Genomic DNA, 115,343 nt, shown 5'->3' on the forward strand with positions numbered 1-115,343 from the left:
GCCATAGGCTCGGAACCCGAGCCAAACCTAGCTGGCCCCTCGCCATAGGCTCGGAACCCGAACCAAACCTGGCCAGTCCCTCGCCATAGGCTCGGAACCCGAGCCAAACCTAGCTGGCCCCTCGCCATAGGCTCGGAACCCAAGCCAAACCTAGCCAGTCCCTCGCCATAGGCTCGGAACCCGAGCCAAACCTAGCCAGTCCCTCGCCATAGGCTCGGAACCCGAGCCAAACCTAGCCGGCCCCTCGCCATAGGCTCGGAACCCGAGCCAAACCTAGCCAGTCCCTCGCCATAGGCTCGGAACCCAAGCCTATCTCCCGCTCCCCGTCTTTAGGTACCTCCTCCCCGGCCCATCCACCCACTGTGCCTTTGTGAAGAAGCACAAAGACACACACAATTTCGTCATTAATCCCAAATTTTATCATCCTGAACCATAAATCTGGAAGAACGATTAACCGACGTCTGGGCTCCTGCATACGATACAGTACTATTTGAATCGGAGGGACGTCCTATGAACAATCGAAAAAGATGGGGGATCGCTGTATCCGCCATTCTGCTGCTCAGTCTTATGACTACAGCTTGCGGTACCAAGAAGGAAGAAACAACGAAAGTGCGCATTGGTGAGGTAACACGTTCCTTGTTCTATGCACCGCAATATGTGGCGTTATCGCAAGGTTTTTTCAAAGACGAAGGGCTCGACGTGGAACTGACGACGACACCAGGCGGCGACAAGACCATGACAGCGCTGCTGTCCAATGCGATTGATTTGGCGTTAGTTGGTTCAGAAACATCCATTTATGTGTCACAGCAAGGATCGGACGATCCGGTTATCAATTTTGATCAGCTTACCCAAACAGACGGCACGTTCTTAGTCGCTCGTAAAAAAGTAGATACGTTCGATTGGAATGCCTTGAAGGGCTCCATCTTCCTTGGACAACGCAAAGGCGGTATGCCGCAAATGGCCGGCGAGTTCACCTTGAAGAAGCACAACATTGATCCGCAGAAGGATTTGCAGTTGATTCAGAACATTGATTTTGCCAATATCGTGGCGGCTTATTCGTCAGGAACTGGCGAGTATGTACAGCTTTTTGAGCCACAAGCTTCCATCGTTGAGCAAGAGGGGAAAGGCTTCGTACTTGCATCATTTGGCGTGGAGAGCGGGCATTTGCCTTATACGGTATTTATGGCGAAGCAAAGCTTTATGAAATCGAATCCGAACACGATTCAGAAGTTTACGAACGCGATCCAACGTGCGCAGCTATGGGTAGCTTCCAAAAGCAAAGATGAAATTACGGACGCGGTACTGCCATATTTTAAAGACATCGATGTTGCGATTGTGAAAAATGTCGTGAAACGCTACAAAGATCAAGGCTCCTTTGCAACAGATGGCATTGTGGATGAAGCCGAGTGGAACAATTTGCTCGATGTCATGACATCTGCGGGTGAATTGAAAGAAAAGGTCGCATGGAGCAAGCTTGTTAACAATTCTTATGCGGAGAAAGCCAAATCCACAGTGAAACCATAAACCTACTTGGGATTTAAAGCCCCAAGAGGATGGGCTAAAGGAGGCTAGACGACATGGAAAAGGCTGTTCGGCTTGAGAATGTAACGCAGGTTTACGTAACAGAGGAGCGAGCAACCCTTGCTCTGCAGGGCATTACGTTTGACGTCCCAAAGGGCGAATTCGTCAGCCTAATCGGCCCTAGCGGTTGTGGCAAAACAACACTCCTGTCCATCATCGCGGGGCTCATTCCATCAACGTCTGGTCAAGTAACCGTGGCGGATCATCTCGTGCAAGGGCCCTCATCTAAGGTAGGATATATGTTGCAGCAAGATTATTTATTTCCGTGGCGCACGATTGCAGATAATGCCTGCATGGGATTGGAAATTGCTGGCGAGTTGACCGAAGAAAAGCGGCAAGGAGCACTTCATTTGCTCGAGGAAATGGGGCTGCTCGCCTTCCGAGATTATTATCCCGCTCAACTTTCAGGGGGAATGCGTCAGCGTGTTGCGCTCGTTCGTACGTTGGCCATGGAACCTGAACTGTTGCTATTAGATGAACCCTTTTCGGCACTCGACTACCAGACGAAGCTGCAATTAGAGGACTTAGTCGTGGAAACCTTACGTGCGAAAGGGAAAACAGCCATTCTCGTTACGCATGATATCTCAGAAGCGATTGCGATGAGTGATCGAATTCTTGTTTTGGCGCCGAATCCGGGCCGAATTCGTCAATCCTTTGAAATTCCTGAAGCAATCCGTGCAGCTGTTCCATTTGAAGCGAGAGAATTGCCTGAATTTCATCTCCTTTTTAGGCAAATATGGCAGGAGTTTGGAGGGACGCCGCATGAGTAACCACAGTAAGCACACGGATCACCCGCTCCTAATTGACCAGGCGAATGATCAGCTCAAGGCAGAGGTCCATCAACGCTACCTCCAAGCACTGAAGCGAGAAACCAAATGGGTACGATTGCTGCAGCTTGCTATCTTGCTCCTCTTTTTATCTTTATGGGAACTTGCGGCGAGGTTGAAATGGATTGATGTGCTGCTTTTTAGCTATCCCACCAAGGTATTTCATCTCCTATGGGTGAAGCTGCTCGACGGAACTCTTCTACCGCATGTGGCTGTTACGGTTGAAGAAACGATGATTGGCTTCCTCTTGGGCACATTGCTAGGAACCGCGTTGGCAGTCGTCATCTGGTGGTCACCTTTCCTCTCACGCGTGCTGGATCCCTATATTGTCGTTATCAACAGTATGCCGAAGGTCGCGCTCGGACCGCTATTTATCGTAGGGTTTGGGCCTGGTTTGTTGTCCATCATTGCCACGACGCTATCCATCACCGTCATTATTACGACCCTAGTCGTGTACGGTAGTTTTAAAGAAGTAGATCCCAACTATGTGAAGGTTGTAAAGCTATTCGGAGGCAATCAGCGAACCATATTTCTCAAAGCGATTCTGCCCGCTTCATTCCCAACCATCGTTTCTACACTAAAAGTAAATGTAGGGTTGGCCTGGATCGGCGTCATCGTTGGCGAATTTCTAGTATCCCAGAAGGGGCTGGGCTACTTAATCATATATGGCTTTCAAGTCTTTAATTTCACCTTGGTGATATCGACCCTGTTCGTCATTGCGCTTGTTGCGACCGTGATGTATCAGCTTGTAGCCAAGCTAGAGAAGAAACTAACGAAACATCGATGAAATGCATTAAAGCTTGCCACAGCTTTCTCAAAATGAAATAATGAGCCCATAGAAAAACCTGTTAGAGGTGGAATTGCTATGGGCTTTCGTGTGCTCAAAACGGCCGTTGCGGTCATAATTGCTATGTATCTTGCGTATATTTTAGGGGTGAAAACGCCAGCGGCTGCGGGTCTTCTTGCTATTCTAGGCATTGAAGTGACGAAGAGAAAAGGAATCGAAAGCTCTTTGCACCGTATCGCATCATCAATTCTTGCTTTGTTCATCGGTTCGGTCTTATTTAATGTATTAGGTTTTCATATTTGGGTCGTCAGTGCATTTATTTTGATCGTGTTTCCCGTATTGGTTCGATTGCGAATTACTGAAGGAGCCGTAACGGGTGCAGTTGTGATGCTGCATCTCTATGCCTATGAATCGGCGTCATGGGCCTCCGTGCTGAATGAATTGATTTTACTCCTGGTCGGATTAGGTTCCGCAACCGTAATCAACATTGCTTATATGCCGAAAGCAGATGCCTCGCTTACCCGGCATAAGCAAAGAATTGAAAGTTTATTCTCAGACATTTTCATCAACATAGCCAAGCATCTTCGCGATAATACCGTCATTTGGGATGGCAAAGAGCTGCTTGAAGTCAGTGAAGAGATTGAAAATGGAGCTAGATTAGCCAAGCGTTCTATGGAGAATACCTTACTTTTTAGGGGAGATCCATATTGGCGTGTCTATTTCTATATGAGGGGCGAGCAGCTTGAATCGATTCATCGGATGATTGATCTCGTCGCGCAAGTGTACCAGTCTTTACCCCAAGGGAAATGGGTCGCTGCGATCTTCGAAGATATTAGTCAAACTGTGAAGGAAGACTATTATACGGGTGATGCAGAGAAAGAGTTGCAAGAGCTGGATATCCGGTATAAGGGAATGGCATTACCTGCGACACGTGAAGAATTCGAAGTCAGATCAGCGATTTTACAGCTAAACAGAGAGTTAATGCAGTATTTGGCCATTGCTAAAAAGCAAAAAAAGCAACGTACTGAAGCGGGTTGACTCTGACAGATATAAGTATATTAATAAAATAAAAAAGTATAAAAATAATTGTCACTCTAGACTACTGTCCTGCATACACTTGTAATGAATGATTGTATGGAGGAGGTTGAAAGGATGTCATTAGATAAAGATTTGCAATGCAGAGAGATCATTACAAAAGCTGTCTGCGGTAAAGGTCGCAAATTTTCTCATGTAAGCCATACCGTGACTCCGCCTTATTCTCCAACCAGTATTTTGGGCGCTTGGATTATTAATAACCAATTCGAAGCTGTCCACTCTGGAGAGGGCGTAGAGGTTGTTGGTACGTACGATATCAACATCTGGTATTCTTACGATCGTAACACCAAAACAGACGTAGCAAAAGAAACTGTCTCTTATGTAGAAATCGTTGGACTAAGTTACTTAGACAAAAAACATAAGTCGACGACAGCAGAAGTATCCGCTGTCGCAACGCAAGAGCCAAATTGCGTGGAGGCTAGCATCTCATCAAGCGGCGACAGCGTCATTATTCGGGTAGAGCGCGAGTTTCAAGTCGAGCTCATCGCCGAAACGAAAGTCTGTGTAGTCGTTTGCTCCAACGGCTGCAATGACTTCGACGACAAGCACGTGGATTTCGATGACAGTGGCGAGGGCGATTTTGAGGATCTGGACGCCGAACTGCTCGAAGATGAATTAGATTAAGGAATCTTATACCCCCAGTGTATGCGGGCGAAAGAGGTTCGGCAGAGGGCATTTGCCCTCTTTTTTGTTGTATCCACATATTTGGGCATACGGGATAAGCATAACGATGGAATGCTTCACAGTGAGCGAGATGAGGGGGTGTTACAAATGGTAACCTTCTTCCTGCACGCAGGGGAAAAAGAAGCGATGGAATTGGCGGAACGAACTCATATCCCTCATGGAACCGAAGTTCCCGATACTTGGAGCGGGCAAGTCGTGATCCATTGGGGAGCTGCACATCAGGAATTACCGCAGTTTGCCGCTCTGCAGCCTGTTAAGGCGATCATAAGAGCTCAGCATCGTCGGAAACGAGAAGCGATACTTCAGCTTAGCGGAATAAAGACAATGACATCACAACTCTCTACAGCTAAGGGGAGTCAAGATCGTCCGATTTTTATGCAAAAATATAAAGTCGCTGTCTTTCATCTGCAAACCCTTCTTGTTTATGAGAAAAAGGAGACGGTCTTGCTTTCGGAGAAATCCTTACAGCATCAGAGGCAGTTCAATGTCAACGGTGCGTACATAGAAGTGCAGCCCTCGCAAATTAACTTCCATGTACGCAGGGCCAGCCGTGAATCGGTCAAAGCAATCTACGCACTGGGCTTAGATTATGGGCTTGTGACCATCGGGATTACCCCAAACGGGCAAACGCTCGTCTTGGATGTGGACCCGGTTCCTAAGCTCAACGCGCGACTGACACAGCTCTTTGCACAAGCGATGGATCTCTATGATCACTCGCTTGCCAAAGAGCTGGAACGTAAAGAGCGGGCGATGCTTGGCTGCGATCCCGAGTTCCTGCTGATGAACCCGCAGGGCAAGGTGGTCTTCGCCGATCGCTTCCTCATGCGGTCTGGCGCTGTTGGCTGCGATGCGATCGTGCTGAGCGGGCATCGCGTGATTCTACCGCTCGCTGAGCTGCGTCCGCAGCCGAGTGTGGAGCCCTTGCAGCTCGCCAAACATGTGCGAAGGACGATGGGGCTGGCTGCGCGGAAAATTCATGACGAGAGCCTTGCATGGCTATCCGGCGGCATGCCTGTCAAAGGCTATCCGCTGGGTGGTCATATCCATTTTAGCCGCTGCTGGATGAATAGCCATTTGCTGCGCGCGCTGGATGCTTATCTCGCGTTACCGCTCGTGATGATCGAGGATGAATCGACCCGCAGTCGCCGCCCGCGGTATGGCTTCTTAGGAGACTTCCGCAAGAAGTCGCATGGAGGGTTCGAATATCGCACACTGCCGAGTTGGTTAACTACGCCGGAAATTACGAAAGGCGTCTTTACTTTAGCTGCGCTCATCGTGAACAACTACTGGCAGTTACCGCGGCAGCCGCTGCAAGAACCAGATATTCAAGCAGCTTACTACCATGGAGATAAGTTTAGACTCCAGGAGGAAGTAGCGAAGCTTTGGAAGGATTTGGAGATGTTGAAAGGCTATGAAGTTCATAAGGCTGATCTGGAACGCTTGCGTTTGCGAATCGCGACTGGAGAACCTTGGAATGAGATGGCGGATATCCGAATCGCTTGGAAAATTGCACCCGCTGCACGTAAAGAAGCTTTTGACGAAGAAATCATGTTATAATAGATGATCAATAGACTTATCATTTTCAAAGGTTATCCTCATGAAATGCAACCAAAAAGTTACTTGACGCAAGCTCTATAAGCGTTCATTTTGCTTCCTGTTTGTGAAACTCCAAATTCACTTACAGGAAGCAAGATGTTTCTGTCTGGTTGCTCTTTCATGTTAGAAAGAATGGTAGATTCATAGACTTGGCAATTCATATATTTGGAATAGGTTGGAGGAACACAAGTTGGCTACATATACGCCGATGATTCAGCAGTACTTAGCCGTGAAGGCACAGGTACCCGATGCTTTTTTATTTTTTCGGCTAGGGGATTTTTATGAAATGTTCTTCGAGGATGCGATCAATGCATCACGTGAATTAGAAATTACATTGACAGGCCGTGAAGGCGGCGGTGAAGAGAAAATTCCAATGTGTGGTGTCCCGCATCATGCTGCTGACAACTATATGTCCCGTTTGATTGAAAAAGGGTACAAAGTCGCCATTTGTGAACAGGTAGAAGATCCAGCTGAGGCCAAAGGTGTTGTACGACGTGAAATCGTGCGGATCGTCACACCTGGGACCGTCATGGACAGCAAACTCCTTGGGGAATCGGTCAACAATTACATCGTCTCCTTGGTCGAACAAACCGACGGCTATGCGTTCACAGCTTGTGATATCTCAACCGGTGAGTTGTATACAACGCAATTACCGCATGCTTGGGAGCTTGTTGTTGATGAATTGAACGTCTATAATCCTTCAGAAATTGTTACCAATCCGGCCTTACTTACCACAATTCGTGAGTCAGGCGCTGCTTGGGGCCGCAATATGGTGCTGACGGAATGGACGCATGCGGATGAAAGGCTTCTAGATGAGCATTTTGCTGAAGACGCAGCCCTGCCGACATTGTCTAGCATTAGTCGACAAGGTGTAGCTTCTTTGCTTGCTTATTTGAAGGAAACACAAAAGAGAGCACTCACTCATGTCAAGCATATTCGTATCTATGAGCCTGATCAATTCATGACGATGGATCCTTTCACGCGCCGTAATCTAGAATTAGTTGAAACGGTTCGTGAACGGGCCAAGAAGGGTTCGCTTCTATGGCTTTTGGATAAAACAGTCACGGCCATGGGTGCACGGATGCTTCGCCGTTGGATTGAGAAGCCGCTGATGAATGTCACGCGGATTGAAGAACGTTTAGAGGCCGTCAACTTGCTCTATAATCAGCTGATTGTACGTGAAGATGTGAAGCAAGCATTGAAGGAAGTTTATGATCTGGAGCGTTTAGTTGCTCGTATTTCCTATGGCAATGCGAATGCCCGCGATATGATCGCACTCAAGCATTCCTTACAGCAAGTCCCGATGTTGCAACAGTTGTGTGCCGCCTCAGGTTCTGAAACCTTGCGTAAACTTGTTGAAAATATGGACGTCTGCGACGACGTGATGTCTTGGATCGCGAACGCGATTGAGGACGAGCCTCCTGTCTCGATTCGGGACGGCGGGATGATTCGTGAAGGCTATCAGCCTTATTTGGACCAACTTCGCGAAGCGAGCAAAAATGGCAAGCAGTGGATCGCTGAGCTCGAGCGTCAAGAGCGCGAGGCGACAGGGATTAAGTCGCTCAAAATCGGCTACAACAAAGTGTTCGGTTACTTTATTGAAGTGACGAAAGCGAACATGTCGGCGCTGCAAGAAGGTCGCTACGAGCGCAAGCAAACGCTCGCTAATGCAGAGCGCTATGTCACGCCGGAGCTCAAAGAGAAAGAAGCGCTCATTCTGGAAGCGCAGGATAAAATGGTTGATCTGGAGTATGAACTATTTACGGAGCTTCGCGACCGGATTTCCAAGCATATCTCCAGATTGCAAAAGCTGGCGGAGGTTATTGCCACCGCCGATGTGTACCAATCGCTGGCAGCCGTCAGTGCAGCGCAGCATTTCCGCAAGCCGGAGATCGGCGAGGGCTTCGATCTTGAGATCGTAGACGGCCGTCACCCGGTGGTAGAGGCCGTCATTCAAGACGGCTCGTTCATCGCGAACGCGACGAGCCTCTTGCAAGAGCAGGGCCGCATCTTGCTCATTACCGGGCCGAATATGGCCGGTAAGAGCACGTATATGCGGCAAGTTGCCGTGATCTGCCTGATGGCGCAGATCGGCTGCTTCGTCCCTGCCAGCTCCGCGCGCATCCCGGTCACCGACCGGATCTTCACGCGGATCGGGGCGGCCGATGACCTCATCGGCGGTCAGAGTACGTTCATGGTCGAGATGATGGACATCCAGGTCATGACGGAGAAGGCGACGAGTCGAAGCCTTGTCATCATTGATGAGCTGGGACGCGGCACCTCGACAGGTGAAGGGATGGCGATTGCGCAAGCCGTCATTGAGTTCCTGCACGACCAAATCGGCTGCAAGACGCTTGTCTCAACACATTTCCATGAGCTCGCGCATCTGGAAGAAAGCCTCGGCCATCTGCGCAATCACTGCATGGCCGTGAAAGAGAGCGGCAGGCAGGTAACCTTCCTGCGTAAGCTTATCCCTGGGGCAGCAAGCACCAGTTACGGCATCTATTGTGCCGAAATCGCCGGGCTGCCCGATACGATCATTCAGCGCTCGTATGCGCTGCTGAATGGGTTTGAAGAGCGGGCTGCGGCGGGTACACCGCATGCCGCTGTCGCTGCCGAAGCTCCGCTGGCCGTCGTCACCATCCCATCTGCCGCCGAGCCAGTAGCAGTACCGGTCCGCCAGTTGTCCCTCTTCGAAGAGGACAAGCCGGCCGAAGTCGTCGTCAAGAAGAAGCACGACGTCAAGTCGCAACTGGTCCTTGATCAGTTGAAGGGCATTGACTTAATTAATATGACGCCGCTACAGGCGCTTAACTTAGTCTATGAGTGGAAGCAAAAGCTTCAATAAGCGATGTGCACCACGGTTTTATTTTTTAAAACGCCAGTCATTGCTCGATCAATAGATCTTAATGGAATGGAGATACACCTATGAAAGTTAATCGTATGTCTACAAAGGCAATGAAAGCTACACTAGCTCTTGCAACTGCGCTAGTGGTTGCTATGCCAGTCAGTGCCATGGCACAAGAGGATTTGGCCACACAGCAAGTTCGTGAAATTATTGGCAAGCTCCATGTGAGCGGTGTTACTGAAGCCGCGCTGGCGAATCAAAGCATCCAACAGATGATCGCAGGTTTGAAGGATCCGTACACGGTCTTTTTTAGCCAAGAACAATATGGTCAGTTCTCCAGCTCGCTTGAGAATAACTACGTGGGCATGGGCGCTCGCATTGGGATCGATGATCAAGGGGTTTATTTGGGGGAGATTTTTGCAGGATCTCCAGCAGAAGCTGCTGGCCTGAAGCAAGATGATTATGTTCGCGCAATTGACGGCGTACCTGCTTCAAAGACGAATGTGGATGACGTGCGAAACAAGATTATTGGAGTAGCAGGTTCCAAAGTAAAGATTACAGTGCTCCGCGGAGATAAAGAGTTAACAGTTGAAGTGACGCGTGCTGGAGTCAATGTACCTGAAACTTATAGCCATTCGTTCGCAAATGGCGTGGGCTATATTCAAATTACGGAGTTTTCCAGCGATGCTGATGAGGATTTTGACACGCAGTTGAAGGCCCTTCAAGCCAAAGGCTTGAAATCTTTAATCCTTGATGTTCGAAACAATCCAGGCGGGCTAGTGGATACTGCGCAGAACATTGCCAAACATTTTGTTAAAGATGGCGTTCTGATTCATACGAGAGATCGGAATGGCGTGGATGAGCCTGTTATGATTTCAGGTGGAACGACACTGAACGTGCCCGTTTATATTTTAGCCAATGAAAATAGCGCTAGTGCTTCTGAAGTGCTCTCAGGCGCCTTGCAAGATTATCAAGTGGCGAAAGTGATTGGCATGCAAACATTTGGTAAAGGCAGCGTACAGCAATTATTTAATTTGGATAATAACAATGCGTTGAAAGTCACCATTCAAGAATATTTAACTCCGCTTAAACGCAAAGTGAATAAAGTCGGTATTACACCTGACATTAAAGTAGACGGAGCAGCAGCGCAATTGATTACCGCTTTACACGAGACGGGAATTGCCGATATCGATGTGGAAATCTCCAAACATGGCGCCACGTTCAACGGCGTTGATCTAGGCTATGGCTTCGGAAGCTTCCGTCAAGATGGCAAATGGTTTGCGTCCACACGTGGATTAGCGGCGTTAATCGGGGCAAATATTACTTGGAACGAGGCAAACCATACAGTTGATATCTCGGATGCCAAAGGAAATACACATGCTTTTCCAGTACAAGATGATCAGTTGATTCTTGAGGATGGCACAAGTTATGTGAATGTTGATCTTTTCGATAATTATTTCTCACAGCTGAAGGTGACTGATCACGGAGAGACGCTTTCAATCCAGGGTACAAAGGGGAACTAATCGATGGGTAAAATTCAGCTCTTAAGCGAGCATATTGCAAACCAAATTGCAGCAGGTGAAGTTGTTGAACGACCTTCATCGGTCGTGAAAGAGCTGGTAGAGAACTCAGTTGATGCAGGGAGCACACGCGTTGATGTGACGATTGAAGAAGGCGGTCTGACCCTGATTCGAGTTGCTGATAACGGCTCTGGGATGGCCCTGGAGGATTGTGAGTTAGCTTTCCAGCGTCATGCGACAAGTAAAATCGCAACCAGTAAAGATCTGTTTTCGATCCGAACGCTTGGTTTCCGGGGTGAGGCTTTGCCCAGTATTGCTTCTGTCTCCCGTTTGGAATGTGTTACAAGCGCGACGAGCGATGGTCTAGGGCGCAAAATCACCATCGAAGGCGGTACGATTCGCAACGTTGAAGAAACAGGGGCGTCGCGTGGCACGGAAGTTACCGTTCGAGATTTGTTTTATAATACACCTGCTCGATTAAAATATATGAAAACGATCCAGACAGAGCTTGGTCATATCTCTGACTACTTGTATCGGCTCGCGCTGGCACATCCAGGTATTGCCTTTACGTTAAAGCATAACGGAAATGTGCTGCTCCAAACGTTGGGGAATGGCGACCTCCTGCAGGTCATCGCTGGCATCTATGGCACAGCGATTGCCAAACAAATGCTTCCTCTCCAAGTGGAAAGCTTGGATTATACTATCTCGGGCTTCGTTGCCAAGCCCGAAATGACCCGCGCGAACCGCGGCGGCATCTCGACCATCGTGAATGGTCGGTATGTGCGTAACTTCGCGCTGAATCAAGCGCTGCTGCAGGGGTATCATACCCTGCTGCCAATCAACCGCTATCCCGTGGCTGCGCTGCACATCGGGATGGATCCGGCTTTGGTGGATGTGAACGTACATCCATCTAAGCTTGAAGTCCGCTTCAGCAAGGAAGCGGAGTTAACGGCATTGATCGAAGCCGAGGTGAAGCGGCTTTTTGGCAGACAGGTGCTGATCCCGCAGGGGATCAAACCGTCTGTGCCTAAGGGTGCTTTTGTGCAGGAGCAGCTTGAGCTGACACGTACAGTAGAGCCTGTAAGAGAGCCCCGTCGCTCGCCCGCCGGGGAGCTGGAAGAGGAGTTTTTCAAGGATCATAAGGAAGAAGTGACAGAATCGAAGGTAATTCCTACACCTGTTGATATTAACATTTCTGCTGACTTAAATTCGTTGAATAACTTTAAGGTGTCAAACGAGAGTGCACGTATAGATAAGGAAACGTCGTCTCGGATTCAAGAGGTTAGTCCGACTTATCGCCAATCAGCGTCATCCTCTTATGATTTTGACACACTTAGTAAACAACCAGCATCTGCAGCACCTTATACAAGTAATGTGCCATCAGGAACAGGTTATCCCGCACGCCAGTCAACATCAACCAATTCAAGCTACAGCTCTGCCAATAATGGGCCATATCGAACGACATCTATTCAACAACAGCGTCGAACCAACGAAGCATTTATGGATCTAATGCCATCAAGTGAGGAAAGTGATTCACCGAAGCTTCCTGTGTTCCCGAGATTGGATCCAATTGGACAAATGCATGGCACGTATTTGATCGCTCAGAATGAAACAGGCTTGTACCTCATTGATCAGCATGCCGCGCACGAACGCATTAATTATGAATATTATTATGAGCGTTTTGGCAATCCTGCTGAGGCGAGCCAAGAATTGCTCGTTCCGATCACGTTGGAATTTACCCCGTCTGAAGCCGGTGTAATTGCAGATAAGCTTGCGCTATTTGAACAAGCAGGCGTCTTTATGGAAGCTTTCGGTGGCAACACGTTCCTTGTCCGAGCGCACCCGCATTGGTTTCCGTCAGGTGAGGAAAAATCCATCGTAGAAGAAATGTGTGAACTTATTATTTCCGATCGTAAAGCGTTAGATATTGCGAAGCTGCGTGAGAAGGCCGCGATTATGTGCTCCTGTAAGGCATCCATCAAAGCGAATCAAAGCCTTGGTATGCTGGAGATGGAAACACTAATTGATCGGCTTGCCAGCTGCCGAAATCCGTATACATGCCCGCATGGAAGACCGATTGTCGTTAGCTTCACAACCTATGAGTTAGAAAAAATGTTTAAGCGAGTGATGTAACCCCGTGTTAGTGACAACTTCGTATAACCCCTCCAAGGAACTGGTGGAGGAGGCGGCACGACTATCGGTTCAATATGGCGGTAGAATCGTGCCGCGCAAGAAGTATTCTTTGGAACTTCTTAGGAGAAATTATAAGGATAATGCCATTCTGCTTGTGACGAGAGATGAGATCAGGTACTATGAAGAAGACCATCCTGCAACTTTTTTCCATCCAAGCATGTCGCTTGTCCGTGTTAAACGTATGCAGCGTGGAGAGTCTGATTTGCTCATTGAAGCCTCAGGGGCAGCTGAAGGTGACAGCATTGTCGATTGTACGGCAGGCCTTGCATCTGATGCGATTGTGTTTTCTTATGTCGTTGGCGCAAAAGGGCGTGTGACGGCACTGGAAAGTGAAGAGATTCCAGCGATGCTGATTCAAGAAGGCTTAGTGACGTACGAATCGGAGATTCCTGAGTTAAATGCCGCGATGCGGCGCATTGAGGTGCAGCGGACGCATCATCTCCCTTTTTTGCAGCAATTAGCTTCGCAAAGTGTGGATGTGGTGTATTTTGACCCGATGTTTCGGAGCCCAATCGAAGAGTCGCATGCGATTTCACCGCTTCGTCATCGGGCGAACGATGAGGCTGTAAGTCTGGCTTCGATCGCAGAAGCCAAACGCGTTGCACGCAAAAGTATTGTGCTCAAAGAGAACAGAGACAGTTCAGAGTTTGCCCGGCTCGGGTTCGAGCATGTTTTACGATCAACGACGAAAACAACGTATGGAGTGATTCGACTGTGTTAGCCCCATCAGCCAAGCCGAAATTACTCGTGCTACTTGGTCCTACCGCTGTTGGCAAAACCAAGCTAAGTTTGGAGATTGCCCAGCGCTACAATTGTGAAATTATTTCCGGTGACTCCATGCAAGTGTATCGGAGCATGGACATTGGAACCGCCAAAGCGAGCGAGGCGGAGCAACAACTCGTTCCGCATCATCTGATCGACATCCATGATCCATCGTATCCGTTTTCCGCAGCGGAGTTTCAAGAGCGTGTGAAAGGATTGATCCATGATATTCACGCGCGTGGGAAGCTGCCTTTTATCGTAGGCGGTACGGGGCTGTATATCGAATCGGTCTGTTATGATTATCAATTTACGGATGTTAGCATGGATGAAGCTTTCCGTCAGGCTCAAGAAGACTTCGCGAATACACATGGGGAAGAAGCCCTGCATAGCAAGCTTCGGGACATTGACCCAGAGAGCGCAGACCGGCTGCATGCGAACGATCGGCGTCGTGTGATACGAGCACTTGAAATTTATCATATGTCTGGCGAAACAATGACAGCTCATCTGGCCTCCCAGAAAAAAGAATCTCCCTACGAACTATGTATCATTGGACTCACGATGGATCGGGCGCTGCTGTATCAGCGCATTGAAGAGCGCATCGATGCCATGATCGGGGAGGGATTAGTTGAGGAAGTGCAGGGGTTGTTGGCAGCTGGCTGTCCCAAACAGGCGATTTCCATGCAAGCCTTGGGGTACAAAGAGATTGTCAGCTACTTGGAGAATGAGCTCAGCTTTGAGGATGCGGTCATTCTACTTAAGCGGGATACTCGTCGTTTTGCCAAGCGTCAATTGTCTTGGTTTCGGCATATGAAAGACATTGATTGGGTCGATGTTACAGATGCAGCAAATTTTTCTGCCCATTTCGAAATGATTAGTGATATACTAGCAGGAAAGTTTGTACATAAAATAGAATATAATTAACAAATATCACCATTAGAAAATAGCGCCAACTGGCGAAAGTTTCATTCCATTGAGGGGGACATACTGATGAACCGATCCATTAATATTCAGGACAATTTTCTAAACCAACTGCGTAAAGAAAGCATTCCCGTAACCGTATATTTGACTAATGGGTTTCAAATTAGAGGACTTATTCGTGCATTTGACAACTTCACCATCATCATTGACAGCGAAGGCCGTCAACAAATGGTGTACAAGCATGCGATTTCCACATTCACACCGCAACGTGCTGTTTCGTTAATGGCGGCTACGGAAGCAACGGAGTAAGCCAATCGTGTGTCGCATTGTTTTGCAACTTTTTAATGGACTGGAACGTCTAACCGAATAGAAACTATCGGGAGCAACCTTGCATAAAGGTTGTTCTTTTGTTGGTTTTGTTTGTTCCTGGTTCTACATAGAGATGAAACGTAAGGGAGTTGAGTGAATCTGGATAAACCTACTCGAAAGCAAACTGTACCGCCAACCAAGTCGAAAGACAGTAAATCGGGCAAAAGTAAGGGGCCCAAAAAGAAAGGCTTCAGCTGGCGCAAGCTGATCATGGGATCCATCATTGCTGCGATTATTGCCGTGATCTGTGCGATGGGGATATATATTATCGTCATCATGAGCGGCTTCAAAATTTTGGATGCAAATATTGATAAAATTGATGACACAACGGAGTCCACACTTATTTATGCGCAAGAAGAAGGCAAAGATAAGGATGGGAAAGATAAACCGGCTACGGAGATTTCGAAGATTTACAAAGGTGAAAATCGCGAAAGCGTGAATATCAAAGACGTTCCTGAGCGCTTGAAACAAGCGTTCATTGCAACGGAGGATCGTAGGTTCAATGAGCACTCTGGTGTTGATTTGAGAGCGATCGGACGGGCGCTTGTCACTGATATTGTGCATATGAGTGCGGTTGAAGGCGGAAGTACGATTACGCAGCAGCTTGCGAAGAACGTATTTTTAAGTTCTGAGAAAACAGCCTTCCGTAAAGGAACGGAAATGTCGATTGCCTTTGCCCTCGATGAGAGGTTTACAAAGGATGAAATAATGGAAAAATATTTAAATCGCATTTTCTTCGGCAGTAATGCATACGGCATTAAGGCAGCAGCGAAGATCTACTTTGGTAAATCCAATTTGAATGATCTGAAGGTCTGGGAGATTGCCACATTAGCGGCATTGCCGAAAGCACCTTCTCGATATTCACCTTTGGCACATCCTGACCTATCCAAAGAGCGTCGTGCTGTCGTGCTCAAGCTGATGGCTGACCAAGGGTATATTACGGAGGCTGAGCGTGCGGAAGCGGCTGCGGTCGATTACGTGCCACCTGCTTCTGCCAGCCAAACGACGAAGGACTATGCTTCGTTTGTGGATTATGTGGTTAATGAAGCGGAAGACATGTATGGAATTGAAGAAGATGAGTTATTGACCAAAGGATACCGAATCTACACAACGATGAACATCAAAGCTCAGAAAACGATGGAGCAAACGTATGCTAATCCGAGTTTTTTCCAGAAGGATGCAACAGATGGTCAGAAGATTCAGAGCTCCATGGTTATTATGGACAATAAGACGGGCGGTTTAATGGCTTTAATCGGCGGTCGGGATTATAAGACTAAAGGTTTTAGTCGCGTCTACTCACAAAGACAGCCAGGTTCATCTTTTAAACCTATAGCGGTCTATGGGCCAGCGCTTGATAGCGGGAAATATACGCCAACCTCGTTGTTGGATGATACGCAGACCTCTTTTGGAAACGGGACCTATACCCCGCAAAACTACGATCGTCAAACACACGGCCAAGTGTCGATGATTGAAGCAGTCAAACATTCGTATAACTTGGCGCCAGTCTGGTTGTTAAGTCAAATGGGTGTTCAGACGGGTCGTGAATTTGCAAGTAGATTAGGTATTACGTTAAATGCACAGAAGGATCAAAATTTAGCCATCGCACTTGGGGGATTAACGGATGGTGTTTCTCCATTACAAATGGCTAGAGCTTATACAGCTTTTGCGAATCAGGGAACACTCAATAAAGCCCATGCGATTCTTCGGATTACGGACGCGCACGATAAAGAAGTAGCGGTATACAAGCCTGAGAAGAAACAGGTTATGCAACCTCTCACGTCCTATTACATGACCCAATTGCTGCAGGGGGTTGTTGAGACGGGCGGTACAGGAACTAGAGCGAAATTCAATCGTCCTGTCGCTGGTAAGACGGGTTCCACGGGGTTAGATATTAAGGGTATCGAGCAGTATGATCGCGATGTATGGTTCGTTGGGTATACACCAGAATGGACAGCAGCGGTGTGGGAAGGCTTTGATAAAGTCGATTCAAAGCACTACGTGACGGTTGGAAGTGGTGGCACTGCGGCTATTTTCAAAGAGATTATGTCGAAGTCGCTAGATGGCAAGCCGATGACCAGCTTTGTGAAGCCAGCAAATGTACCGGAAGCGACGGAACCACCAAGCGGAGGGATTACGGATTTAATGGCGATATATGCACCAGAATCCAAATCGGTTAAAATTACTTGGAGCTCTTTAGGTGATAAAATGAGCTACCAATTATATCGCAAAGGTGCTACTGAAGCTGAAGCAAAATTAATTATTCTAACACCAAAAGTACAAGTGGATGATATTGGCATTAACAGCGGTGAAACGTATCAATATTATGTCGTTCCGGTCCAAACCGATACGAACGCCCCAGGTGTTCAATCGAATGTAGCAACTGTTATCGTGCCAAAAGATGAAACACTTCCGAATGGCGGCCTTCCTTCACCGTCACCTTCGGGTGCTCCATCACCATCTCCGGGAACGGGGACTAGTCCGCCGCCTTCGCCGACACCAAGCGGGAAACCAGGTTCATCACCTAGTCCTTCGACCAAACCGGGGAATGGCACGGAAACAGGGCCAAGCCCAAGTCCTAGTCCAGCAACGAGTCCTGTAACAAGTACGAAGCCAAGCCCTACGCCGTCGCCGAGCAACAAGCCGGATGAAGAGAAGACGAAGAACGGGGCTTAAGGGGAGGTGACGCTGTAAGGCCCTAAATGGGCCTTACAGCCATAGCTGCCCGGCGGTTTTTCGCCGCTGTAACGCCCCAAAAGGGCGTTACAGCGGCGAAAAACCGCCGCAACTGGGCTTCGCGAGATCTGTAGGGCCCAAAAAGGGCCTTACAGTCACATCTGCCTGGCGTGGACGAGCTGTAACGCCCCAAAAGGGCGTTACAAAGGTGAACCCCCGCCGCAGCTCTGCACTGCGAGATCTGTAAGGCCCCAAAAGGGCCTTACAGCCACATCTGCCTTGCGTGGACGAGCTGTATCGCCCCAAAAGGGCGTTACAAATATAATTCCCCGCCGAAAACCGGCTGATTTTCAAAAAAAATCAAATCAATCAATCTGGAGGCCGACTCATGAAACTGTTTACTTCGCAAATGAAACCAAAAATGCTTCTAACAGCAAGCTTACTTACTCTAACCCTGATCGCATCCGCGTGCGGGAACAAAGGAACGGAAACGAATGGCGGTACATCATCGCCAAGCACAAGCACGAAGGCACCAAGCGCTTCGCCAGTGACATCCCCTGCAGCGTCCACAGCAGCAGGCAAGCAGTGGAGCAAAGCGCCTGACATGACGATCGATACGAACAAAACGTATCAAGCAGAGGTTACAACGTCCAAAGGGACGTTCACGATTGATCTCTACGCTAAAGATGCGCCGAAGACTGTAAACAACTTTGTGTTTTTGTCCAAAGAGGGCTTTTACAACAATGTGACCTTCCACCGTATTATCAAAACGTTCATGATTCAAACAGGTGATCCACAAGGAACGGGTAGAGGCGGTCCTGGTTATAAGTTTGCAGATGAACTAAGCAAGGCGCATACGTATGAACCAGGTACAGTGGCGATGGCGAACGCGGGTCCAAATACGAACGGCAGTCAGTTCTTCATTTGCTCAGGAGCAGATTGTGCGAATTTGAATAAGACACCGAACTACACCATTTTCGGAAAAGTCACTGCAGACAGCATGGCTACGATTACGAAAATCGCCGAGACACCCGTGGAATTAGATCCAAATGGTGGGGATCCGTCCCCAAGTAAGCCGAAAGAAAAGGTAACGATTAACACCATTTCCATCAAAGAAAAATAAACTATAGTAATAAGCGCTTACAAGCTGGATAGGAGTGGATCTCATGAAACAACCATGCCTTTTGTTCCATGGATTTACAGGTGGACCTTATGAGGTTGAGCCGTTAGCTCGGCATTTACGAGAGCGTGGACAGCTGTGTGAGGTGCCTATACTCCCCTGGAATGGGGAGAACCATCATCAGCTTCACGCTTCGCGTTGGGAAGATTGGGTGCAGGCTGCAGAATCGCATGCGGAGCAAATGACAGCTGCTTATGGCTCGTTTGATATGGTCGGATTTTCAATGGGAGGCCTGCTGGCCGCCTATTTATCCGTCCGGTATCCGGTGAGGAAACTCATTTTGCTAAATACTGCGGTCATTTATGTGAGTCCTGGAAGGTTATTGAATGTTATCCGTGATGAATGGAAGTATGAACGTAAAATAAGTCTCGTAAAAGCTAAATCCACGCCGCTGCTTGCGACTTGGCAATTTACAAGGCTGGTTCGGCATTTGAAGCCGGAACTTAGCTTAGTCAATAAGCCAACGTTCGTTGCGCAATCGGAGCGAGATCAAGTGATTCATCCACAGAGTGCGCGGTACATCTACAGTAGACTGAGAGGGCAGCGAGAGCTGCATTGGCACGCCAAATCAGATCATTTGATTTGTTTAAGCGAGGATGCACCCGCATTGTTCCGGCAAGTCAGTGCATTTTTGGAGAAGGAGTAGGAAGGATGACGGTTAAGCCTAGCATGAACAAAAAACAAAGCACACCCGCATCCACACCTGCCAAGCGGAAGGCCAATTCGTCCAAAGCGAAATCGCCGTCTAAGGCTTATCGCACTTTTGTAAGGATTTTTCAAGTGATGCTAATCGGATTTGTATTGCTGTTGGCTTGGATTATCTTTATTCAATGGAAAGTACAGATCGGTCCTCACCAGACGTTGCCGAAACAAGTGGATGTTGGGATTGTACTAGGTGCTTCACTGCGCAAGGATTTACCTAGTCCGGGACTTCAAGAGAGACTGGATCTAGCCGTGGATTTGTACAAGCAAGGACGTTTTAAGCAGCTTATTGTTACAGGTGGTTTGGACCATAATGGTTCGCTTCTAACAGAAGCAGAAGGTATGAGAGATTATTTGGTGAAACAAGGGATTCCGCGGTCAAACATTTTGGTTGAGCCCAAAGCGACGAGCACGTACGAGAATTTACTTTTCAGCAAACAAATCATGGATGAGAAGGGGTTAGTGAGCTCCATTATTGTCACTCATCGATTCCATAGCTCACGTTCGCTTGATATTGCAGAAACAATCGGTCTGAGTCACCCTTTCGTCTCGTCAACCAAATCGGATGTGCTATTCATGCCTTATCACGATACAAGAGAAACGTTGGCTTATACGAAATGGTATGGAACCAAACTACTTTTAAAGTTGGGCCTAGAATAGATCAAAAAAAGCATGACAGGGCAGCGGTGATTTCCGCTCGCTTGTCATGCTTTTTCTATTATCCATTCACAATAGTGCCGCCATTGATGTGAAGGATTTGCCCAGCCATATAAGAAGAGTCCTCACTAGCCAAGAATACATAGCTAGGAGCCAGTTCACTCGGCTGTCCTGCTCGTTTCATAGGAGTAGTCGAACCGAACACTTCCACTTCTTGAGCGGTGAAGGTGGATGGTATGAGGGGTGTCCAGATGGGACCTGGCGCAACACCGTTTACGCGAATGCCTTTGGCATTAAGCTGCAATGAAAGCGAGCGTGTGAACGTAACGATAGCCCCTTTGGTCGCTGAATAATCAATCAATTGTTCATGTCCATGATAGGCCGTTATGGATGCTGTGTTGATGATAGCACTTCCTGGCTTCAAGTGAGGGAGCGCTGCTTGGGTCATATAGAAGAATGAGAAAATATTCGTTCGAAAAGTTCGCTCTAGCTGCGCTGAAGTAATGTCCGCGATACTTTTCTGTGGGTGCTGTTCGGCGGCATTGTTGACGAGGATGTCAAGCTTACCGAAAGTTTTGACCGCTTGCGCTACTACTTGTTTACAGAAGTTTTCATCACCTATGTCTCCAGCCACAGGCAGGCATTTGCGGCCTGCTTGCTCAACGTGGTGCTGCGTTTCTTTCGCGTCTCCTTGCTCATTCAGGTAAACGATGATGACATCCGCACCTTCTTTGGCATAAGCCACAGCGACGGCGCGGCCAATGCCGCTATCACCTCCGGTGATGATGGCGACTTTGTCTTTTAGCTTGGCAGCAGGCGTGTAGCTACCCTTCTCGAATTCCGGGAGTGGGTTCATTTCTGCCTCGATGCCAGGTTGATGATTCTGATGTTGCGCTGGGAAGACAGGTTTTTCCTTCGTTGTCGTCATTCGTGTGTCTCCTTTCATCCTAAGAAAATCTTTGTTAGGATGATACAAGCGCAGTTAAATCATACTTCACGCGGTAATGATAGCCATATTGCGTTTGATAACCAAGTTTCTCATATAGAGTCACTGCGGGAACGTTGGTTGCGATAACCTGTAAATATTGCTGAGTCGCTCCTTGCAGTATGCTCCAGGCGGTTAACGCATGAAGAATGGCATACCCTAAACCTTTGCCGCGGTGATCTTCATGAACGATGACATTGACAAAACCTGCCCATTCACCTTCGACAATGGCAGTTCCTAAGGCTACGATTTGACCTTGATCCTTCAAAAGGACGAACCCTTTCGAAGTGGGCATGCGCTCGCTTAAGTCCTGATAGAAGCTCCTGCGGGCTTCCGGATAGTTCTCAAGTAAAAGAAAAGCATCCAGCCACTCTTTCGTCACGGTAGGAGAAACCTCTACATCCAGTAAGAGCGATGAAGGGTATTGATTCGATAAGCGTTCAAGCGCAATTTGAGCTACAGACGAACAATCAGCCGTCATCATGAGGCAGGGAGTATCCATTTCGTATCCTTGCGCCATTAAATGATCATCCAGTTGTGCTGGTGAGGCATCACTTACATGAAAAATAGCAGGTAACCCCTGATTATGATAAAATTGTTCAACACGAGCAAGCCAGTCGGTCGCTTTCGGGTAGGAACCAATGGCAAGGACACTGTTCGCTCGTTTTGTAATGCCTTGTGAAGCGCGTAAGAGCCAGTGCTCAACAGCAGCACATTGTTCGGCTGGCCAGGTGTTGGCGGCGATTAGATCTAATTTTTCAAATGAATTAACGTTTGTTAGCATGAATTGTTCCCCCTACTTCGCGGTTATCGCATTACATAAATATACATTTATATGTATAAAAATTCAATATGTTTCATGTGAGGATATGCAGCGACTTTCCTTGTTGCTTATAAAAGCATTTCTTCAAATATCGGAGGTAGAACCGTTGGAACTACAATTACGAAGTGCAACGTGGGAAGATTACGACGCCGTGAATCGCATCATACGTGAGGGACAAGAGGAACATGCGGATGCACTGCCAGACCGATTTGCGCGTTTAGATCATGTTGTCGCCATGGGGTGGTATCGGAGCTTCTCTGACCAACCGCACAAAGAAATCATCGTAGCAGAGGTCGCTGGTGAGCTCGTAGGTGTTGCCATGCTTGAGATGAAAAAAAGTCCAACTTATGAAGCCTTAGTTCCACGCAGCTACGCATATTTGAATGAACTGGCGGTTTCGTCCAGCTACCAGCGACAAGGTATCGGCCGGAAGCTTTATGAGGCATCTGTCCTTTGGGCTAAAGAACGCGAAGCCGTTTCTTTAGAACTGAATGTCTGGGAATTTAATGAGAAAGCGTTACGGTTTTACGCATCCGTAGGGATGTCAACTTTAAATCGAACCTTAACGGTTAACTTAATTTAGTAGAACGAAGGAGAACTCCCATGCTATTTATCGATAATGAAGGTATTACCGATCCAAGAATCAATTTGGCCATTGAGGAATATGCCCTGCGTCATCTGCCTGCAGGCGAAAGTTATTTGCTTTTTTACATCAACGAACCCTCCATTATTATCGGTAAGAATCAAAACACTTTAGAAGAAATTAATCCTGAATATGTCAAAGCGAATAACCTGCACGTTGTCCGACGTTTATCTGGCGGTGGGGCTGTTTATCATGATTTGGGAAATCTTAATTTTAGTTTCATTACGCAAGATGACGGCAATTCCTTTCATAATTTTCAAAAGTTTACGGCCCCTGTTGTTGCAGCCTTGCATGAACTGGGGATCGCGGCTGAATTGACCGGTCGAAATGATATTCAAGTCGGTGAGCGTAAAATTTCAGGCAATGCCCAATTTGCGACGAAGGGTAGAATGTTTAGTCATGGCACGCTCCTGTTCGATTCGGAAATGGAGAATGTCGTCTCAGCGCTTCGAGTGGATCCCGACAAAATTCAATCGAAAGGCATTAAATCCATCCGCAGCCGAGTGGCCAATATTGTTGAGTTCCTGAAAGAGCCTTTAACGATGGAGCAATTCCGATTTAAACTGTTACAATCTATATTTGGCGTGGAAACGGAGCAAGTGCCGACTTATCAGCTCACTGAAGAAGATTGGTCGCGAATTCATCAGATTTCGGAAGAACGCTATCAGAATTGGGATTGGAATTATGGCAAATCCCCCAAAAGCACGGTCCAACAGGCAAAACGTATCGAAGGCGTTGGCCGGATTGATATCCGCTTATCCGTTGAAGAAGGTCATCTGCAGCTTGTCAAAATATACGGGGATTTCTTTGGTGCTCATGATGTAGCAGAACTGGAGGAGATCCTCCAAGGAACAAGGTATGAGGAATCAGCATTGCGTGAACGGCTGTCAGGTGTAGAATTGAAACGTTTCTTTGGTGCTTTGGATCATGAAACGTTCATCTCGTTACTGCTGTTAGCTTAAAAAAAGGAGGTGAAGACAATGATTCTTGAAGTAGCCATATTGCCTGTCATCGCAGGGAAAAACGACGAATTTGAAGCCGCGTTTCGTCAAGCATCAGCCATTATATCATCGATGAAAGGCTACATCTCCCATGAACTGCAGACCTGTTTGGAAGATTCGAACAAATATTTACTGCTCGTGAGATGGGAAACATTGGAGGATCACACCCAGGGTTTCCGAGGTTCGGCTGAATATCAGGAGTGGCGTCAATTGCTTCATCATTTCTATGATCCATTTCCTGTGGTCGAGCATTACACGCTTACTCAAACCTACAACTAAACGACATTCATCGGTCTAAAATGGGCCTCTCGCGCGTAGGATGGTGGATACGCACTAATAAACCATCATGTAAACGAGGTGATCCTCATGAGTGGTAGAAGCTTGCCATCCAGACAAATCAACATCGTTTTGCGGCAGCCAGAAGCAGGCAGTCAGCGGCGAACGGTTGAGGGTTCAGGCGGGCAGTCAGGCGCTTCACCCCTTGCCGACGCCGAGCCCCTGCACACTGGCAAAAGGACGCCTATGGAGGGTCCGCTATCGGATATTTTCAAAGAGCTGAATGGACTTGTTGGGTTAGATAATGTGAAGGAACTGGTGCATGAAATCTATGCCCTTCTCCAAATTTCTCATTTCCGTGCGGAAGCGGGTCTCATGAGTAATGCTCATGTGTACCATATGATCTTTAAAGGCAGTCCAGGAACAGGTAAAACGACTGTAGCTCGCCTGCTGGGCCGTATGTTTCATGCGATGGGTGTGCTAAGTAAAGGCCATTTTATAGAAGTGGAACGTGCAGACCTTGTTGGTGAATACATCGGGCATACCGCGTTAAAAACGCGTGAATTGATGAAAAAAGCGATGGGCGGCGTGCTCTTTATTGATGAAGCGTACAGCTTGGCGCGTGGCGGTGAGAAGGATTTTGGCAAGGAGTCGATCGATGCCTTAGTGAAAGGGATGGAAGATAAGAAGAATGAGTTCATTCTCATTCTGGCTGGCTATAGCGAGGAAATGGAGCAATTCCTTTCAACGAACCCAGGACTTCCTTCTCGTTTTCCGATTCAAATTGAGTTCGAGGATTATCCAATTGATCAGCTTATTCAAATTACAGAGTTGATGGCAAAGGATCGGGAGTACGTTCTCCTGCCGCAAACCCTCGCGAAGCTCAAGCAACACCTCACGGAGGAAAAAGCGATGACTTGGCGTGCATTTAGCAACGCGAGATATGTAAGAAATCTACTTGAGAAGGCCATGAGACATCAAGCCGTACGTCTATTGAGCCAATATGTGAACGCACCTTCCAAGATCGAATTAATGTCAATTCGTCCGGAAGATGTGAAATTTAAATGACAGCACAAAAAGCTAATTAACTGATCCCAGTTAATTGGCTTTTTTATTTCATAAAAACAATTGACAGATGTGTGGAACGGAGTAAAATAAACAGAGTGATTATTTTGGTGATAATGATTATCAATATTAATTCTAAATAAAACAGGTGGATTTTATGAGGGTAAAGGAGTTGTCAGTCATGCGGAAAGTCATACTTTCCAGTTTGGTTGCCTTATTATTGTTTCTTTCTGTTCCTTTAACGGTTGGAGCGAAAGCGCAGGATGATCTTGCGAAAGCAGATGAAGGTATAGTTCAAGCCATTCAAGCCGCGGATAGCGGGAATGTGGATCAGGCGACGAAATTGTTTGAAACTTTTCAAGTCAATTGGTTGTCCTATGAAGATGGTATTAAGGAGCAGTCATTAGCCGCCTATCAGAAAATTGAAGGTGCCATGGGGGAAGCGTCACTGCAAACGATGAAGCAGCCTGTGGATGCTCAGAAGCTTGCAGCGAAACTGAAAGATCTACATACGATGAACACGAATTTCATAGAAGGGAAACTCGATGCATTCGGATCTGCCGCGAAGAGTGATGGCGAAGTAACGGTTGCCACGCTTGTAACCTTATTGGAGAAAGCGTCGGATCAATTGAAACAGCAAGATATTGCTGGAGCTACAGATAGCATCGAAACCTTGCGTAACTCTTGGTTGATCATTGAGGGCATCGTTGTTGCGCAATCTTCGAAGGTGTATGCCTCGATGGAGAGGGATATGGTTACTGCCTACGGCCAGTTATCAGCTTCGCCTCCTCAAGTGCAGGATGCAGCGACTACGATAGAACGTATGCATACAGCTTTACAGCCTTTGGCTGCAAAAACGAGCTACTCCATGTTGGATGCCACGACAATTATTCTGCGTGAGGGCCTAGAAGCGTTATTAGTCATTATTGCGCTATTAGGATTCTTGAATAAGTCAGGTCATGGGGACAAGAAACGTTGGATTTGGTTCGGTGTTTATGGCGGGCTCGCTGTTAGTCTCGGACTTGGTATTGTCGTCCAACAGTTGTTCTCTGCCAGTGCATTTGGAAATAACAATTTCCTCATTGCAGGTTGTACGGGAGTTTTTGCTGCACTCATGCTTCTTTACATGAGCTATTGGTTGCACAGCAAATCAAGTGTTTCAAATTGGCAAAGTTATATTCGTAATCAAAGTGTAAAAGCTTTAGCAACAGGTAGTTTGGCATCACTAAGTGTACTTGCTTTTCTTGCTGTATTCCGTGAAGGGACTGAGACGGTGCTGTTTATGATCGGTATGGCATCTTCAATTTCAATAGGTTCCCTTCTAGGCGGCATTGGCATTGGAGTAGGCATTTTGCTAATCGTCGCATTCTTGATTCTCAAGATTGGACTTCGCATCCCGATGCGTCCGTTCTTCTTGGTGTCTAGCTTCTTTGTATTCTACCTTTGCTTCAAATTTGCTGGGATGGGTGTACATGGGCTTCAATTGGCCGGGTATTTACCAGCAACACCGGCAGATTGGGTACCAAGCTGGGACGCTATTGCTCTGTATCCAACGTTAGAGAGTGCAATCCCGCAATTTGTATTAGTGTTCCTGGCTCTTTTCGCGGTAATCAGGGATCGCCGCAAAACCATTGTGTTGAGAAATATGGCATTATCCAATAAATAATACATGAAAAAGTGGAGGGTCTTTCCTATGAAAAAAAATCAACAGCTTATTATTCTAGCTGCAGCAACAACTTTAGTACTTGCAGGTTGCGGTAAAACAGAAACAACAGAAGTGGCTAAGGTACCTTTCAAAGACGGATCAGCAACCTTAGTTTCCAGTATTGATACATTGAAAACACAATTAGATGCAGCTAAAGTTAAAGATTCTAAGAAACTTGCAGACAAGCTTCAAGATCAATGGGCTAGCTTTGAAGATGAAGTGAAACCTAAATTCCCAGAGTTATATTTTAAAGTTGAGAAATTTTTAACTCCGCTAGAAGCTGCTTTGAAAGAAGATAAGTTGGACTACCCGACATTGACGGCTTTGAACACGAATTTGAAAGCGACTTTGACGGAGCTTACGATTTCATTTGCTGATAACAAAGGCGCGGTAAATAAAGAGACGATCGAAGCTTCTGCTCCACTTAAGGAAGCAGCTAAAGCGTATAACAAATATGTACAGGACCAAGGAAATCAATTGGTTACCTTATTGGATCAACTGAACACAGCTGTTAAGAGTGGAGATATCAAAAAAGCAAAAGAAGCGTATGGTCTTGCTCGCATGCCATATGAAAGAATTGAGCCGATCATTGAGACATTCAGTGAGCTTGATGGCGTAATGGATGCCCGCGTTGATGATTTTAAAAATGAAAAAGATCCTAACTTTACTGGATTCCACCGCATTGAGTACTTATTATTTGTTAAGAAAAATGTCAAAGATGCTGAACCATTTGCAGCTCGTTTGCTTGAAGATGGCAAGAAAATGCAACAAGCGATTGCAGCTACGACGATTGCACCTACTGATTTCATCGCAGGCGTTGGTGAGTTGATGGAAGAAGCGCAATCCAGCAAAATTACAGGTGAAGAAGAGCGTTGGAGTGGAGCAACGGTGCCTGTTATCCGTGCAAACGTAGAAGGTGCACAAGCGATCTACGATCTAGTTAAGGTTGAGCTGAAGAAAAAAGACGCGGCTTTGGATGAGAAGATTAGCAAAAGCTTAGCGACGGTTATTGAAACAATGAACTCACTTTCACCTGTTGGTCCTACTTGGAATGATTTCGGTAAACTCGATCAAGCGAAACAAGTTGATTTGAAAAATAAATTAGAAGCACTAGCGGAACCGCTTGTGAAAATGCCAGGAACATTAAGTAAATAAGAGGAAGAGGTTGAGCGGGATGTCGGATAAAATGAATCGACGAGCTTTCTTAGGGATGACCGCTGCAGGTGCTGCGGGCGTTGTGTTGGGAGAATTGATGGGGAAAGCTAATAACTTTCTACCAACGGAAAAAGCGTCTGCTAGTACCCTAAATGAAACCTTAGATTTCTATGGCGCTCATCAAACGGGTGTTGTTACACCAGCGCAGAATAGTGCTAATGTAGCTGCCTTTGATGTAACGACAAACGATGTGAAAGAACTGCGCGAGTTGATGAAAAAATGGACGGAGATGGCAGCGACGCTGATGGCTGGCAAACCACTTGCGGTAGAGCCGCAAGATGGCGCATTTCCACCCACAGATACAGGCGAACAAATCGGTCTGGATACGGGCAAATTGACGATCACATTTGCGATTGGGGCATCCCTTTTTGAGAAAGATGGCGTTGACCGTTTCGGTCTTCGTTCGCGCAAACCGGCAGGTTTGACGGAAATGCCAATTTTCCATAAAGATTCATTGGAAGATCAGCTGACACACGGTGATATCGTCGTGCAAGCTTGTTCCGATGATCCCCTAGTCTGTTTCCATGCGATTCGGAACTTGTCCAAAGCTGCGCGTGGTGTTGCTCATCTGCGTTGGCAGCAAACCGGACAGTTAGGTGTGAAAGCAGAAGGAACTAAGCGAAATTTGTTTGGTTTTAAAGATGGAACGGCAAATCCGGCTCTGCAAGATGAAACATTTATGAAAAATAATGTTTGGATTGATGCTGGTGATGGTGCTTCTTGGCTTGCTGGCGGTACGTATATGGTTGTTCGTCGCATTCATATGCGAATCGAAACATGGGATCAACAATCATATTCTTCACAAGAAAATATTATTGGTCGTCAGAAAGTATCTGGGGCGCCAATGGATGGCAAGGCTGAATTTGATACACCTCAGTTTGCTGCAGATGCTGCAGGTAAGGTGACCCCTCTTGATTCCCATATTCGGTTATCTAACCCGCGCACTGGCGAGAACTCAGAGCGTGAGCGTATCTTGCGTCGTGGCTACAACTTTATGGAAAACCTCGATAGTGTTGGCCGCATTAATGCGGGGCTATTGTTTGTTTGCTTTAACCGGAACATTCAAACCCAGTTTGAGTCCATTCAGAAGCGTTTAACCAACCCGAACTTACCCGATAAGATGCTATCTTATACGGATACAACGGGTGGTGGCTATTTTGCTGTGCTGCCTGGTGTAACGTCTAAAGGATCCTATCTAGGACAGGCATTATTTGAGTAAACGTTATAGCATGAGGTTTGTCTTCCAAGTCGGCTAAAGACTTGGCGGGCAAGCCTTTTTTGTTGGTGAGTCCGTTATAATTGAATTTTCCTCTCCATCAAATTGACTTTCCCTTTCATTTCCTACACAATGATGAAGGAATAGGCCTTATTGGCCTTATTTCGCTCATTTCAGCCTAGCGGGGAACTAAAGGAGACGTCTATGAAAACAACTTCACATATGGTAGAAAAAGAAATCGATGACAGAGCGGTGCTTGTCAGTCTGATCACACAAAAGCAGAAGAAAAATGAGCTTCTGGCTGAATATTCGTTGCAAGAGCTGGTGAAGCTGGCGGAGACCGCTGGCGTTCAAGTATTGGAAACGATGACACAGAACAAAGAAGTCAAGGATACCAAATGGTTCATTGGTAAAGGGAAAGTCGAAGAGTTAAAGCTGTTATTAGAGGAACTTGGCGGGAATACAGCGATCTTCGATCAAGAGTTGTCGGGTGCACAGGTTCGTAATTTGGAAGCCGCGTTAGATGTGAAAATTATTGATAGAACGCAGCTGATCTTGGATATTTTCGCGCAGCGTGCCAAGACACGCGAGGGGATTATTCAAGTTGAATTAGCACAATTGAGTTATCTATTGCCAAGATTGTCGGGACAAGGTAAAAACCTGTCGCGTCTAGGTGGTGGTATCGGGACGAGAGGTCCAGGGGAATCGAAGCTGGAAACCGACCGCAGGCACATTCGCGGACGCATCGATGAACTGAAAGCGCAATTGGAGGAAGTTGTTCGTCACCGTACGTTGCATAGAGAACGTCGTAAGAAAAGTGGTGTTTTCCAAGTTGCTTTAGTTGGGTATACCAATGCTGGGAAGTCAACACTTTTGAAGCAGCTCACGCAAGCAGATGTGTATATCGAGGATCAATTGTTCGCAACCTTAGATCCAACTTCGCGAACCATGGTACTGCCAAGCGGCAAAGAAATAGTGATCACAGATACCGTTGGATTTATTCAAAATCTACCGCATGATCTTGTCGCTTCGTTCCGTGCAACGCTGGAGGAGGCCAATGAGGCTGATTTGATCCTACATGTTGTAGATAGCTCCACAGAGATGCGAAACGAGCAAATGCGCGTTGTAGGAGAGGTATTAGAGCAATTAGGTGCCCATCAGAAGGAACAGATCACCGTTTTCAATAAAATTGATCTGATTTCGCGAGAAGACCGGGACTTGCTTTCTGCTGAAGGTGAGTTCATGAAAGTTAGCGCCTATGCACCTGAGGATCTTGATCGATTACGTGTTACGATTGAAGATAAACTAATGGGTGACAGTAAGGAGTTCCGCATTCCTGCTGATAAAGGTGATGTCATCGCGCTCATGTATCGAATTGGTGAAGTGCTTGAAACGGACGTGGATGGGGAAGATATGGTGTTTAAGGTCCGTGTGAACACTGAGGATTATGTAAAGCTGGCCTATTTACTCGTTGATTACGATCAATCAACAGGGAAGGCAGAGTTTGAAGAGAACGAGGGAGAGAGCAACTAAGATGCATTTCGGGGAAAACGTCATGGCAAGAATGGAAAAAGCAGAGCAGCGTGTTGAGAGCGCTTTTCGACACATCGAGAAAACCATTGATCTCAATCAATGGAAGGTGATTCGCGCCTTTCAAACACATAAAGTGAGTGACTATCATTTTACCTCCTCAACGGGGTATGGCTATAATGATCGGGGCAGGGAAGTGCTAGACCTTGTGTATGCGGATGCTATGGGGGCAGAAGCAGCCCTTGTTCGCCCGCATTTTGTTTCGGGTACACATACGATTGGGACTGCCTTGTTCGGTGTGTTGCGCCCCGGGGACCACTTACTTTACATCACGGGTAAGCCCTATGATACGTTGCATAAGGTTATTGGTAAACCCGGTGATGGGACAGGCTCTTTACAAGACTTTGGGATCCCTTACAGCGAAGTAGCGCTTCTAGAGGATGGTTCGCCGGACTGGCCGGCGATCCAGGCAGCGATTCAACCGAATACGAAGGTAATCGGTATCCAACGGTCACGCGGCTATTCGTGGCGGCCGTCGTTTACGGTAGACCAAATCGGCGAAATGGTCCGATTCGTCAAAGAGATCAACCCCGAGCTCATTGTTTTCGTCGACAATTGCTATGGGGAATTCACCGAGGAGCGGGAGCCGACGCAAGTTGGCGTCGATCTCATGGCCGGCTCGCTGATCAAAAACCCCGGCGGCGGCATCGCCCCTTCGGGCGGCTATATCGCCGGGCGACGCGACCTCGTAGAGCTCGCCGCGTATCGACTGACCGCCCCCGGTATCGGGGGCGAGGTCGGGGCTATGCTCGGCGCGACGCGAGCCATGTTTCAAGGGCTATTCCTTGCCCCGCATTTGGTGGGGCAAGCGGTCAAGGGCTCGGTCTTCGCCGCAGCGATGTTCGAAGACCTCGGCTTTGTAAGCCATCCGCGCTGGGATGCGCAGCGGACGGATTTGATCCAAGCGATCCGCTTCACGTCCGCGGAGCATTTGATCACCTTCGTGCAGGGCATCCAGAAGGCCGCTGCCGTTGATTCGCATGTCACACCTGAGCCTTGGGACATGCCTGGCTATGAGCATCCCGTCATTATGGCGGCGGGAACGTTCATTCAAGGAGGCAGTTTGGAGCTGTCAGCTGATGCACCAATTCGCGAGCCTTACATCGCGTACATGCAGGGAGGCTTGACCTACTCACACTGCAAGTTAGGTGTACTAACGGCAATCCAACATATGGAAGACAAGGGACTCTTGTGAAAATTTAAACTGTGAACAAACCTAACACTCCTTGACACGTTTTTGTTAGGGCGGTACAATAAGATTGAGGTACTTACTGACCAGGAGTGATTAGCATGAGTGATGAGATACGTAGGAATATGGCGTTATTCCCCATTGGGATCGTCATGAAGCTGACTGATTTAACAGCAAGACAAATTCGGTATTATGAGCAGCATGAACTGATCATCCCGGCAAGAACAGCTGGTAATCAACGACTCTATTCGTTTAATGATGTGGAACGTCTTCTAGAAATTAAAGATTTGATTGAAAAAGGCGTTAATATCGCGGGCATTAAGCAAGTTCTCATCCCTGTGGATAAGGATTCTGAAGATGCAACGATTCTTAACGAGCATACAGAAGTGAAACGCAAGGAATTAACTGATTCCCAATTGCACAAAATGCTTAAGCAACAATTGATTGGCGGCGGTAAACGTCCTGATCAGGTTTCACTGATTCAAGGACAACTATCTAGATTTTACAAATAGCCTGTCACATCGCTTACATTTGAGAGGAGAATGCACGCGTGAGCTACAACAACAACTACACTAAAGATGATATTCTTCGTATCGCGAAAGCAGAAAACGTTCGATTCATCCGTTTGCAATTCACAGACTTGATGGGAAGCATCAAAAACGTAGAAATTCCTTTAAGCCAACTTGAGAAAGCGCTTGATAATAAAATGATGTTCGATGGTTCTTCCATCGAGGGCTATGTGCGTATCGAAGAATCGGATATGTATTTATATCCGGATCTAGATACATGGGTTATTTTCCCATGGGTAACAGAAAGCAAAGTAGCGCGTTTAATTTGCGACATTTACATGCCAGACGGTACGCCATTTGCTGGCGATCCGCGCGCTATTCTGAAAAATGCGTTAAAGCAAGCGGAAGAAATGGGATACACGGCTATGAACGTAGGTCCAGAACCGGAATTCTTCTTGTTCAAAACCGACGATAAAGGCAATCCAACGACTGAATTGAATGACCAAGGTGGTTACTTCGATTTGGCACCGATGGATCTTGGCGAGAACTGCCGTCGTGATATCGTGTTAACTTTGGAAGAGATGGGCTTTGAAATCGAAGCTTCTCACCACGAAGTAGCACCTGGTCAGCACGAAATCGATTTTAAATACGCAGATGCCATTAAAGCAGCTGATCAAATTCAAACGTTTAAACTGGTTGTTAAAACTGTAGCAAGACAGCATGGTTTACACGCAACGTTTATGCCGAAGCCTTTGTTCGGAATGAACGGATCCGGTATGCACTGTCACCAATCCTTGTTCAAGGGTGAGACGAACGCATTCTACGATGAGAGCGATAAATTAGGCTTGAGCACAGTAGCAAGACAATATATGGCTGGTGTGCTTCGTCATGCGCGTTCTTTTGCAGCGATCACGAACCCAACCGTAAACTCATACAAACGTCTAGTGCCTGGTTATGAAGCGCCTTGCTATGTAGCTTGGTCTGCAAGCAACCGCAGCCCGATGATCCGAATTCCAGCTTCCCGCGGTCTAAGCACACGTGTAGAAGTTCGTAATCCGGATCCAGCGGCGAATCCTTACCTAGCATTAGCTGTTATGCTTGCTGCAGGCTTGGATGGCATTAAGAACAAAATGCAATTGCCTCCGCCAACAGATCGCAACATCTATGTGATGAGCGAAGAAGAGCGTGAGAGCGAAGGTATTCCTAGCTTGCCGTTGAACTTGAAACAAGCATTAGACGAGCTGCTTCGTGATGATGTGGTTTGCGATACGCTTGGCGAGCATGCCCTTGCTCATTTCTATGAATTGAAAGAAATTGAGTGGGATATGTACCGTACACAAGTTCACCAATGGGAAAGAGATCAATATCTGTCCCTGTACTAGAATTGAGTAATAACCTTGATAGCTAATGACAACTAGATAAGAAAAGCCCGTCAGTCCCGATATGGAGAACTGATGGGCTTTTTCATGCGAAGGAGACGAGTAACATGGAACATTTTAATCGTAATTTGGAAAAGTACGCAGAGCTAGTGATTCGGATTGGCGTTAACTTGAATAAAGGGCAAGATCTATTGGTCGAAGCTCCTATAGAAACATTGGATCTGACAAGACTGATCGTACAGAAAGCTTATGAAGCTGGCGCGAATTATGTCCATGTGCATTGGCAGGATGATGTTGTCACACGCAGTAAGTTTGATTATGCCTCAGATGAGACAATGGACTACTATCCGGAATGGTATACAACGATGTTGGAACGTTTCGTCGAAAACGGCGGAGCCTTGTTGAACATTAAGGTGCCGAACCCAAATCTCTATGATGGCATTGATGCTGCTTTGATTTCTAGAGCTTCCAAAGCAGCCTCAACTGCGAGAGCTAAGTATCAGCACTATGTGCGTACAGGCGAGTTTAGCTGGTGTTTAATTAAAGCGCCAACTGAAGCATGGGCATCTATTGTGTTTGCAGATCTGCCAGAAGAGCAGCGTGTTCCTGCGATGTGGGATGCTGTTTTTAAGATCAATCGCGTCTACGAAGAGGATCCGATTGCAGCTTGGCGGACACATCTGGACACGCTGAAAGCCACTCGTAAGGTGCTTAATGCTCGCAACTATAAAGCACTTCGTTATCGGGCAGTAGGCACGGATCTGCGTGTTGAGCTGCCTGAAGGACATATTTGGCTAGGCGGAGACAAAGGGAACGCTAGAGGCATCCGTTATGTGGCCAACATGCCAACGGAGGAAGTATTCACATTGCCTAATCGAACAGGTGTAGATGGGACGGTTGCGAGTACGAAGCCACTGAATGTAAATGGGGCTTTGGTAGATCGTTTTTCATTTAGATTCGAAGCGGGTAAGGTCGTGGATTTCCAAGCAGAGGTTGGCTATGAGCATTTGGCACGTTTGCTGGATATGGATGAAGGTGCTCGATATTTAGGCGAAGTAGCCCTTGTACCATTCGATTCCCCAATTTCGAACCTGAATCGCATCTTTTATAATACGGGCATCGATGAGAATGCCTCCTGTCACTTGGCTTTGGGAAGCTGTTACCCAATCAATTTGCAGGGCGGGACAACGATGACAAATGAAGAATTAAAAGAGCATGGCGGGAACAGTTCTTTGATTCATGTGGATTTCATGATTGGTTCCGCGGAGATGGAGATCGATGGTGAGTTTGCTGACGGATCCATTGAACCAATTTTCCGTGCGGGGAACTGGGTTTTGACGTTCTAATTTTAATAATGGTAGGAAAAGATAATGAAAAAGCAAGGCCCTCAAGAGGTTGATCTCTTGAGGGCTTTGCTTTTTGCGTGTTGTGATCTACATATCACGGAACAATCCAATAACACGACCAAGAATGGTGACATTCTTCAATAGAATTGGTTGTAGAGCGGAATTCTCGGGTTGAAGGCGGATATGATCCTTCTCTTTGTAGAATCGTTTGACGGTAGCTTCATCGTCTTCTGTCATCGCGACAACGATATCGCCGTTATTCGCTGTTTGTTGTTGCTTAACGATGACATAGTCACCATTGTGGATACCGGCTTCAATCATACTGTCACCCATGATGCTAAGCATGAACACATTGTTGTCACCGACCATGCTAACAGGGAGAGGGAAGTAATCTTCGATATTCTCAGTGGCTGTGATTGGAACACCAGCCGTTACTTTACCAACGAGGGGAACACGGGCGACGGAAACTGCGAATTGGGATTCGGCGCCATCAAGCCCTAGGATTTCGATCGCACGTGGTTTGGTGGGGTCTCGACGAATCATACCCTTTTTCTCAAGACGTTCCAAATGACCATGTACGGTAGAACTGGATGCTAGTCCAACCGCTTCGCCGATTTCACGAACGGATGGCGGATAGCCCTTATCTTTCACTTCATTCTTAATGAATTCCATTATTGCTTGTTGACGCTGGGAAATTTTACTCATAAGATATCACTCCAATACTGGGAATCATTACCCAAAGTATAACATAGAACTCGAGTTCGTACAAACATAAGTTCGAACAATCCCTTGACTCAAACATGTGTTCGTGTTATTCTAATACCAGAACAAACGTTTGGGAGATGATTAATATGTATATGGCTTATTCACAATCGAACACAACAACAACACTTCAAGGTTCTGCTCATTCATCCAAAGGGATGACAATTAAACGAGGTTATACGAAACTACTACTTCGTTTCATACTGATAGCAGCTATTCTTGGTACCGTGTTTTCGTTTGGTGCGATCGTACAAGCCTATGCAGGTGAAGGCGCATCGACTGCGTCTACGACTCCTTCCGTACAACCGATTGCTAAATCTACACCACAAGTGAAGGTTGTTGTTCAAAGTGGTGATACCCTTTGGGATATTGCTAGCTCTCATTTGAAGAAAGGTGAGAACACACGTTCTTACACGGAGAAAATCAAATCTTTCAACCATCTGACAAGCAGTTCGTTGAAAGAAGGTCAAGTTCTTCTGCTACCATAATGTTCACATTCAAAGTGGCTATATAGATGTATGAGAGAGGCACAGGCACCAGTTCCTGTGTCTCTTTGCTTTGTATCCTTGACAATCCTAATAAGGGATGGCAAAGTAGTACTCATATTGAAATTTTGACTGGGAGGATTACAATGAGTGACAGCATGGATAAGACGATTGAACGTATCAATGAATTAGCTCGGAAGGCGAAGACCGTTGGTCTCACGGATGCCGAGATTGATGAGCGTAATGAACTTAGGAAGAAGTATATTGAAGCATTCAGAGGTAACCTGAAGGTACAACTCGATTCCATTAAGTTTACTGACGAAGAGAACTAAACCTACACATAGATACTACATTCAAAAGGGGAAATGAATGATGTCGTTGAAAGCTGTGTTATTTGATTTGGATGATACGTTATTATGGGATGATCGCAGTGTGGAGGAGGCTTTTGCGGCGACGTGTGCAGAAGCGGCTAAGCATGTGGACGTGAACCCTGAGGAACTAGAAGCGTCTGTTCGTAAAGAGGCGAGAAGTTTATATGAATCTTTCGAAACGTTCCCATTTACTAAAATGATCGGAATCAACCCATTTGAGGGTCTTTGGGCTAATTTCACTGAAGGGGAAGATGAGAACTTTAGGAAATTACAGAAACTTGCACCTGGCTACCGAACAGAGTCTTGGACAAGAGGGCTTGCTGCTCTAGGTGTCGAGGATCGTGAACTAGGTCATAAACTGGGCGAGTTCTTCGCTGCTGATCGCCGCACGCGTCCTTACGTATATGAAGAAACGTTCCGCGTATTAGATGCTTTGAAAGGTAACTATAAGTTACTTCTTTTAACAAACGGATCGCCTGATTTGCAAAAGGAAAAGTTAGCAGGTGTTCCAGAAATTGCTTCATACTTTGACCATATTGTCATATCTGGTGACTTTGGACAGGGGAAACCGGCTGTGTCTATTTTCAAATATGCCATGGGCCTTCTTGATATCGAAGCAGAGGAAGGCATCATGATCGGGGACAAGCTGACAACGGATATTCTAGGATCTAATAGCGTAGGCATGCGGAACATTTGGATTAATCATCACGGGCTTCAAGCGGGTGATGAGATCGTTCCAGCGAATGAAGTCAAGCGTCTGCAAGAGATTTTACCGATTATTACGAACGGTTAATTCAAACCAAAAAGCCCAACAGCTCTGCAAGACTTCACGGTCTTCAGTGCTGTTGGGCTTTTTTTAAAAAAAATATGAGAAATTAAGCTTTGATAAAGTCTGGATCATCAATGTTGTAAGCAATCCAGCCATCTTTTTCGATGAAAAGACGAACGGCAACGATTTGACGGTTATCCATCAAAGTGAAGAAATGATTCGTGTTCTCTGGAACGGAAATTACATCACCTGGCTCTAATTCAACATCGTAATAGCCGAGTTCTTCGGATTTAATGATGAAAATGCCTTTGCCAGAAACAATTGCGCGAATTTCATCTTCGGTATGCGTGTGTACTTGCTCGAACTTTTTAAGAAGTTCTTCAATATTGGGTGTTACATCGGATAGGGAGATGACATCCCAGATTTCATAACCTCGTCTAGCAGCCAAATCTTTGATTTCAGCTTCATAAGTAGCAATAATTTCTGCTTTGTTCTCATCCGTAAGTGTGAAATTCTCGCGAAGTGCTTCAGGAAGCTTGTTCGCATCCCAGTGTTCGTAGACAACTTCTTGGCTATCTAAGAAGGCTTTAACTTCAGCTTCGCCCTCAATGCGTTCATTCGTATTTCGAATTCTAATTTGTGCCACTTTACATCCCTCTTTCATAAATAAATATATACATATTATAGAGGATAACAAGCTCACTGTCGATGGAAGGATATAAGTTTTTCCGATAAAACCTATAGGAATTATTCGTAAGTCAAAATCTTTTCATAGACGCCTTATTCTGTTACACTAAATCTTAACATAATTTGTCGATTTTTTTCTCATTTCGTGTTTGGATAAGTTGAAAGGGAGTCTTGCCATGAAGAAACCACCGATTCAAGAACAGCTTAAGAAAAAAATTATGATCCTAGATGGTGCCATGGGCACCATGATTCAGCAAGAAAATTTGACTGCTGAAGATTTCGGAAGCGATGATCTGGATGGATGTAATGAAATCCTATGTGTTACGCGACCAGACGTTATTCAGAAAATTCATGAAGCTTATTTCGCCGCTGGCGCTGATATGATAGAAACGAATACGTTCGGAACGACAAGTGTTGTTCTAGCGGAGTACGACTTACAGGATCGTCATCGGGAGCTAAATTTAGCTGCGGCTAAACTCGCAATTGATGCGGCTAATAAATATTCTACACCAGAATGGCCGCGCTATGTTGTAGGTGCAATGGGACCAACAACCAAAACCTTGTCTGTGACAGGTGGCGTAACCTTCGAACAACTAGAAGAAAGTTATTATCAACAGGCGCTAGCACTTATTGAAGCGGGCGTTGATGCGATGCTGCTGGAGACTTCCCAAGATACGCTGAATGTTAAAGCGGGCTCTATCGGTATTCGCAGAGCTTTTCAGACATTGAATGTTGAGCTTCCGATCATGATCTCAGGTACAATTGAGCCGATGGGAACAACACTTGCCGGTCAAAATATTGAATCCTTTTACATCTCGCTTGAGCATTTGAAGCCGATTTCGATGGGCTTGAACTGTGCGACGGGGCCTGAATTTATGCGGGATCACATCCGTACGCTATCTGGCATTGCGGAAACTGCGATTAGCTGCTATCCGAATGCAGGTCTGCCGGATGAGAATGGACATTATCATGAATCACCTGAATCTTTGGCCAAAAAAATGGCAGGATTTGCTGAGCAGGGCTGGCTGAATATTGCTGGTGGCTGTTGCGGAACGACGCCAGACCACATTCGTGCCATGGCCGAGACACTTGCGAACTATAAGCCTAGAACAGATTACGGTTCCCATCCACCAGCGATTTCAGGAATCGAAACGGTCTATATTGAGCCAGAGAACCGCCCGATCATGGTGGGAGAACGGACGAACATTTCCGGATCTAGAAAGTTTAAACGTTTGATCAAAGAAGGTAAATTTGAAGAAGGTTCAGAAATCGCCCGTAATCAAGTAAAGAACGGCGCTCATGTCATCGACATTAATTTACAGGACACGGACATTGATGAAGCTTACGCGGTAGAAGAATTCATGCAAGAAGTCGTGAAAAAGGTTAAAGTTCCTTTGATGATTGACTCGACCTATGATCATATCATTGAGCTTGGTCTTAAATACTCGCAAGGTAAGGCCATCATCAACTCGATTAACTTGGAGGATGGGGAGACGAAATTCGCAGGGATTTTGCCTTTAATCCATCGTTACGGGGCATCCGTCGTATGTATTCTGATTGATGAACGTGGTCAGGCCGTCTCACGCGAAGCGAAAATCGAAGTGGCAACACGCTCGTATGAGCTTCTAACTGAGAAATATGGGATGAATCCAGAGGATATCATTTTTGATCCGAATATGTTCCCTGTTGGCTCAGGTGATCCCCAGTACATTGGTTCCGCGGTCGAAACGATCGAAGGCATCAAGCTTATAAAAGAGAAATATCCGAAAGCCAAAACGATTCTTGGATTAAGTAATATTTCCTTCGGGTTGCCGGATGCAGGCCGTGAGGTTCTGAACTCTGTGTATTTGTACCACTGTACGAAGGCTGGTCTTGACTATGCGATTGTAAATACGGAGAAATTAGAGCGTTACGCTTCGATTCCGGAAACAGAGCGTCAGCTAGCGGAGGAACTCATCTACAATACGAATGATGAGACACTGGCTAAATTCGTAGCCCATTTCCGTGAGAAAAAAGTCGAAAAGAAAGAGAAAATTTCGAACCTTTCTTTGGAAGAGAGACTTGGTTCTTATGTGGTTGAAGGAACGAAGGAAGGCTTGATTCCTGATTTGGAGACAGCACTTCAAACCTATTCCCCGTTGGAGGTCATTAATGGGCCGCTGATGAAAGGGATGGAGGAAGTTGGCCGTTTGTTCAATAACAACGAGTTGATTGTTGCGGAGGTACTGCAAAGTGCTGAGGTAATGAAAGCTTCCGTTAATTACTTAGAGCCGTTCATGGAGAAATCAGAATCAGCCGTGAAGGGTAAAATTATTTTGGCAACTGTTAAAGGTGACGTACACGATATTGGTAAAAATCTCGTCGAAATCATCCTTTCCAATAACGGATACAAGATTGTCAATTTAGGGATTAAGGTACCGCCTGAGCAAATTATTGAGGCGTATCGCCGCGAGAAAGCGGATGCCATCGGATTATCTGGTCTCCTTGTGAAATCGGCTCAACAGATGGTTATCACAGCTCAGGATTTACGCACAGCGGGGGTAGATGTGCCAATCCTCGTGGGTGGAGCTGCGCTTACCCGTAAATTCACCAAAACTCGGATCCAACCAGAGTATGAAGGCGTTGTTCTTTATGCGAAGGATGCGATGGATGGACTTGATATTGCGAACAAACTGAGTGACCCCGAACAGCGTAAACGATTGATTCAGGAACTTAGAGACAGCTTAGAATCCGACGTGATGGATACAGGCCGCAAAGAAGAAAAGCTGCCGCAGCTTACGCGTGTGAGTTCATCGGCCGTGTCTAAGGATCTACCCGTTCAAGTACCGCAAGATACAGAGCGTCACATCATGCGTGATTATCCGATCAGCCATCTGATGCCATATGTGAATATGCAGATGCTGCTTGGTCATCACCTTGGTTTGAAGGGGAAAGTGGAGCAGTTGCTGAGTGATAAAGATACGAAAGCGATGCAGTTGAAGGATACCGTCGATTCCATTCTTTATGCAGCGCAGCACAATGGCATTATAAAAGCACATGGCATGTACCGTTTCTTCCCAGCACAATCTAACGGCAACGATATTATCGTCTATGATCCGCAAGATACCAGCAAGGTGCTTGAAACGTTCACATTCCCGCGTCAAGATAAAGAGCCGTACTTATGTTTAGCGGATTATCTCAAATCGGTTGAAAGCGGCGAAATGGATTATGTAGGTTTCCTTCTCGTAACGGCTGGACATGATATTAATGATTTGGCGAAAGAATGGCGTGACAAAGGCGATTATTTGAAATCCCATGCCTTGCAAGCGACAGCTTTGGAAGTAGCGGAAGGATTTGCTGAACGCGTTCACCATATCATGCGTGATGTCGTTGGAATTCCGGATCGTGTCGATATGACCATGCAGGAACGTTTTGGTGCCAAATATGTGGGCCAACGGTTCTCCTTTGGCTATCCGGCTTGCCCAAATCTAGAGGATCAAGCGAAGCTGTTTAACTTGCTCAAGCCAGAAGATATCGGCGTAGAGCTGACGGAGTCCTTTATGATGGAGCCGGAAGCATCCGTGTCGGCGATCGTCTTTGCACATAAAGAAGCGCGTTATTTTAACGTAGGTTAAGTAGATGAAGGCGAGGCAGCTAGCGTGAACCATGGGTTCCGCGGCAACCTCGCTTTCCATTTTGCCAGGTGATTTCGAACATAGAATGGGGTTTGGTTTGTGGACTTGTATTTTTTGGGAACGGGGGCTGGGATGCCCTCCAAACAACGAAATGTCACCTCGATCGCTTTGAATTTATTAGATGAGCGTGGGACTTATTGGCTTGTGGACTGTGGAGAAGGTACACAGCAGCAAATCTTGAATTCGCCAGTTAAGCTTGGACGAACCGAGAAACTTTTTATTACACATCTGCATGGCGACCATCTATATGGGTTACCAGGTTTGTTAACGAGCCGTTCTTACTTGGGAGGAGATACGCCACTGACGTTATATGGCCCTCGCGGACTCAAGCAATTCGTTGAGACGGCGTTAGAGGTCAGTGGGGCTCATTTGAGCTATACCCTTCACCTTGTTGAACTTGACGAGGAGGGCATCATTTTCGAAGATGAGACCTTTCTTGTGGAAACAGCTCGATTAGAGCATCGAATTGAATGCTTCGGTTTTCGAATCGTAGAGAAGGACCAACCAGGTAAGCTCCTGCATGAAAAGCTCAAAGAACTTGGTATTCCAGCTGGACCTATCTATGGTCAATTAAAGCAAGGACATTCCATACAGCTGGAGGATGGACGTACCGTTCATGGCAAGGATTACTTGGGCGAACCTGTTCCAGGTCGTGTAGTGGTCATTCTAGGGGATACTCGCTATTGTGAGGGGGCCAAACGTTTGGCGCGCGGTGCGGATGTACTCGTGCATGAAGCGACGTTTGCCATGGATAAACAGGAGCTTGCTTATGCATTCGATCATGCGACATCTAGTGATGCGGCTAGGACCGCTCAAGAAGCGGGTGCGCATGCGCTAATCATGACGCATCTAAGTTCACGTTATCAAGGGGATAGCGTGACTGAATTGCTGTACGAAGCACAACGGATCCATGCGAACAGCTACTTGGCGAAGGACTTCTGGAGTTTTGAAGTGCCGCGTAAAGTGTAAAATACGAATAAGCTTCTTCCGTTTGAAATTAAGCGGTGGAAGCTTATTTTTTATTGTCCGCGTCAATTTCTTCGCTTTTGCCTCATACACTAATCAAAACAATGAAACCGAGGTGAAGGTATGGGAATATCACTTGCCGAAGTGCTCCTTTCTATCTTTATCTCCTCGATCTTTTTCATTATGATTAGGGAAATCAGCAAATCATACAAAGACTCGGAATAAGGGAAGTCGGCGCGGACCGACTGGACGTCCATTGAAAGAGCGCATCGCCTAAGGCGAATGCGTTCTTTTTTGCATAAACATAGATAAGGTTCAATTCTTACAAATTCTTCACAACGCGCAAATCAAGCGGAAATAAAGCTCTGTTAATCTGGAGTTGTTAAACTCTAGTTGAGGGGCGTGAGGAAAAATGAGTGGAGTACCTCTACAAACGGCGCCACATCCTACGAAGCTGATGGTGAAGCTTGCAACCACTGCACAAGAAATTGAGCAAGCGCTGCGACTGCGGTATCAGATTTTCGTGGAGGAAGAGAAAAATTTGCGTTTACGGAATGAAGAGAAGCTTGAGCAAGATGTCTATGATGCTTATTGTGATCACTTGATCGTCAAGGATCTCGAAACCGACGAGGTTATCGGAACGTATCGCCTTCTTCCGGGGGATCGAGCTTTGAGCGGGATCGGATTTTATTCGGAAACAGAGTTTGATTTAAGTGCTTATACCGATTTGAAAAGGCAGTCCCTAGAGCTTGGCAGAAGCTGTGTTGCACCGGAATACCGCGGCGGCAGAGCGATCCAATTGCTGTGGGAGGGCATTGCCGGTTATTTGAGCGAACGCCAGTTTACGCATTTAATAGGATGTGCGAGTGTTCACATCCCACATATAGATGAATTGAATGAGATTTATTCCATGTTGCGTCTGAAACAGGTGTTGACAGATCGTTATGGCATTAAGCCGCTGGAGACACATCGGATTGCTGGTCTTACTTGTCTTGCGTTGGATAGTAGCGCAGAGAAAGAGATGTTCCGTAAATTACCTCCATTGATGAAAGGCTATCAGTGGCTGGGGGCCGAAATTGGTGGAGACCCAGCGTATGATGCATTGTTTGGGACGGTGGATTTCTTCATCGTTTTGCAAAAGGATAAAGTAGCACGTCGCTATAAACGACATTTCTTACAAGAAGATTGAGCTGAGGTGGACACTCGTTGTATGAATGGATTGCAAAACTAACCTCAAGTGAAGGTGAACAGAGCCGATTGGCGCGCATACTGCCTATTTTCCCGTTGTGGCTGTTGTCACTCTTATGTTCAGTTATTGCATATATAGGTTATTTAGTTGCTCGTAATGGCTTTATAAAGTGCGTGGAAACTAATCTGGCAGATGTCTTAGGATCAAGCTCAAAACGTAAAGTAAAAGCATTGACGAGGCAATATGTGCGTAATGTTGTCTTTACGTTGTACGAGATTGTCTTCCAATCCAGTCGGTTGAATGAACAAGATTTTGAACTGCAGGGAGAGGAACATTTGCAGGCCGCCCAAGAGCTGGCGAAGGGCAAAGGGTTCATTATTTACACACCGCACGTAGGGAATTTTTTTGGTTATTATTGGTATTTCACAAAAAGATTCGATTGTCTCACTGTTGCATCCGCAGGTAGCCCTGAACTCAAGCCTCTGTATCTAAAATTTGCGGCTTTGGGGTGTAAAGGACTGGATTACGACAATGTTCCCTCCATGGAATTATACAGAGCTTTGAAAAAACACATTCAAGCTGGAGGCGTCATCTTCCTATTGGGAGATTTCTGGCGGCCCTCATTTCCGCTATCCCAATTTTTTGGCAGATCGACACGAACACCCGAAGGTGCCGCGATGCTTGCTTATGAGCAACAAGTGCCGATTGTCCCCTTCTATGGGTATCGTGCGCGTGGATTCAAGCACCGTCTTGTGGCTGGGGAACCCATCGTACTAAATGCAGTAGAAGGGCGCGCTACTAGAGCAGCTAGAGCGGCTACAAATCTGCAGTTGAATGCTTTCATGGAACAGGTTATTCGGGAACAACCGGCCTCTTGGTTCTACTGGTTTAACGTACATGAGCGGTGGGAGCCAGATCGGCAGCAAATTCAAGCATAAGGAAGGATGATGGGCAGATGGATTCAGGAAGTCATCTCTTAGTTGGTGTTAGTCTTGCAGGACTTGCTTGTTTGGAAGGGGCAGTCACGCAACAACCCTCGCTGGCTCACGCTATTCTTATCGGGACGTTGGCTGGTTCTTATGCCCCTGATTTAGATACAGTAGCGCGATTGCGTGGATATGCGAATTATGTTCGCACACATCGTGGGCTGACGCACTCGTTGCCTGCCTTATTTATTTGGCCATTAATCATCAGTTTGCCGCTCGCTGCAGGGTTTGGGTTATGGGATCATATTTTGAGCCTGTATTTTTGGACGTTTCTAGCTGTGGTATGTCATGTAGGGCTAGATCTTTTCAATGTGTACGGGGTACAATGTCTGCGACCTTTCACTAAAAAATGGTTGCATCTCGACACCCTTTGTCTCTATGATCCGTTCCTATTTGTGCTGCATGCAGGCGGCGCTCTCCTATGGTTTGTTATTTGGGGCGGCGAAAACGCAGCATATATTGGAGAAATGTATGCCGTCATTTTTGCGATAAGTTTATTTTATATTGCCATTCAATCCTCACAACGGAATAAGATCATGAAACTGGTGAGAAATGAGTTGAATCTCTCATCCGGTGTCTGTCATCTTGTTCCAACATTAAGCTGGTTCTATTGGCAGTTTGTTTGCGAAAGTGAAACGAGTTTCTTTTTGGGTGAAATTCGCAATGGGCAAGTGCACGTCCTAGAGCAGTATAGTCGGAAGGATTACAACAGTCAGGGCTCACATCCGATTGTAAAAGCCTCCATGGGAACAGATGGCGTGCGTGCCTTTTTACACTTTGCCCAACACATTTATGTATCTTGGAAAGAGAAGAATGGCGGCTATGAGGTACAATGGCGGGATATGCGCTTCTGGCACAAACGCAAGATGTCCTTTGGCGTCGATGTTCAGCTTGATCGAGAGATGAATGTCGTGAATGATCGAATTGGTCTGGATAAAAAAGCATGGGAACCGCCATTTGTATAAAATGACTGATTAAGTAGCCTCATTCCTTACGGGAGTGGGGCTTTTTACTTGTGGCTGCAAATATGAAATGTGCCCATTTTGTCATTTTAAAAAGAGGGGAATGCCCTAATTATGTTGAAAATATGGTACAATAGTCCTAGGTATTTAGGCGTACGTGAATGAATTTAGTAGAAATAGGAGCGGTGTAGGATGAAAAAGAAAGAACCGCGCGATGAAGGATTTACGCTGATTGAAGTTTTGGCCGCGACTGTCATCTTGTCTGTGGTTTCTTTGGCTATGATGGCTTTTTTCATACAAGCAATGTCCTATAACAAAGGGAATCAGAACAAGACGGTCATGGTGAATCTGGCGAGGAATGCGTTGTTTTATATGGAGAAGCAGCCGTTTACGGAGATGAATGACTATTTGAAGGCTAATGGTGGAATTGATTTGGAGAAAGGGAATTGCAGTATGAATGCAGGGGCTCTGATTTGTAGTCCGACTGACATGACTATAAGCAGCATGACAGGGCTTTGGGATGTATTTAATCCAGAAGTCAATGGGAAACAGTATGAGGTGACGGTGAAGTATCAGAGCGATTTGATTCATGAAGAGTTAGAGATGAACCCTACTAGCACGAAATTTCAATACTTAATTCCAATTTCAGTTCAAGTTGTGGATAAAAATGCGCCAAACCCTAGCTCACGATATCAAGCCGATGTGGAGGGGTATATTCTTGATGAATCGATTCGTTAGAAGCTTAAAGAACGAAGAGGGACTTTCGCTGGTTGAATTAATTGCCGCATTAACGATCCTCTCCTTAGTGATGGGGACGATCTATGGCGTTATTACTTTCGGTTTTACCTCTTACAATAAAGTGAACGTTGAAAATGCTTTGCGGGATGAAGCGGACATCGTAATGTCCTCGATCATGACTGAATTATATACGGTTGGTCCTACGACGATTGAAACCTTGTCGAGCGGAAATGGAATTATACTGACGAGGAAGGATCTTTTCGATGAGGAGCCATCGACTAGCCAAATATTTGTTGATCTCGAGACGCCAGATGTGAAAAGTCAAATTCGGCTAGGTGATCCAACGTTAAATCCACCTTCGGTTAAGCCAATCAAGATCGTCGCTGATCTCAAAGGTTCTACCATTCAGCTCGAATGCGGTTCGATCAAAGAATGCCACAGCGGCCTTATTATCGTGGACTTGCATCTGCAGCAGAACGACGCGAAAGGGATTCCGCACACGTTGAATTTAAAGAGCAGGTTTGGCTTCTAAAGGAGGAGTAGCGTCATGTTAAACAGACTTAAAGAGGAGCGAGGTGCAGCATTGCTGCTCGTCCTCTTTATCATCATCGTGTTTACGATGATCGGTATGGCAGTCATGAGTGCGAGCATTGGCGGCGCCGTTAGAAGCCAAACGAAGCAAAAGGATGTGCAGAGCGTTCATTTGGCAGAGAAGGCTCTAAATGAGGCTGTGGCGATGATACAAGGGAAGTTAACGGGGCAACATGCGATTAATTTGGATTTACTAGCGGATCAATTGAAAATAGAAATAGCTAAGATAAATGATAAAAGTAAAAATGAAACGCGTACGGAATATGCGAAGTCAGATGTCATCACTAATGCCGAACTAAAGCAAGAAGAGTATCCGCAGAAGATTACAATCAGTGTGACAGCAACAATCGATGGGGTTACACGCAGTTTGGAGCAGAATCTCATTATTAATTCCTATCCAGATGCATTGAAATATGCAGGGGGCTCGCAAGATGGCAATTTTATCATAAATGGTTCACCTTATTTTCTTGGTGGAGATGCGAATGCCGGTGGGATCTATGCGGGGAGACAGTTATTAATTAAGAACGAAGCGGAGTATTATTACGAAAGTGACGATAAAAAAATGGGGAGTACTACCTTTCCTTCACTTGAAGGAACGGCCTATGTGCAATCTTTATCGAGTATTAGGTACTGTGATACCCCCAATTGTACAGATTATAAACCGATACAAGAAGCAACTGGGAACGGGGAAGCTAAAAAAGCAGAGAACATACTGGGTAGAACAAGTGAGACACAAATTAAAAGCAATAAAGATTTTATAGGAATTAATATGAATGAATCTTTTGAGGATAAGCTGACGGAAGCAATAGGTGGGGATGCTCGGGATTGGACATATATCGATGAGCATTTCAATGATATGAGCGCTGTTATGAATTATATCTCTGGAAAACTACAGCTGATAAATGGAGATGAATCACACATTAGTCCTATAAAGCCATCGGGAACGGACTCTACGGATACAGTAACAGAGTATGACCGACGATTAGCTAAGTATAAGCTGTTGGTTAATTCAGAAATCGGAAATGAAACATTCTTACATCGAGGAAACTTCAATCTAAATAATTTGGATTATTCCCAATTGCTTTACGCTACGGGAGTCGATTCATTAGGGGAGAAATTCGGAAAAACATTTAGAAAAGATGCCAATGACGATGGGTATTATCGAAGTAACTGGTTCATCATCGATGGTGATTTGAATATTACGAACACTACGTCTACAGCTATTCAAGTACGAGCTAATATCCTCGTTACGGGGAATGTCAACATTGTTGGTCAAGTCGATATGGATTCTACGATTTTTGCATTAGGTAACACGGTTATTGAGGATGCTTCCATTAAGGGGCTGGACAATAAAGAACTTGTACTCATGAGTAAAGGGAGTATCCTCATCACGAGGGTGAATACGAATGGAGATGGATTATTCAAAGATATTCCTGATAATCAGTATGAGCTTGCATTTGGTAAAGATTCAAAAAATAACGGCGATATCAAGCGATTGGATGCTTTCTTTTATACGGATTCTACGGCAGAATTGTATGGTGTGGGGTCAATTTTTTGGATTCGAGGCGGATTCTTCGCCAAGGGAGATTTAACGATTAATGCCGTTAGAGGTAGAGCGGAAGTTGTTGGGACGTCAATTCAACCAGAGGAACCCCAATCGAACATTCTAGGAGAACGTGCTCGATTTATCATTTCTTATAATAAAGATATTTTTATTGATCAATCGGCTGCGTTGCCTCGTGTGAAGTCAGTTCAACTGCTGCGTGGGAAGAAGATTATGAAAGTAATAGAACCAACTGAATAGAGAAAAGAGAAAAAGGCTGCCAGCATGTGGTCATACCCCTGTCAAGTAGACAGATGAAAAAAGCTATGCTGCCAACGCGCACCGATACTCAATCGGTGCGCGTTTTTTAAGTTTTTTTTGAAACCGCTGATAATTATAAAAGTAAATATAATCTTCCACCGCTTGATGAATTTCACTTCCTGATTTACACTGTTGGAGATACAACTTCTCTGACTTGAGATGCGAAAAAAAGGATTCGATGCATGCGTTATCTAGGCAAGTAGCTTTGCGAGAGTGGCTGCCTTTAACGCCGAATGCTTCTAATCGCGTGTTGTACGCCGGAGACGTATACTGGAAGCCTTGATCCGAATGGAGCACGGCTTCCGCTACGTCTCTTTTTCTTGTCCACTGTTCGACTGTGTCTAGCACAAGTTTCACATCGTTGCGTTCAGACAATTGCCAAGCAACAATTTCATTACTAAATAAATCTTGAATAACGGATAAATAATGAAAATTCTCACCATCCGAAATAAACGTAATATCCGTAACCATTTTTTGCTGTGGTGCTGTTGCATGAAATTTACGTTTCAAGCGGTTCCGGGTACACAATGGAAGGCGTATAATTAGATGTTTTTCGCTTCCTTCGAATGACCGATTGGATATTTAAAACCTTCATGAGGCGCCATGCTTTCTTGTGATTTACGAGATAACCAACCTCTGCTAAGGCATCAACCATACGTGGATATCCGAAGTAGGGATGTGCGAAATGTATGGCCATCATGTGTTCCTTAAGTTCATGATCGAGGTCATTTCTAGCCTTACGCTGAGGCTGTGTGGCTCTCCATTTGTAATAACTGGCTCTAGCAATACCTGCAATGGCAAGCAAGCTTGTAATGCCGTGTATTTGGCGTAAACCTTCCACTATTTCATAGTTATCTCGCTGGCTTGGTGCTTCTCCTTTACTAGATTTGGATACCGCTTTTTTAAATAATCTACCTGTGCTTTTAGATAATCCCGTTCTTCTCTACAGTGCGAAAGATCGTGCGTGGACGTCCTGCACCAGGTGAGGGTTTCTTCTCTAAACGTACGTCAAATACCTCACCAGCTAGCCATTTCTTCACCCATACCTTTAATTGTGTACAGCTCCTGATATCTAGCTTTTCAGCTACAGTTTTATAACTCGATGTTCCCTGCGTGTATTCATGAACGGCAGCTAACTTAAACTCTTCCGTATACTGATTAAATGTTTGCCCCTTTTTAGCCAAAGAAAAATCCCCTCCAAGTTTGTACTCAAGCCCTAATGGTACCATAAGGGCTTTTTTGAGTGTCTTCTTAAAGGGGATACTACCAATGATGAACAGCCTTTTTCTCAAGCTAACTTGATGAACATAGGGAGAGTAATAATATGCAAGAAAATAAATCTGGATATGTCTTTAACTACTGTAATACAACCTTTTCTAACAAAATGCATCATACCGGATGTTCATTTCTAAACCGGCTTAAAGATGAAGGAGCAAGAAAAATATTAGATAATTTGTTCTGAGAATTACACAGAGCTGATTTAAAGATTGTTTTATAAGATCACTTCGATATTTTCGTTGAAATAAAAAAGACTCAAGTAATAAATAAATGTGCGTATTCTCGTTTAAAAGAAGAATGTATTTTTGATAATATCTAACTTATCAAAAATAATGATCGAACTTTTTACATGCCAAAAGGGAGTAGCACAATTAATTTATAATTCCACAGTTCCAGAACAAGGTCCATTTGCAATGATGTGAAGAAAAAACAAATTTTTATTGTAAAAAAATCTGTTACTTGTAGTTTTCCAGATTTTTGCTTTTAATTTTCTGATGCTGCTGTCATTTTTCTAGTTCGTATTTCTTGGGACAATCCACCGATAATACTTATAAACTCTCTAAAAGAATTTAAATGTGTAGTTGAGTCAATTCTTTGCAACATTTGGGAAAGATATCCAGGGTCTTGAACTGCTTTTGAACGCTTTCCTTTGGAGTAAGAAGTGTTTCTTTCAAGAAGCATTTTGCTTAAATAATATTCATGGTAAGTAGCGGTGGTGGAGATTTGAGTGACATTTCCGTCAAGTCCCATAAATTCCGGATCATTTTCTCTTACACAATAAAAATCAGCACAATTAATGAATTCAATTGTTGTTGGATTTCTTGAATAGACCCTTTGATTACCTAAGCACCATGTTTCTATACAATGATTTTGAACTACAACTAAAATCTTGGATAGGTCAAAATTATGTTTCTTCACTTCATTTAGTACTTCAGCACGTCTGTCATCTACTGCAACATCATCAGCATCCAAAATTACCATAAGGTAATCATATTTATTTGATAATTTAATATCATCTATTGCATTTCCAATGTCATCTAAAATACTGGGGTAACCCTGACAACTAAATAGATAATAGTTCTGATTCTCTACTTCATTATGGTTATTGACTTGGATTAGATCCGGTAATAATTGCTTTAACCAAGCGGGATAAATATATTTCTCGGATTTTCCTTCAACTAAAATATATAAGTTCATGCTTCTTCTCGCCCTTCAGTGTAAGCAGTAAGATTTATTAGTTGTTTAAAGGCCTCATGTTTAGAGTGACCTATCTTATAATCTGAAGCATTTTTTACAACAATTTGATCTGAGTGTCGACTCACTATCTTCCATTGATTCATAGATATTTTATTAATGATATAAGGATGGTGACTTGTTAGTAAATATTGAGCATCTGGATTCAAATTTGTAGGTAGCAAATCAATACAATTAATGCCTAGACTGTTTTCAAATTCATCGATAAGGATAACGCTATTTTTTGGAATTAAATAGTTCATTCCAACAAACGTTAAAGATTTAAACATACCAGACGATATTTCACTCGAGGGAATCCAATCACTATTTTCTTCTTTAATTTGCAGTATCCACGGTTCACTGTTATCTTTATTATCGCGATCTTTATGAAATCTTAAATCTATTATGTATTCAAAAATATCAATAAAATCTTCTTTAATTTTGTTGAAAATTTCTTCGAAATATCTATAGGCAAAATACATTTTCCCTAGAATGGGCATATTAGACTCACGTAATGCTGCTAGAGCTATTGCACTTTTTTCCTCATCTAAACCGGATAATGCCTCTGATTCTCTCTTTATGTTTGAAGGTAAAACTACTCTTCTTTCATTCTCAAAGTGAAATGAATATATTGAATTGAAACCTTTAATTATTGGCGCGATATGTTCCTCTTCTGAAAAAATATTAATATAACTTTTACTAGTTGTAACTTTTGGAACAATTTTGTCTCTAAGAAAATTAATATCTGATATGCTTCTTTCAAATATTGTTAAAGTATCGGGATGATTAACTTTAACAAGTTTCTCGTAAGTAAACTCAATGCTGCTTGTATTACTTTTTTCCTCATCATTTCCATAAAGAATTTCCAATTCTTTTTTTATATTTGTTTCGCCACTCCAAATGTAGGTGCTTTCATTTTCAATAAACTTAATACTCCAATTTATTGCGGGAATTCGACGATTTGATTCTTTTCCAAGAGCTAAATTTTTTAAGTTTTCGATAGCATTTAATATTTTTGTTTTCCCAACACCAGAGGCTCCAACCAATAAAGTCAACATCTCTAAATTTATTTCAGGTAAGTTCCAGTTAGATCCTATTTCACAATACCTAAAGGATAAAATCTTCATTTTCTCACTACCTTAATTTTAATTTGATCTAATAGTAACAGACTCGTGAATGGAAATCCAATATTTGCTACTTATAATGCTATATTAAGGAGAAAATTAATGAAAACGCAATGTGTGTTTTTAAGTAAGTCGGTTAATTATTCCTTTCTTTAAAATGTCTTTAGCTTCAGCAGAAAGAAGTGTGCTGTTATACAATTTCACAATGGTTTTTGCCATATCAATTTCACTAAAAGCAGGGGCATTATTAACCGTTCTTCCATTTTTGGTGTATCTCATTAAGATTTCTTCTTCGTTTTGTGTAACACCATTAATGATTGGCGTGCATCTATCAAACACAATGTCATACTCACTGTTAACATTATGAGAGATGCGATCGTGCAGTTTATACTTCATTTTAGAACTGCTCAATGTTTGCCCTCCTTAGGATTCCTGATGGATTGTTAATTATAATTTCAACATGAATCCCGCATTAACCTGCACTTGCCAGTATTTTAAATTTATTAAGCCGTTGTATTAAAATAATTAGAGGGTGTCCCTTGCCATGTTCATGGCTTTTGGGACACCCTCTTCTTTGTTAATATTTGTTTTGATATTTTTTCTTTTCAACAACAATGATTTGAACGGAATCGTTGAGCGTAGAGCCATCTGCATTGGTGATTGTGACTGTGACTATGCTAGTTCCAACTCTAACTGCCGTCACCAACCCATCTGAAACGGTTATAGACGGATCTGATGCTGACCACTGAAGTTGATTTCGTATCTCATCTTTGAGGGATGATGGAACGATCGTCATAGGTGTCCAGAGATTTACTGAATTCTCGCTTGGGTTGGTGGAATCTACAATGAGTGTAATTGGGCCATCGGGTAGGGACACATGTGTAATTATTTGATTGACGGTGATCGTTTTCGAAGCCGATTTCCCGCCAACAACCACTGTGACGATCACTTTCCCTTGATTCTGACCAGTTAACGTAACCTGACTTGTTGTTTTTTGATTCAACTGAGCTACGTCCGTTTCGTTGCCATCCTCGGATAGAATTGTCCATTTAAAGCCGTCATGTGCCGCATCTTGACGCGAAATCACGGCAGTTAAATCTAAAGGATCTCCTACATTAATGGTGTCTGATTTTCCGTCGATCGCGACACTACGAACGGGATTTGTAACGTTAATTGTAAAGGTGGATGTGTAAGATTTATCTTTGTTTGTTAGAACAGTAAGCTTACCGGTCACAACTCCGACCCGTTTGCCTTCGAAAACACGTGCGTAGTCATCGGTTGAATAAGATACCGCGTTGCTTGGATCAGTGATCGACCAGGTTATGGACTTCACAGTTTGATTCGTAGATACAAAGGCAGCTTTTATTTCTAACGTATCACCAACTAACAGAGAGGAAGACCCCGAAACCCCAAGATTGCCATCAAGCGTGGTTAGCTGCACGCCTGGTTGTATGACCGTGATCACACCAGTTGCCGATACAGCTGGATACGTTTTTGAAACAATCGTGATTGTAGATGTACCTATTTTTTTCGCTTCAATCTGCCCGTTTTGATCAACCGTTACAATTGAAGTGTCACTGGATGACCAGTTAAAACCACCTAGATCTAAATTGGAAGGATTGATAATCGGTTGTAAATCTGCTGATTCATTAATATCTAATTCACTGTTCGGTAAGCTCAATGTGTACACGGTGAATGAAGTTGACGCGGTGTAGATATTGTTTTTATCTGTCTTGAGTGTAATCGTGGCGGTTACGATGCCTGGAGAACTGCCTGTAATAATTCCACGATAGGAATCTCCTTCAACTATATTAGTAAGTGTTACTTTATCGTTTTCACCCGTACTCCACTTAATACTTTCTGAAAGTATTGTTTCATTCACCGTATCTAACTTCCCTATCAATGTCATTTCGCTGCCAACTCTTAGAAGGTTGGAATGGTTGTCAATTGTCACTACAGGTTGCATAACTTTAATTGATGTTGTTGCCGTAATGTCCGTAGTATCCATGGATTTTGCTGTGATGGTTACTTCTCCAGCCGCCACGCCATAGACATTGCCCCTCTGATCAACTGTTGCAATAGCAGGGTTGGAAGAACTCCAGTTTAATTGCTGATTCGTTGCATGTAGAGGTGAAATAGATGGAACTATTGTGTAAGTTTCTTTAACGCGAATTGTAGTTCCGGACAATGAAATCGATTTGATAAGTATGGGCTTCACTGTAACAGAGAAGGTCCCTGTATACGTATTACCTTTATCAGTCGTAATCATTACAGTACCGATCACGTTGCCAGGTGTTACCCCAGTGAGAACCCGTTTGTCTTCACCATTATAAGCGAAGCTTGCCTTATCCTGCGCATCAGGACGCCAAGTGATAGATGAAATCTGCTCGTTCACCGTATTGAGTGAAACAGCCAAAGTGATTTGATCTTCCACGATTACACTCGTTGGTCCGCTTACTGTGATCGTTGGCTGCATGACTGTAATTTTGACGGAACCCGTGCGGTTTGATCCGTCCGTAGAGGTTGCCGTGATTGTAACTTCACCAACGGCCACCCCATGGACATTGCCGTTCTGATCAACCGTCGCGATAGCAGGGTTGGAGGAACTCCAACTTAAGTTCTGGTAAGTAGCGTTTAAAGGCATTATATTGGTCGCAACCGCTGAAGTTTCACCAAGACGAATCGTAGAGGAGCCAGTCAAAGTGATCGATTGAATGAGAATAGGTTTTACTAAGACTGAGAAATTTCCCGTATACGTATTCCCTTTATCAGTGACAATCGTTACTGTACCTATTACAGTGCCAGGTTTGACTCCTGTGAGAATGCGTTTGTCATCGCCATTTGTAACGAAACTCGCTTTATCTTGCGCATCAGGACGCCATGTAATCGATGAAATCTGCTCGTTCACCGTATTGAGTGAAACAGCTAATGTAATTTGATCTTCTACGATTACACTCGTTGGTCCGCTTACGGTAATCGTTGGCTGCATGACCGTGAATTTTGCACTGCTTTTGCTGTTAGTACCATCCGTGGCCGTTGCAGTGATCGTAGCATCACCGGTGGCGACACCGCGTACATTCCCGCTCTGATCAACAGTTGCGATAGCTGTGTTGGATGAAGTCCAATTCAAAATTTTATTGCTAGCGTTAGCAGGTAAAATTGAAGAATTAGAAGCATACGTTTCTCCAATTCGAATTGTGGCAGGGGAAAGCGTAACTGATGTAATGAGAACTGGCTTAACGGCAACGGTGAAATTCCCCGTATATACATTCCCTTTATTCGTTGTTATCGTCACAATACCCGTGACAGTTCCAGTCTGAACACCTGTTAGCACTCGTTTATTATCACCATCTGTGGCAAAACTAGCTTTATCCTGTGCGTCTGGTCGCCAAGTGATGGTAGAAATGTCTTCATTAACCGTGGTCAGCGAAGCTTCCAAAGTGATCTTGTCACCAATGAATACGCTGTTTGGGCCACTGACCGTCATGCTTGGCTGCATGACCGTAATCGTTGCACTTCCTACTCGATTAGATCCATCCGTTGATCTCACAGTTACTTGAGTTGTTCCAACAGCTTTCCCTGTGATCGTTCCATTCGCATCAACGGATACAAGGTCTGTTCGGTCTGAACTCCAAGCAAAACTCGGATAATCGGCATTGAGTGGTAAATAGCTTGGTGTTAATGGTGTCGTTTCGCCAACGCGAATGGTTTTATTTCCGATAGCTACAGAAGTGACTGGGATGAAGACGGAAACCGTATAATCCTTGGTATAGGTTCTGCCTTTATCGGTTACCACGGTTGCAGTTATCGTGACTGAGCCTTTGTGATGACCGTCTAAAACACCAATGAACGCATTGTTACTGCTAGATGCAATACTTGCTGTACTGGCGTCAGAAGAGCTCCATCGGACAGATGTCACGTTCTCATTGACGGTTACGAGGGCTGCCGTTAAATTGATCGAAGCATCCACGGCGACCTGAGTAGGTCCTGTAATATTTAAGCCTGGCTGAATGACTGAGACAACAGATGTGGCTACAAGTCCGCTGCCATCCTTCGCGGTGGCTGTGATCTTGGCTGTTCCTGCCGCGAGTCCATTAATTTCGCCGCTGGCATTAACCGAAACGATGGAAGATGCGTCTGAAGACCATGTAAAATCTTCATTTTTTTTGTAAGTGGCAGTTATCGGTAAAATTTTAGGGATCAACTTCGTCGTGTCCCCTCTAGCGATCGTAAGATCATCTAACGATAAGCTAGTTATCTTAATAAAGGCTGTAAATACTTTGTTGGAGAACAGAACATTTTGACTGTTGGAAGATGCAAAATCATTATAAGTTAGGTTCGCATTGGATAAAGAGAAGTCCCCGCTGCTTTTCGGTTTAACAACAATTGTAAACGTAGTGGGATCTCCTACAAATTGGTTGCCTTCCTTCCGGTAAGGGATACTCGTGATATCACCCTCTAATGTAAAACCTGTTGCAAGCGTACCTGAAGGCTTTAAATTAGTTGGATAGGAGACTAGCTCTAGATTAGCTGGAAAGACTTCCTTGAAATGAATACCGCTAATCGTCAAATCACTTATATTCGTCGCTGCACTGTACGTTTTGGCAGTTGGCTTGATTGCATAGTTGACGGTAACCGGATCGTTGACTTCAATTTTATCCGTTGAGATTGTGCGGTCTGGCGTCAGGCTGGTAGATGTAATAACTTTTACTATAACTTCTTTGGTTTCAAGAGCACCAGCAGCATCTCGCGTGGAAACAGAAATCGTTAGATCTCCACCGCTTGCGGAAAGCGGATTAGTAAAGGATTTATTAATCGTTTCGCCTTTATTGGATTCAAAATTACTAAGTACTGTTACGGCTTGATTGGTTCCTTGGCTGTCTTTGTATTTGAAAATAATGGATGAAGTTACTTTCTTATCATTTAAATCCAAGTCGTTAGGTTTGAAGCTGACCGATATATCACTGTTTGCAGAAATATAGTTTTTGGACGTCGTATCAAAAGCAACAGGGGAAAGGATATCTACCGTTGGCTTATGATTAGATCCAATAAATGCGCGATACATGGTGTTAACAAATAGCTTTTGTTCCCAATCCGGGAAAGTACTGTTCACTGAGGTGTTCACGAAATTATGTCCAGTACCTGAGTAGGTTACGTTTCCTTTGGAATATGTGTAGTAATGGTTCCAGCTATCTTCGATATCACGTGGACTTCCATTAATATTGTACCAAGGAATGACATCTGCATCATTCAGGTTAAGTCTGAAATACTGATCATGCGTTGTTGCAACTTGCGGTGTCATTTCACTAATGAAGAAGGGGAATTCAGTGAGAAGCCCTTCGTTTACTTTGACCGTCGATGTTGAAGTGTTGGGAGCGTTAAGACCCATATTCGTCATCGGTCCAATTTGACCAGTGGCTGCTTGGAAATTAGTAATCCAGGTCTGATTCCCTTGGTAAACGGTATCATGCGTGAACATGACGCCTTGACCAGTTGCGATAAAGGATTTAACTGCAGCTGCTGCGGTTGCCGAGATATCGCCAGTTTGGTTGTATGAATCATTAAAACCAAAAATGACCATGTCGTATTTACCATTAAGCGTACTGTAATCCGTTGAGTTGAATTTATTAAAATCAGTCACGGTAATATTAATTTGATAATCGTCGGAGTGTAAATAATTTTGCTTAAGATTAGATTCCAATTTCAAACTACTTGTTAGATTAGATGATTGTGAGTTGGGCAAAACCTGCAAGACATTTATCTGTGGTGCTTGATCTTGGTAATGGAACACACCAAAGGTAGCATCCTTCAATTTGCCGGTGCTGGTTTGATCAACGAGTTCGAGGCGCCAGTAGTACAAACCAGAGTAGCCTTTCGGTAGGACAAAACTGATCGTATTGTTCGTCAGACTAGTCACTGCAACAGATTGTACCAATTTCGTGGCGTCAAATTTCAAAACACTGTCAGTCCCCAGGTAGAGATTTGCAACAAGATTACGTTGAGCTAGATTACGTATATTCGAGACATTAAACGTGTAAGACAGCGTATCGCCAGCTTTATAACTAGCGCTTCGGTTCGCACTTAAGGTGTAATCCAAAGGTTTGTTCGTCACATTTAACTGCGGTCTAACATTGGCGCTCGTGAGCAGATTTGTTTTGGTTAGAAAGGCGCTTAGAGAGCCAATGTCAGTATTGTTTACGAAAATAACATTGCTTTGAGGAGTAGTCGTATTATAAGGGTTAAATAACGCGAACAGATTACCGGATTTACGTGTCCATGTACCATTATTTAAATAACCCTGATAAAGCGCTCCGCGATTCGTAGAAGAATCACTATATACAATTACGGGTAGACCTTTTGTAATATATTTGTCTGTAAGTTCAGTTGCTTTGAGAGGTGTTATATCGTTCTCTTCATATCTTGTGTTGTGATTGTTCCCTGTCTCAGAGGTCGGATTGAATAAGCTTTTACCAAAATAAATGGCATCATATTTCCCATCCAGCTCGTCGCGAAGTGCGACAAACTTTTTGATACTCATCGTTTCGATTTGCAAATTGGTGTTCGATCCTAATGTAGTTGCAAGATCGGAAACGATGGAGGTTGCACTGCCGTTTGCTTCTAGATCCTTGATTTCCAGAATCTTGATCGGCTTTGTTAGATCAAAGTAGGTAAGCTTAAACTGAGATGCGTTAGATGATGTAACATTTGGAGTAATTCCATCGCTGCTGCTGCTCGGCACAGAAAGATAATTGAAGGATACAGATTTCAGTGAAATCGTGCCATTCGTGTTCACAATCTGTGTGAATTTCTCCGTATTCCCTACTGTCGAGGAATCGGCTTTTAAAGAAGAGTTCGCACTAGAGCCTACGCTAACGTATTTACCATTGGATCGAGATTTCAAAGCTACATTCCCATCACCCTGATCAATCAAATCGAATAACTCGCTGAACCAAGGGCTAGTTGTACTTGCCTTCACTTTCGAGCTGTCACTCGAATCTGGAGACAAGTATTTGTTATTCGATGCTTGTAAAGCAACGGTGACCGAATCGCCTGTAGCAGCGTGAGCGGTGTGAGACATTGGACCTGCAATAAGGCTTAAAATGGAAGCGAGTAATGTAAAGAATAGAATGAGACTTATTTTTTTATGTATAGTCGGCAACATCGGTTCCCCTCCTTCTAAATGGTGTGAAGTAGTTCTATATGAGACTATTTTACTACTTTTACAATCAAAAAATATACACTTTGTGTACATAATTATGAAAAATATTATGAAAAACAATATAAAATAATCGTAAATACCTATTTACTTGTCATTTTTCGGGAAGGAATTCACAGAAATTACGAGAACATATATACAAGAACGTATCCTAATGTTGTATAATGGGATTTATTATCGCATTTTTAGGTATATAGTCCTATATAGTTTTAGGATTGAAAGATCAAATACCTCGTCAAACAGGGATGGAGTGGAATAGGCATGGCGCTGATTAAGAAGAGATTAGGAGACTTGTTAGTCGAGAGCGGAATTATTGCGGAGGCTCAACTCCAAGAGGCGCTTCAAGAGCAGCGGAAAACGAAACAAAAGCTTGGCGATTTACTAATCACACAAGGCTACATTACAGAGCAGCAGTTGATTGAGGTCCTCGAATTCCAACTGGGAATCCCGCATGTGAGTTTGTTCAAATACCAGATTGATCCTGAAATCACGAAGATCATTCCAGAGAGCATGGCTAGACGCTACCAAGCGATCCCCCTTCATAAAGAAGGCGGTAAGCTGATGGTTGCGATGGCTGACCCACTTGATTATTTTGCTATCGAAGAAATGCGTATGAGTACGGGTTACCGAATTGAACCAGCGATTACGAGCAGGGATGAGTTACAGCGTGCTATAGCGCGTCATTATGGGCTTCAGGATTCGATGAGCCAAATGATGACAGACATGCCTACCACTGAGGATATTAAAGAAACGGAAATTACGGATGAAGATTCGCCGATCGTGCGACTCGTGAATCAGATGATTCAGCAGGCCGTCCAATTGAAGGTTTCTGATATTCATGTGGATCCAGGTGAAACCAATCTGGTCATTCGGTACCGAATTGATGGACATCTAAGAACGGAAAGGCTTATTCCGAAGCAAATGCAAGGCTTTATCACAGCAAGGCTGAAAATTATGGCCAAGCTGAACATTGCTGAACGAAGGTTACCGCAGGATGGTCGTATCAAAATGCAGGTGGACTTTAAACATATTGATATTCGGGTTTCATCCTTACCAACCATCCACGGAGAGAAAATTGTACTTCGATTGCTTGATCTGTCAACAGGTGTTAAGCCAATTGATCAATTAGGCTTCGGTGAACATAACATGGGTATTTTCCGTGAAATGATTGAACAACCTTATGGCATTTTGCTAATCACTGGACCGACAGGTAGTGGTAAAACAACCACGCTTTATTCTGCACTCAGCCACTTGAATCGTGAAAATGCCAATATCATTACCGTTGAAGACCCTGTGGAGTATCAATTGCCGGGGATCAATCAAGTGCATGTTAACCCAACGATTGGACTTAGCTTCGCAGCTGGGCTACGCTCCATCCTCCGTCAAGATCCGAATATCGTCATGGTTGGAGAGATTCGAGATGCGGAAACAGCGGAAATTGCGATTCGTGCCTCGTTAACGGGACATTTGGTTCTTTCAACCCTACATACGAATGACTCCGTTAGTACGATTACGCGGTTCCGAGACATGGGTATTGAGCCTTATCTGATTGCTTCCTCACTGATCGGCGTCGTTGCGCAGCGGCTTGTTCGCAGGATTTGTCCAGAGTGCAAAGTAGCGTATACACCATCAGATCAAGAAGTTATTTTTATGAAAAATAAAGGGATCCATGCAGAAAAACTGCACAAGGGTGCAGGCTGCGGGAACTGTAATCGTACCGGGTATCGAGGACGTTTTGCTATCCATGAAATCCTGGGAATCAACGAGGGTCTCCGTCAATTGATAAGCGATAAAGCGACTGTCCAGGAGATGAGAGCAGTAGCATTAGAACATGGATTGATCCAATTAATGGATGATGGCATTGACAAGGTCAAACAAGGCTTTACGACGTTGCAAGAAGTGATTCGTGAAACCGTCGCTTACTAATGAGAAGGGAGGTGGCAAACATGTCGCAATCGTTAGATCGCATTGTAGACCTATTGAGGCAAGCACATGAGTCGAAGGCATCAGATTTACATCTGTCTGTGGGTTCCCCGCCTGTTTTACGAGTACATGGGACTTTACAACTGGTTGGTGATGAGGCTTTAACTACAGAGGATACACGTGGTATGGCGGAAGCTTTACTAAGCTCAGCGCAAGTTGAACGATTTCAAGAAGCGGGTGAGATAGACTTTTCCTATGAATTGGAAGGTTGCTCGAGGTATCGGATTAATGCCTATCGACAAAGAGGGCGTGTGAGTGTTGCGATTCGTACGATTCCTACAGCGATTCCATCTCTAGAACAATTACAACTGCCGCCGATCATTTCTACCTTAGCATTGAAGCCGCAAGGTTTAGTCTTAGTGACAGGACCGACAGGAAGTGGTAAATCGTCCACGTTAGCAGCCATGATTAATTACATTAATCGCAAAGAAAAGAAACATATTGTCACACTAGAAGATCCCATTGAGTTTCTACATACGCATGCCTCTTCCATCATTGATCAAAGGGAAGTGGGTAGTGACACGAAGTCGTTCTCGAATGGTTTGCGCGCAGCACTTCGTCAAGATCCAGATGTCATTCTGGTAGGTGAAATGCGGGATCTCGAAACGATTTCAGCCGCAGTGACGGCCGCAGAAACTGGCCATTTAGTATTTGCGACGCTACATACGACAGATGCTCCACAGACGATTGATCGGATTATTGACGCGTTTCCAGCACATCAGCAAGGTCAAATTCGGGTGCAATTAGCGGCAGTTCTTGTTGCAGTTATTTCCCAACGATTATTTCCTAAGCCAGATGGGCAAGGCCGCTCATGTGCAACGGAAATTATGATTAATACGCCAGCGGTTGGCAACTTGATCCGATCGGAGAAAATCCATCAAATCAAGAGCGTCATGCAAACAGGCCGGAGTCAGGGCATGCACACATTGGACATGTCCATCAAAGAGCAGATGCAGCAGGGGCTTATAGATCCGATCGCAGCGAGAGCTTATCTTGCTGAAGGTGGTGTCTTGTAATGTCTGAATTTATGTATGAGGTCAGGGGCAGTAGTGGTAAGCAGTTGAAGGGTAAAATATCCGCTTCAGATAAGCCGACTGCCGTTGATGAGCTTCGCAAAAAAGGGTATATCGTCCTTTCTGTGAAGGAAGAGCAATTCAAGGCGTTAAAAACGGAGATTTACATCGGGAATCCAGTCAAAACGATTCATTTTATCGTCTATTGCCGCCAATTTGCTACGTTGATCAGAGCGGGTGTGAACATTGTAGAGGCAACTAGTATCTTGGCGGCTCAAACGGAAAGTAAAGCATTGAAAAAATCTTTGACAGAAGTTGCGTCAAGTATTTCGAAGGGGATTTCATTCTCACAGTCGATCTCGGAGCATAAACGGATCTTCCCTCCGATGTTTATTAACATGGTGCGAGCGGGGGAAGAGACAGGGGACTTGGAAGGGACGCTGGATCGCTTAGCGCGTTTTTTCGAAAAAGAGCATGTGACACGCGAGAAGATCAAGTCGGCCATGACCTATCCGGCGACTGTTGGGGGACTTTCGATTGTAGCCGTTATTTATCTCTTAAAGTCGGTTGTACCGCAGTTCGTGAGTACATTCGAATCCTTGCATGCGGAGCTACCTTTGATCACGCGGATTGTCTTAGGGCTAAGTAATAGTATTCAGCATCAATGGGTCTCGTGGTTACTTGCGATCGCAGCAATTGTTGTCGTGTATCAGGTTGCAAAGCGAAATGAAAAAGGCGCATATGCGCTAGATTATCTAAAGCTGAAAATACCGGTTTTCGGTAAGCTGAAGCAAAAAGGGTCCGTAGCCCTGATGACGCGAACACTTTCATCGCTTTACGCGAGTGCTGTGCCTGTTCTACAGTCACTGGCCATCGTGGAAGAAGTGGTCGGGAATAAGGTGATTGGTGGATTTATTCGAAAATCGGCTGAATCTCTTCGGCAAGGCAATCCGTTGTCCGAGCCATTAAAGCAAGCTTGGGTGTTTCCACCGTTGGTTACACAGATGATTGCGATTGGCGAAGAAACAGGCTCCTTGGATCAAATGCTAGAGAAAATCGCCGATTTCTACGAAATGGACGTCGAGAACACGGTGGATCGCTTGAAATCGCTGCTGGAGCCGTTACTGCTCGTTGTTTTATCAGGAGTAGTTGGTGGGATTGTTGCGGCGATTATGCTGCCGATGTTCAGTATGTATTCCAATTTGAGTTAAATAAACTACATGGAGGTAGAACGTATGTTAATTAAAATGATGAACCGTTTGAAGAAGGAAGAGAAAGGTTTTACATTGATTGAGTTATTGGCGGTTATTGTTATTTTGGCGGTAATTGCGGCGATTGCGGTTCCTTATATTTTGGGGGTAATTGATAAGTCGAAAAAAGATGCTGATGTGGCACTTTTCCATCAAGTGTATGAAGCCTCAAGATTATACATAACTTCAGAAGTGGAAGGCTCAGTTCCGCTTAAAGTAAATATTAAATCGAAATTAGTTGCGAGTCATTATTTGGATTCAAATATTGTTTTGCCAAGTACTAAAGATGTGATAACCGCAGGGAAATTAGATTATGACACTGATGGTCAATTAGTTGACGTTGTCATTTCAACTTCAACTAAATCATTTAAAATGGATGCTGCAGGTGTAATTGCATCTAAAGGTACAATTGTTGATGTTACTGGAACTGCAGCGGCGTATCCAACAGAAAACTAACATTTTCTTAAAAAAGGAATCGGTTCATTCCGATTCCTTTTTTAAAATCAAACGAAAGCGACCCCACCACATGACGATTCTAATCTCATTATATATCTTCATCCTTGGTCTTGTTCTAGGTTCGTTCTTCAACGTAGTTGCACTGCGAGTGCCTGCGAAGCAGTCCATCGTTCGCCCGCCTTCGGCATGCCCGTCATGCCAGACTCAGTTGAAAATAAGGGATCTGATCCCTGTGTTCAGCTATCTTTTAAGCAGAGGATCTTGCCGTTATTGCAAGTCAAAGGTTTCCATTTTATATCCAATTGGAGAACTGGTAACGGGGTTGTTATTTCTCTGGGTGTATGTGCACGAGGGGATCACAGGAGAGGCACTTGTGGGACTCGTCTTGGTTAGTTTATTAGTTATTATTACGATTTCGGATTTGACGGTGATGCGTATTCCGAATCAAGTTTTGATGTTTTTCTTTCCCGTTTTTGTCGTATTACGGCTCGTGTTTCCCGGTGGTCAGGCCTGGTGGAGTTATGTGCTTGGCGCTGTGATTGGATGCGGGATTGTCGTGATGATTTCATTACTAACGCGCGGTGGTATGGGAATGGGAGATGCCAAGCTCCTGTTAGTTTGCGGCTTTGTCGTAGGCCTGACACCTATCCTTGTGGCTTTCGTTTTAGCATGTCTGATCGGTAGTCTGGTTGGTGGACTGCTGCTGCTGTTAAACATCATTAAGAGAAAACAGCCGGTTCCATTCGGCCCCTATTTGGCTGTGGGCATCCTTATTTCTTATGGATATGGATCGGATCTTATAGAGGCTTACCTCAAATTAATCGGATAGCAGGATGTGATGGGAATGTTCGGTCTAGGTAGCAAAAGAATCGGGATAACGATCGATCAAACGGGTATCCGATATGTAACTGTGAAGAAGAAAAAGACATGGGAGATCGGTTCAAACGGTTTTTTGCCCATCCCGCCAAGAATAATTATTGAAGATCAAATCATGAACGCGGAGTCATTAAGTCTGCAGGTTAAGCAATGGGTCAAAACTGAGAAGCTTCGAGGTGCAACGGCAACAATCGCGATCCCGACTTCTCAAATTATTATCCGCAAAATGCGTATCCCCAGCATTAAGGCTTCCGAGCTTGCGCAGCTTGTGGAGTTGGAAGTAGAGACCGCGCTGCGTTTGCCTTTCGAGGATCCAGTTTATGATTTTATCAAAGTTGGACATGACGACGAGAGTACGCAGGTGTTGGTTTTCGCGGCGCCTAAGAAGTTGATTCAAAGTTATGTGAGCATTTTTGAAGATGCGGGAATCCATGTGAAGGCTGCTGAAATTTCAGCAACGGCCCTTGCGAGAGCAATAGCTGCGCAGCAGGAAGAGTTTTTTCAAGAATCGATGTTAATTTCTTTAGATAAAAATTCACTTGAAGTGTATATGTTGCAAAATGGGAATCCCATCTTCATGCGAACGATAACGCTTGTTGAACATGATGTAAGTGTGAATGAGGGACTGACTTCTGATCAGATTGGTGAAATCATCGCTGAAATCTCAAGAATGTTGAGTTTCTATCAATATAGTATTCAAGAAGGTGCAAGTCGCATATCCCACATTATTGTAACGGGAGTGGATGAGGCACGCTTTCAGCTACATAGCGAATTGCAGCAAGGGCTAACTGAATTGCATGTGGAGATGGTGGATTTCGATGTGTTCACCAAAGGACGTTCGCAGGATTTTAATGCCAATGCCTTCCGTGTTGCTGTTGGTGTTGCCATGTTTACGAATCGAAATGCACAGATCAATTTGCAGCCGCATCGGAAAACAGAAACCAAAATTAAACTGTTTGTTCTTTTGATTTTTGTTGTCGCCTGGGTTGCTTGTATGGGTATTAGTGGAAAGACATATTTGGATAACCGGAATGAAATCGCGCAAAACACAGCGAAACTCACTCAGTACCAAACGGAGAAAAACGTACTTGAAGCTAAATTGACCGTGAAACCTGAGACGTCCACGGATCCTGCTAATTTCATTGCTGTCACGAAAGCCGCACGTAAGGACGTCGTTGCGCTTGTGAATGAGATGATGAAGCCATTGCCTGTGGATGCGCATATCACAACGATGGCTTATGCAGCTGATGCTCAGATATCAATGACGGTTCTATTCGCCAACATGGAGGATTCTGCGCGTTATTTGTTTGATTTAAGGAAGCTTTCATTCGGAGCCAATACCTTACTACAGTCCATAACAGAGTCGACAAACGGAGGAACAGCGAGTAAAGGTACCCCGGTTAGTAACAACTCAAACGTTCTACCAGATGAAGGGAATACAAATGTATCAGGTACGAAGCAATACACCGTGAATTATACAATTTCGTTGAAAAAGGATGCTCCCAAAGATGCAACGGCTAAATCAGCATCAGGAGATGTGAAAGGAGCTGCAACGTCAGATGTCCAACAAAAATAATCAGCAAACATGGTTGTTATTTGGCGCAGCACTTCTTTTTTTAGGTCTTTTTGCCTTCTATTATTGGGTGCAAATTCCTTCCTCAACAAAGGTGAAAGCGCAAGAGAGTGAACTAAGTTTACTAGGTAAACAAAATCAGCTGCTATCTCAAAAAGTGAGTGAAAAACAGAAAACTAATGCGGGTCCTTCGTTGAAAGAAGTGCAAGCTGCACTTCCATTGTGGGATAATACGGAGCAATTAACACTAGATTTAAACAAGATTAGAAAAGATCAGAACGTATCCTTTAGCTCGATTGCCTACTCCGTTAGTGATAAATCTACACAGTCTGCTGATACAACGAAAAAAAGCACATTTCCAAATGTTCGTGAAGTGAAGGTAACAACCACACTTAGCGGCACGTTCAAAGAAGTGACGGCTGCGATTACACAATTGCAGGATTTACCTAGGCTGATCAATGTGGATGCGGTCAATTATGGGAATCTACCGAAAGAAACGACTCGGAAAATAACCGTGAATTTGACGTTTACTGCTTATTTTGACCCCTCGTATAAAGCCAAAGTTGATAAAGTGGAGACTCCTTATTAAAAGGAGAAAAAGAGAAAGAACACCTCAAAACACTTGATTTCAAGTGCTGACGTGTTCTTTTTTGCCTAGAAAAGTGATCTTTATTCGAATTGACCAGCGTAAATAAACTCGTTAACTTCGCGTCTGCCTGATGGAACTTCGCGTTCTTGCAAGGCTTCTGGAAGTGCCTCAGCAGGTCCACGGTAACCAATCGCAATAACTGCATGAAGTTCATAATCAGCAGGGATGTTAAGCGCTTCACGTGCTTGATCACGTTCAAATCCACCCATTGCGTGTGTAATAAGCCCTTGATTGTTGGCTTCTAGAGCTAAGTAACCCCAAGCTGCTCCAGTGTCAAAAGCGTGGCTAGGATTATTTGTCCCTTTAGGTGTTTTGGTGTTGGAGATGACAAGTGTAAGAACGGGCGCTTTCTCGCACCATATTCGATTAAGCGGCATGATGAACGAATGAAATTTAGCCAATTGCTCAGGGGTGCGAGCGACAATGAAACGCCAAGGTTGATTATTGCTGCCGGATGGTGCCCATCTAGCTGCTTCAAATAAGCTCAGAAGAACGTCTTCAGCGACTTCCTGATCGGAAAAGGAACGAGGGGACCAACGCTCTAGGAACTGTGGGTTAATTTCGTGCTCGGGTTGGCGGTGCGTTTCAATTTCAGCTGGTAAGGATGTTGTCATAAGTAATTCCTCCTTTAATGTATTCACATCCTAATTTTACCTGATTACGAGACAGTTTACGAATTTATCAATCTTGAGTTTGACTTGTATGGGTTTACCGCAATATGGCAAAGCTAGAAGTTATGAAATGATAGACCAAGAAGAGGTGCGAGAAGCCGTGAATTTCACTAGTCATGATGTCATTATCATCGAAAGAGCTTTAAGAACCGCCATGAAGGTTGACAGAGAAGAGCATCGTACAAGGGATTATCAAGAAGTTCTGTTTAAAATGCAAGAAAGTGCCAACCAAGCTTTATCGGTAACGGCGCTCATTGCAAGCGAAGGTCATGATGGCATTCGTTACGATTATGATGATTCTGCCGATTTAATGTAGACACACGAACGTATATTCGTTAAAATGAAAGAAACATAATGGGTAAGGAGATTCAGTTTATGAATCCTTTCACAGGCAAGGTTTCTTCCATGATAGAGATGATTGATGGGCTGCGGCAAACGCCAGAAATTATGGCGCAAGTAACCTATTGGCACACGATACCCCCACGTGATCCGAAGCTGGCAGTTTTTCCAGACGGACTACATGAGGGTATTCGTGCTGCACTTGAACATAAACATATCGGACAATTATATACGCACCAAGCAGAATCTTTTCGTCAAGTAACGGCAGGACATCATGTGGTTACAGTAACGCCTACGGCTTCTGGTAAGACGTTATGCTATAACCTTCCTGTGTTGCAAAAGATTTTGGAGAACGATGCTTCGCGGGCACTGTATTTGTTTCCTACGAAAGCCTTGGCTCAGGATCAAGTCGCCGAACTGCAGGAAATGGTTGAATTCATGGATGTGGACATTAAGACACATACCTATGACGGAGATACGCCGCCTACCGTTCGCCAGGCGATTCGAAATGCAGGGCATATCGTGGTTACAAATCCGGATATGCTTCATTCCGCGATTCTGCCTCATCACACCAAATGGGTGAAGTTGTTTGAGAATTTGAACTACATTGTCATAGATGAAGTGCATTCCTATCGCGGCGTTTTTGGCAGTCATGTGGCGAATGTGATTCGGAGATTAAAGCGCATTTGTCGCTTCTACGGTTCGAATCCACAGTTTATTTGTGCATCGGCGACGATTGATAATCCGAAAGAGCATGCGGAACGCTTGATTGGTGAAACCGTAAAGCTGATTGATAATAATGGTGCGCCTGCGGGTGAGAAGCACTTCGTGTTCTATAACCCACCTGTGGTTAATCAACAACTGGGGATTCGTAAAAGCTCCGTCTTGGAGACGCGTAAGCTAGCAGGAACGCTGCTGCGGAGCGGGATCCAGACGATTGTATTTGCACGGAGCCGCGTGCGTGTGGAGATCTTGCTGACCTACCTGCAGGAGCTCGTGAGCCACGAGCTGGGCAGCAAGTCGATCCGCGGCTATCGCGGCGGGTATCTCCCGAAGCTGCGCAGGGAGATCGAGAGAGGCTTACGCAGCGGGGAAATCCGCGGCGTAGTGAGCACGAACGCGCTAGAGCTGGGCATCGACATCGGCCAGCTGCAAGCGTGCGTGCTTAATGGCTATCCGGGCACGATAGCCAGCACTTGGCAGCAGTCCGGACGTGCCGGACGGCGGCAGGAGACATCGCTGACGATTCTCGTCGCGAGCAGCAATCCACTGGATCAATATTTGATCCAGAATCCGCGGTATTTCTTCGAGCGTCCGCCAGAGCAGGCTCGGATTCACCCTGACAACCTGATTATTCTCGTTGATCATGTGAAGTGCGCGGCGTATGAGCTTCCCTTCGAAGCGAATGAGAAGTTCGGTGAGGAATCGCTCACCGATGTTCTGGAGTATTTAACAGAGGAGCAAGTGCTGCACCAAGTCAATGATCGTTGGTATTGGATGGAGCAATCCTTTCCAGCTCATAATATCTCGTTACGATCTGCGGCTCAGGAGAATTTTGTCATTATCGATATGACCAATGGGCATCGAGTGATCGGGGAGTGCGATCGTTTTAGTGCTCCGACATTGATACACGAAGAAGCTATTTATATACATGAAGGTATTCAATTCCAAGTGGAAAAGTTGGATTACGAAGAGAAGAAAGCGTTCGTGCGACAAGTAAATGTGGATTACTTTACGGATGCAAGTATGGCTGTACAGCTGAAGGTCCTGTATGTGAATCGAGAAGGGCGCGTTGGCGGTTTGTTACGTCAACTAGGAGAGGTCACGGTGAATGCGCAGCCGACGATATTTAAGAAAATTCGTTTGCGTACGCATGAGAATATCGGTTCAGGGCCGATTCGTTTGCCTGAGGAAGAGCTGCACACGAGCTCTTATTGGTTTACGTTCGACGAGGCGATGTCGGCAGGGCGTTCAGCGAATGACATGCAGCATGCGCTGCTTGGCATTGCGAACGTGCTGGCGCATTTGGCGCCGCTGTATTTGATGTGCGACCCGATGGATATTCGGGTCGTGCCGCAGGTGAAGGCAGTGCATAGCAAGCTGCCGACGGTGTTTTTCTACGACCGCTATCCTGGCGGCGTAGGTCTTAGTGATCGGCTGTACGAGGTTCACGGACAGCTGATGGATCAGGCGCGCAGCCTGATTAAGAGCTGCGGCTGCATCAGCGGCTGCCCGGCCTGTGTGGGGCCGATCGAAGAGGTCGGCCTGCTGGGCAAGAAGCTCGCGCTAGAGCTGCTCGCAGAGCTGGAAGGCGGTGCCCGATGAGCGGGCTCCGTGAAAGGCTCGGCCGCCTGCGGGGACCTGCGGCGGCTGGGGGTACACCGCCGCCCCCGCCGGAGGCAGGGGGCGAGTGGGCGCAGCTCGGCGCCCATATTACGACGAGCCCGGCGGGCTCGTTCGTTATGCGGCGCCGTGTGTACGGCGCGGACAGCGCGCACGGCAAGTATCGGCTGCGTGAGCTAGCCGATGTTGCGCCGCAGCTGTCCAGCTTTCACGAGCAGGACGCCGTCGTCCGGCACGAAGAGCTGCTCTTCTTCGATACCGAGACAACCGGACTCGGCGTCGGCGCAGGCAATGTTCCGTTCATGGTCGGCATCGGCTATTACACCGGCGAGCTGTTCACCGTTGAACAGCTCATGATTCGCAACCCAGCAGAGGAGCATGCGATGCTGGTGTACCTGCAAGAGCTACTTGGACGATATACACATATCGTCTCGTATAATGGCCGAACGTTCGACTGGCCGATTTTGAAGAATCGTTTCGTCCTGAATCGGCTTAAGCTAGATGACTCCGAATTGCTTCAACTTGATCTACTATATCCGTCTAGGAGTCTGTGGCGAAATACACTGCCTTCTTGCCGATTGAGCAAGGTAGAAGAGAGCCGACTGGGCTTTGAGCGCGTAGACGATGTACCAGGGTCTATGGCGCCCGCCTTATACTTTCAATATTTAGCGGAGAAAGATCCTGCGGTTCTTGCAGGTGTATTTATTCATAATGAGCACGATATCGTAACGTTGGCGGCGTTAACGATACACTTTGGTAAGTTATTGCAGCCAGAGATGGAAACGTTTCTAGAGCGAGAACTTGAACCTGATCTAGAGACTAGCCTTGATTGTGGCCATGTATGTGATATTGATTCTGATATTGATTCTGAGTTTGATTCTGATTTTTGTCATGTATCATATCTTGATTCAGATTTTGACCATGATTCTGTTCATGACCTCAATCCCTATCACATCTCTAATTTCAAGTCTGACAGCGATGTCATCACGCCAGACCTCAACCTCGACCCGGAAGAACTCTTCCGCACGGGTCTTTGGCTCGAGAAAATGGCACGTGCAGCTAAGGCGGAGCGTTATTTCAATGTTTTATATGGAAAATTAATGTCAAAAGTAGTGACCTTGCTGCCAGCTCAGCGAGAAACTGCCTTACTTCAATTAGCTGGCTATTACAAGAAATATAATCGTTACGATCGTGCTACGCTGCTCTGGAAACAAGCGATTTTACTTAAACCTTCAAGTATTTCCCTTCAACTGGAACCGTATTTGGAACTTGCGATGTACTACGAGCACAAGGAGAAGGATTTAGATCAGGCTGTATTTTACGCGGAAGAAGCGTGGGCTAGGCTATGGCGACGACGTGCACTGCATCGGGGTGACCGGAAAATTAATGAGTTGGAGGAAGCTTGGGAGAAGCGGATGGCTCGGTTGAAAGAGAAAATACGGAAGCAAAAGTTAAGTGGGAGTGAATCACATGCTAAGAGACCCGCATCTCGCTCATTATCTCACGCTAGGTCATCTTACGAAGCTCATCCAACTTCTCAAGCTTCTTCTAGCACTTCTCAATCTATACCTTCGTCTACTTCTGATGCCATCTCTTTCTCTGGTTCTTCTACAGCAGCTCGATCCAAACGTAACAAAAAAACAGTCAAGCCCGTTTACGTCAGTGAAGGCTTAATTTAATCGTTCATTTTTTCGCATATCACTTATTTCGTAGGGGCATTGTGTTTACACGAACCGCCATTTGGTTATACAAGGTAAAAAAATGGCAAGGAGCGGTTGATGTGCCTGAGCTTCCCGAAATGGAAACCTATCGTCAGCAGTTGTCGAGATTGATACAAGGCGTACCGATTACGGGAACAGACGTTACACGTCCGAAATCATTGAATATTGCGCCAGATGCTTTCGCAAACAAGCTTACAGGTAATCGGTTTGTGCGGTTGGAGCGAAGAGCGAAACATTTACTTTTCCATTTGGCTACAGGTGAAGTACTCGTCCTTCACCTGATGCTTGGTGGTTGGATGTTTTATGGAACAGAAGAAGAGAGACCGGATCGAACGGTCCAATTTGAAATTCATTTTGGCGATAAGAAGCTATATTTCATTGGATTACGTTTAGGATATTTACACATACATTCGCTACACGAGGTTGATCTTCTTCTCCGTAAGCTGGGCCCAGAGCCACTTGGATTGAACCTGCTCCAGTTTCAAAATGTGCTCCGCAAGAAAAAGAGGAATCTCAAAGTCTCCCTTGTTGATCAAAGTTTTCTTTCTGGTATAGGGAATTGTTACTCCGACGAAATCTGTTTTGAAGCCGGTATCCTTCCTATGAGGTCGATGACTTCACTTTCCGAAACAGAGAAAATCCAGCTCTTTCAGTCAATGCAGGCACTGCTCCGTGAGGCGATCCAAGTAGGAGGCTACATGGAGGAACCTATATTCACAGGAGATCAGTTAACTGGGCAATATAATCCGAGATGCCGCGTTTATGATCGCAAAGATGAGCCTTGTTTGCGTTGTGGACTTCCTATTATTCAAATTGAGATATCAAGTCGTAAGTGCTTTTATTGTGCCCATTGTCAAAAGTGAAAGGTCGGATGGAACATGTTTATCGGTGCCCATGTAAGTACAAGAGGGGGCTATGTCAACGCAGCCAAAACGGCCCTGTCAATGGGAGCGAACGCCTTTCAATATTTTCCGATGAATCCTCGAAGCCTCGCGACGAAAGTGGTCAACCCAAAAGATACAAGCGCTTGCGCACAATTATGTAAGGAGAATGGCATTCTTTCCATTGGACATGCCCCTTATGCGTTGAATCCTGCCGTGGATGAAACGGAACGTGAGTTGATGGTGAACCTGCTGAAAAATGGCTTGGACATTACAAATGCCTGCGGTTCGATTGGACTTGTGGTGCATTTTGGCAAATATACAGGAATAGAACCATTACAAGGTTACAAAAATATAATACAATGTTTGAATAGCGCTACGGCGAGTTATACGGGAGCTTCTTTGATTTTGCTCGAAAATCAAGCTGGAGAAGGATCTCAACTAGGACTAACGATGGAAGAAATGGTACAGGTTCGTAAATTATGCGAAAGGCCGGATAAGATCGGCTTTTGTTTGGATACCTGTCACGCATTTGCAAGTCGTCTGTGGCAAGGGTCAGACTGGTTTGAATTAGAGACCAGGGGGGCGCAACTAGACTATTTGCCCCATTTGAAGGCCGTGCATCTGAATGATTCCGTGCATCCTTTGGGATCACGCCGCGATCGGCATGCTAATATAGGTGCTGGCCATATCACCTTAGCCCAATTTCAAGAACTGCTGGCTTCCCCCTTTTTGCAGGACATTCCGATCGTTCTTGAGACGGGAACGGGGACGGATGGCACACATCGGGAAGAGATTAGACTCGTCAATTCGCTGCTGGAAAGGAAATGTGAGGATGATTCATGTATACTTAGATGATTCGCGTCCTTGTCCACAAGGATTCGTCTTAGCCAAAGATGCCAAAGAATGCATCACGTTACTCGAAGAATGTGAGGTTGACATTTTATCTCTAGATCATGATTTGGGCTGGATGTCGAAGCAGACGGGGATGGATGTTGTCATTTGGTTGATTCAGCATCGCAAATTTCCTAGAACAATTTATATTCATACTTCAAGCCCTTCTGCTTGCACGCAGATGTATCAAATGCTTGGTACCGTTAAGCCTGATCGTATGGGGCTATTTGCACATCGGATGCCAGAGGAAGTATTATTAGGCGTCGCACAAGGAACATATCCAAGTAAACCGTAATGTGAAAGGAAATGAACTTATGATCCATTTATCTGGTATACATTTTATACGTGGGGAACGCCATATTTTAAAAGATGTGAATGTACATATCGAATCCGGTGAACACTGGGTATTGCTGGGACGTAATGGCTCAGGTAAAACAACACTGCTAGAGCTGATGAATGCCTATGAATTTCCAAGCCGAGGGACAGTTGATGTCCTAGGTAATCGCTATGGCCAGTGTGATGTTCGTGAAGTTCGCAAGCAAATCGGCTACATTTCACAATCGCTTTTTGAAAAATTGAGCTTAATTGACCCAGTTCTCGAGGTAGTAGCTACGGGTGAATATGCCTATCTCCGCTTTTATCAAGAGATCCCGCAGGAAGTGAAGGATCGGGCACTCGAGATGCTGAAGCGTGTTCGCATTCCACATCTTGCTGATCAGCCATTAGGCAGTCTTTCCCAAGGAGAACGCAAAAAAGTCATGCTTGCCAGGTCATTAATGAGTAATCCATCGATTCTAATTATGGACGAGCCTGCAGCAGGACTTGATTTATATGAGCGCGAGCGGTTTTTAGCGGATGTTAACGACCTAAGTAAACAAGATGTAACGGTTGTATATGTCACACATCACATTGAAGAAATTATTCCTCTATTTACGCATGTTGCGATTATCGAGCAAGGTGAGTTAATTGCTGCTGGACGCAAGGAAGATGTGTTAACACCAGCCAATATTCGTCAAGCTTTCGGAATTGATATTACCTTAGAATGGTTCCAAGATCGTCCGTGGATCAAAGTTATTGAGGATAAATAGATCAAATGCAGTAAGTGTATAAGAATGTAAATGACCTAAAGGATGCGGCTATGACACAATTAACGACCTATATTGGGACCTCAAATCATGGGTTCGCGCAATATGCGCAAGATGAACTGCGCAAGTTATTTCCACAAACCAAATTCACGTTACTGGTGCCAACAGAAGTTTTTTATTTCCAAGTTCCAAATGAAGGTACTGAAGTGATATCGACGATTCAAGAAAATGAGCCCATCTTCTTGCGACATGTTCAGCCTGTCCATCAAGAATGGGATCTTAGCCGCACGGATGCAGACATTGCGCACTTAGCGTCGTGGCTGCGTGAAGCCTATGCTTCTGGTTTATTTAATTACGGAGAGAAAATTGCAACACAAATTCGCAAAGAAGAGCGGGCCGATGTGCCTTATGCGCCATTTTCGATTAAAGCTGCGCTGGATGAAATTCTCGTGGCGGAATGTGGTGCAGAACCGGTCGTTAGATACGCGGATCATATCATTTCGGTGTATATCAGTGCGAAAAAGCTGTACATCGGTATATCGAAACCACAGGACAACTTGTCAGATTGGTCTGGCGGCGCCATTCGTTTCATGAAAGAAGAGGACCAAATCTCACGAGCGAAATTTAAGCTTTTGGAAGCAGAGCAGCGTTTCGGAATCGATTTTAGTATTGCTCGCAAAGCAATTGATATTGGAGCTGCGCCTGGCGGATGGACGTCTTTGCTCTTGGAGCGAGGTTTGAAAGTAACGGCGATTGATCCCGCTGCGATGAATCCTCGACTACTCGGTAATCCGCTGCTTACATTCCTGAAGAAAAATGCCAGTGATGTGAAGCTTCGTGAAAATGAATTCGATTTACTCGTCTGTGATATGAGCTGGGATCCACGCCAGATGGGGCGGCTTGTCGCTGATCAGCTGTTCGCCTTACAAAGTGGAGGGACTGCGATCATCACGGTGAAACTTATGCATAAGAAACCGTTCCAAACTGTACGCGATATTTTGCGCATATTTGAAGATTCATTGCACCTCTTGAAAGCGAAGCAGTTGTTTCACAATCGAGAAGAACTAACATTGTATCTACAGAAGATATAATTACTGGAAAAATAACTAGATTTTCCAATCTCCCTCCCTTATAATCAAGAGCATTATGGCTTGTGATAAGAGGGGGTTTTTGGATTATTGTGAATCAAACAGTCAAGTGGCAAGATGTAATTGTAGGCGATAGATATCAACTTAAGTCCTTGCTTGGGCAAGGTGGCATGAGTCAGGTTTATCTTGCGGAGGATCAGAAGCTGAAAGGCAAACGTTGGGCAGTGAAAGCCTGCACATGCACGGATTCTGATAAGGCTTCGTTCATGGAGGAAGCTGAAATGCTGGCCAAACTTGGGCATGCGCAACTGCCGCAGTTGGTGGATTATTTTATAAATAATGATGGCATTGGTTATCTAGTTATGGATTATATTGAAGGGCCAACCCTTCAGGATATGTTCGACAAGCAACATTGCGAAATACCGATTGGACAAATTGTACAAATCGCTTTTCAATTACTTGATATTTTCCATTATCTCCATACGTTTCGGCCCCGACCCATTATTTACCGCGATCTCAAACCTTCAAATGTCATGCTCAATGAACACCATCAAGTTCGCTTAATCGATTTCGGCGTCGCAAGACAGTTCAAACAAGGTCAAGCCTCGGATACGATGCAAATGGGGACTATCGGATTTGCTGCACCTGAACAGTATTTGGGACAACAAACAGATGCGCGAACCGATCTATATACACTTGGATCCATGTTGTATTATTTATTGTCCGGCGGTCACTATGCCTATATCTCACAAAAGCCATTAGAGCTTATCAATGAGAAACTCTCAAAACCATTAACGGCCATTATTCATGTATTGCTTCAAGAAGACCCGCAGAACCGTTTTCAATCCGCATTAGAAGTAAAGCTGAGACTACGTTCTTTGTACCCCGAAACATGGACTTCTAAGGGGGAATCGCAGCCTTTGTCATTGACATCCCCCGCCATATCTGACCAATTGATCGTGATTGGTGGATTATTCGCAGGTGTTGGGGCAACTTTTACAGGCATATCCTTAGCACGCATTCTCCATGCCCTCCATATCCCACATGCTTACGTTGAGCAACCGACCATAGAGCCTGATCTATATATGCGGCTATACGGTGAGCGACATGCCCCGAACTCGTACGTGTTTCCATCGGCGCTCGTTCATGACGCCTCCACATCTTCTCCAACTCCATGGAACAACGGTTTCACGACTTGGGTACCGATTCATCCTGATGGATTTCAAGGCACATGGCACGCTTCAGATTCGTTCAAATTGCTGCACATGATCAAAAAGCCGATCGTCCTGTGGGACGTATCGACTCAGTGGGAGCACCCTGCTGTGCAGGAGCTTTGTCATAGCGCAGACGCGATTATCGTGGTGATCGATAGCTTGCCTGGGAAATGTGACCGACCTAGCTCGCGCAGACATTTGCAGTTATTTGAAACGCACCAGCTGCGGGGCAAGAAAGTGCATTATATCGCGAATGGACCAACGCCGACACAGTTTCGAAGAGAATGGCAAGAATCCCTTCCTTCCATGCCTACCTGTACAATGCCTGAAATTCCTAGAGCCAATGTGAAGCAAGCCATAATTAAAGGCGAATGTATCCAGGATCAGCCCTTGATCTTGAAAGCTTTATTTGAGGCTGCTCAACCCATCCTACGTGAAATCCTCCCTGAGATGACCGATAACCCACTTCATCAACATACAAAGAAAACATGGTTTTCTCGGTTTAATAAGCGTGCTTAGCCGTTTTATTTAATTGATAAATGGTCCATGCTAATAAGGTTGCGAAACATGACCACAATAAATAGGGAATTAATAACCATGCTGCTAATTTTGAATAAGGAATTGTCGCATAAATTAACAGGAATGTCGTGAGTGCCACGATGGCAGTGTCAAGGAAAGCTAATTGTAAATTTTTCAACTTGAATTCGAAAAAAGTAAAGGCTTGATTGGCTAAATAGTTGATTAATAAAATCAAGACATAGCTGTTAGTCATCTCTTGGAATCCATCCGTTTTCGTGTAAACGATGGCGACCGACGCAGAAATAAGCGCATATAGGATGGCCCAAGCGATTCCGAACAATTTGGCGGGGGGATTCCAACTTGGTTTTTTCAGAGTGGCGTAATAAGGAAGGTCCGTTGGGAATAGCACGCCGGAGATTGAGAAGAGTGCGTATGTAATCAGGAACACGATGATAAACGTAAACACATGCAAACACCTCCAAATGGTTTGTTAAGCTTGTATTACTATATTACACACGTGGTAGAAGTTATAACCAAATACAGTCAAAAGTGTGGTATGATGAGTCATATTTTGTAAGAGATAAGAGGGGGAAACAGGCATGGAGCCGCGCTATTCTAGAGAATCCAGATGTTTCAAAACATCGCGTATTTTTCCAACAGACGTAAACAATCATAATACACTGTTTGGCGGGAAGCTGATGTCCTATATTGACGACATTGCTTCTATTGCTGCCCATAAACATTGTCGGAGATCGGTTGTGACCGCTTCAACGGATTCTGTTGACTTTTTGTATCCTATTCATACGTCCGATTCTGTTTGTTTAGAGTCTTTCGTTACGTGGACAGGCAAAAGCTCGATGGAAGTTTTCGTCAAGGTCGTTACGGAGGATCTGAAAACAGGCGTTAGAAAAATCGCCGCGACTTCTTTCTTAACATTTGTTGCTCTAGACGAAAATAAGGTGCCTGTGGAAGTACCGGATGTGATCCCGGAGACAGAAGAGGAGAAGAAACTGCATGAATCCGCGCCACAGCGCGCAGAGATGAGGCGTATTCGCCGAGTGGAAAGTAAAAAGCTTGCTAGTTTCTTCACGATGAAATATCCGTGGGAATGAGAAAAATGCAAAAAGGATTGATTTATCAGACAAATGTGGTACAATTTGGTTAATAGTTCAATCAGACAAGCGGAAGCACCGCTGAGGGTAGAGAGCATATCTCTATCGTCGGCGAGTGCTTTTTTGTTGTTTCGAAAGGGGGTTAGCTAGGAAAATGAAGGTCGAAAGGACCACGCGTATTGCCATTATACTTGCGGTTATGGGTTGTGTACTTATCGGCAGCGGCGTGTATGCAAAGTTATCGGGTTGATTTTTAGCAGGAGAGGAGTTAGGCAGGAATGAGTAAACTTCAGCTGTTTATCTTAGATGACGACATGGCTTATGCGGAAAGATTAGCAGCATTTATTCGATCGACAGCATTCGTGGAGCGAATACAAGTTAAGTTATACTCCCAATCGGATCGACTACTTGAGGTGTTGGAGGACTCTCAAATTGAAGGCGTGTTACTGATATCTGAGGCCTATTATCCACTTTTAGAGCAGATTCGTACGCAGTTATTTCCTATCTGTTTGAGCGAAAACATAACGAATTCCAATGATTCAGAGATCGCAATCCCTTTCTTATTTCGTTTTCAACCGCTGCAATCACTGCTTTCACGTATTCTTGCGTTGTATGCGGAGGGACTTCAGAGGGATCGTAAACAGCTTTCAGGTGCGCGAAGGACACGTGTCTTAACTGTGTATAGCTCTAGTGGTAACAGCGGCAAATCCATAACTGCCGTTCATCTGGCAAAGCAACTGGCTTTTCGAGGAGAACGCGTAATGTATGTAAGTCTCGAGAGCATAAGTGCTGCATCGCAATGGTTTCAAGGAGAAACCGGAAGACTGTCACAGCTCCTGTACTTCTTGAAAAGTTCACCAGAGATGTTAGGAGCTAAGCTGGAATTGCTTAAATCGCATGATACTAATCTTCGAATCGATTATTTAACACCACATGATCAAATGAGAGAAATGCAGGAAATGATCGGCGAGCACGTCCGCCAATTAATTGAATCTATTCTTCAATTGTCGGTGTACGACACCCTAATCCTTGATTTAGAATCGTCGGTTCATCCAAGAATCGTAAAGTCACTCGAAATGAGCGATGAGATCATTTGGTTAATTAGAGATGATTGGAATGATGCATTCAAAACAAAATCCCTCTACAAGCAGATGAATGCTTATCAGCCAATCCATTTTGTGATGACGAGCTATCGCGGGACTCAAACGAACTCGTATGATTTTATAGATCGCCCTATCTCGTACAGACTGCCCTATATTCCTGAGTGGAAAGTCTTGCGTGCGCCTGAGCAAATTTGGCAATCAGAAATCTTTGCTGAGCAAGTATACGGCATGTTGACATCCATTCTCAAGGACAAGAGGAATAGCACTTCGCATATGGAAGGAGATGCTTCTTTATTTGAATCAAGAGCTGTTTAACGAGTTAAAGAAAGAAATCAAAGAGAACCTAGATCTCTCGCATGAGGTCAATGATGCTCAGCTGCGTATGCACATTGAGGAGGTGATTTTCCGTGTTGCACCAGCGAAGGGCTGGACTTCATCAGACATGCATACTGGCGTCAAACGAATTTTCGACAGCTTTCGCGGGCTCGATATTCTCCAACCGCTGATTGATGATCCTACAGTGACGGAGATCATGGTGAATGGCCACACATGCATCTTTTACGAACGCCAAGGCGCCGTTGAACGATATCCTTTCGAGCTGGAAAGCGCAGAGAAACTTGAGGATTTGATCCAAATGATTGTTTCTAAAGTAAATCGAATTGTGAATCAAGCCACTCCTATTGTAGATGCACGTTTGAAAGATGGCTCCCGCGTGAATATTGTACTTCCCCCGGCTTCGCTTAGTGGTCCCACCTTGACGATTCGAAAATTTCCTGCGAAACCACTTGGCATGATGAATTTAATTGAAATGGGGAGTCTGTCTAAGGAAGCTGCTGAAATACTGAGACTAATGGTTGAGTCTGGTTTCAATCTGTTTGTTGGTGGTGGTACAGGGTCAGGGAAGACAACATTTCTTAATTCGTTGAGTGCTTGGATTCCTGCGCATGAACGTGTGATTACGATCGAGGATTCAGCAGAGCTTCAGATCCAATCTGTACCCAACCTTGTCAGAATGGAAACGAGGAATGCGAATACAGAAGGCAAAGGGGCGATTTCGATGCGGGAACTGATCCGCTCTTCACTGCGAATGCGTCCTAATCGCATTATTGTCGGTGAGGTAAGGGGAGCTGAAGCTTTGGATATGTTGGCTGCAATGAATACGGGACATGACGGTTCGCTAAGTACAGGCCATGCTAACACTTCGTTGGATATGCTGAGCAGGCTAGAAACCATGGTGCTCAGTGCTGCTCCACTGCCCATTGAAGTAATTCGCAAACAAATCGCGTCAGCTCTGGATGTGATCGTGCATATTTCAAGAATGAGGGATCGCACACGAAAAGTAACAGAGATTCATCAAGTCATTGGTGTGAAGGATGGAGAAGTCCAACTGCAACCTCTATTCTTATTCGAAGAAAAGGGAGAGTCACCCGATGGCAACATCATTGGCGAGCTTCGATATACCGGGCAAGCGCTTTTCAATCAACATAAGATGAACATGGCGGGTAAGCAGCTTCCTAGTTGGTTTACACAGTACAACGAAAAGTGTGAGGCCGAAGCCGTATGAATATCGTGGTGTTACTTCTATTATTTGGCGGTGGAAGTTGGCTACTCATGCTTTTATTGGAACGGCGTACTTCCTCAACAAAGCGTATTGATAAAGAAAACATCACAATCAACAAACGGGTAAATACCCAATCATTCCTCGACTACAACCACTATTCATTATCTTCCAAAGAAAAAGTCATCGCTATTCTTATGCTTGCTATACCAGCGTTCCTAATTGGATACATTTTCTACCAAAATGTCGTACTTGCGCTCGCTCTAGCGTCATCAGGGCTCTTCTATCCTCGAATCCGTCAGAAACAGCTCATCCTTAAACGGAAAAATATGCTGTATGTGCAGTTTAAACAAGCACTCAGTTGTCTTTCGTCTTCCATGACGGTTGGGAAATCCATTGAATCTGCTTTCCGTGAGGCTTGGGAGGATTTGAAACTACTGTATCCGGACCCTGCCTGCCTTATCGTCGTTGAGTTCGGAATGATTTGCCGAAAAGTGGATAATGGCGAGCCAATAGAGACAGCACTTAAGCATTTTGCTGATCGAAGTCATTTAGAAGATATTCAGAGCTTTACGGATGTTTTTCTAACCTGCAAACGAACGGGAGGGAATCTTGTCGAAGTTATGAAACGAACGGCAACGGTTATTGCTGAGAAACTGGAAATAACCCAAGAAATAACCATTATGATTGCTCAAAAGCGCTTTGAATCTCGTGTGCTTGTCGTAGCTCCTGTTGTTATTGTTGCAGTGTTGGCTTTCAGCTCACCGGACTATATGGTTCCCCTGTATTCGGGGAGTGGCGTTCTCATTATGACCATCTGCTTACTAATGTTAGGTGCCTGCTATGTTCTTACTCAAAAAATAATGAATATCAAGGTGTAAGATGTGGATGTGGACGATAGGTTTGTCACTAATTATTATAGTTGTCGCGCTTCAGTTGCATGGACGGAGGAAATATGGGGAGCTATTGGAATCACAAGCTTATCCATTTCGTTTGAAGTATTTACTGCCTTATAGCTACTATGTGATCGACAAGCTCCAATTGTTAGAGCGATTCCCTGATTTTACATCCAAAATCCATCACAAGTGCATGACCTTGTACGGGAGAAGCCTATCCTCGCAAGGAAGCAAATGGTTCATGGCCGAGCTGATTTCAGCTAGTACATTATGTGCACTCATTGGAACGATCCTTGCTATATTAGCTGGAAATGACAGTTCAATCTTCGGATTTGGGATTGTTGCTACACTAGTAACTCCAATGTTGATGGTTCGTGATTTAGATACTCAAATACGGAAGAAACAACAGCGGATGATCTTAGAGCTACCTGAGTTCCTAAGCACGATCGTACTGCTAGTTAATGCAGGGGAAACCGTCAATCGAGCATGGATACGCTGTGTACAAGCGAAGCCGCATACGACAGACTCCCCCCTTTTCAAAGAATTGTTAATTGCCGTACACGAGCTGGAAATGAATATTTCCTTTACGAAAGTGCTGGAAGATTTCAGTAAACGATGTGCCTTACATGAAGTGTCACTTTTCACTTCAACACTTGGGCTGAACTATAAAAGGGGAGGTCATGACTTTGTCGTTGCGCTGCATTCGTTATCCCTAGAGCTTTGGCAGCGGAGAAAGAGTATTTCACGAACGCTCGGAGAAGAAGCATCCTCTAAACTGGTTTTTCCGATGGTGTTAATTTTTGTTGTGGTGATGGTGATTGTTGCCGCACCGGCACTGCTTATGATGAAACAATAGGAGAGGAAGATGGAGTTGAACAAGTTAAAGATTTGCTTGAAAAGTGTGTGGGAAGAGGAAGATGGGCTAGGAACGTTAGAGATTTTGTTGATTGTTGCGGTTTTGGTTGCGATAGCCATTATATTCCGTAAGTGGATCGTCTCTTGGTTTCAAAAACTGATCGGAGATGCAAATTCGGATCTGAAGGATAATAGCGCGGTTGCACCTTGTGCGCCAAGCCCAACTACGAGCTGTGCACCATAGTCGGTTTGATCGCTTTACGAGAAACGAGCAGGGGAGTTTTACCCTTGAGGCATCGATGGTATTTCCGACAATTTTGATATGCACAGTGTTACTTCTGTTTATTGGCATGTATGCCTATCAAAATGTGTACATGCAGCAATTAGCGCGTTCCACGGCAGAAAAGCTGGCTTTCACATGGGATAATAGCAATAAGGATGTAAATACAGGAAGCTTCAATCCGCAAGAACACGATGGTTTATATTGGCGTTTAACGCAGGATCATATGAGCGATTTATTCGGGCTGCTTCAGGGGAGTGGGGGTGCGAGCATCTCGCTTCCTGCTTCACAAACGAATGGGCTTATCGAGAAAAAATTGGCCAAAGCAACAAGTTTGCTACCTACAGGAGTAACAGGTAAAGCGACTTATCGAAATTATCTGCTTGATCATCAAGTGGAAGTCAGTATCGACAAATCATTTCTAATGCCGCCTATTTTACGAAAATGGTTACACACTTCGGTGACGAGAGGAAAGGCAATTGCGCATGTCGTTGACGCGGTTGAGTTAATTCGAACAACGGATCTGACTCGTACATATCTCCCAACATTAGTTGGACGTATTTCACCTGAGAAGGCGAAAGCAGCCCTAGTGGATCCTATGAAAAGTGATTTATCTGGTCCGGTGATTACGATCCAATCGGAACGTCAAGCGGCTGCTTATTTAAGATCGTTGGTCGGAGGTAAAGAAGTTAATCGGATTACGGCTTCTGGTAAAAGTAGAAAAATCGATGCGTTAGATGCACGAGGTATTGCTCATCAAGCGTTCTATAGTCTGACGGAAGCGCAGCTGCGGGCGGAACAATTGCCCAAGGATATTGAACTGCTTCAACAAGATCCAACCGTGAAGGGCGTTGTTTGGCACTTTTTTAAGAAAGATGCTAATGGGAAGGGCATGCCATCAGAAGCTTTTCGCAAAGAGCTCGAACGTAAAGGGATCGTTGTTGTTATTCACAATTAGAAAGAGGGGAGCTTTTGAGGAGATTTCTACGGGCAGAAAACGGAGCGGTATCCGTCTATTTGATACTCATTATAGTACCGATTTTTTTGTTTCAAGCTGTACTCATTGACTTCGCTCGTATTAAAGTAGCGGAGAAAGAGACGGAGTCTGCTGTTCAAGCAGCTGCAAGATCTGTCATGTCTTCGTTTGATACGGACCTACAAAAAAGAGGGTTGTATGGAATGGGCCTCTCGCAAGAGGCATCAGAGCAATTATTTGGCGATGTTTTTATCCGAAATTTATCGAGTAGTGTTTCTGCTAAAGGATTTCACTTTATAGATACCCACTCTCTAGAAGATTCCACGCGGGTTACCCCCGTTTACTCCCTTGCCAACCATGTGATTTTTGAGAGACAACTTACGCAGGATATGAAGATTAAAGCCCCGATCGAGTACACGCTTGAAATCGTTGATAAGTTTCAAAAAAGCGGAGTCAAGGAGCCCTTCCAGCTGGGTTCACAATTTGCAAAAGAAGCGGCGGAAGTGGAAAAGCTCATCAAGCAGCGAGAGGACGCGCTGGATGAAGCCTGGCATAGTACGGAAGCTATGAACGCCAAATTGACATCGTATCATACCTATTATCGAACACGAATTGCTGCTTTAAATGAACTGGCTGATCGAATCGGCATCCATACCGTAGATGGTATTCGTGATGACATGACAGCAACAAATGAGCATCTTCAATCGCTTGCAAGCTCAATAAGTGATATGGAACTTTCAATAGCATCACTGAGCAAGGCTGGTGCAGAAAGTGTAGAAAGTATAAAGTCGTTAGTTGCGGCTAAAAGCTCCCTCGAACAGCAGGCTAGTACGTTGACGCACAAACTTAGTGAACTTCAAGCTTTGCTCCAAAATGTACTGGACTATACAGCACTAACAGTCCGCACAAAACTCGAACTTGCAGCGAATGCAAGTGAGATTGCTCGCTTACAACAAATCATTGAACCTGCCATTCGGTTAGCAAAACAGAAAAATGACGATATCCGAACTAAGCTATTGGGCATTTCGGATTCTTCATCCACTGGGAGCCTAGGTGGGGCAAAGGATGTCTTCCAACATGTTTCTCTCATCAGAGATGATTACTTTTATCAATATCAGACATCTATTGCGAGTATAACTGCGTTATTTTCGGCATTTCAAGCTTCCGTCGAAAGCGTCAATCTATATACGACTGAGCATACAGCACAGATCAATCAAAGGAATGAAGCATATTGGAATGAGATGAACTCCTTTTATGCGAAACAAAGTTCTCTAGAGAAAGTTAGAATGAATGCTAATTCAGCGACTGAAGCGAATAAGCAAGCACAGACCAATACAATTCAGGCTATTTTAGAGAAAGCGAAACAAGCCATTGGCGGGTGTGATATCTCAGCTTCACCGTCTGGGGATGAGGCACTGTACAGTAAACTGCAGGGGGATTCAGACCAAACAGCGGCAATCAAGGAACAGGGCTATTATCAGAAATATCGACAAGCCAATGCTCAAGACGCAACAATCGGGAATGATGTCGCCTATGAGCTGGATAAGGCTGAATCCACTAGCCTTCGGGCCATGGACATATTAGGATCGATTTCTCATATGGCAGAAATGTTGCGAACTGAGCTCTATGTGAATGAATATGCCTTCACTAAGTTTAATTATCGAACATATGGACTTGAGAAAACGCCAACTGGAGAGCCCAAATTATCCAATGAGCTGATTGATCCGGGCACACATGTCTTGGCTAACCAAGAAGTCGAATATCTGTTGTATGGCTTCTCATCATGTGCCGCGAACATTACTTCAGCGTATGCTGAAATGTTCTCATTACGTTTAGCGATCCGAACGCTTGAAGCATTATTAGATCCCGAGAAAGAATTACTTAACGTAGGTTCACCTCTGCTCGTTCTCTTAGTTGCAGCGGCACAAGGTGCTGCCAAAGCATTCGGTGACATGAACGCATTAGTAAAAGGGGAAGCTGTTGAATTATCGTCAAAACTGTCCGTGACAGCATTCAAATTAACGTATAAAGACTATTTACGCTTATTCCTAATGCTGCACAGCAATAATACGAAGCTGATGGCAAGAATGCAAGGTCTGATTGAGTTGGAAACAGGTAAGGATCTTTTACAAGAAACAACTTATATGCAAGCGAACGCAGCGAGTGAAATTCGACTGTGGTTTATACCGAAGATGATAAGACTTTTAGAGGGTTCTGGACTGTTGGGTTGTAAGGTCGTCGGGACACAATGTCAGTTTAATAGATCGGCTGTTGTTTCATACTAAAAGGGGGAGGATACATGTTTCGGAAGTTACACCAATGTCAAGAAGGTGGCATCGTACTAGAGGCATCATTAATATTGCCGTTATTTTTGGCTTTTGTGGTTGGACTTGTCCTATGTATTCAAATTGCCATAGTCGAAATGGCCATGCAGGCAGGTGTTACTGAAGCGACGAAGTCCATCGCTGGCCAGCTGTACCCAGTTCAACTGATTGTTCAGGAAGCGAAGTCCAAATACGATCAAAGCCGCGCAGCGGAAATATTTAATGGCGTGATCGATAAGGTTCAAACGGCAAAAAGCCATGTCACAGGTGCTGAAGAGTTTGCGGATGCGTACGAGGCTTACATCCCCGATTCACTGGTGGAGCTTATTCGATGGGAGAAAGAGAAACGGGAGCTCGGCGAAGGGTTGGCACAAGAGGAGTTAAATGACTTATACGAATCGCAAGTAAAACCTCGCCTTCTTGCTGCATTTACACCTGTCGTTTTCGCATTTTGTGATGCGTCCATCATTGGGAAAAATAATTTCAAAGTCAGTTCTGTTACCCTTCCAAGTATGGAACAAGGCGGGCAAGCTTTTTTTGGCGTCGAAGCGCAGTTGACGTACAAACTTCCCATTCCTTTTATGAGTCAGACAATCATAGTGAAGAAACGTGCTTATGAGCGCGCTTGGGTTGGTGCTTAGGGGCTTCTTATTTTGATTAGAGATGAGGTGAGAGTAAGATTCTGTTTATTCAGTTCATTTTCATTTGTTTTATTGGGTTAGCGTTTGTCTATGATATGCGATTCGCGAGATTACCCAACAAGCTCACAATGTTCGGAGTATTGGCAGGACTTCTTTTCCATGCGGTAAACGAAGGCTGGAGTGGCCTAGTTGTTGCAATCATCGGTGCATTAACGGGCTTCCTTGTCGTCCTCATCCTATATCTCCTAGGTGGACTAGGAGCGGGTGACGTTAAACTCTTTGCTGCCATAGGCGCAATGATGGGAGTACTGTTTGTCTTGCAAACACTTATGTACGCGATTCTTTGTGCGGGATTCATCGGTCTCATCATTTTATTATGGAAAAGCCAAATGAAAGTAACAAGCCATAAGTTAGTTAGGTGGCTCTTCACGATCGTTGTTCAACATAACTTGGAAACACTTGTAGAAATCAAGGATCAAAAAAACATCAAATTCCCGTTTATGTATGCCGTTGTACCCGGTGTGGCTATAACATGGTACTATTCTTTGCTATGAAATGAGGTGGTTGTGTGACACAAGAAATTTTTGGACTTCATTACGAATTTATGTACCGACATGGACATTATATGGATCTATACAAAGATCCGGGATTGGATTCAAATGCGTTATGCTCTTTACAACTACGGATGCTTGAAGCTAATCAAATTCCGCGCTTACTCCCGCTTGATATTCATGAAGTGGATTCTCAAATCCGGCTGCAGTATCAATTGTCCTCTAAGCGTATGCTTTCGCATGTGTTAAAAGTGGAGTCTTTCACTTTACAGCAGTTCGCTAAGCTCATGTTTGCTATTATTAGTACGTTGGAAGATAGCAAAAACTACATGTTAGTTGAGGCGAATCATATTTTAAAAGATAATTTTATTTTTGTTGGCGCAGATTTGTCGGATATTTATTTGACTTATGTACCACTTCAATTGCAACACGAGGTCACTGATGTCTATCCGTTATTGGATCAACTTATAAGTAAGCTGGCAGCACACATTGTGGAAAGTGAACAAGAGCGTATTCCAACTTGGATTGTATCCACGCCAAAATCGAGTATGAAGAGCTTGCAGGCGTATAAGGAAGTTTTGTTAGGGCTTATGGATGGACCTGCTTTGGAAAAAAACCATTCTATTGGAGCCGCGGCTTCTATACTGCCATTAGAACAACAGGTTATCAATCCCCTAAAGCCAATTTCAATTATGGATCATGCAAATGAAATAGTTGAACCAGCCCCACCAGAATCAGGTTTGCCGAGGCCACATTGGAAGTGTGAAACGAATAAACCAGCTCCATCGATAAGGCTTGCCGAGGCTAAGCCGGAGGCACAATCAATGCTTAATCAGCATGCAAGTCAAAGAGAAGCTAAAACAACCACGGTTAACAAAACCCTGATCACGTTCATTCCCCTTCATCAGCGAGAAAAATGGATCGTAATAGCGGTGTTATTGATCGTGTCGGCTTTTCTCTGGCAGCAATATTTTATTTATCTTTCTTCAAGTCTGTTTCAAATTACTGCAGGAGTTACACTTCTCCTAGGCGATATAGGGTTTGTTCTTTTGAAATGGGGGCGTCCTAGGTTTCTCGATAAAGTTGACGCTAAATTACAAGCTGCCGCAGAGTTCTCCACGACATATCCGGATCCTTTTGCTCTGAATACCACGTATTCAACCGCAGAGGTAACCTCAAATATCGAACAGTATTATCAAGATCTCCCCATGCATACCACCTTGTTAAGCCCAGCGAATCCAAATGCCACTGTATTCCTCGGAAATTCGAAGACTCAACCAACAGGGCCTCGTCTGGAAGTGAAGGAGGAAGGAGCCGACAAGTCTATTCCCATCACTAACGACCCTTTTATTATAGGCAGAGGAGATACGAATCTAAAGGTTGACTATGTCATTGATATCGCGGGTGTATCGAGAGTCCATGCGGAAATTGTTAGAACAAGTCAAGGCTATCAACTTCGAGATGCTGGCTCTACGAATGGGACGTTTTTGAATGAGGGAGCGATGGTCACTTATCAAGCTTATCCTTTAAAAGACGGCGATGTGGTGCGAATTATTCGTCAAGAAATGACTTTTCGCGTGTAATACAAATAGTTCTACTTCCTGTCTGGCTTGAGCAGTGGTATAATAAGAAGTCGTGAGTAAATGCGCGTATCTTAGAACTAGACAGGGGTTTGGTTTTACAAAATGAGTCTGTTAACCATTGAAGATTTAAGCCACAGCTTTGGAGACCGTACATTGTTTAAAAATGTATCGTTCCGATTGCTCGCTGGTGAGCGTGTAGGTATCGTAGGAGCAAATGGCGTGGGGAAGTCCACGTTGATGAATATATTAACGGGTAAGCTTTTAAAAGATACAGGTAAAGTAGAATGGACACCAAGAGTCCATTATGGTTATTTGGACCAGCATTCCGTGCTGGCAGCAGGTAAATCGATCCGCGATATTTTGCGTGATGCCTTCCTCCCTCTTTATGAAGAGGAGAAACGGATGATGGCGATTACCGACAAAATGGCTGATGCAACGCCGGAAGAGCTTGACCTATTGCTAGAAGAAATGGGCGAAATTCAAGAACGTTTGGAAATCGGCGATTTCTATCTGCTTGATGTTAAGATCGAGGAGATGGGTAACGGTCTCGGTTTGAATGCGATCGGTTTAGATCGGGATGTAACTTCTCTTAGTGGTGGGCAACGGACGAAGGTTCTTCTTGCAAAGCTTTTATTAGAGAAGCCAACAGTACTTCTACTCGATGAGCCTACCAACTACTTGGATGTTGAACATATTGAATGGTTGAAAATGTACCTGAAGGATTATCCCTATGCTTTCATGCTCATTTCACATGATACGGAATTCATGAACGAAGTTGTTAACGTTGTCTATCACTTGGAATTCTCCAAATTGACTCGTTACACTGCGAACTATGAGAAATTCCTTGATATGGCTGAAATGAACAAAGCGCAGCATATTGACGCTTACGAAAAGCAGCAAGATTATATCAAGAAACAGGAAGATTTCATCGCTCGTAATAAAGCACGGGCATCAACTTCAACTCGAGCGAAGAGCCGAGAGAAGCAGTTGGATAGAATCGACCGAATTGAACGACCGGAGACCGCGATGAAGCCGAGTTTTGTATTCAAGGAATCTCGTTCAAGCTCTAGAATTGTATTTGAAGCTGAGAATTTGGAAATCGGCTACGATCGTCCTCTTTTACCGAAGATGAACGTAACGATTGAACGCGGCGAAAAGATTGCGATTGTCGGATGTAACGGTGTAGGGAAATCGACGCTGCTTAAATCCATTTTGGGCAAAATTGAGCCATTCAGCGGCAAAACGTACCGTGGCGATTATTTAAGTCCTGCGTACTTCGAGCAAGAGGTTAAAGCGCCGAATATGACTCCGATCGATGATGTGTGGAATGAGTTCTCATCCATGACTCAGAATGAAGTTCGAGGAGCACTTGCTCGTTGTGGGCTTAAGAATGAGCACATCACAAGAGCGATGGGTAATCTAAGCGGTGGCGAGCAAGCCAAAGTTCGACTTTGCAAATTGTTGATGCGTGAAAGCAATTGGCTGCTATTCGATGAGCCGACGAACCATTTGGACGTCGTTGCCAAAGAAGAGCTCCAACGCGCTTTGAAAGAATACAAAGGAACAGTGCTGCTGGTCTGCCATGAGCCTGAATTTTATGAAGGCTGGGTAACACGTGTGTGGGACGTTGAAGCATGGTCCGCCAAAGTAACGAATTAACCTAGTAAACAAATTGGAGGAGATATTGATGTTAACGCATGTTGTGTTTTTTAAGCTTAAAGATCGCAGTCCTGAAGCCATTGAAGTAACCAAAGCTGTTCTTACGAACATGGAAGGTAAAATTCCAGTATTACGCCACATTGAGGTTGGAACTGATATTCTACATTCAGAGCGTTCGTATGATATTGCACTCATTACAAAGTTTGATTCATTTGACGATTTGAAGGTTTATGATACACATCCTGTGCACGAAGGCGTCAAAGCTCATATGAAGACAGTACTTGATGGAACGTCCATCTGTGTTGATTTTGTAAGCTAATCCAGTTTGAAAAACATAGGAGAACAGTGTAGTATCCTTAGAAGAGGCTCGTTTTTGACTTCGTCAGGCGGCCCTCACAATTTCTTAGGCTACACTGTTTTTTGTGTGTTTAATGCAAAACTAACTTACATAGACATGGGAGAGGAATCCAAGTGAAGTCCCAATTAAATAAAAATTATATGACGGAAGTTCTCGAGATGCTGTTGCGGACGCCTAGCCCGACAGGGTACACGCATCACATTATGCAAAAAGTAGAGCTGGAAGTGAGTAAGCTTGGCCTCGAGCTTTCCTATACGAACAAAGGTTGTGGAATCGTAACAGTTCCAGGCACGCGTGCAGATCGTGTCATTGGTATCTCAGCTCATGTAGATACGTTGGGGGCTATGGTACGCTCGATAAAAGACAATGGTACGTTGAAAATCACGTCACTTGGCGGTTTTATGATGGGTGCTATTGAAAATGAATACGTACAAATTCATACGCGTGATGAGCGCGTTTATGATGGGACGATTCTTACATCGCGTCCTTCTGTGCATGTGTATGAAGATGCGAGAGAGTACAAGCGTGATGAAGCTAATATGGAAGTGCGTATCGATGAGCTAGTGTCCTCCAAGAAAGATGTGCAAGCACTTGGCATTCGCGTAGGGGATTTCATTTCATTCGATCCACGTGTTCAGGTGAAAGAAAATGGGTATGTGAAATCACGCCATTTGGATGATAAAGCGAGTGTAGCAGCCATTTTTGGACTTCTTAAATGGATTAAAGAGCAAGGTCTGCAGCCACTCTATACGATCAAACTGTTCTTCTCCAATTATGAAGAGGTTGGCCATGGCTCAGCTTTTATTCCAGAAGATATTACGGATTTCATCGCGGTAGACATGGGTGCGCTTGGTGATGATTTGAGTGGCAGCGAGCGAGATGTTTCGATATGTGCCAAAGATTCATCAGGTCCTTACGACTATGCGATGACTTCGAAAATGATTGAGCATGCCGAGAAGCTGGAAATCGGCTATGCGGTGGATATTTATCCGCGCTATGGCTCGGATGCATCAGCGGCGCTCAGAGGCGGCCGCGACATTCGCGCAGCGCTAATAGGGCCTGGTGTTCATGCGTCACACAGCATGGAACGCACGCATATGGATGCTGTAGTGAACACAGCAGCCCTTCTTGCCGCGTACATCATGGAACCGGTGCAAGGATGAATATTCTAAGCGCGGTCGATATTACCAAAACCTATGGCGACAAGGTGCTCTTCGATGATATCTCGTTCACGCTGAACGAGAAACAACGCATTGGCCTCATCGGCGTGAACGGCACTGGCAAGTCCACGCTGCTGAAGATGCTAGCGGGTCTGGAAACCCCGGATCGCGGCAAACTCGTGCACGCGAACCATTTCCGCGTGGAATACTTGCCGCAGAACCCGGAGTTTGATCCGAACTCCACGGTGCTTGAGCAAGTATTCCACGGCGATTCGCCGCTCATGAAGACGCTTCGCGACTATGAGCTGGCCCTTGCGGAGCTGGAGCTAGACACCTCCAACGAGAAAAAACAATCGCGCCTGTTCGCAACCCAGGCGCGTATGGATGAACAAGGTGCCTGGGAAGCCAGCACCTTGGCCAAAACCGTGCTGATGAAGCTCGGCATCAGCGAGTTCGACAAGCCCGTCGGCCAGCTGTCCGGCGGTCAGCGCAAACGCGTCGCTATGGCGCGCGTGCTCATCCAACCCGCCGATCTGCTCATCCTCGATGAGCCGACGAACCATATTGATAACGAGACGGCCATCTGGCTCGAGGAGTTCCTCAGCAAATGGCGCGGCGCCTTGCTACTCGTTACCCATGACCGGTACTTCCTAGAGCGGGTCACCACCCGTATTCTGGAATTGGACCGGGGGAAGATCTACAGCTATGAGGGGAACTACGAGTGGTTCCTCGAGAAGAAAGCGGAGCGGATGGATTCCGAAGCCGCTAGTGAAGATAAGCGGCAGAATCTCCTCCGCCGCGAGCTGGCCTGGCTCCGTCGCGGCGCGAAGGCGCGCACGACCAAACAGAAGGCGCGGATCGACCGCACCGTGGAATTAAGGGACCGCAAAGTGGACGGTCCCGCTGACAAGCTCGACATGGCGCTGGCGGGCAGCCGCCTTGGCAAGAAGGTGATGGAGCTCGACACCATCACCAAAGCCTACCCAGGCGGAAAGCCGCTCATCAGCGGCTTCAGCTACATCGTGATGCCGAAGGATCGTCTCGGCATCATCGGTCCGAATGGCAGCGGCAAGTCCACGCTGCTTAACATGCTGGCCGGGCGCATCCAGCCTGACAGCGGTACGATCGAGACAGGAACGACAGTGAAATTGGCGTACTACACGCAAGAGAACGTCGAAATGGACGAGAAAATGCGTGTGATTGAATACATCAAAGAAGCTGCGGAACAAATCCGCACGTCGGATGGTGAAACCATTTCGGCCGCACAGATGCTGGAGCGCTTCTTATTCTCACCTAACCTGCAATGGTCGCCAATTGGCAAGCTTTCAGGCGGAGAGCGCCGCAGACTCTATTTGTTACGCACCTTAATGGGTGAACCTAACGTTCTGTTGCTCGATGAGCCGACGAATGACTTGGACATCCAAACTTTGACGATACTGGAAGATTATCTGGATCAATTCTCAGGAGCTGTCGTAACGGTTTCCCATGATCGATACTTTTTGGATCGAACCGTTTCTCACTTATTTGCCTTTGATGGAAATGGGGGAATCGAGCCCTTCATTGGCACGTATTCGGATTACCTAGACGATAAACGTGAACAAGAAGAGGCAGAGCAAGCGAGGAAAGAAATCGTACGTCAAGCCAGTTCGAAAGCGGTTAGCAACAACTCATCTTCTAATCCTACGAATGAAAGCAATGCGGTATCAGCGAACCGACCGAAAAAGCTTTCTTTTAAAGACCAGAAAGAGTGGGACGAAATTGAGAACACCATTGCTACTTTGGAGGACAAAGTCGAAAGCTTGAAAAAGCAAATCGAAGCCTCAGGCAGTAACTTTGACCTTGCACGCGATCTCTATGAGCAAGAGCAACAAACCACTGCGGAGCTTGAAGCCGCCATGGAAAGATGGACTTATTTATCAGAGTTAGTAGAAGAAATAGAGCGAAATAAGTTATGATAGAAGAGGTAGTTCAAAAAGTCGTGTTTTGATCACGAAGTAAGCCAAGAAGTTTAATCGACATCGAATTTTGCGTTCACCTTTGAAGTCTGGTGCTCATGTAGGTTTGCCTACACTCCGCTCCTCCTTCTTCAGGTTCTCGCAACTTTCTCGGTGCTGAAAACTCGACTTTTTGAACATTTATTTAGAAGAAAATACAATAAAGGTAGGTATATAGACCCCATGATTAGTGTAAATAACGTGACGCTTCGTTACGGCAAGAGAGCCCTTTTCGAAGACGCCAATATTAAATTCACACCAGGAAATTGCTACGGTTTAATCGGAGCGAATGGTGCAGGTAAATCAACTTTTCTTAAAATTCTTTCCGGTGAGATCGAGCCGAACACAGGTGAAGTCAACATCACACCAGGCGAGCGTATGGCTGTTCTGAAACAGAATCATTACGAGTTTGATGAGATCGAAGTTTTGAAAACCGTGGTGATGGGTCACTCCCGTCTATTCAAAATCATGGAAGAGAAGGATGCACTGTACGCAAAAGCGGATTTCTCTGAAGAAGATGGCATGAGAGCAGCTGAGCTTGAAGGTGAATTTCAAGATCTAGATGGCTGGCAAGCAGAATCCGATGCAGCTGAGCTTTTGATCGGTCTCGGAATCCCAACATCGATGCATGATACGAAAATGAAGGATCTCGACGGTAACGAGAAAGTTCGCGTGCTCTTAGCACAAGCTTTATTCGGTAACCCAAACATTCTTTTACTCGATGAGCCTACCAACCATTTGAACTTAGAGTCCATTCGTTGGCTGGAGCACTTCTTGTCCCGTTTCGAAGGCACTGTTATCGTCGTATCACATGACCGTCACTTCCTAAACCAAGTTTGTACACATATCGCAGATATCGATTTTGGTAAAATCCAAATGTACGTCGGTAACTACGACTGGTGGTATGAGTCCAGCCAATTGGCTCTTCGTTTGGCACGTGATGCGAACAAGAAAACAGAAGAAAAACGTAAAGAGTTGGAAGCCTTTATCGCTCGTTTTAGTGCGAATGCGTCCAAGTCCAAACAAGCGACTTCCCGTAAAAAGCAATTGGAGAAGCTTACGCTTGAAGATATTCGTCCATCCAGCCGTAAATATCCGTTCATTCACTTCAAAGGTGAGCGTGAAGCTGGTAAGCAATTGCTTGCTGTAGAAGGACTTACAAAAACAATTGACGGTGTTAAAGTATTAAATAATGTTTCGTTCACCCTGAACAAGGGTGATAAAGTTGCCTTCGTGGGTGTAGACGGTATTGCCAAAACAACGCTTTTCAAAATTTTGATGGGCGAAATGGAAGCAGATAGCGGCACGTTCTCATGGGGTGTAACGACTTCACAGGCGTATTTCCCAAAAGACAGCCAAGATTACTTCAACTCCGAATTAACGCTAGTGGATTGGCTGCGTCAATACTCCAAAGATCCGGATGAGTCATTCCTTCGCGGATTCCTAGGACGTATGTTGTTCTCAGGCGAGGAAGCGTTGAAGAAAGCGAATGTCCTTTCCGGAGGAGAGAAAGTACGCTGCATGTTCTCGAAAATGATGTTGAGCGGTGCGAATGTACTTATTCTCGATGAGCCAACGAACCATTTGGATTTGGAATCTATCACAGCGCTTAACAATGGCCTTGTTGATTCCGATTGCACGATGTTGTTCGTCTCCCATGACCATCAGTTCATTCAAACGATTGCGAATCGCGTCATGGAGTTGACACCGAAAGGTATCATCGACAAAATGGTGACGTACGATGAGTACTTGGAAAGCGAAGATGTGAAGAAACAACGTGAAGTTCATTACGCATAATTGAAAAAGTAAAAAGCGCCCTGAAGTATTTCTCTCAGGGCGCTTTTAGCTACACAAAGTGTTGTCTAGCTGCCGCCAGTGCGACGGCGTTGATTATTTACTTTTTTGGTCATTTGGCTTTTCGCAGTTTGATTGTTATTTCCGGCTGCTTTTGGATTAGCGCGTGCTGCTGCTTGATCCGCTTGCTTCTGAGCTAGCTTCGCTTTGATCGCGTCGGCTAAGCTGACTTTTTTGACACCTTGTGGCTCGACCTGGTCGGCCTGCTGATCTTGAGGCTTGTCTGACATGAGAACACCTTCTTTACGTGGTATATCCATAGTATAATCGAATCAAAGAAAAGATGAAAGAAGGTGTGTGGGGATGTTTGATCCGACGATCTATGACAATATCAAAGTCGTGCTCGAAGGGGCTGTCTACGATTTAGACTTGGAAGGTAAAATCATCATAACACGAAGAGAAGATTTGATAGACTTGTCCTCGATGTCTCGCACATTTGCTATCGAGTTTGCTCGTAAATTAGGTCTGCCTAGTCAAGCTGAGATTTATCTGCACGTGCATCTGAGCGATTTGGCAGCTGAGATCTTAGAAAATCCAACAGCTAAGCCAGGTTGTACGCTTATGATAAAGCTTCACACGCATGTGGAGGATCCAGAGTTGGACTGCCCGATGATAGAAGCACAATTGAACGCTATATGGGAGCAACGCCCGCGAATTACGCAGCAAATTTCTTACCTATATGGTGAACAACCCGAAGAATATCGCAATCTCATTACGCATTCTTTTGGTCGCAAAATTGATGAGAGCCATCTCGATGACTTTTCAGACTTGATCGACTATGCTTTTCAAAGCTTAGTTTGGCTGGATGAAAGAGGGGCATAGTGATGCAAGAATTAACGCAACAAGAGCTTATAGTCCGTGTCAATGAAGGTGAGGCAGGCCCCTTGGCTGTCTTTATGTATACCCCATTATGCGGCACCTGCAAAGTAACCGAGCGCATGCTGGATATTATTTTAACAATGAAACCGAACCTTCCACTGGTCAAATCCAACATTAATTTCCTTCCGCAGATTAGCCAAGAATGGCAAATAGCAAGCGTCCCGTGTATCGTGATCATCGAACCAGGGAAAGAGAAGGAATTCATGTATCGGATGCAATCCGTGGATGAGATCTATCGCAGGCTGAAGCCATTAGTTGAACAAGAATTAGAATAGGAGTTGATTATACGATGAGTTTTCAAGTAGGAGACCATGTTATCGCTGAGTACAAAACAGGAGTTTATTACGGTGAGGTCGTTGAAATGTCCAATAGCATGAAGGCGGCTGTTCGCATTCTAGCTGTGAAAGAGCATCCGACACAAGGGGATTTACATAATCCGATGGATCCAAGTGTTGCATTTTTTCATCAAAGACGGGCGTTATCCCACCAGGAAATTGCCTTAATGCCACTAGCGACGATTCGTCCTTATACGGGTGCAGTTCCAGCGTATCAAGATTCTCTGAAGAGAGCGTTATTGGCTCAGATCGATAAGCTGTCGGACATGGAAGCTTGGGCCCGACGCTCTCTGCAGGAGCTTGATCAGCTGAATAAGGAATATTTTCCACCGTCCAATTAAGAAACTTCGAGGTACAATTTCGTGCCGTCGTTGTATTTGAAAATAGCCACATCACCAATGATCTCGATAAGCGAGATCATTTTTAATTTTCTGCGGAATTCGAAATGAAGCTCATATTCCTTTAATTTACTCGAGAGAAGCTCCATATGGGAACGTTTATGAGTGAAATTCATCACGGGGATCGATTTATTCTTGAAACGGATTGTGTTAGCTTGCATGTCAAGCCCTCCTTTACACCTGTTACTAATGTCTTACACCTATTAGGATACATTTCAAATGTTAAATATGTTTATGAGCAACTATTAAAAAAGTTTTAGCATTTTATTATATGTGAATAATAGCGCTACAGGGCTAGTTCCGATAAGATAAATTTTGGAGGGGCAGATTCTTGTGTTGCGGGGAAAGTTAACCCCATTTATAATAGATAAGATTGTATTCTAACAGGTTCTGGAGGGTCACAGCATGTCAATAGTAAAACCAACTCGTATCGGGATTATAGGCTCCGGAAATATCGGGAATGTCCATATGGAGACGTTCAAAACCATGCCAGGAGCGCAGCTAGCAGGCGTAACGGACGTCTATTTGCCGCTTGCAGAGACGAGAGCGAAAGAGCACAACATTGAGCAGGTATATGCAAATTCAGATAAATTGTTAGCGGATCCGTCCATTGATGCGGTTGTCATTGCCGTTTCTAATGAATGGCATGCACCACTTGCTGTTCAGGCTTTAGAAGCTGGGAAGCATGTTTTGCTTGAAAAGCCGATGGCGATTGATTTGGCTTCTGCACGTCTTATCGTTGAAGCTGAGCGCAAAGCAGGCAAGATTCTCATGATTCCCCACCAAATGCGCTGGGAAGCATCATCGATTGCCGTCAAGGAGCAGGTCGAGAAAGGTGCGCTAGGAGACATTTATCATGCCAAAGCGAGCTATTTGAGACGTAAAGGGATCCCAGGCTGGGGCACTTGGTTTACGCAAATGGAGAAATCAGGCGGTGGGCCGCTGATTGATTTGGGTGTACATATGTTAGATTTAACCATGTATTTGATGGGTAATCCAAAGCCTGTTTCCGTCTATGGCGCGACTTATGCAGAATTTGGACCTCGAAAGCAAGGGATTGGCACATGGGGTGCTCCGAATTGGCAAGGGAAGTTCGACGTTGAGGACTTAGCGACGGCTTTGGTGAAATTCGACAATGGTGCTACGCTTTCGTTAGATGTAAGCTGGGCTGGTTTGCTTGAAACGGATAATTTGCCTGTCGTACAGCTCCTAGGAACAGAGGGTGGTGCATATTTGAAAGGTGCCAAAGGGAAGCTTTTTGCTGAGAAATTCGATCGAATTGTGGAAACGGAGCTTGGCGCGCCAGCAGCAAATGATGATCCGCGAGCACGGATGGTTCAGCATTTCTTATCAGCCATTGAAAGTGGATCTCAACCGATCACTTCAGTCATGACTGGCTACACGAATAATTTGATCCTTGATGCGATTTACCGTTCGTCGCAAACAGGCGATGAAGTGAAATTGAACTGGGACATCGAGTAGACAGGGGCTGCAAGTCGTGAACTGGGAGTTATTTAGTATCATCGGAACGATCGCCTTCGCAGTGAGTGGTGCGATCGTGGCGATGGAAGAGGAATATGATATCTTAGGTGTGTACGTTCTTGGCCTTGTCACGGCATTTGGCGGGGGGATCATTCGGAACTTGCTCATCGGTAAACCCATCGTGCTCCTATGGGAGCAAGGCATGTACTTTCAAATCGCTTTATTTGCGATGACGATTGTATTTTTTAGCCCAGTAAAGTTCATTCGATTATGGAAAACCTGGGAAGCCTTCTTTGATGCGATCGGTTTAGCGGCTTTCGCTATCCAAGGAGCGTTATACGCAACGAACATGGGGCATCCATTAAGTGCCATTATCGTCGCAGCAGTACTGACAGGGATTGGCGGCGGGATGGTCAGGGATGTACTAGCTGGGCGCAAGCCATTAGTACTCAAGGATGAAATTTACGCGGTCTGGGGCATGCTTGCAGGTGCATTAGTCGGACTTGGTTGGAATCAAGGCACATGGCAGTTAGCTATTTTATTTTCGTTAATCGTCATATTGCGAATGTTCTCCGTGAATTATAAATGGAAGCTGCCCAAAAGATCGCTTCGCGAATCCATGATTGAATCTTCGCGAAGATCGGATTCCTAGTCTTATTGGGAGACAGTTTTACATAGGAGGTGAGTTAGTTGGAATCTTCATTCAGCCAACAACAGAAAATTTCAGCAGAGACAATTGCTTCGCGGATTACATCCGTGAAAGAATTGCTTCAAACAGAGTTAGATCTTTATGAAATAGCTAAGGATTCCGAAACAGGCGAGCATTATCTTCATTATGCTTATATGCATCGTGACTTCTCGAATACAGGCGTACCGGAGTCTTTTCATTACTTACTACCTATCGAGAGTGATGATGTGCTTGGGATGATTTTTGGAGAGCAGGGATATGCCTATCCGGAGCATTGGAAATCTGCCTTTTTACGAAATGGGCCTGAGGGCTTCTATATCTGGTTCGACCCTTCTCATGAAGATGAACAGACTGAAGACGAGGCTATCGCGGCTGATTTGATGCAAAAGCTAAGAGCTTTCCATGATCAGGGTAATGTAGATCCAGAGGCGGTTCGCAAGCTTTTGGAGGACATTGACGACACGCGGAAGAAAGACGAGTAGTTGTGTGATTTGAGAAATATGTAGCCTTTACTTAGGCCGTTCTATTTGGAACGGCTTGGGTGGAGGTTTTTTTATTAGTTGGATGTTGGAGGGGGATGTAAGACTTAGCCTTGACTCGAATAGGAACCAGTAGTTCCAACGCTAGCTCAAATCCAAATCAGTAATAATACTAACTGCATGATTTCCATAGACAAGCCCCACAAACCCGACAAAACTGCAAAAGTGCAGGCTTATTGGTGCTTTTTTGATGGAAATATTTTTACATTTATTTATATTTTAAACAAAAAATATCTAATAAAAAATGCGCTTTTGCAGGCTTTATAAAAAAAGGTTACTCAACATGCTTATAAGGACGCTATCAGATGTTTTTCTAAATAAAAGTAGTAAAAATAAGGGTTTTGGACCATATTAACACTAAAGTCAATCTGAATGAGAAAGGGGGCTAATCGAAACATGGAGATGGATGAATATCATTTTGCAAATTTAGGGATTCATGAGGAATTGATGCAGGATCTTCGTAACCTGGAGGCTCGTATGAAAGAGGAATTAGGCTATGAAATTGCGCTAATTGCGTATACCAAGGAACTGGACGGGCTTCCGAGTTAGTAAAAGAGGAATTAAGAATTGTAATTCGGTAAGTGAGTAAGTTATGGAATCTACAGATATAGAGGGGGAATAACGATGAACGCTGTGAAAATGTCCGTTCTGATGACGGCTGCAATCGTAGGTTTGACAGGGTGTACGGCGGCAGCGGGTACGAATAAAAACAAGGAAACGATGGTTTCCATACAGAGTAGTGGGAGCTCCGATTTCAGTAATCATAACTCGAAAGGTGCTATGGCATCTTTCGAAACAAACCAAAACCACCGTGCACACGCAGGGCACGCTTTGGGGACGCAATCCAAAACAATAGATGAGAAAACGCATCGCAACACGTATCTATCCATGAACCGTGAAGTGGCAGATCAAGTCATGCAGGCCGCTCGCCTAGGCTCGACTGTTGTGGCTATGACGGATACTAATATTTATGTGGCTGTTGATATGGGCGGGATGAAGGATAATACGACAATGACTGACCAATCCAAGCAGCTAAGCAAAAATAACGATCCTACTAAAGAAGCAGGGTTGTTCGGCTCAGGTATGGGAGCACAAATGGATTGGGTCTCAGCGAAACCCATACCAATGGATAGCAGCAACGCGATCCGTCATTTGTTAACGCGCATTTATCCGGATTCCACGATTTATATATCGTCTAATCCACTTTTTGTGAATCGAATGATGTATTATGACATGCAGCAGCGCAATAACAAACGAATGGATACATATTTGAACGAGTTTAATACGATGGTTAAATATGCTTTTAATAGTAGCAAATGAGTAATAAATATAAGGTTCGTGCGTACTGCAGCTCGCAAACATGTGATTACATGCATAAAGAAGATATGATGCTAGCCATCAATTATGAAACTGCCTATAGCTTGGCCCAGCATTATAATGATTTTCCATCTAAACCATTGTGTCCATCCTGTGGTGAAGCGATGTCTTTCTATGCGTTTTCGGTCATCGAGGAGCCTTGGTTTACGTAAGTGGCTTGACAATAGGCGCTTTCCTGATAAATAGTAAGAAGATATTGCAATCAGGAAAGGATCACCATCACCATGCAAATAGCGTCATTGAAGATAGAACACCTGCCGAAAGAGCTTCATTTAACCATTCTAGATCGACAAAAGAACGTATATACGACGGAGGATCGCAATTTGATTGGCGTAGCAGCCTATGAAGCCCCGACAGAGGAGCTTCTTACGGATGCGATTCTTTCCCTCTTTTTAGGTAAAAATGTACTGCTGAAGGGGCCGACGGGTTCTGGCAAAACCAAACTGGCGGAGCATGTTTCGGCTATTTATAACCAGCCTATGCATAGTGTCAATTGTTCCACAGATTTGGATGCAGAAGCGTTGCTAGGATTCAAAACATTAACGCATGACGAAAATGGCCGCAGTCAAATCGCGTTTATTCCTGGGCCAATTATGAAAGCTATGACCAAAGGGCATTTGCTGTATATTGATGAAATTAATATGGCCAAGCCGGAAACCCTGCCATTGATTAATGGTGTACTGGATCATCGCAGATCGATTACGAACCCGTTTACTGGTGAGGTTGTTAAAGCACATCCGGATTTTCGAGTGCTGGCGGCCATCAACGAGGGGTACATTGGTACAGTCCCTTTAAACGAAGCACTCAAGAATCGATTTGTAACAATTGATATTCCGTATTTGCAAGGCGAGGCTTTGTTTCAGTTAGTCAAAAGTCGTTCCGTACTGCGCGATGAGAAATTGATTCGCATATTTGTTCAGCTATCAGCGGATTTACTTTCTCTGATTGAAATGGGCCAATTACCTGATGAAGCGGGGTCCATTAGAGCCTTGTTAGATGCCTGCGATCTAGCAGCCTATATTCCGGCTATGCGGGCTGTAACGCGAGCGATCGCAGATAAGCTAGAAGATGAAAGGGAACGTGCAGCTGTGATGAATGCGGCTGAAACGTTTTTTTAACGCGATGTTCGTAGGAAGTCTTAGCCGATTGGATGATAAAATTGATGCTATGCTGCATATGCAGCTGGTTGATTTGGCTCGTTTATTTACCAAACGAGGAAAGCTTGAGGTCGAGGCGGGATTCCATGCACACTATGAAGAGTCAGCCTCTCACATGACCGTGAGCCAGTTCTGGTGGGATTATTCCCTAAAGGATAAAACAGCTGGGATGAAAAGTGATGTGTATCTGCGTTGTCTTGGCAGTGCCTGGTTCACGGGAGCAGAAGCCGTGAGCGACTATCTTCTTTTTTGTGCGAATACCAGGTTTCCTAAGCTGGCTAATTGCTTGTTTGCACTCTGCGAAGATATGCGGCTAGAACGAATCTGCCGTAAAATCAGACCTGGAACTGGAGCTGTGTTTGCTCACCGGCATCGCATACTAGGTTCGTATTTTCAACATAAATTAAAGACTCATCTAACCAAGGGAGAGCTTGGGGATGCTGTGCTACTATTGGTCTATGGCTGGTTTACTGGAAAAACGTGGAAAAGCGAGATGCACACTACGTTTGGCATAGAATTGTCTACTCAATTAGCCGCCCTTTACAACGATTTAGAGCAAGTCGAGGAAGCGTCACATACGGCAGATGTTGCAAAAACTTGCGAAAAGATGATGCTTGCGCTATCCGATTGGCTGGAGCGGGACGCTGTTGCTGCCTACTTCTGGATGCAGCAAGGCAGTGGCGTAGCCGAGCCGGTTGTTGCGGATTACAAAGGCGAGCTCAAGCGTGCGAAGCCGCTTGCCAACGATGATGTGCTCCCCGAACAAGAGGGGGAGCGGCAGTTGCCAGGCCAAGAGCGGATGCCGACTTGGCACCGCGAGAGCAGTGACCGCAGCCCGGGGCTGCTGCGGTTCGAGCTGGAGCGCGGCGCACGCACCGCCGCGCAGGGCTCTGCGCCACGTGAGGGCGATGCCGCCGACCAGGCGCTCGCCATCACCCAGGGGCGCTCGCAGCGCGCCCAGCGCACCGGCGCCGCCGCTGAGCGGCGCCAAGGCGCCTCCGTGCCCGCCGCAGCGGGGCACGGCGTAGCTGAGGTCGCCGCGTTCGCGACGGCGACCTGGCTCGCGCCTGAACGTCCTACTGCTGCGCAGGAGGACGGGTTCAGGCGCCTGAGCGAGCGCGCAGCGCCGCTCGCGAAGCCCTTGCAGCGTGCGATACGGCGCACGCTGGAGCAGAAGCGGATCGCCCCGCGCGGCGATCGCTTATTCGGGCGGCTCGATAAGCGGCTTACGCGAGCCGTTACGCAAGAGCTGCCGCGCCTCTTCTATAAGAAGCGCGCGCCGGTACCCCAGCTCGATGCAGCGTTTGCGCTGCTCGTCGACTGCTCAGCGTCCATGTATGACAAAATGGACGAAACGAAGCTCGGTCTCGTGCTGTTCCACGAGACCCTCAAGGACCTGCGAATCCCCCACGAAGTCGTGGGATTCTGGGAAGATGCGGACCGCGTTACGGAGCAGGAGGCACCGAACCTGTTCCAGGTTGCGGTCGACTTTGGCTCCTGCCTCGCGGTCGGGAGTGGCGCGGCTCTGATGCAGTTGGAGCCGCAGCAGGATAATCGCGATGGCTTTGCTATTCGCGAGATGACGAAGCGGCTGCTGCGTCGCACAGAGCGGCAGCGCATCCTCCTTGTGTTCTCGGATGGGGAGCCTTCCGCAGCCAACTATAATGATGTTGGCATCTTGGATACACACGAAGCTGTGCTGCAAGCTAGGCGCATGGGTGTCGAAGTCATCAGTGTGTTTCTAGCGAATGGCACGGTGCATGAAACACAGCGGAATGCCATGCGAAATATGTATGGGCGTAGTAGCATCGTTGTGCCTAACGTAGAGGAATTGCCCGAACAACTGGTGCCGATTTTGCGAAAGCTCCTACTGAAATCAATTCTCACCTAACAAGATGACGTGAAATTTCCTTCATTTATGAACAATCGGCGGAACCTAAACTGCTGTATTCATCTATCTTTTACCCATAAAATCCAGTACAATAGATCAGGGTCATTTCACGGCAAAATCCGAGTAAATGTGACCCTTTTCGATGATTTTGATCTCATTTCGTTCTATCATCATTTATTATCTACATACGTATCACACATTGAAGCCGTCATTATTATCATTATAGGAGGTAAGGAATCTCATGTACGGAGCACCATTATCACACAAATCGAAGAAAATTATGCTGCTTGGCTCAGGAGAGCTTGGCAAAGAGGTTATCATTGAAGCACAACGTTTAGGTATTGAAACGATTGCGGTTGATCGTTATGCGAATGCACCTGCCATGCAAGTTGCACATCGCAGCCACGTTATTGATATGCTAGATAGTGAGCAACTGCGTGCGATTATCGAACAAGAGCGCCCGGATTTGATCGTGCCTGAGATTGAAGCAATTGCCACTTCCGTACTTGTTGAATTGGAGACGGAAGGCTACCGAGTCATTCCGACGGCAACGGCTTCTCGTTTGACGATGGATAGAGAAGGCATTCGCCGACTTGCCGCTGAAACGTTAGGATTGCGCACAGCTAAATTCGAATTTGCCAATAGTCTGGAAGAATTACACGCAGCAGTAGCAAAAATCGGGACACCTTGCGTAATTAAACCGATCATGAGCTCTTCGGGTAAAGGGCAAAGTGTTTGCCGCACGCCTGAAGGCGTGGAAGCTTCGTGGAACATCGCCATGGAAGGCGGACGCGCCAAGAAAGCTCGCGTAATCGTTGAGGAATTCATCCACTTTGAATCGGAGATCACATTGTTAACGGTTCGTTCCATCTCGGGGACTACGTATTGTGAGCCGATTGGTCATATCCAAAAAGACGGTGACTACATCGAATCTTGGCAGCCTCACACCATGTCAGAGCAACAGATCATGGATGCGCAGCATATGGCCAAAACGATAACGGATGCCCTCGGTGGTCTTGGTTTATATGGGGTAGAGCTATTCTTAACCGCAGATGGCGTATACTTCAGTGAAGTTTCACCTCGCCCGCATGATACAGGGATGGTTACGATGGCTACACAGGATCTCAGTGAATTTGCGCTTCATGCAAGAGCGATATTGGGCTTCCCCATAACGGGAGTTCGCTTGTTAACACCTGGTGCAAGCTACACGCTAAAAGCAGATCGCGAGCAAGTTGAATATACGATTAGCGGAATTGAAGAAGCGTTATCTGTGCCGAATACGCAAGTTCGCGTGTTTGGAAAGCCAGAAACCAAAGTGGGACGCCGCATGGCAGTAGCCCTAAGTTCGGCTGAGACGGTGGAAGAAGCGCGCAGCCTAGCCAAGCAAGCAGCAGGGAAATTAACTTTGAATTTCGACTAAAATATAGCATGACTGCAGTACCTGTATGTCTGAGGTCATCATTCGGAGGCAACCAGTATGGAACCCAAAGCAGCAAGACTGTCTCGAACCGTGTTGACAGAAATTATTTTGCCGGCGGACACGAATTACCATAATACGGTGTTTGGCGGGCGCGTTATGCAGTATATCGATAAAGTGGCAACTATTGCGTCGATGCGCCATTGCCGTAAGAGTGTCGTAACTGCGTCTAGTGATAGTCTGGATTTTTTCGCGCCAGTTAAGCTTGGCGAGGCCATTCAGTTGGAAGCATTCGTCACATGGACACATCGAAGCTCCATGGAGGTCTATGTGAAAATTGAGTCGGAGAATCTGCTTACAGGTGAAAAAAAGCGGACCGCTACTTCATTCTTGACTTTCGTTGCTTTGGATGAACATGGTCAGCCATGTCCCGTTCCAGGCATCATCGCCGAGACGGATGAAGAGAAGAAGCTGTTTGAATCTGCGGAAGCACGTTTTACAGCGCGGAAACTTCGTAAAGAAGAAAGACATTAGGCAGCTACTTGACGCGTGGCTAATAAATAAGGCAGTTCCCAATAGGGAGCTGCCTTATTTGTTTTGGAAAAGGAAGGAATAATTGGATGCTTATTGAATATTACTGATATCGCACGTGAATGAACAAAAGCAGCACAGTGTTAGTGGTTAATAACCACTTTCGAACTTTTTATAAACTGTAGGAGTCAAATCTAGGGGATAGTCGACTCCATCTATTGCCAAAGAAAAGGACGGGGAATTAGTGGAATTTGTTGAGATGAAAAAACGAATAGGCAAACGGTTTCCATTTTTATATCAACTTCGGGTAAAGCAGCTTATGTTCAAAAGGCACATCATCAATTTGAATCCTGGACATACATTCGCATACTTAAAAAGTGACCAGATACTTCCCTACACGGTGAAGAAGCATAAGTCGATTTTACGAAGAGTACTCGGTCATACAGATCCGATTTTACAAGAGAATAAGATTGTGAATTTACGCATTGCATTGAAACATGTGAATGGAATCGTGATCCAGCCTGGCGAAACGTTTTCCTTTTGGAAGCTAATCGGCGTAACGAGTAAGGAGAAGGGGTACATTGAGGGCCTTATGTTATCCCACGGCGAGGTGAAGGTAGGAACGGGCGGAGGGCTGTGTCAGTTAGCCAATATGCTGTATTGGTTAGCGCTACATACGCCACTTGTCATCAAGGAAAGGCATCATCATAGCTTTGATCTTTTTCCTGATGATCGCCGAGTGATTCCTTTTGGGACAGGGACGAGTGTGTTTTACAATTATGTCGATCTGCAATTTTACAATCCTACTGAGAATCGGTTTCAATTTAACCTAGAAGTGACCGACGAGTACTTAGAAGGCACGATTAGCAGTGAGGCGGAATTGGCTTATGATTACAAAGTAAAAGAAAAAAACCATCAGTTTTATCAACGTGGAGATAAATGGTACAGAGGGAATGAAATATGGCGGCAAACTTACCATAAATCTGATGACACGATGCTAGACGAAGTATTAGTGAATGTGAATCATTCCGAAGTCAAATATATGAATTCGCATACACCCCAGGAGACAGTATGAAAGTAGAGCATCTAAAGGAATTCCTGATTTTCGGCTGGAAGCAGGCGTTGTGCTGCATTTTTCCTGTTGTAATTTTTATGACATTAGCGATATCGAAAGTTGTACATATTGATTTTATCCATCGCTATGATTTTATCTTACTTGTGTGTATCCTTGCTCAGCTCCTATTGGTCTGGTCGAAGCTAGAAAGCGTGGATGAGCTCAAGGTAATCACATTATTTCATCTCATCGGACTAGGCTTAGAGTTGTATAAAGTGCACATGGGTTCTTGGTCTTATCCAGAAGAAGGATGGACGAAATTCGGCGGAGTCCCGTTATATAGCGGCTTCATGTACGCCAGTGTGGCGAGTTACGTATGTCAGGCATGGAAACGTTTTGATTTACATCTGGTGCACTGGCCGAGGACTTCGATTGCAGTTATGATAGCCGTGTGTATTTATGCGAACTTCTTTACGCATCATTTTGCCTATGATATCCGTTGGTTCCTCATCGCGGGTTTAGTTATCCTTTTTTACAAAACGAAAGTTCGTTTTACGGTCACCACAGTGCCTCGTCAAATGCCCACCATGTTGTCCTTTGCACTGATCGCTTTTTTTATTTGGCTCGCCGAAAATATTTCCACCTTCCTAGGTGCATGGCGCTATCCCGATCAAGAAATTTCCTGGCAGATTGTGCACTGGGGTAAAATCACTTCATGGTTTCTGTTAGTCATCATTACGATTATCAGCGTGGCTGAATTAAAGCGGATCAAATATCCAGAGCAAGTGAGGGGAAAAGTGGAGAAGGGCGCTTCCCTTAAATAACGAAAACCCCAGAGCACAAGGCTGCTCTGGGGTTATTTCTTGTCTTACTTAGCTCCGCCTTCGGCAAGGATGGTTTCCCAAATCGCGCCTTTACCATAGAGCTCTTTGTTCACTTTATCCCATCCGCCAAGGTATTCGATGTTGAATAGGCCAGGAGGAGTTGTGTAGTTTTTCTCATATTGTTTCGCAACTTCTGGAAGAACAGAGCGGAAGCCTTTGTCAGCAAAAACCTTCTGAGCATCCACAGAGAACAAGTAGTTGTAGAAAGCTGTAACAGCTTCACGATTACCATGTTTATCTACGTATTTATCGATAATAGCAACTGGATTCTCAATGGAAGTTGTGTATTGCGGAATAACTTCAACATATTTTTTACCGGATTGGATACGAGCAACAAGTTCATTCTCATAAGTGATGATCGCATCGCCTACACCTTTATCGAAAGTCGTAAGGGAATCCGCACCGCTCTTGTCTAAAACTTTAATGTTTTTGTAGATTTTGGCTACCAAATCTTTGGCAACGGCAGGGTCTTGCTTGCCAGCAGCTTCGGAGATTTTGAGACCAGCACCATAAACGGCATTGATATCCCATTTAGCGCCACCGGAAGTGCTTGGATTTGGAATTAGAACTTCTACACCTGGTTTGGTCAAATCGGACCAATCTTTGATGCCTTTCGGATTCCCTTCACGTACACCGATCGCCGCGATGGATGTTGTGATGTTTCCTTTGTAAGGATTGTTTTTCCAATCACTCGTGATCAAGCCTTTTTCCACGATTTTTTGGATATCGCCTTCAAGAGAGAGTGGGGCGATATCTGCTTCGAAGCCTTGAATGATCGCAGTAGCTTGGGAACCAGATGCTACATAAGATTCTTGGAAATCAACAGTTACACCTGTTTTCTTTTTATATTCTTCTTTGAATTTCGGCAGGATGACATCAAAGGAATCTTTCAAGATGGAATAAGCGCCGATGGTGATTGTTACTTTACCGCCATCCGCTTTTGGTGTCGTACTTGCAGCTGCTGTTGCTGTTGCGCCAGTGGTTGCTGCGGCTGTAGGTGAACTAGTGCTTGCTGTTTTTGTGTCGGATCCGCAAGCTGTAAGGGCAATACTTGCTGTGAATAATGCGGCAGTAACGAGGCCAAGCGATTTGAATTTTTTCATGGTTAACAACTCCCCTTCTTTTCTAATGCTTATTTAGGATAAATGATCATATGAAGACAGGCTGTGGATCTTGTTTGGCCTGATTATCAATCCAAGTAGTACCGTCCTTGGTAAATACAGAAATTTGATGAATCAAGATGTTCACGTCATCGCCAACTTGATAGATGCGGTCATTCACTGGCTGGTAAGCAAAGAGTTTATATGGACCAGCGTCCATTTCCAAATACCAAGAATCGCCGCGGAAGTGAACGTGTGTGACTTTACCTTTTTCACCAGCAGTAGCTAAGTGACTGACATTATGTGGTCGAACCTCAATATTCTCAGGTCTAATGAGGACATTGACATCTGGAAGCCATTTACCGTCTTGCTGAAGGTCAGCAAGGGACGGGAAGCCAACTAACGGTGCGTAGTGAGACAACACATTAGATTCACCAATGAAGGAAGCTGCGAAAGAAGAGGCAGGCTTCGTATAAATTTCCCAAGGGCTTCCTTGCTGTTCGATTTTTCCGCCTTGGACCAAAATTATTTCATCAGCGACCTCGATCGCCTCATCCTGATCATGCGTAACGAACAAGGTCGTTACTTTGAATTCATTAATGAGATTACGCAGCCACACACGTAGCTCTTTCCGAATCTTGGCATCAATTGCCGCGAATGGCTCATCGAGTAGAAGGAGGCGCGGTTCAGGTGCTAATGCCCGGGCAAAGGCAACCCGTTGGCGTTGACCGCCAGAAAGTTGATGCGGATATTTCCGCTCATGGCCAGCTAGCCCCATTAAATTAAGTAAATACGTAACGCGATCCTGAATCTCAGCCTTCGATTTCTTGAGTACCTTCAGTCCATAAGCAACGTTGTCAAAAACGGTCATGTGTTTGAAGAGGGCATAGCTTTGAAATACGAAACCAATTCCGCGCTCTTGCACAGGAAGGTGAGTCGCTATTTTACCGTCGAAATAAATATCGCCGCCAGTAGGGCTTTCGAGACCAGAGAGCATCCGCAGGATGGAGGTTTTACCGCCACCGCTCGGTCCAATCAAGCCGACAAGATGCCCTTCTTTTATTTTAAAATTAACGTCTTTGATCGCATGAAATTCACCGTAATGTTTATTTAAGTTGGTCACTTCAATGTGCATGCGGGGATCCTCCTCCATGGTTTCTTGCTGCTTCACTTCTCCGTTTTAACCACTCTAGCACTAACAAAATCGTGATCGAAATGAGTCCTAGTACGAAAGCTAAGCTATTCGCTGCAACAAGTTGAAATTGCTCAGCGTCTTGATAGACGAGTGTAGTAGCCGTTTGTGTTTGATTAATGATGTTACCGGACACCACCAGGATTGATCCGAATTCACCGAGCGCTCTCGCAATAGTCAAAATTAACCCATACACGACACCCCAGCGAATACTCGGCCAGGTCACTTGGAAGAACGTACGCCATGGACCGGCGCCTAAGGTAGCCGAAGCTTCTTCGGACTGTGTACCGATCTCTTCAAGTAAAGGGACAACTTCACGTACCATAAGCGGGAAGGTGATAAACATGGTCGCGATCACCATACCAGGAATGGCATAGACAATTTTCATGTTATGGTCTTCCAAGAAGGCTCCGAGCGCTGTGTTTGGCCCGAAGATCAAAATCACCATTAAGCCCACAATGACTGGAGATACAGCAAAGGGAAGATCAATCAAGGCGTTAATGATAGGCTTTAGCCAACGGGAGATCCAAGACCCTCTTACAATTTCTAATGAAATATAAATTCCGATAATGGCATTAAGAATAGTAACGATGGATACAATGATCAGGGAAATTTTCATGGCATGCAGGGCTTCTGGTCGAACCAGTGATTTCAGGAAAGCACTAGGCCCATCTTCGAACGCGCCCACTGTAATACCTAAGAAAGGCAATATAATTAGTAGGAATATGACCAAAAAAGAAATTCCGATTAATAATCTTCTCATGCTAGCCGCCCCTTTCCGCGTGTCCATACATGGATAGCCCATAATATCAGGACGGAAAGTGTAAGGAGGACTAGTGAGATCGCAGCAGCACCTTCGGGATTGTAGTTCTGCGTTTCACCATATATATAGACCGAGGCGACCATCGTTTTTCCTGGTAAATTACCGGAGATCAATGAGATGGCACCGAATTCAGCAAGTGAGCGGGAAAAAGCGAGCATACTGCCGGCAATCGTACCGGGTAGAAGTGCTGGAAACACAATGCGGCAGAACGTATAGAATCTGCTTGCGCCGAGTGTAAAGCTAGCCTGTTCTTCTGCTGGATCGATCTGCTCGAGCAATGGCTGAACCGTTCGTACAACGAATGGAAAGGTTACGAAGACGAGACCGATAACGATCGCGGTTTGATTATAAAGCAGCTTAATCCCCGCATGGTCTAGCCAAGCCCCTAGTGGACTTTGTGGTCCTAGTAGGGTTAGAAACATTAATCCGGCAACAGAGGTCGGAAGTGAGAAGGGAAGATCAACCATACTGTTTAGAATACTCTGCCCTCGAAAACGATACCTGACGAGAACGTAAGCGATGATCGTTCCTACTATGGCTTGAATCACAGTAGCAATGACGCTGAGCTTAACTGTTAACATAATTGATTTCCATGCTAAAGGTCCCGTAACTTCTTTCCAGAAAGGCTCCCATCCTAACGAAAATCCTTTGACATAGATGGATGCGATAGGGATAAGAAGAAAAACGATTAAGTAGCCTATAAGCACGGATCGAACCGTCGCTTTAAAAACCTTGTTCCGCATGGAACACCACCATTCTGATAAAACTTATAAACCATACCAAGTTACTTGGTTTTATTAAAATGAATATAACAGCGCCAGGTTTATTCTGTCAATACGTAATTGTGGAAAAAATTCGCAATGTAAGGTTTTTCTTTTTGCATATAATAGTAAGGAGTTAATTTTCTAAAAAGGTCAAAATTGACGAGACGAATATCCATGAAAAATGTTTGGATAATTAAGCCAAAGATGCATTGACACCTGAAACTTCACATGCTAAGATGGTTTTATCTTCTAAATCCGAGTAAATTCATCAGAATAATATGAGTAATGAAAGGGAGTTACCAACATGGAGCATGCCATCACGATTCAAAGCGACGACGTCGAATTAGCTGCAACGCTACATTACCCCACAGATCAACATACGGCGGCACAAGCCGATTGTCAGCGCTGGCCCTTAATCATTATTTGTCACGGATTTATTGGGAGTCGAATCGGTGTTGACCGGCTTTTTGTAAAGGCAGCTCGTTCTTTCAGTGCGCAAGGTTATTTTGTTCTCCGTTTTGACTATGGCGGCTGTGGTGAGAGCACGGGCGATTATGGTGCAGGCGGGCTAGATGTTCTAATTGAACAAACACGTCGAGTGATCGATTATGGCGTTTCAATCGATTGCGTGGATTTAAGTAGAGTTATTCTGCTTGGACATAGTCTAGGTGGAGCGGCAGCTGTATTGACCGCTGCTAAAGATCACCGCGTGAAAACACTCGTACTTTGGTCAGCAGTTGCACATCCTCATAATGATATTATGCGCATTGTTGGCAAGAACGAATACGAGAAACTACCGCTAGGCGGTACAATTGACCATCATGGCTATACATTAACAAGCCGATTCTTCGAATCCTTATCTCAGCACCAACCGTTCGAGCAATTGCGCAAATTTGCAGGTGACGTATTTGTGGTACATGGGACAGCTGACGAAACAATACCAGTCGATTACGCTCCGCTCTATCAGAAGATGTTTTGGTTGCGTAAACAAGGGCAATGTGATCTTGAACTCATTTATCAAGCGAACCATACGTACTCAACGACACCATCTACAACTGAATTGTTAGAGAAGACCGGAGATTGGCTGAGCTTTTCTTATAAACGAAATAAAGAATGGAACGATTGGACAATTTAATCGACTTGG

Annotated in this window: 106 protein-coding genes; 87 read left to right on the forward strand and 19 right to left on the reverse strand. The window is 45.1% G+C overall.

What is annotated here, in order from left to right:
* Positions 1-510 precede the first annotated feature (510 nt).
* The 16 genes from A8709_RS14420 to A8709_RS14495 all read left to right on the forward strand — a co-directional run bounded on the left by A8709_RS14420 (position 511) and on the right by A8709_RS14495 (position 20,395).
* The gene (locus tag A8709_RS14420; RefSeq protein WP_065853068.1) at positions 511-1,524 is read left to right on the forward strand and encodes an ABC transporter substrate-binding protein; all 1,014 of its coding nucleotides are present in this window, start codon (positions 511-513) and stop codon (positions 1,522-1,524) included.
* Positions 1,525-1,577: 53 nt separating this feature from the next.
* The gene (locus A8709_RS14425) at positions 1,578-2,351 is read left to right on the forward strand and encodes an ABC transporter ATP-binding protein (protein ID WP_065853069.1); all 774 of its coding nucleotides are present in this window, start codon (positions 1,578-1,580) and stop codon (positions 2,349-2,351) included.
* Positions 2,344-3,195 carry an ABC transporter permease gene (locus A8709_RS14430; RefSeq protein WP_065853070.1) on the forward strand — a complete coding sequence of 284 codons (852 nt, stop codon included), beginning with the start codon at positions 2,344-2,346 and terminating at the stop codon, positions 3,193-3,195. Before A8709_RS14425 ends, A8709_RS14430 begins: the two co-directional genes overlap by 8 nt.
* 78 nt (positions 3,196-3,273) lie before the next feature.
* On the forward strand, positions 3,274-4,233 hold the full coding sequence (locus A8709_RS14435; protein ID WP_065853071.1) for an aromatic acid exporter family protein: 960 nt from the start codon (positions 3,274-3,276) through the stop codon (positions 4,231-4,233).
* 114 nt (positions 4,234-4,347) lie between these two features.
* Positions 4,348-4,914 carry an outer spore coat protein CotE gene (locus A8709_RS14440; RefSeq protein WP_065853072.1) on the forward strand — a complete coding sequence of 189 codons (567 nt, stop codon included), beginning with the start codon at positions 4,348-4,350 and terminating at the stop codon, positions 4,912-4,914.
* A 147-nt stretch (positions 4,915-5,061) separates the two neighbouring features.
* Positions 5,062-6,531 (forward strand): putative amidoligase domain-containing protein, encoded by a 1,470-nt coding sequence (locus tag A8709_RS14445; RefSeq protein WP_065853073.1) that lies wholly within the window; start codon positions 5,062-5,064, stop codon positions 6,529-6,531.
* A 229-nt stretch (positions 6,532-6,760) separates the two neighbouring features.
* Positions 6,761-9,418: a DNA mismatch repair protein MutS gene (gene mutS / locus A8709_RS14450; RefSeq protein WP_084224933.1), complete on the forward strand. Its 2,658-nt coding sequence runs from the start codon at positions 6,761-6,763 to the stop codon at positions 9,416-9,418.
* A gap of 80 nt (positions 9,419-9,498) precedes the next feature.
* The gene (locus A8709_RS14455) at positions 9,499-10,941 is read left to right on the forward strand and encodes a S41 family peptidase (protein WP_065853074.1); all 1,443 of its coding nucleotides are present in this window, start codon (positions 9,499-9,501) and stop codon (positions 10,939-10,941) included.
* 3 nt (positions 10,942-10,944) lie between these two features.
* Complete coding sequence (gene mutL / locus A8709_RS14460; RefSeq protein ID WP_065853075.1) at positions 10,945-13,071, forward strand: DNA mismatch repair endonuclease MutL; 2,127 nt, start codon at positions 10,945-10,947, stop codon at positions 13,069-13,071.
* A gap of 4 nt (positions 13,072-13,075) precedes the next feature.
* The gene (locus A8709_RS14465) at positions 13,076-13,852 is read left to right on the forward strand and encodes a class I SAM-dependent methyltransferase (protein ID WP_065853076.1); all 777 of its coding nucleotides are present in this window, start codon (positions 13,076-13,078) and stop codon (positions 13,850-13,852) included.
* On the forward strand, positions 13,846-14,814 hold the full coding sequence (gene miaA, locus A8709_RS14470) for a tRNA (adenosine(37)-N6)-dimethylallyltransferase MiaA (RefSeq protein ID WP_065853077.1): 969 nt from the start codon (positions 13,846-13,848) through the stop codon (positions 14,812-14,814). Before A8709_RS14465 ends, miaA begins: the two co-directional genes overlap by 7 nt.
* 66 nt (positions 14,815-14,880) lie before the next feature.
* The gene (gene hfq, locus A8709_RS14475; RefSeq protein WP_028554442.1) at positions 14,881-15,120 is read left to right on the forward strand and encodes an RNA chaperone Hfq; all 240 of its coding nucleotides are present in this window, start codon (positions 14,881-14,883) and stop codon (positions 15,118-15,120) included.
* A 153-nt stretch (positions 15,121-15,273) separates the two neighbouring features.
* Complete coding sequence (locus A8709_RS14480) at positions 15,274-17,853, forward strand: transglycosylase domain-containing protein (protein ID WP_065853078.1); 2,580 nt, start codon at positions 15,274-15,276, stop codon at positions 17,851-17,853.
* A 388-nt stretch (positions 17,854-18,241) separates the two neighbouring features.
* Entirely contained in the window at positions 18,242-18,976 is a 735-nt protein-coding gene (locus A8709_RS14485) for a peptidylprolyl isomerase (RefSeq protein ID WP_244163192.1), read from the forward strand.
* 43 nt (positions 18,977-19,019) lie between these two features.
* Entirely contained in the window at positions 19,020-19,679 is a 660-nt protein-coding gene (locus A8709_RS14490) for an alpha/beta hydrolase (RefSeq protein WP_065853079.1), read from the forward strand.
* 23 nt (positions 19,680-19,702) lie between these two features.
* A complete protein-coding gene (locus tag A8709_RS14495) occupies positions 19,703-20,395 on the forward strand; it encodes a YdcF family protein (RefSeq protein WP_065853370.1) in 693 nt (230 codons plus the stop codon).
* 58 nt (positions 20,396-20,453) lie between these two features.
* Here the strand turns inward: A8709_RS14495 and A8709_RS14500 are convergent, their stop codons facing one another.
* Positions 20,454-21,320 (reverse strand): SDR family oxidoreductase, encoded by an 867-nt coding sequence (locus tag A8709_RS14500; protein ID WP_065853080.1) that lies wholly within the window; start codon positions 21,318-21,320, stop codon positions 20,454-20,456.
* Positions 21,321-21,354: 34 nt separating this feature from the next.
* A complete protein-coding gene (locus tag A8709_RS14505; protein ID WP_065853081.1) occupies positions 21,355-22,161 on the reverse strand; it encodes a GNAT family N-acetyltransferase in 807 nt (268 codons plus the stop codon).
* A 145-nt stretch (positions 22,162-22,306) separates the two neighbouring features.
* On the opposite strand from A8709_RS14505, the gene A8709_RS34530 reads away from it, so the two are divergent.
* The 12 genes from A8709_RS34530 to A8709_RS14565 all read left to right on the forward strand — a co-directional run bounded on the left by A8709_RS34530 (position 22,307) and on the right by A8709_RS14565 (position 35,334).
* Entirely contained in the window at positions 22,307-22,783 is a 477-nt protein-coding gene (locus A8709_RS34530; protein WP_065853082.1) for a GNAT family N-acetyltransferase, read from the forward strand.
* Between the two features lie 20 nt (positions 22,784-22,803).
* A complete protein-coding gene (lplA, locus tag A8709_RS14515; RefSeq protein ID WP_065853083.1) occupies positions 22,804-23,805 on the forward strand; it encodes a lipoate--protein ligase in 1,002 nt (333 codons plus the stop codon).
* An 18-nt stretch (positions 23,806-23,823) separates the two neighbouring features.
* Entirely contained in the window at positions 23,824-24,123 is a 300-nt protein-coding gene (locus A8709_RS14520; protein ID WP_065853084.1) for an antibiotic biosynthesis monooxygenase family protein, read from the forward strand.
* Positions 24,124-24,210: 87 nt separating this feature from the next.
* Positions 24,211-25,188 carry an AAA family ATPase gene (locus tag A8709_RS14525; protein WP_065853085.1) on the forward strand — a complete coding sequence of 326 codons (978 nt, stop codon included), beginning with the start codon at positions 24,211-24,213 and terminating at the stop codon, positions 25,186-25,188.
* A 178-nt stretch (positions 25,189-25,366) separates the two neighbouring features.
* Entirely contained in the window at positions 25,367-26,851 is a 1,485-nt protein-coding gene (locus A8709_RS14530) for an FTR1 family iron permease (protein ID WP_065853086.1), read from the forward strand.
* Positions 26,852-26,878: 27 nt separating this feature from the next.
* Positions 26,879-28,045 (forward strand): EfeM/EfeO family lipoprotein, encoded by a 1,167-nt coding sequence (locus A8709_RS14535; RefSeq protein ID WP_065853087.1) that lies wholly within the window; start codon positions 26,879-26,881, stop codon positions 28,043-28,045.
* Positions 28,046-28,064: 19 nt separating this feature from the next.
* Entirely contained in the window at positions 28,065-29,324 is a 1,260-nt protein-coding gene (gene efeB, locus A8709_RS14540) for an iron uptake transporter deferrochelatase/peroxidase subunit (protein WP_065853088.1), read from the forward strand.
* A 201-nt stretch (positions 29,325-29,525) separates the two neighbouring features.
* Positions 29,526-30,854 (forward strand): GTPase HflX, encoded by a 1,329-nt coding sequence (gene hflX, locus A8709_RS14545; protein ID WP_065853089.1) that lies wholly within the window; start codon positions 29,526-29,528, stop codon positions 30,852-30,854.
* A gap of 31 nt (positions 30,855-30,885) precedes the next feature.
* Positions 30,886-32,106 (forward strand): methionine gamma-lyase family protein, encoded by a 1,221-nt coding sequence (locus A8709_RS14550; protein ID WP_425262327.1) that lies wholly within the window; start codon positions 30,886-30,888, stop codon positions 32,104-32,106.
* Between the two features lie 95 nt (positions 32,107-32,201).
* Positions 32,202-32,612, forward strand: a complete 411-nt coding sequence (locus A8709_RS14555) for a MerR family transcriptional regulator (RefSeq protein ID WP_047676992.1) — start codon at positions 32,202-32,204, stop codon at positions 32,610-32,612.
* A gap of 38 nt (positions 32,613-32,650) precedes the next feature.
* A complete protein-coding gene (gene glnA / locus A8709_RS14560) occupies positions 32,651-33,991 on the forward strand; it encodes a type I glutamate--ammonia ligase (RefSeq protein ID WP_065853091.1) in 1,341 nt (446 codons plus the stop codon).
* A gap of 104 nt (positions 33,992-34,095) precedes the next feature.
* On the forward strand, positions 34,096-35,334 hold the full coding sequence (locus A8709_RS14565; RefSeq protein ID WP_065853092.1) for an aminopeptidase: 1,239 nt from the start codon (positions 34,096-34,098) through the stop codon (positions 35,332-35,334).
* An 87-nt stretch (positions 35,335-35,421) separates the two neighbouring features.
* Here the strand turns inward: A8709_RS14565 and lexA are convergent, their stop codons facing one another.
* Positions 35,422-36,039, reverse strand: coding sequence for a transcriptional repressor LexA (gene lexA / locus A8709_RS14570; RefSeq protein WP_065853093.1), 618 nt, complete (start codon positions 36,037-36,039; stop codon positions 35,422-35,424).
* A gap of 146 nt (positions 36,040-36,185) precedes the next feature.
* Here lexA and A8709_RS14575 point away from each other — a divergent pair, with 146 nt between their 5' ends.
* The 3 genes from A8709_RS14575 (at position 36,186) to A8709_RS14585 (ending at position 37,745) form a co-directional block, all read left to right on the forward strand.
* Positions 36,186-36,584 (forward strand): LysM peptidoglycan-binding domain-containing protein, encoded by a 399-nt coding sequence (locus tag A8709_RS14575; RefSeq protein ID WP_065853094.1) that lies wholly within the window; start codon positions 36,186-36,188, stop codon positions 36,582-36,584.
* A gap of 143 nt (positions 36,585-36,727) precedes the next feature.
* Entirely contained in the window at positions 36,728-36,913 is a 186-nt protein-coding gene (locus A8709_RS14580; protein WP_065853095.1) for a DUF896 domain-containing protein, read from the forward strand.
* A 40-nt stretch (positions 36,914-36,953) separates the two neighbouring features.
* Complete coding sequence (locus tag A8709_RS14585; protein WP_065853096.1) at positions 36,954-37,745, forward strand: HAD family hydrolase; 792 nt, start codon at positions 36,954-36,956, stop codon at positions 37,743-37,745.
* Positions 37,746-37,827: 82 nt separating this feature from the next.
* On the opposite strand, the gene A8709_RS14590 is transcribed toward A8709_RS14585, so the two are convergent.
* Positions 37,828-38,367: a 1,2-dihydroxy-3-keto-5-methylthiopentene dioxygenase gene (locus A8709_RS14590; protein ID WP_065853097.1), complete on the reverse strand. Its 540-nt coding sequence runs from the start codon at positions 38,365-38,367 to the stop codon at positions 37,828-37,830.
* A 217-nt stretch (positions 38,368-38,584) separates the two neighbouring features.
* On the opposite strand from A8709_RS14590, the gene metH reads away from it, so the two are divergent.
* The 8 genes from metH to A8709_RS14630 all read left to right on the forward strand — a co-directional run bounded on the left by metH (position 38,585) and on the right by A8709_RS14630 (position 49,318).
* Positions 38,585-42,022: a methionine synthase gene (metH, locus tag A8709_RS14595; RefSeq protein ID WP_065853098.1), complete on the forward strand. Its 3,438-nt coding sequence runs from the start codon at positions 38,585-38,587 to the stop codon at positions 42,020-42,022.
* A gap of 99 nt (positions 42,023-42,121) precedes the next feature.
* On the forward strand, positions 42,122-43,051 hold the full coding sequence (rnz, locus tag A8709_RS14600) for a ribonuclease Z (protein WP_065853099.1): 930 nt from the start codon (positions 42,122-42,124) through the stop codon (positions 43,049-43,051).
* Between the two features lie 409 nt (positions 43,052-43,460).
* Positions 43,461-44,237: a GNAT family N-acetyltransferase gene (locus tag A8709_RS14605; protein WP_065853100.1), complete on the forward strand. Its 777-nt coding sequence runs from the start codon at positions 43,461-43,463 to the stop codon at positions 44,235-44,237.
* Positions 44,238-44,254: 17 nt separating this feature from the next.
* The gene (locus A8709_RS14610) at positions 44,255-45,175 is read left to right on the forward strand and encodes a lysophospholipid acyltransferase family protein (RefSeq protein WP_065853101.1); all 921 of its coding nucleotides are present in this window, start codon (positions 44,255-44,257) and stop codon (positions 45,173-45,175) included.
* Between the two features lie 17 nt (positions 45,176-45,192).
* Positions 45,193-46,188, forward strand: coding sequence for a metal-dependent hydrolase (locus tag A8709_RS14615; RefSeq protein ID WP_065853102.1), 996 nt, complete (start codon positions 45,193-45,195; stop codon positions 46,186-46,188).
* Between the two features lie 189 nt (positions 46,189-46,377).
* Entirely contained in the window at positions 46,378-46,923 is a 546-nt protein-coding gene (locus tag A8709_RS14620; protein WP_065853103.1) for a PulJ/GspJ family protein, read from the forward strand.
* Positions 46,907-47,455, forward strand: a complete 549-nt coding sequence (locus A8709_RS14625; RefSeq protein WP_065853104.1) for a PilW family protein — start codon at positions 46,907-46,909, stop codon at positions 47,453-47,455. The genes A8709_RS14620 and A8709_RS14625 overlap by 17 nt, the downstream gene beginning before the upstream one ends.
* A 15-nt stretch (positions 47,456-47,470) precedes the next feature.
* Positions 47,471-49,318 carry a hypothetical protein gene (locus A8709_RS14630; RefSeq protein ID WP_065853105.1) on the forward strand — a complete coding sequence of 616 codons (1,848 nt, stop codon included), beginning with the start codon at positions 47,471-47,473 and terminating at the stop codon, positions 49,316-49,318.
* A 63-nt stretch (positions 49,319-49,381) separates the two neighbouring features.
* On the opposite strand, the gene A8709_RS14635 is transcribed toward A8709_RS14630, so the two are convergent.
* The 7 genes from A8709_RS14635 to A8709_RS14660 all read right to left on the reverse strand — a co-directional run bounded on the left by A8709_RS14635 (position 49,382) and on the right by A8709_RS14660 (position 60,175).
* Positions 49,382-49,888, reverse strand: a complete 507-nt coding sequence (locus A8709_RS14635; protein WP_167357075.1) for an IS3 family transposase — start codon at positions 49,886-49,888, stop codon at positions 49,382-49,384.
* Complete coding sequence (locus A8709_RS34095) at positions 49,878-50,219, reverse strand: IS3 family transposase (protein WP_141692538.1); 342 nt, start codon at positions 50,217-50,219, stop codon at positions 49,878-49,880. Before A8709_RS34095 ends, A8709_RS14635 begins: the two co-directional genes overlap by 11 nt.
* Before the next feature lie 82 nt (positions 50,220-50,301).
* Positions 50,302-50,562 (reverse strand): transposase, encoded by a 261-nt coding sequence (locus A8709_RS14640; RefSeq protein WP_167357076.1) that lies wholly within the window; start codon positions 50,560-50,562, stop codon positions 50,302-50,304.
* A gap of 577 nt (positions 50,563-51,139) precedes the next feature.
* On the reverse strand, positions 51,140-51,853 hold the full coding sequence (locus tag A8709_RS14645) for a hypothetical protein (RefSeq protein WP_065853106.1): 714 nt from the start codon (positions 51,851-51,853) through the stop codon (positions 51,140-51,142).
* The gene (locus tag A8709_RS14650; RefSeq protein ID WP_065853107.1) at positions 51,850-53,016 is read right to left on the reverse strand and encodes an AAA family ATPase; all 1,167 of its coding nucleotides are present in this window, start codon (positions 53,014-53,016) and stop codon (positions 51,850-51,852) included. The genes A8709_RS14645 and A8709_RS14650 overlap by 4 nt, the downstream gene beginning before the upstream one ends.
* Before the next feature lie 120 nt (positions 53,017-53,136).
* Positions 53,137-53,424: a hypothetical protein gene (locus tag A8709_RS14655; protein WP_065853108.1), complete on the reverse strand. Its 288-nt coding sequence runs from the start codon at positions 53,422-53,424 to the stop codon at positions 53,137-53,139.
* Positions 53,425-53,590: 166 nt separating this feature from the next.
* Positions 53,591-60,175 (reverse strand): Ig-like domain-containing protein, encoded by a 6,585-nt coding sequence (locus A8709_RS14660; RefSeq protein ID WP_065853109.1) that lies wholly within the window; start codon positions 60,173-60,175, stop codon positions 53,591-53,593.
* A 315-nt stretch (positions 60,176-60,490) separates the two neighbouring features.
* Here A8709_RS14660 and A8709_RS14665 point away from each other — a divergent pair, with 315 nt between their 5' ends.
* The 7 genes from A8709_RS14665 to A8709_RS14695 all read left to right on the forward strand — a co-directional run bounded on the left by A8709_RS14665 (position 60,491) and on the right by A8709_RS14695 (position 67,969).
* Positions 60,491-62,155 carry a GspE/PulE family protein gene (locus A8709_RS14665; RefSeq protein ID WP_065853110.1) on the forward strand — a complete coding sequence of 555 codons (1,665 nt, stop codon included), beginning with the start codon at positions 60,491-60,493 and terminating at the stop codon, positions 62,153-62,155.
* Positions 62,156-62,175: 20 nt separating this feature from the next.
* Positions 62,176-63,228 carry a type IV pilus twitching motility protein PilT gene (locus tag A8709_RS14670; RefSeq protein ID WP_065853111.1) on the forward strand — a complete coding sequence of 351 codons (1,053 nt, stop codon included), beginning with the start codon at positions 62,176-62,178 and terminating at the stop codon, positions 63,226-63,228.
* Positions 63,228-64,436 carry a type II secretion system F family protein gene (locus A8709_RS14675; protein ID WP_065853112.1) on the forward strand — a complete coding sequence of 403 codons (1,209 nt, stop codon included), beginning with the start codon at positions 63,228-63,230 and terminating at the stop codon, positions 64,434-64,436. The genes A8709_RS14670 and A8709_RS14675 overlap by 1 nt, the downstream gene beginning before the upstream one ends.
* 24 nt (positions 64,437-64,460) lie before the next feature.
* Positions 64,461-64,931, forward strand: coding sequence for a type II secretion system protein (locus A8709_RS14680; protein ID WP_065853113.1), 471 nt, complete (start codon positions 64,461-64,463; stop codon positions 64,929-64,931).
* 70 nt (positions 64,932-65,001) lie between these two features.
* Positions 65,002-65,760, forward strand: coding sequence for a prepilin peptidase (locus tag A8709_RS14685; protein WP_065853114.1), 759 nt, complete (start codon positions 65,002-65,004; stop codon positions 65,758-65,760).
* A gap of 15 nt (positions 65,761-65,775) precedes the next feature.
* Entirely contained in the window at positions 65,776-67,383 is a 1,608-nt protein-coding gene (gene pilM, locus A8709_RS14690; RefSeq protein WP_065853115.1) for a pilus assembly protein PilM, read from the forward strand.
* The gene (locus A8709_RS14695; protein ID WP_065853116.1) at positions 67,367-67,969 is read left to right on the forward strand and encodes a hypothetical protein; all 603 of its coding nucleotides are present in this window, start codon (positions 67,367-67,369) and stop codon (positions 67,967-67,969) included. Before pilM ends, A8709_RS14695 begins: the two co-directional genes overlap by 17 nt.
* An 80-nt stretch (positions 67,970-68,049) precedes the next feature.
* On the opposite strand, the gene A8709_RS14700 is transcribed toward A8709_RS14695, so the two are convergent.
* Positions 68,050-68,643 carry a nitroreductase family protein gene (locus tag A8709_RS14700; RefSeq protein ID WP_065853117.1) on the reverse strand — a complete coding sequence of 198 codons (594 nt, stop codon included), beginning with the start codon at positions 68,641-68,643 and terminating at the stop codon, positions 68,050-68,052.
* 88 nt (positions 68,644-68,731) lie between these two features.
* On the opposite strand from A8709_RS14700, the gene A8709_RS14705 reads away from it, so the two are divergent.
* From A8709_RS14705 to A8709_RS14745, 9 genes are all read left to right on the forward strand, one after another.
* On the forward strand, positions 68,732-69,016 hold the full coding sequence (locus tag A8709_RS14705; protein ID WP_084224943.1) for a hypothetical protein: 285 nt from the start codon (positions 68,732-68,734) through the stop codon (positions 69,014-69,016).
* A 59-nt stretch (positions 69,017-69,075) separates the two neighbouring features.
* The gene (locus A8709_RS14710) at positions 69,076-71,364 is read left to right on the forward strand and encodes a DEAD/DEAH box helicase (RefSeq protein ID WP_065853118.1); all 2,289 of its coding nucleotides are present in this window, start codon (positions 69,076-69,078) and stop codon (positions 71,362-71,364) included.
* The gene (locus A8709_RS14715) at positions 71,361-73,061 is read left to right on the forward strand and encodes a ribonuclease H-like domain-containing protein (RefSeq protein WP_065853119.1); all 1,701 of its coding nucleotides are present in this window, start codon (positions 71,361-71,363) and stop codon (positions 73,059-73,061) included. Before A8709_RS14710 ends, A8709_RS14715 begins: the two co-directional genes overlap by 4 nt.
* A gap of 101 nt (positions 73,062-73,162) precedes the next feature.
* A complete protein-coding gene (locus A8709_RS14720; protein WP_065853120.1) occupies positions 73,163-73,966 on the forward strand; it encodes an Fpg/Nei family DNA glycosylase in 804 nt (267 codons plus the stop codon).
* Positions 73,967-73,981: 15 nt separating this feature from the next.
* A complete protein-coding gene (locus A8709_RS14725) occupies positions 73,982-74,842 on the forward strand; it encodes a deoxyribonuclease IV (RefSeq protein WP_065853121.1) in 861 nt (286 codons plus the stop codon).
* A complete protein-coding gene (locus A8709_RS14730; RefSeq protein ID WP_065853122.1) occupies positions 74,820-75,173 on the forward strand; it encodes a cyclic-phosphate processing receiver domain-containing protein in 354 nt (117 codons plus the stop codon). The genes A8709_RS14725 and A8709_RS14730 overlap by 23 nt, the downstream gene beginning before the upstream one ends.
* A 19-nt stretch (positions 75,174-75,192) precedes the next feature.
* On the forward strand, positions 75,193-75,966 hold the full coding sequence (locus A8709_RS14735; RefSeq protein WP_065853123.1) for an ABC transporter ATP-binding protein: 774 nt from the start codon (positions 75,193-75,195) through the stop codon (positions 75,964-75,966).
* A gap of 50 nt (positions 75,967-76,016) precedes the next feature.
* Complete coding sequence (locus tag A8709_RS14740; RefSeq protein WP_065853124.1) at positions 76,017-77,054, forward strand: SAM-dependent methyltransferase; 1,038 nt, start codon at positions 76,017-76,019, stop codon at positions 77,052-77,054.
* An 89-nt stretch (positions 77,055-77,143) separates the two neighbouring features.
* The gene (locus A8709_RS14745; RefSeq protein ID WP_065853125.1) at positions 77,144-78,784 is read left to right on the forward strand and encodes a serine/threonine protein kinase; all 1,641 of its coding nucleotides are present in this window, start codon (positions 77,144-77,146) and stop codon (positions 78,782-78,784) included.
* Here A8709_RS14745 and A8709_RS14750 read toward each other — a convergent pair.
* Positions 78,768-79,250, reverse strand: a complete 483-nt coding sequence (locus A8709_RS14750) for a TspO/MBR family protein (RefSeq protein ID WP_065853126.1) — start codon at positions 79,248-79,250, stop codon at positions 78,768-78,770. The two genes, A8709_RS14745 and A8709_RS14750, sit on opposite strands and share 17 nt — an antisense overlap.
* A 133-nt stretch (positions 79,251-79,383) precedes the next feature.
* Between A8709_RS14750 and A8709_RS14755 the strand changes: the two genes are divergently transcribed.
* The 16 genes from A8709_RS14755 (at position 79,384) to A8709_RS14830 (ending at position 97,631) form a co-directional block, all read left to right on the forward strand.
* On the forward strand, positions 79,384-79,896 hold the full coding sequence (locus A8709_RS14755) for an acyl-CoA thioesterase (RefSeq protein WP_065853127.1): 513 nt from the start codon (positions 79,384-79,386) through the stop codon (positions 79,894-79,896).
* Between the two features lie 278 nt (positions 79,897-80,174).
* The gene (locus A8709_RS14760; protein ID WP_065853128.1) at positions 80,175-81,314 is read left to right on the forward strand and encodes a P-loop NTPase family protein; all 1,140 of its coding nucleotides are present in this window, start codon (positions 80,175-80,177) and stop codon (positions 81,312-81,314) included.
* Positions 81,295-82,563 carry a TadA family conjugal transfer-associated ATPase gene (locus A8709_RS14765; protein ID WP_065853129.1) on the forward strand — a complete coding sequence of 423 codons (1,269 nt, stop codon included), beginning with the start codon at positions 81,295-81,297 and terminating at the stop codon, positions 82,561-82,563. The genes A8709_RS14760 and A8709_RS14765 overlap by 20 nt, the downstream gene beginning before the upstream one ends.
* Positions 82,560-83,438, forward strand: a complete 879-nt coding sequence (locus tag A8709_RS14770) for a type II secretion system F family protein (RefSeq protein ID WP_084224945.1) — start codon at positions 82,560-82,562, stop codon at positions 83,436-83,438. The genes A8709_RS14765 and A8709_RS14770 overlap by 4 nt, the downstream gene beginning before the upstream one ends.
* A 7-nt stretch (positions 83,439-83,445) precedes the next feature.
* Positions 83,446-84,309 carry a hypothetical protein gene (locus A8709_RS14775; protein WP_084224947.1) on the forward strand — a complete coding sequence of 288 codons (864 nt, stop codon included), beginning with the start codon at positions 83,446-83,448 and terminating at the stop codon, positions 84,307-84,309.
* 15 nt (positions 84,310-84,324) lie between these two features.
* Positions 84,325-84,552 carry a Flp1 family type IVb pilin gene (locus A8709_RS14780; RefSeq protein WP_425262326.1) on the forward strand — a complete coding sequence of 76 codons (228 nt, stop codon included), beginning with the start codon at positions 84,325-84,327 and terminating at the stop codon, positions 84,550-84,552.
* Positions 84,553-84,637: 85 nt separating this feature from the next.
* Complete coding sequence (locus tag A8709_RS14785; RefSeq protein WP_141692542.1) at positions 84,638-85,546, forward strand: hypothetical protein; 909 nt, start codon at positions 84,638-84,640, stop codon at positions 85,544-85,546.
* A gap of 14 nt (positions 85,547-85,560) precedes the next feature.
* Positions 85,561-87,849, forward strand: coding sequence for a hypothetical protein (locus tag A8709_RS14790; protein WP_065853133.1), 2,289 nt, complete (start codon positions 85,561-85,563; stop codon positions 87,847-87,849).
* A gap of 14 nt (positions 87,850-87,863) precedes the next feature.
* Positions 87,864-88,529: a hypothetical protein gene (locus A8709_RS14795; protein WP_065853134.1), complete on the forward strand. Its 666-nt coding sequence runs from the start codon at positions 87,864-87,866 to the stop codon at positions 88,527-88,529.
* Positions 88,530-88,591: 62 nt separating this feature from the next.
* Entirely contained in the window at positions 88,592-89,083 is a 492-nt protein-coding gene (locus A8709_RS14800) for an A24 family peptidase (RefSeq protein WP_279615873.1), read from the forward strand.
* 14 nt (positions 89,084-89,097) lie between these two features.
* Positions 89,098-90,663: a DUF6382 domain-containing protein gene (locus tag A8709_RS14805; protein ID WP_065853136.1), complete on the forward strand. Its 1,566-nt coding sequence runs from the start codon at positions 89,098-89,100 to the stop codon at positions 90,661-90,663.
* A 102-nt stretch (positions 90,664-90,765) separates the two neighbouring features.
* Positions 90,766-92,322, forward strand: coding sequence for an ABC-F family ATP-binding cassette domain-containing protein (locus A8709_RS14810; protein WP_065853137.1), 1,557 nt, complete (start codon positions 90,766-90,768; stop codon positions 92,320-92,322).
* 28 nt (positions 92,323-92,350) lie between these two features.
* A complete protein-coding gene (locus A8709_RS14815) occupies positions 92,351-92,641 on the forward strand; it encodes a Dabb family protein (protein WP_065853138.1) in 291 nt (96 codons plus the stop codon).
* Positions 92,642-92,793: 152 nt separating this feature from the next.
* Complete coding sequence (locus tag A8709_RS14820; RefSeq protein ID WP_244163193.1) at positions 92,794-93,843, forward strand: M42 family metallopeptidase; 1,050 nt, start codon at positions 92,794-92,796, stop codon at positions 93,841-93,843.
* Positions 93,840-95,795, forward strand: coding sequence for an ABC-F family ATP-binding cassette domain-containing protein (locus tag A8709_RS14825; RefSeq protein WP_065853139.1), 1,956 nt, complete (start codon positions 93,840-93,842; stop codon positions 95,793-95,795). The genes A8709_RS14820 and A8709_RS14825 overlap by 4 nt, the downstream gene beginning before the upstream one ends.
* Positions 95,796-96,017: 222 nt before the next feature.
* Positions 96,018-97,631, forward strand: coding sequence for an ABC-F family ATP-binding cassette domain-containing protein (locus tag A8709_RS14830; RefSeq protein WP_065853140.1), 1,614 nt, complete (start codon positions 96,018-96,020; stop codon positions 97,629-97,631).
* A 65-nt stretch (positions 97,632-97,696) separates the two neighbouring features.
* Here the strand turns inward: A8709_RS14830 and A8709_RS14835 are convergent, their stop codons facing one another.
* Positions 97,697-97,918 (reverse strand): hypothetical protein, encoded by a 222-nt coding sequence (locus tag A8709_RS14835; RefSeq protein ID WP_065853141.1) that lies wholly within the window; start codon positions 97,916-97,918, stop codon positions 97,697-97,699.
* 73 nt (positions 97,919-97,991) lie between these two features.
* On the opposite strand from A8709_RS14835, the gene A8709_RS14840 reads away from it, so the two are divergent.
* Genes A8709_RS14840 through kapB form a run of 3 tightly spaced genes read left to right on the forward strand, consistent with a single transcriptional unit; the run spans position 97,992 to position 99,243 of the window.
* Positions 97,992-98,510, forward strand: coding sequence for a hypothetical protein (locus A8709_RS14840; protein ID WP_065853142.1), 519 nt, complete (start codon positions 97,992-97,994; stop codon positions 98,508-98,510).
* Positions 98,511-98,512: 2 nt separating this feature from the next.
* Positions 98,513-98,842 carry a thioredoxin family protein gene (locus A8709_RS14845; protein ID WP_065853143.1) on the forward strand — a complete coding sequence of 110 codons (330 nt, stop codon included), beginning with the start codon at positions 98,513-98,515 and terminating at the stop codon, positions 98,840-98,842.
* 14 nt (positions 98,843-98,856) lie between these two features.
* On the forward strand, positions 98,857-99,243 hold the full coding sequence (gene kapB / locus A8709_RS14850) for a kinase-associated lipoprotein KapB (protein ID WP_065853144.1): 387 nt from the start codon (positions 98,857-98,859) through the stop codon (positions 99,241-99,243).
* Here the strand turns inward: kapB and A8709_RS14855 are convergent.
* Positions 99,240-99,461: a hypothetical protein gene (locus A8709_RS14855; RefSeq protein WP_065853145.1), complete on the reverse strand. Its 222-nt coding sequence runs from the start codon at positions 99,459-99,461 to the stop codon at positions 99,240-99,242. The genes kapB and A8709_RS14855 overlap by 4 nt on opposite strands.
* Positions 99,462-99,705: 244 nt before the next feature.
* On the opposite strand from A8709_RS14855, the gene A8709_RS14860 reads away from it, so the two are divergent.
* From A8709_RS14860 to A8709_RS14910, 12 genes are all read left to right on the forward strand, one after another.
* The gene (locus A8709_RS14860) at positions 99,706-100,782 is read left to right on the forward strand and encodes a Gfo/Idh/MocA family protein (protein WP_065853146.1); all 1,077 of its coding nucleotides are present in this window, start codon (positions 99,706-99,708) and stop codon (positions 100,780-100,782) included.
* 16 nt (positions 100,783-100,798) lie between these two features.
* Positions 100,799-101,434: a trimeric intracellular cation channel family protein gene (locus A8709_RS14865; protein WP_065853147.1), complete on the forward strand. Its 636-nt coding sequence runs from the start codon at positions 100,799-100,801 to the stop codon at positions 101,432-101,434.
* 38 nt (positions 101,435-101,472) lie between these two features.
* Complete coding sequence (locus A8709_RS14870) at positions 101,473-101,952, forward strand: hypothetical protein (RefSeq protein ID WP_065853148.1); 480 nt, start codon at positions 101,473-101,475, stop codon at positions 101,950-101,952.
* A gap of 453 nt (positions 101,953-102,405) precedes the next feature.
* Positions 102,406-102,558, forward strand: a complete 153-nt coding sequence (locus A8709_RS34535) for a hypothetical protein (protein WP_167357077.1) — start codon at positions 102,406-102,408, stop codon at positions 102,556-102,558.
* 75 nt (positions 102,559-102,633) lie between these two features.
* Positions 102,634-103,329 carry a hypothetical protein gene (locus A8709_RS14875; RefSeq protein ID WP_065853149.1) on the forward strand — a complete coding sequence of 232 codons (696 nt, stop codon included), beginning with the start codon at positions 102,634-102,636 and terminating at the stop codon, positions 103,327-103,329.
* On the forward strand, positions 103,326-103,538 hold the full coding sequence (locus tag A8709_RS14880) for a hypothetical protein (RefSeq protein ID WP_065853150.1): 213 nt from the start codon (positions 103,326-103,328) through the stop codon (positions 103,536-103,538). The genes A8709_RS14875 and A8709_RS14880 overlap by 4 nt, the downstream gene beginning before the upstream one ends.
* Positions 103,539-103,610: 72 nt before the next feature.
* The gene (locus A8709_RS14885; RefSeq protein WP_065853151.1) at positions 103,611-104,504 is read left to right on the forward strand and encodes an ATP-binding protein; all 894 of its coding nucleotides are present in this window, start codon (positions 103,611-103,613) and stop codon (positions 104,502-104,504) included.
* Positions 104,482-106,434, forward strand: a complete 1,953-nt coding sequence (locus A8709_RS14890) for a nitric oxide reductase activation protein NorD (RefSeq protein ID WP_244163194.1) — start codon at positions 104,482-104,484, stop codon at positions 106,432-106,434. Before A8709_RS14885 ends, A8709_RS14890 begins: the two co-directional genes overlap by 23 nt.
* Positions 106,435-106,675: 241 nt before the next feature.
* Positions 106,676-107,854 (forward strand): formate-dependent phosphoribosylglycinamide formyltransferase, encoded by a 1,179-nt coding sequence (gene purT / locus A8709_RS14895; RefSeq protein WP_065853152.1) that lies wholly within the window; start codon positions 106,676-106,678, stop codon positions 107,852-107,854.
* 57 nt (positions 107,855-107,911) lie between these two features.
* Positions 107,912-108,385, forward strand: coding sequence for an acyl-CoA thioesterase (locus A8709_RS14900; RefSeq protein ID WP_065853153.1), 474 nt, complete (start codon positions 107,912-107,914; stop codon positions 108,383-108,385).
* 256 nt (positions 108,386-108,641) lie between these two features.
* A complete protein-coding gene (locus A8709_RS14905) occupies positions 108,642-109,457 on the forward strand; it encodes a VanW family protein (protein ID WP_065853375.1) in 816 nt (271 codons plus the stop codon).
* Positions 109,454-110,260, forward strand: coding sequence for a DUF817 domain-containing protein (locus tag A8709_RS14910; protein WP_065853154.1), 807 nt, complete (start codon positions 109,454-109,456; stop codon positions 110,258-110,260). The genes A8709_RS14905 and A8709_RS14910 overlap by 4 nt, the downstream gene beginning before the upstream one ends.
* Before the next feature lie 44 nt (positions 110,261-110,304).
* On the opposite strand, the gene A8709_RS14915 is transcribed toward A8709_RS14910, so the two are convergent.
* The 4 genes from A8709_RS14915 to cysT are packed head-to-tail and all read right to left on the reverse strand — an operon-like array spanning position 110,305 to position 114,178.
* On the reverse strand, positions 110,305-111,423 hold the full coding sequence (locus tag A8709_RS14915; protein WP_065853155.1) for a sulfate ABC transporter substrate-binding protein: 1,119 nt from the start codon (positions 111,421-111,423) through the stop codon (positions 110,305-110,307).
* Between the two features lie 46 nt (positions 111,424-111,469).
* Positions 111,470-112,555: an ABC transporter ATP-binding protein gene (locus tag A8709_RS14920; protein WP_065853156.1), complete on the reverse strand. Its 1,086-nt coding sequence runs from the start codon at positions 112,553-112,555 to the stop codon at positions 111,470-111,472.
* Complete coding sequence (locus A8709_RS14925) at positions 112,545-113,375, reverse strand: sulfate ABC transporter permease (protein WP_065853157.1); 831 nt, start codon at positions 113,373-113,375, stop codon at positions 112,545-112,547. The genes A8709_RS14920 and A8709_RS14925 overlap by 11 nt, the downstream gene beginning before the upstream one ends.
* Positions 113,372-114,178, reverse strand: coding sequence for a sulfate ABC transporter permease subunit CysT (gene cysT / locus A8709_RS14930; RefSeq protein ID WP_065853158.1), 807 nt, complete (start codon positions 114,176-114,178; stop codon positions 113,372-113,374). Before cysT ends, A8709_RS14925 begins: the two co-directional genes overlap by 4 nt.
* A 325-nt stretch (positions 114,179-114,503) precedes the next feature.
* On the opposite strand from cysT, the gene A8709_RS14935 reads away from it, so the two are divergent.
* The gene (locus tag A8709_RS14935) at positions 114,504-115,334 is read left to right on the forward strand and encodes an alpha/beta hydrolase family protein (protein ID WP_065853159.1); all 831 of its coding nucleotides are present in this window, start codon (positions 114,504-114,506) and stop codon (positions 115,332-115,334) included.
* The last annotated feature ends 9 nt before the right edge of the window (positions 115,335-115,343 follow it).

The sequence above is a fragment of the Paenibacillus pectinilyticus genome (genome assembly GCF_001700435.1).
GTDB classification, from domain to species: domain Bacteria; phylum Bacillota; class Bacilli; order Paenibacillales; family NBRC-103111; genus Paenibacillus_E; species Paenibacillus_E pectinilyticus.

Excerpts from the sequence above, each read along its gene's own strand:
- A8709_RS14420 (WP_065853068.1), top strand. The coding sequence starts at position 511 with ATGAACAATCGAAAAAGATGGGGGATCGCTGTATCCGCCATTCTGCTG.
- A8709_RS14425 (WP_065853069.1), top strand. The coding sequence starts at position 1,578 with ATGGAAAAGGCTGTTCGGCTTGAGAATGTAACGCAGGTTTACGTAACA.
- A8709_RS14430 (WP_065853070.1), top strand. The coding sequence starts at position 2,344 with ATGAGTAACCACAGTAAGCACACGGATCACCCGCTCCTAATTGACCAG.
- A8709_RS14435 (WP_065853071.1), top strand. The coding sequence starts at position 3,274 with ATGGGCTTTCGTGTGCTCAAAACGGCCGTTGCGGTCATAATTGCTATG.
- A8709_RS14440 (WP_065853072.1), top strand. The coding sequence starts at position 4,348 with ATGTCATTAGATAAAGATTTGCAATGCAGAGAGATCATTACAAAAGCT.
- A8709_RS14445 (WP_065853073.1), top strand. The coding sequence starts at position 5,062 with ATGGTAACCTTCTTCCTGCACGCAGGGGAAAAAGAAGCGATGGAATTG.
- A8709_RS14455 (WP_065853074.1), top strand. The coding sequence starts at position 9,499 with ATGAAAGTTAATCGTATGTCTACAAAGGCAATGAAAGCTACACTAGCT.
- mutL (WP_065853075.1), top strand. The coding sequence starts at position 10,945 with ATGGGTAAAATTCAGCTCTTAAGCGAGCATATTGCAAACCAAATTGCA.
- hfq (WP_028554442.1), top strand. The coding sequence starts at position 14,881 with ATGAACCGATCCATTAATATTCAGGACAATTTTCTAAACCAACTGCGT.
- A8709_RS14485 (WP_244163192.1), top strand. The coding sequence starts at position 18,242 with ATGAAACTGTTTACTTCGCAAATGAAACCAAAAATGCTTCTAACAGCA.
- A8709_RS14490 (WP_065853079.1), top strand. The coding sequence starts at position 19,020 with ATGAAACAACCATGCCTTTTGTTCCATGGATTTACAGGTGGACCTTAT.
- A8709_RS14495 (WP_065853370.1), top strand. The coding sequence starts at position 19,703 with ATGAACAAAAAACAAAGCACACCCGCATCCACACCTGCCAAGCGGAAG.
- A8709_RS14500 (WP_065853080.1), bottom strand. The coding sequence starts at position 21,320 with ATGACGACAACGAAGGAAAAACCTGTCTTCCCAGCGCAACATCAGAAT.
- A8709_RS14505 (WP_065853081.1), bottom strand. The coding sequence starts at position 22,161 with ATGCTAACAAACGTTAATTCATTTGAAAAATTAGATCTAATCGCCGCC.
- lplA (WP_065853083.1), top strand. The coding sequence starts at position 22,804 with ATGCTATTTATCGATAATGAAGGTATTACCGATCCAAGAATCAATTTG.
- A8709_RS14520 (WP_065853084.1), top strand. The coding sequence starts at position 23,824 with ATGATTCTTGAAGTAGCCATATTGCCTGTCATCGCAGGGAAAAACGAC.
- A8709_RS14525 (WP_065853085.1), top strand. The coding sequence starts at position 24,211 with ATGAGTGGTAGAAGCTTGCCATCCAGACAAATCAACATCGTTTTGCGG.
- A8709_RS14530 (WP_065853086.1), top strand. The coding sequence starts at position 25,367 with ATGCGGAAAGTCATACTTTCCAGTTTGGTTGCCTTATTATTGTTTCTT.
- A8709_RS14535 (WP_065853087.1), top strand. The coding sequence starts at position 26,879 with ATGAAAAAAAATCAACAGCTTATTATTCTAGCTGCAGCAACAACTTTA.
- efeB (WP_065853088.1), top strand. The coding sequence starts at position 28,065 with ATGTCGGATAAAATGAATCGACGAGCTTTCTTAGGGATGACCGCTGCA.
- hflX (WP_065853089.1), top strand. The coding sequence starts at position 29,526 with ATGAAAACAACTTCACATATGGTAGAAAAAGAAATCGATGACAGAGCG.
- A8709_RS14550 (WP_425262327.1), top strand. The coding sequence starts at position 30,886 with ATGGAAAAAGCAGAGCAGCGTGTTGAGAGCGCTTTTCGACACATCGAG.
- A8709_RS14555 (WP_047676992.1), top strand. The coding sequence starts at position 32,202 with ATGAGTGATGAGATACGTAGGAATATGGCGTTATTCCCCATTGGGATC.
- A8709_RS14565 (WP_065853092.1), top strand. The coding sequence starts at position 34,096 with ATGGAACATTTTAATCGTAATTTGGAAAAGTACGCAGAGCTAGTGATT.
- lexA (WP_065853093.1), bottom strand. The coding sequence starts at position 36,039 with ATGAGTAAAATTTCCCAGCGTCAACAAGCAATAATGGAATTCATTAAG.
- A8709_RS14575 (WP_065853094.1), top strand. The coding sequence starts at position 36,186 with ATGTATATGGCTTATTCACAATCGAACACAACAACAACACTTCAAGGT.
- A8709_RS14580 (WP_065853095.1), top strand. The coding sequence starts at position 36,728 with ATGAGTGACAGCATGGATAAGACGATTGAACGTATCAATGAATTAGCT.
- A8709_RS14585 (WP_065853096.1), top strand. The coding sequence starts at position 36,954 with ATGTCGTTGAAAGCTGTGTTATTTGATTTGGATGATACGTTATTATGG.
- metH (WP_065853098.1), top strand. The coding sequence starts at position 38,585 with ATGAAGAAACCACCGATTCAAGAACAGCTTAAGAAAAAAATTATGATC.
- A8709_RS14605 (WP_065853100.1), top strand. The coding sequence starts at position 43,461 with ATGAGTGGAGTACCTCTACAAACGGCGCCACATCCTACGAAGCTGATG.
- A8709_RS14615 (WP_065853102.1), top strand. The coding sequence starts at position 45,193 with ATGGATTCAGGAAGTCATCTCTTAGTTGGTGTTAGTCTTGCAGGACTT.
- A8709_RS14620 (WP_065853103.1), top strand. The coding sequence starts at position 46,378 with ATGAAAAAGAAAGAACCGCGCGATGAAGGATTTACGCTGATTGAAGTT.
- A8709_RS14625 (WP_065853104.1), top strand. The coding sequence starts at position 46,907 with ATGAATCGATTCGTTAGAAGCTTAAAGAACGAAGAGGGACTTTCGCTG.
- A8709_RS14630 (WP_065853105.1), top strand. The coding sequence starts at position 47,471 with ATGTTAAACAGACTTAAAGAGGAGCGAGGTGCAGCATTGCTGCTCGTC.
- A8709_RS14645 (WP_065853106.1), bottom strand. The coding sequence starts at position 51,853 with ATGAACTTATATATTTTAGTTGAAGGAAAATCCGAGAAATATATTTAT.
- A8709_RS14650 (WP_065853107.1), bottom strand. The coding sequence starts at position 53,016 with ATGAAGATTTTATCCTTTAGGTATTGTGAAATAGGATCTAACTGGAAC.
- A8709_RS14660 (WP_065853109.1), bottom strand. The coding sequence starts at position 60,175 with ATGTTGCCGACTATACATAAAAAAATAAGTCTCATTCTATTCTTTACA.
- A8709_RS14665 (WP_065853110.1), top strand. The coding sequence starts at position 60,491 with ATGGCGCTGATTAAGAAGAGATTAGGAGACTTGTTAGTCGAGAGCGGA.
- A8709_RS14670 (WP_065853111.1), top strand. The coding sequence starts at position 62,176 with ATGTCGCAATCGTTAGATCGCATTGTAGACCTATTGAGGCAAGCACAT.
- A8709_RS14675 (WP_065853112.1), top strand. The coding sequence starts at position 63,228 with ATGTCTGAATTTATGTATGAGGTCAGGGGCAGTAGTGGTAAGCAGTTG.
- A8709_RS14680 (WP_065853113.1), top strand. The coding sequence starts at position 64,461 with ATGTTAATTAAAATGATGAACCGTTTGAAGAAGGAAGAGAAAGGTTTT.
- A8709_RS14685 (WP_065853114.1), top strand. The coding sequence starts at position 65,002 with ATGACGATTCTAATCTCATTATATATCTTCATCCTTGGTCTTGTTCTA.
- pilM (WP_065853115.1), top strand. The coding sequence starts at position 65,776 with ATGTTCGGTCTAGGTAGCAAAAGAATCGGGATAACGATCGATCAAACG.
- A8709_RS14695 (WP_065853116.1), top strand. The coding sequence starts at position 67,367 with ATGTCCAACAAAAATAATCAGCAAACATGGTTGTTATTTGGCGCAGCA.
- A8709_RS14700 (WP_065853117.1), bottom strand. The coding sequence starts at position 68,643 with ATGACAACATCCTTACCAGCTGAAATTGAAACGCACCGCCAACCCGAG.
- A8709_RS14705 (WP_084224943.1), top strand. The coding sequence starts at position 68,732 with ATGGGTTTACCGCAATATGGCAAAGCTAGAAGTTATGAAATGATAGAC.
- A8709_RS14710 (WP_065853118.1), top strand. The coding sequence starts at position 69,076 with ATGAATCCTTTCACAGGCAAGGTTTCTTCCATGATAGAGATGATTGAT.
- A8709_RS14715 (WP_065853119.1), top strand. The coding sequence starts at position 71,361 with ATGAGCGGGCTCCGTGAAAGGCTCGGCCGCCTGCGGGGACCTGCGGCG.
- A8709_RS14725 (WP_065853121.1), top strand. The coding sequence starts at position 73,982 with ATGTTTATCGGTGCCCATGTAAGTACAAGAGGGGGCTATGTCAACGCA.
- A8709_RS14730 (WP_065853122.1), top strand. The coding sequence starts at position 74,820 with ATGATTCATGTATACTTAGATGATTCGCGTCCTTGTCCACAAGGATTC.
- A8709_RS14735 (WP_065853123.1), top strand. The coding sequence starts at position 75,193 with ATGATCCATTTATCTGGTATACATTTTATACGTGGGGAACGCCATATT.
- A8709_RS14740 (WP_065853124.1), top strand. The coding sequence starts at position 76,017 with ATGACACAATTAACGACCTATATTGGGACCTCAAATCATGGGTTCGCG.
- A8709_RS14755 (WP_065853127.1), top strand. The coding sequence starts at position 79,384 with ATGGAGCCGCGCTATTCTAGAGAATCCAGATGTTTCAAAACATCGCGT.
- A8709_RS14760 (WP_065853128.1), top strand. The coding sequence starts at position 80,175 with ATGAGTAAACTTCAGCTGTTTATCTTAGATGACGACATGGCTTATGCG.
- A8709_RS14770 (WP_084224945.1), top strand. The coding sequence starts at position 82,560 with ATGAATATCGTGGTGTTACTTCTATTATTTGGCGGTGGAAGTTGGCTA.
- A8709_RS14775 (WP_084224947.1), top strand. The coding sequence starts at position 83,446 with ATGTGGACGATAGGTTTGTCACTAATTATTATAGTTGTCGCGCTTCAG.
- A8709_RS14795 (WP_065853134.1), top strand. The coding sequence starts at position 87,864 with ATGTTTCGGAAGTTACACCAATGTCAAGAAGGTGGCATCGTACTAGAG.
- A8709_RS14810 (WP_065853137.1), top strand. The coding sequence starts at position 90,766 with ATGAGTCTGTTAACCATTGAAGATTTAAGCCACAGCTTTGGAGACCGT.
- A8709_RS14815 (WP_065853138.1), top strand. The coding sequence starts at position 92,351 with ATGTTAACGCATGTTGTGTTTTTTAAGCTTAAAGATCGCAGTCCTGAA.
- A8709_RS14825 (WP_065853139.1), top strand. The coding sequence starts at position 93,840 with ATGAATATTCTAAGCGCGGTCGATATTACCAAAACCTATGGCGACAAG.
- A8709_RS14830 (WP_065853140.1), top strand. The coding sequence starts at position 96,018 with ATGATTAGTGTAAATAACGTGACGCTTCGTTACGGCAAGAGAGCCCTT.
- A8709_RS14835 (WP_065853141.1), bottom strand. The coding sequence starts at position 97,918 with ATGTCAGACAAGCCTCAAGATCAGCAGGCCGACCAGGTCGAGCCACAA.
- A8709_RS14840 (WP_065853142.1), top strand. The coding sequence starts at position 97,992 with ATGTTTGATCCGACGATCTATGACAATATCAAAGTCGTGCTCGAAGGG.
- A8709_RS14845 (WP_065853143.1), top strand. The coding sequence starts at position 98,513 with ATGCAAGAATTAACGCAACAAGAGCTTATAGTCCGTGTCAATGAAGGT.
- kapB (WP_065853144.1), top strand. The coding sequence starts at position 98,857 with ATGAGTTTTCAAGTAGGAGACCATGTTATCGCTGAGTACAAAACAGGA.
- A8709_RS14855 (WP_065853145.1), bottom strand. The coding sequence starts at position 99,461 with ATGCAAGCTAACACAATCCGTTTCAAGAATAAATCGATCCCCGTGATG.
- A8709_RS14860 (WP_065853146.1), top strand. The coding sequence starts at position 99,706 with ATGTCAATAGTAAAACCAACTCGTATCGGGATTATAGGCTCCGGAAAT.
- A8709_RS34535 (WP_167357077.1), top strand. The coding sequence starts at position 102,406 with ATGGAGATGGATGAATATCATTTTGCAAATTTAGGGATTCATGAGGAA.
- A8709_RS14875 (WP_065853149.1), top strand. The coding sequence starts at position 102,634 with ATGAACGCTGTGAAAATGTCCGTTCTGATGACGGCTGCAATCGTAGGT.
- A8709_RS14880 (WP_065853150.1), top strand. The coding sequence starts at position 103,326 with ATGAGTAATAAATATAAGGTTCGTGCGTACTGCAGCTCGCAAACATGT.
- A8709_RS14885 (WP_065853151.1), top strand. The coding sequence starts at position 103,611 with ATGCAAATAGCGTCATTGAAGATAGAACACCTGCCGAAAGAGCTTCAT.
- A8709_RS14890 (WP_244163194.1), top strand. The coding sequence starts at position 104,482 with ATGCGGCTGAAACGTTTTTTTAACGCGATGTTCGTAGGAAGTCTTAGC.
- purT (WP_065853152.1), top strand. The coding sequence starts at position 106,676 with ATGTACGGAGCACCATTATCACACAAATCGAAGAAAATTATGCTGCTT.
- A8709_RS14900 (WP_065853153.1), top strand. The coding sequence starts at position 107,912 with ATGGAACCCAAAGCAGCAAGACTGTCTCGAACCGTGTTGACAGAAATT.
- A8709_RS14905 (WP_065853375.1), top strand. The coding sequence starts at position 108,642 with ATGAAAAAACGAATAGGCAAACGGTTTCCATTTTTATATCAACTTCGG.
- A8709_RS14910 (WP_065853154.1), top strand. The coding sequence starts at position 109,454 with ATGAAAGTAGAGCATCTAAAGGAATTCCTGATTTTCGGCTGGAAGCAG.
- A8709_RS14915 (WP_065853155.1), bottom strand. The coding sequence starts at position 111,423 with ATGAAAAAATTCAAATCGCTTGGCCTCGTTACTGCCGCATTATTCACA.
- A8709_RS14920 (WP_065853156.1), bottom strand. The coding sequence starts at position 112,555 with ATGCACATTGAAGTGACCAACTTAAATAAACATTACGGTGAATTTCAT.
- A8709_RS14925 (WP_065853157.1), bottom strand. The coding sequence starts at position 113,375 with ATGAGAAGATTATTAATCGGAATTTCTTTTTTGGTCATATTCCTACTA.
- cysT (WP_065853158.1), bottom strand. The coding sequence starts at position 114,178 with ATGCGGAACAAGGTTTTTAAAGCGACGGTTCGATCCGTGCTTATAGGC.
- A8709_RS14935 (WP_065853159.1), top strand. The coding sequence starts at position 114,504 with ATGGAGCATGCCATCACGATTCAAAGCGACGACGTCGAATTAGCTGCA.